Annotated in this window: 99 protein-coding genes (2 of these 99 only partly in view); 56 read left to right on the top strand and 43 right to left on the bottom strand. The window is 73.6% G+C overall.

Going from position 1 to position 114076, the window contains the following annotated elements:
- From C229_RS0111055 to C229_RS30210, 3 genes are all read right to left on the bottom strand, one after another.
- Positions 1-229, bottom strand: partial view of an MFS transporter gene (locus tag C229_RS0111055; protein ID WP_240487208.1) — the 5' portion only. The gene continues 1439 nt to the left of window position 1, outside the view; the window shows 229 of its 1668 coding nt (coding positions 1-229); it begins with the start codon at positions 227-229; its stop codon lies off the left edge, out of view.
- 64 nt (positions 230-293) lie between these two features.
- Positions 294-836, bottom strand: a complete 543-nt coding sequence (locus tag C229_RS0111050; protein ID WP_018655137.1) for a GNAT family N-acetyltransferase — start codon at positions 834-836, stop codon at positions 294-296.
- A 10-nt stretch (positions 837-846) separates the two neighbouring features.
- A complete protein-coding gene (locus C229_RS30210) occupies positions 847-1518 on the bottom strand; it encodes a DUF2306 domain-containing protein (RefSeq protein ID WP_018655136.1) in 672 nt (223 codons plus the stop codon).
- Positions 1519-1607: 89 nt separating this feature from the next.
- Between C229_RS30210 and C229_RS34180 the strand changes: the two genes are divergently transcribed.
- Together C229_RS34180 and C229_RS34175 are read left to right on the top strand one after the other, a co-directional pair.
- Positions 1608-2636, top strand: coding sequence for a sensor histidine kinase (locus C229_RS34180; RefSeq protein WP_018655135.1), 1029 nt, complete (start codon positions 1608-1610; stop codon positions 2634-2636).
- Positions 2633-3277 (top strand): response regulator, encoded by a 645-nt coding sequence (locus C229_RS34175; protein WP_018655134.1) that lies wholly within the window; start codon positions 2633-2635, stop codon positions 3275-3277. Before C229_RS34180 ends, C229_RS34175 begins: the two co-directional genes overlap by 4 nt.
- On the opposite strand, the gene C229_RS0111030 is transcribed toward C229_RS34175, so the two are convergent.
- Positions 3274-3801, bottom strand: coding sequence for a CGNR zinc finger domain-containing protein (locus tag C229_RS0111030; RefSeq protein ID WP_018655133.1), 528 nt, complete (start codon positions 3799-3801; stop codon positions 3274-3276). The two genes, C229_RS34175 and C229_RS0111030, sit on opposite strands and share 4 nt — an antisense overlap.
- Before the next feature lie 86 nt (positions 3802-3887).
- Between C229_RS0111030 and C229_RS0111025 the strand changes: the two genes are divergently transcribed.
- Positions 3888-4241 carry a VOC family protein gene (locus C229_RS0111025; protein WP_018655132.1) on the top strand — a complete coding sequence of 118 codons (354 nt, stop codon included), beginning with the start codon at positions 3888-3890 and terminating at the stop codon, positions 4239-4241.
- Here C229_RS0111025 and C229_RS0111020 read toward each other — a convergent pair.
- Positions 4238-5632 carry an aminotransferase-like domain-containing protein gene (locus C229_RS0111020; RefSeq protein WP_026313668.1) on the bottom strand — a complete coding sequence of 465 codons (1395 nt, stop codon included), beginning with the start codon at positions 5630-5632 and terminating at the stop codon, positions 4238-4240. The genes C229_RS0111025 and C229_RS0111020 overlap by 4 nt on opposite strands.
- On the opposite strand from C229_RS0111020, the gene C229_RS0111015 reads away from it, so the two are divergent.
- The 13 genes from C229_RS0111015 (at position 5631) to C229_RS0110955 (ending at position 20383) form a co-directional block, all read left to right on the top strand.
- Positions 5631-6590, top strand: a complete 960-nt coding sequence (locus C229_RS0111015; RefSeq protein WP_081639830.1) for a DMT family transporter — start codon at positions 5631-5633, stop codon at positions 6588-6590. The two genes, C229_RS0111020 and C229_RS0111015, sit on opposite strands and share 2 nt — an antisense overlap.
- Positions 6591-6608: 18 nt before the next feature.
- Entirely contained in the window at positions 6609-7631 is a 1023-nt protein-coding gene (locus C229_RS0111010) for a hypothetical protein (protein WP_018655129.1), read from the top strand.
- Positions 7632-7853: 222 nt separating this feature from the next.
- Positions 7854-8735 carry a glycoside hydrolase family 18 protein gene (locus C229_RS0111005; RefSeq protein ID WP_018655128.1) on the top strand — a complete coding sequence of 294 codons (882 nt, stop codon included), beginning with the start codon at positions 7854-7856 and terminating at the stop codon, positions 8733-8735.
- Between the two features lie 163 nt (positions 8736-8898).
- Complete coding sequence (locus C229_RS0111000) at positions 8899-9096, top strand: hypothetical protein (protein WP_018655127.1); 198 nt, start codon at positions 8899-8901, stop codon at positions 9094-9096.
- A gap of 263 nt (positions 9097-9359) precedes the next feature.
- The gene (gene dapA, locus C229_RS0110995) at positions 9360-10301 is read left to right on the top strand and encodes a 4-hydroxy-tetrahydrodipicolinate synthase (protein ID WP_081639828.1); all 942 of its coding nucleotides are present in this window, start codon (positions 9360-9362) and stop codon (positions 10299-10301) included.
- Positions 10298-11986, top strand: a complete 1689-nt coding sequence (locus C229_RS0110990; protein ID WP_018655125.1) for a ribonuclease J — start codon at positions 10298-10300, stop codon at positions 11984-11986. The genes dapA and C229_RS0110990 overlap by 4 nt, the downstream gene beginning before the upstream one ends.
- Positions 11987-12394: 408 nt before the next feature.
- Positions 12395-14977, top strand: a complete 2583-nt coding sequence (locus C229_RS0110985; protein WP_018655124.1) for a DNA translocase FtsK — start codon at positions 12395-12397, stop codon at positions 14975-14977.
- A 119-nt stretch (positions 14978-15096) separates the two neighbouring features.
- Positions 15097-15837 (top strand): helix-turn-helix domain-containing protein, encoded by a 741-nt coding sequence (locus tag C229_RS0110980; protein ID WP_018655123.1) that lies wholly within the window; start codon positions 15097-15099, stop codon positions 15835-15837.
- A gap of 49 nt (positions 15838-15886) precedes the next feature.
- Entirely contained in the window at positions 15887-17305 is a 1419-nt protein-coding gene (rimO, locus tag C229_RS0110975) for a 30S ribosomal protein S12 methylthiotransferase RimO (RefSeq protein WP_018655122.1), read from the top strand.
- Positions 17302-17898 carry a CDP-diacylglycerol--glycerol-3-phosphate 3-phosphatidyltransferase gene (gene pgsA / locus C229_RS0110970; RefSeq protein WP_018655121.1) on the top strand — a complete coding sequence of 199 codons (597 nt, stop codon included), beginning with the start codon at positions 17302-17304 and terminating at the stop codon, positions 17896-17898. Before rimO ends, pgsA begins: the two co-directional genes overlap by 4 nt.
- A gap of 59 nt (positions 17899-17957) precedes the next feature.
- On the top strand, positions 17958-19241 hold the full coding sequence (locus C229_RS0110965; RefSeq protein ID WP_018655120.1) for a CinA family nicotinamide mononucleotide deamidase-related protein: 1284 nt from the start codon (positions 17958-17960) through the stop codon (positions 19239-19241).
- A gap of 111 nt (positions 19242-19352) precedes the next feature.
- Complete coding sequence (locus C229_RS0110960) at positions 19353-19703, top strand: helix-turn-helix domain-containing protein (RefSeq protein ID WP_018655119.1); 351 nt, start codon at positions 19353-19355, stop codon at positions 19701-19703.
- Positions 19704-19912: 209 nt separating this feature from the next.
- Positions 19913-20383 carry a Dps family protein gene (locus C229_RS0110955; protein WP_018655118.1) on the top strand — a complete coding sequence of 157 codons (471 nt, stop codon included), beginning with the start codon at positions 19913-19915 and terminating at the stop codon, positions 20381-20383.
- Positions 20384-20409: 26 nt separating this feature from the next.
- Here C229_RS0110955 and C229_RS0110950 read toward each other — a convergent pair whose 3' ends face one another.
- Positions 20410-21231, bottom strand: coding sequence for an endonuclease/exonuclease/phosphatase family protein (locus C229_RS0110950; RefSeq protein WP_018655117.1), 822 nt, complete (start codon positions 21229-21231; stop codon positions 20410-20412).
- Positions 21232-21329: 98 nt separating this feature from the next.
- Here C229_RS0110950 and C229_RS0110945 point away from each other — a divergent pair, with 98 nt between their 5' ends.
- On the top strand, positions 21330-22361 hold the full coding sequence (locus C229_RS0110945) for an alcohol dehydrogenase catalytic domain-containing protein (RefSeq protein WP_018655116.1): 1032 nt from the start codon (positions 21330-21332) through the stop codon (positions 22359-22361).
- A 10-nt stretch (positions 22362-22371) separates the two neighbouring features.
- Here the strand turns inward: C229_RS0110945 and C229_RS0110940 are convergent, their stop codons facing one another.
- The 6 genes from C229_RS0110940 to C229_RS0110915 all read right to left on the bottom strand — a co-directional run bounded on the left by C229_RS0110940 (position 22372) and on the right by C229_RS0110915 (position 28279).
- A complete protein-coding gene (locus tag C229_RS0110940) occupies positions 22372-23160 on the bottom strand; it encodes an Fpg/Nei family DNA glycosylase (RefSeq protein WP_018655115.1) in 789 nt (262 codons plus the stop codon).
- A 1-nt stretch (position 23161) separates the two neighbouring features.
- Positions 23162-23626, bottom strand: coding sequence for an RrF2 family transcriptional regulator (locus C229_RS0110935; protein WP_026313666.1), 465 nt, complete (start codon positions 23624-23626; stop codon positions 23162-23164).
- Positions 23627-23726: 100 nt separating this feature from the next.
- Complete coding sequence (locus C229_RS0110930; protein ID WP_018655113.1) at positions 23727-25172, bottom strand: glycoside hydrolase family 3 protein; 1446 nt, start codon at positions 25170-25172, stop codon at positions 23727-23729.
- Positions 25169-26011 (bottom strand): carbohydrate ABC transporter permease, encoded by an 843-nt coding sequence (locus tag C229_RS0110925; protein ID WP_018655112.1) that lies wholly within the window; start codon positions 26009-26011, stop codon positions 25169-25171. The genes C229_RS0110930 and C229_RS0110925 overlap by 4 nt, the downstream gene beginning before the upstream one ends.
- Entirely contained in the window at positions 26011-26982 is a 972-nt protein-coding gene (locus C229_RS0110920) for a carbohydrate ABC transporter permease (protein ID WP_018655111.1), read from the bottom strand. Before C229_RS0110920 ends, C229_RS0110925 begins: the two co-directional genes overlap by 1 nt.
- Before the next feature lie 31 nt (positions 26983-27013).
- A complete protein-coding gene (locus tag C229_RS0110915) occupies positions 27014-28279 on the bottom strand; it encodes an extracellular solute-binding protein (RefSeq protein WP_018655110.1) in 1266 nt (421 codons plus the stop codon).
- Positions 28280-28475: 196 nt separating this feature from the next.
- On the opposite strand from C229_RS0110915, the gene C229_RS0110910 reads away from it, so the two are divergent.
- Positions 28476-29687, top strand: a complete 1212-nt coding sequence (locus tag C229_RS0110910) for an ROK family transcriptional regulator (RefSeq protein ID WP_018655109.1) — start codon at positions 28476-28478, stop codon at positions 29685-29687.
- A 461-nt stretch (positions 29688-30148) separates the two neighbouring features.
- The gene (gene secA2 / locus C229_RS0110905) at positions 30149-32461 is read left to right on the top strand and encodes an accessory Sec system translocase SecA2 (protein ID WP_018655108.1); all 2313 of its coding nucleotides are present in this window, start codon (positions 30149-30151) and stop codon (positions 32459-32461) included.
- Positions 32462-33014: 553 nt separating this feature from the next.
- Here the strand turns inward: secA2 and C229_RS0110895 are convergent.
- Positions 33015-37655, bottom strand: coding sequence for an ATP-dependent helicase (locus C229_RS0110895; RefSeq protein ID WP_018655106.1), 4641 nt, complete (start codon positions 37653-37655; stop codon positions 33015-33017).
- 79 nt (positions 37656-37734) lie between these two features.
- On the opposite strand from C229_RS0110895, the gene C229_RS0110890 reads away from it, so the two are divergent.
- Both C229_RS0110890 and C229_RS0110885 read left to right on the top strand, forming a co-directional pair.
- Positions 37735-38985, top strand: a complete 1251-nt coding sequence (locus C229_RS0110890) for an alpha/beta hydrolase (protein ID WP_033424226.1) — start codon at positions 37735-37737, stop codon at positions 38983-38985.
- A gap of 10 nt (positions 38986-38995) precedes the next feature.
- Complete coding sequence (locus tag C229_RS0110885) at positions 38996-39190, top strand: DUF3046 domain-containing protein (RefSeq protein ID WP_026313665.1); 195 nt, start codon at positions 38996-38998, stop codon at positions 39188-39190.
- Here C229_RS0110885 and C229_RS0110880 read toward each other — a convergent pair.
- The 4 genes from C229_RS0110880 to C229_RS0110865 all read right to left on the bottom strand — a co-directional run bounded on the left by C229_RS0110880 (position 39187) and on the right by C229_RS0110865 (position 42194).
- Positions 39187-39636 carry a DUF350 domain-containing protein gene (locus tag C229_RS0110880; RefSeq protein WP_018655103.1) on the bottom strand — a complete coding sequence of 150 codons (450 nt, stop codon included), beginning with the start codon at positions 39634-39636 and terminating at the stop codon, positions 39187-39189. The genes C229_RS0110885 and C229_RS0110880 overlap by 4 nt on opposite strands.
- Positions 39637-39663: 27 nt before the next feature.
- Positions 39664-40821, bottom strand: a complete 1158-nt coding sequence (locus C229_RS0110875; protein ID WP_018655102.1) for a glutathionylspermidine synthase family protein — start codon at positions 40819-40821, stop codon at positions 39664-39666.
- A complete protein-coding gene (locus C229_RS0110870; protein ID WP_018655101.1) occupies positions 40821-41150 on the bottom strand; it encodes a hypothetical protein in 330 nt (109 codons plus the stop codon). Before C229_RS0110870 ends, C229_RS0110875 begins: the two co-directional genes overlap by 1 nt.
- A gap of 183 nt (positions 41151-41333) precedes the next feature.
- Complete coding sequence (locus tag C229_RS0110865; RefSeq protein ID WP_018655100.1) at positions 41334-42194, bottom strand: ATP-grasp domain-containing protein; 861 nt, start codon at positions 42192-42194, stop codon at positions 41334-41336.
- A gap of 274 nt (positions 42195-42468) precedes the next feature.
- On the opposite strand from C229_RS0110865, the gene recA reads away from it, so the two are divergent.
- The 3 genes from recA (at position 42469) to C229_RS0110850 (ending at position 47279) form a co-directional block, all read left to right on the top strand.
- The gene (recA, locus tag C229_RS0110860; protein ID WP_018655099.1) at positions 42469-43581 is read left to right on the top strand and encodes a recombinase RecA; all 1113 of its coding nucleotides are present in this window, start codon (positions 42469-42471) and stop codon (positions 43579-43581) included.
- Positions 43582-45370: 1789 nt separating this feature from the next.
- Positions 45371-45817, top strand: coding sequence for a regulatory protein RecX (locus C229_RS35315; protein WP_018655098.1), 447 nt, complete (start codon positions 45371-45373; stop codon positions 45815-45817).
- A gap of 412 nt (positions 45818-46229) precedes the next feature.
- Entirely contained in the window at positions 46230-47279 is a 1050-nt protein-coding gene (locus tag C229_RS0110850; protein ID WP_026313663.1) for a cobalamin-independent methionine synthase II family protein, read from the top strand.
- 17 nt (positions 47280-47296) lie between these two features.
- Here the strand turns inward: C229_RS0110850 and C229_RS0110845 are convergent, their stop codons facing one another.
- From C229_RS0110845 to C229_RS0110815, 7 genes are all read right to left on the bottom strand, one after another.
- On the bottom strand, positions 47297-47938 hold the full coding sequence (locus tag C229_RS0110845) for a hypothetical protein (protein WP_240487206.1): 642 nt from the start codon (positions 47936-47938) through the stop codon (positions 47297-47299).
- Positions 47939-48578: 640 nt separating this feature from the next.
- On the bottom strand, positions 48579-50543 hold the full coding sequence (locus C229_RS0110840) for a S9 family peptidase (RefSeq protein WP_018655095.1): 1965 nt from the start codon (positions 50541-50543) through the stop codon (positions 48579-48581).
- A 147-nt stretch (positions 50544-50690) separates the two neighbouring features.
- A complete protein-coding gene (locus C229_RS0110835) occupies positions 50691-51734 on the bottom strand; it encodes an NAD(P)-binding domain-containing protein (protein WP_018655094.1) in 1044 nt (347 codons plus the stop codon).
- A 67-nt stretch (positions 51735-51801) separates the two neighbouring features.
- On the bottom strand, positions 51802-52794 hold the full coding sequence (locus tag C229_RS0110830) for an amino acid ABC transporter permease (RefSeq protein WP_018655093.1): 993 nt from the start codon (positions 52792-52794) through the stop codon (positions 51802-51804).
- The gene (locus C229_RS0110825; protein WP_018655092.1) at positions 52791-53492 is read right to left on the bottom strand and encodes an amino acid ABC transporter permease; all 702 of its coding nucleotides are present in this window, start codon (positions 53490-53492) and stop codon (positions 52791-52793) included. Before C229_RS0110825 ends, C229_RS0110830 begins: the two co-directional genes overlap by 4 nt.
- 88 nt (positions 53493-53580) lie before the next feature.
- On the bottom strand, positions 53581-54450 hold the full coding sequence (locus C229_RS0110820; protein WP_018655091.1) for a glutamate ABC transporter substrate-binding protein: 870 nt from the start codon (positions 54448-54450) through the stop codon (positions 53581-53583).
- Positions 54451-54489: 39 nt separating this feature from the next.
- Positions 54490-55212 (bottom strand): amino acid ABC transporter ATP-binding protein, encoded by a 723-nt coding sequence (locus C229_RS0110815; protein ID WP_033424286.1) that lies wholly within the window; start codon positions 55210-55212, stop codon positions 54490-54492.
- A 285-nt stretch (positions 55213-55497) separates the two neighbouring features.
- On the opposite strand from C229_RS0110815, the gene miaB reads away from it, so the two are divergent.
- Positions 55498-57036 (top strand): tRNA (N6-isopentenyl adenosine(37)-C2)-methylthiotransferase MiaB, encoded by a 1539-nt coding sequence (miaB, locus tag C229_RS0110810; protein WP_026313660.1) that lies wholly within the window; start codon positions 55498-55500, stop codon positions 57034-57036.
- 5 nt (positions 57037-57041) lie between these two features.
- Positions 57042-57749 carry a class III extradiol ring-cleavage dioxygenase family protein gene (locus C229_RS0110805; RefSeq protein ID WP_018655088.1) on the top strand — a complete coding sequence of 236 codons (708 nt, stop codon included), beginning with the start codon at positions 57042-57044 and terminating at the stop codon, positions 57747-57749.
- 1 nt (position 57750) lies between these two features.
- Here C229_RS0110805 and C229_RS0110800 read toward each other — a convergent pair whose 3' ends face one another.
- Entirely contained in the window at positions 57751-57987 is a 237-nt protein-coding gene (locus C229_RS0110800; RefSeq protein ID WP_018655087.1) for an antitoxin, read from the bottom strand.
- Positions 57988-58066: 79 nt separating this feature from the next.
- Between C229_RS0110800 and miaA the strand changes: the two genes are divergently transcribed.
- Entirely contained in the window at positions 58067-58954 is an 888-nt protein-coding gene (gene miaA / locus C229_RS0110795; RefSeq protein ID WP_018655086.1) for a tRNA (adenosine(37)-N6)-dimethylallyltransferase MiaA, read from the top strand.
- A 2-nt stretch (positions 58955-58956) separates the two neighbouring features.
- A complete protein-coding gene (dapF, locus tag C229_RS0110790) occupies positions 58957-59790 on the top strand; it encodes a diaminopimelate epimerase (protein ID WP_018655085.1) in 834 nt (277 codons plus the stop codon).
- Positions 59791-59988: 198 nt separating this feature from the next.
- Here dapF and C229_RS0110785 read toward each other — a convergent pair whose 3' ends face one another.
- Both C229_RS0110785 and C229_RS0110780 read right to left on the bottom strand, forming a co-directional pair.
- Positions 59989-61974: a sensor histidine kinase gene (locus C229_RS0110785; RefSeq protein ID WP_018655084.1), complete on the bottom strand. Its 1986-nt coding sequence runs from the start codon at positions 61972-61974 to the stop codon at positions 59989-59991.
- A 103-nt stretch (positions 61975-62077) separates the two neighbouring features.
- Positions 62078-62689 carry a TetR/AcrR family transcriptional regulator gene (locus C229_RS0110780; RefSeq protein ID WP_018655083.1) on the bottom strand — a complete coding sequence of 204 codons (612 nt, stop codon included), beginning with the start codon at positions 62687-62689 and terminating at the stop codon, positions 62078-62080.
- Positions 62690-62792: 103 nt separating this feature from the next.
- Here C229_RS0110780 and C229_RS0110775 point away from each other — a divergent pair, with 103 nt between their 5' ends.
- From C229_RS0110775 to C229_RS0110755, 5 genes are all read left to right on the top strand, one after another.
- A complete protein-coding gene (locus tag C229_RS0110775; protein WP_018655082.1) occupies positions 62793-63773 on the top strand; it encodes a hypothetical protein in 981 nt (326 codons plus the stop codon).
- A 132-nt stretch (positions 63774-63905) separates the two neighbouring features.
- A complete protein-coding gene (locus C229_RS0110770) occupies positions 63906-64901 on the top strand; it encodes an ABC transporter permease (protein ID WP_018655081.1) in 996 nt (331 codons plus the stop codon).
- Positions 64898-65728 carry an ABC transporter permease gene (locus C229_RS0110765; protein WP_018655080.1) on the top strand — a complete coding sequence of 277 codons (831 nt, stop codon included), beginning with the start codon at positions 64898-64900 and terminating at the stop codon, positions 65726-65728. The genes C229_RS0110770 and C229_RS0110765 overlap by 4 nt, the downstream gene beginning before the upstream one ends.
- Entirely contained in the window at positions 65725-67761 is a 2037-nt protein-coding gene (locus C229_RS0110760) for a dipeptide ABC transporter ATP-binding protein (protein ID WP_018655079.1), read from the top strand. Before C229_RS0110765 ends, C229_RS0110760 begins: the two co-directional genes overlap by 4 nt.
- Positions 67758-69434: an ABC transporter family substrate-binding protein gene (locus tag C229_RS0110755; protein WP_018655078.1), complete on the top strand. Its 1677-nt coding sequence runs from the start codon at positions 67758-67760 to the stop codon at positions 69432-69434. Before C229_RS0110760 ends, C229_RS0110755 begins: the two co-directional genes overlap by 4 nt.
- An 8-nt stretch (positions 69435-69442) precedes the next feature.
- On the opposite strand, the gene C229_RS0110750 is transcribed toward C229_RS0110755, so the two are convergent.
- The 5 genes from C229_RS0110750 to aceB form a co-directional block, all read right to left on the bottom strand.
- Positions 69443-70153, bottom strand: coding sequence for a hypothetical protein (locus C229_RS0110750; protein WP_018655077.1), 711 nt, complete (start codon positions 70151-70153; stop codon positions 69443-69445).
- 137 nt (positions 70154-70290) lie between these two features.
- Positions 70291-71577: a (Fe-S)-binding protein gene (locus C229_RS0110745; RefSeq protein ID WP_018655076.1), complete on the bottom strand. Its 1287-nt coding sequence runs from the start codon at positions 71575-71577 to the stop codon at positions 70291-70293.
- Position 71578: 1 nt separating this feature from the next.
- Positions 71579-72766: an FAD-binding oxidoreductase gene (locus C229_RS0110740; RefSeq protein ID WP_018655075.1), complete on the bottom strand. Its 1188-nt coding sequence runs from the start codon at positions 72764-72766 to the stop codon at positions 71579-71581.
- Positions 72766-74217 carry an FAD-linked oxidase C-terminal domain-containing protein gene (locus C229_RS0110735; RefSeq protein ID WP_018655074.1) on the bottom strand — a complete coding sequence of 484 codons (1452 nt, stop codon included), beginning with the start codon at positions 74215-74217 and terminating at the stop codon, positions 72766-72768. Before C229_RS0110735 ends, C229_RS0110740 begins: the two co-directional genes overlap by 1 nt.
- An 80-nt stretch (positions 74218-74297) precedes the next feature.
- Entirely contained in the window at positions 74298-75905 is a 1608-nt protein-coding gene (gene aceB, locus C229_RS0110730) for a malate synthase A (RefSeq protein ID WP_018655073.1), read from the bottom strand.
- Between the two features lie 257 nt (positions 75906-76162).
- On the opposite strand from aceB, the gene hflX reads away from it, so the two are divergent.
- The 6 genes from hflX to holA all read left to right on the top strand — a co-directional run bounded on the left by hflX (position 76163) and on the right by holA (position 86555).
- Positions 76163-77587: a GTPase HflX gene (hflX, locus tag C229_RS0110725; RefSeq protein WP_018655072.1), complete on the top strand. Its 1425-nt coding sequence runs from the start codon at positions 76163-76165 to the stop codon at positions 77585-77587.
- Between the two features lie 652 nt (positions 77588-78239).
- Positions 78240-79454 carry an imidazolonepropionase gene (gene hutI, locus C229_RS0110720; RefSeq protein ID WP_018655071.1) on the top strand — a complete coding sequence of 405 codons (1215 nt, stop codon included), beginning with the start codon at positions 78240-78242 and terminating at the stop codon, positions 79452-79454.
- Positions 79455-79810: 356 nt separating this feature from the next.
- Positions 79811-80659, top strand: coding sequence for a DegV family protein (locus tag C229_RS0110715; protein ID WP_018655070.1), 849 nt, complete (start codon positions 79811-79813; stop codon positions 80657-80659).
- 388 nt (positions 80660-81047) lie between these two features.
- Positions 81048-81791, top strand: coding sequence for a ComEA family DNA-binding protein (locus tag C229_RS30200; protein ID WP_018655069.1), 744 nt, complete (start codon positions 81048-81050; stop codon positions 81789-81791).
- Positions 81792-82799: 1008 nt separating this feature from the next.
- Positions 82800-84905 (top strand): ComEC/Rec2 family competence protein, encoded by a 2106-nt coding sequence (locus C229_RS0110705; RefSeq protein ID WP_240487204.1) that lies wholly within the window; start codon positions 82800-82802, stop codon positions 84903-84905.
- Positions 84906-85595: 690 nt separating this feature from the next.
- The gene (gene holA / locus C229_RS0110700) at positions 85596-86555 is read left to right on the top strand and encodes a DNA polymerase III subunit delta (RefSeq protein ID WP_026313658.1); all 960 of its coding nucleotides are present in this window, start codon (positions 85596-85598) and stop codon (positions 86553-86555) included.
- A 585-nt stretch (positions 86556-87140) separates the two neighbouring features.
- On the opposite strand, the gene C229_RS30195 is transcribed toward holA, so the two are convergent.
- Positions 87141-88001, bottom strand: a complete 861-nt coding sequence (locus tag C229_RS30195) for a LysR family transcriptional regulator (protein ID WP_018655066.1) — start codon at positions 87999-88001, stop codon at positions 87141-87143.
- Between the two features lie 70 nt (positions 88002-88071).
- Here C229_RS30195 and C229_RS0110690 point away from each other — a divergent pair, with 70 nt between their 5' ends.
- Positions 88072-88587 (top strand): hypothetical protein, encoded by a 516-nt coding sequence (locus tag C229_RS0110690; protein WP_018655065.1) that lies wholly within the window; start codon positions 88072-88074, stop codon positions 88585-88587.
- A gap of 434 nt (positions 88588-89021) precedes the next feature.
- On the opposite strand, the gene C229_RS0110685 is transcribed toward C229_RS0110690, so the two are convergent.
- Together C229_RS0110685 and rpsT are read right to left on the bottom strand one after the other, a co-directional pair.
- A complete protein-coding gene (locus tag C229_RS0110685; RefSeq protein ID WP_018655064.1) occupies positions 89022-89546 on the bottom strand; it encodes an RNA 2'-phosphotransferase in 525 nt (174 codons plus the stop codon).
- Positions 89547-89619: 73 nt separating this feature from the next.
- Entirely contained in the window at positions 89620-89886 is a 267-nt protein-coding gene (rpsT, locus tag C229_RS0110680; RefSeq protein WP_018655063.1) for a 30S ribosomal protein S20, read from the bottom strand.
- A gap of 268 nt (positions 89887-90154) precedes the next feature.
- Between rpsT and lepA the strand changes: the two genes are divergently transcribed.
- Positions 90155-91993, top strand: a complete 1839-nt coding sequence (gene lepA, locus C229_RS0110675; protein WP_018655062.1) for a translation elongation factor 4 — start codon at positions 90155-90157, stop codon at positions 91991-91993.
- A gap of 28 nt (positions 91994-92021) precedes the next feature.
- On the opposite strand, the gene C229_RS0110670 is transcribed toward lepA, so the two are convergent.
- Both C229_RS0110670 and C229_RS0110665 read right to left on the bottom strand, forming a co-directional pair.
- A complete protein-coding gene (locus C229_RS0110670) occupies positions 92022-92438 on the bottom strand; it encodes a magnetosome magnetite crystal formation protein family (protein WP_018655061.1) in 417 nt (138 codons plus the stop codon).
- Positions 92439-92486: 48 nt separating this feature from the next.
- The gene (locus C229_RS0110665) at positions 92487-93353 is read right to left on the bottom strand and encodes a hypothetical protein (RefSeq protein WP_018655060.1); all 867 of its coding nucleotides are present in this window, start codon (positions 93351-93353) and stop codon (positions 92487-92489) included.
- 175 nt (positions 93354-93528) lie between these two features.
- On the opposite strand from C229_RS0110665, the gene C229_RS0110660 reads away from it, so the two are divergent.
- Both C229_RS0110660 and hemW read left to right on the top strand, forming a co-directional pair.
- Positions 93529-93969 (top strand): antitoxin YezG family protein, encoded by a 441-nt coding sequence (locus C229_RS0110660; RefSeq protein ID WP_018655059.1) that lies wholly within the window; start codon positions 93529-93531, stop codon positions 93967-93969.
- Positions 93970-93999: 30 nt separating this feature from the next.
- Positions 94000-95208: a radical SAM family heme chaperone HemW gene (gene hemW, locus C229_RS0110655; protein ID WP_026313657.1), complete on the top strand. Its 1209-nt coding sequence runs from the start codon at positions 94000-94002 to the stop codon at positions 95206-95208.
- Between the two features lie 10 nt (positions 95209-95218).
- Here hemW and C229_RS0110650 read toward each other — a convergent pair whose 3' ends face one another.
- Positions 95219-95716, bottom strand: a complete 498-nt coding sequence (locus C229_RS0110650) for a DUF4870 domain-containing protein (protein WP_018655057.1) — start codon at positions 95714-95716, stop codon at positions 95219-95221.
- Positions 95717-95762: 46 nt separating this feature from the next.
- Positions 95763-96578: a DUF3097 domain-containing protein gene (locus C229_RS0110645; RefSeq protein WP_018655056.1), complete on the bottom strand. Its 816-nt coding sequence runs from the start codon at positions 96576-96578 to the stop codon at positions 95763-95765.
- Between the two features lie 117 nt (positions 96579-96695).
- On the opposite strand from C229_RS0110645, the gene hrcA reads away from it, so the two are divergent.
- The 3 genes from hrcA (at position 96696) to C229_RS0110630 (ending at position 99670) form a co-directional block, all read left to right on the top strand.
- On the top strand, positions 96696-97709 hold the full coding sequence (gene hrcA, locus C229_RS0110640; RefSeq protein ID WP_018655055.1) for a heat-inducible transcriptional repressor HrcA: 1014 nt from the start codon (positions 96696-96698) through the stop codon (positions 97707-97709).
- Positions 97710-98843 (top strand): molecular chaperone DnaJ, encoded by a 1134-nt coding sequence (gene dnaJ / locus C229_RS0110635; RefSeq protein WP_018655054.1) that lies wholly within the window; start codon positions 97710-97712, stop codon positions 98841-98843.
- 95 nt (positions 98844-98938) lie between these two features.
- On the top strand, positions 98939-99670 hold the full coding sequence (locus C229_RS0110630) for a 16S rRNA (uracil(1498)-N(3))-methyltransferase (protein ID WP_018655053.1): 732 nt from the start codon (positions 98939-98941) through the stop codon (positions 99668-99670).
- Positions 99671-99673: 3 nt separating this feature from the next.
- On the opposite strand, the gene C229_RS32770 is transcribed toward C229_RS0110630, so the two are convergent.
- Both C229_RS32770 and C229_RS0110620 read right to left on the bottom strand, forming a co-directional pair.
- Entirely contained in the window at positions 99674-100363 is a 690-nt protein-coding gene (locus C229_RS32770; RefSeq protein ID WP_018655052.1) for a hypothetical protein, read from the bottom strand.
- A complete protein-coding gene (locus C229_RS0110620; protein ID WP_051108933.1) occupies positions 100360-100947 on the bottom strand; it encodes a SigE family RNA polymerase sigma factor in 588 nt (195 codons plus the stop codon). Before C229_RS0110620 ends, C229_RS32770 begins: the two co-directional genes overlap by 4 nt.
- 256 nt (positions 100948-101203) lie before the next feature.
- Between C229_RS0110620 and C229_RS0110615 the strand changes: the two genes are divergently transcribed.
- From C229_RS0110615 to C229_RS0110600, 4 genes are all read left to right on the top strand, one after another.
- Positions 101204-101548, top strand: a complete 345-nt coding sequence (locus tag C229_RS0110615) for a histidine triad nucleotide-binding protein (RefSeq protein WP_018655050.1) — start codon at positions 101204-101206, stop codon at positions 101546-101548.
- A gap of 127 nt (positions 101549-101675) precedes the next feature.
- Complete coding sequence (locus C229_RS0110610; protein WP_018655049.1) at positions 101676-102716, top strand: PhoH family protein; 1041 nt, start codon at positions 101676-101678, stop codon at positions 102714-102716.
- Complete coding sequence (gene ybeY, locus C229_RS0110605; protein WP_018655048.1) at positions 102716-103186, top strand: rRNA maturation RNase YbeY; 471 nt, start codon at positions 102716-102718, stop codon at positions 103184-103186. The genes C229_RS0110610 and ybeY overlap by 1 nt, the downstream gene beginning before the upstream one ends.
- A gap of 136 nt (positions 103187-103322) precedes the next feature.
- Positions 103323-104072, top strand: coding sequence for a hypothetical protein (locus C229_RS0110600; protein ID WP_169513826.1), 750 nt, complete (start codon positions 103323-103325; stop codon positions 104070-104072).
- A gap of 10 nt (positions 104073-104082) precedes the next feature.
- Here the strand turns inward: C229_RS0110600 and C229_RS0110595 are convergent, their stop codons facing one another.
- Complete coding sequence (locus tag C229_RS0110595) at positions 104083-104415, bottom strand: hypothetical protein (RefSeq protein ID WP_018655046.1); 333 nt, start codon at positions 104413-104415, stop codon at positions 104083-104085.
- Between the two features lie 122 nt (positions 104416-104537).
- Here C229_RS0110595 and C229_RS0110590 point away from each other — a divergent pair, with 122 nt between their 5' ends.
- From C229_RS0110590 to era, 3 genes are all read left to right on the top strand, one after another.
- The gene (locus tag C229_RS0110590) at positions 104538-106670 is read left to right on the top strand and encodes an MMPL family transporter (RefSeq protein WP_018655045.1); all 2133 of its coding nucleotides are present in this window, start codon (positions 104538-104540) and stop codon (positions 106668-106670) included.
- A gap of 114 nt (positions 106671-106784) precedes the next feature.
- A complete protein-coding gene (locus C229_RS0110585; RefSeq protein ID WP_026313656.1) occupies positions 106785-110108 on the top strand; it encodes an ATP-binding protein in 3324 nt (1107 codons plus the stop codon).
- 30 nt (positions 110109-110138) lie between these two features.
- The gene (gene era, locus C229_RS0110580; RefSeq protein ID WP_018655043.1) at positions 110139-111074 is read left to right on the top strand and encodes a GTPase Era; all 936 of its coding nucleotides are present in this window, start codon (positions 110139-110141) and stop codon (positions 111072-111074) included.
- On the opposite strand, the gene C229_RS30185 is transcribed toward era, so the two are convergent.
- A complete protein-coding gene (locus tag C229_RS30185) occupies positions 111010-111660 on the bottom strand; it encodes a hypothetical protein (protein ID WP_155884760.1) in 651 nt (216 codons plus the stop codon). The genes era and C229_RS30185 overlap by 65 nt on opposite strands.
- Positions 111661-111791: 131 nt before the next feature.
- On the opposite strand from C229_RS30185, the gene C229_RS32765 reads away from it, so the two are divergent.
- From C229_RS32765 to urtA, 3 genes are all read left to right on the top strand, one after another.
- Positions 111792-112403, top strand: a complete 612-nt coding sequence (locus C229_RS32765; RefSeq protein ID WP_018655040.1) for a hypothetical protein — start codon at positions 111792-111794, stop codon at positions 112401-112403.
- 28 nt (positions 112404-112431) lie between these two features.
- Positions 112432-113205 (top strand): dimethylarginine dimethylaminohydrolase family protein, encoded by a 774-nt coding sequence (locus tag C229_RS0110560; protein ID WP_018655039.1) that lies wholly within the window; start codon positions 112432-112434, stop codon positions 113203-113205.
- 124 nt (positions 113206-113329) lie between these two features.
- A protein-coding gene (urtA, locus tag C229_RS0110555) for an urea ABC transporter substrate-binding protein (RefSeq protein ID WP_026313654.1) crosses the window boundary here: on the top strand, positions 113330-114076 show its 5' portion. The gene runs 474 nt beyond the window's last position; the window shows 747 of its 1221 coding nt (coding positions 1-747); it begins with the start codon at positions 113330-113332; its stop codon lies beyond the right edge, outside the window.

Below are 114076 nucleotides of genomic sequence, written 5' to 3'. Positions count from 1 at the left end.
CGAACACCAGCGCGTAGACGGAGGTGACCCATTCGGCGTCGGAGGTGGTGAGCCCGAGCGCGACGGCCATCTGCGGCATCAGCACGCCGACGATGGTGGCGTCCACGATGATGAGCGAGACGCCGAGGCTGAGCAGGGCCACGACGAGCCAGCGACGGCGGCCCCCGGCGGGAGGCGCCGCCGGGGCGGACGCTGCGGTGGACGGGGACGTCAGCGTGGTCTCGGGCACGGTGTCCACATTACGGGCGGCCTCTCCCTGCCCCTCACCGACCCCGTCGAAACCTGGGCCGGGGTCAGGCAAGGGACGTGTGCAGCCGGAGCTGCCGGACGGGTTCGCCCATGTCGAGGGTGCGGGCGGCGCCGTCGGGCGCCCACCCGGCGGATTCCAGGAAGCCGCGCAGGACGGTGTCGGCCTCGAAGACCCAGCTCAGCAGGAGGGCGGTGCCGTCCTCGCGCAGCAGGTCGGCGGTGGCGGCCAGGAGGCGGCTGCCGTGCCCGGCGCGGGCGTGCAGGGGGTCGGTGAGGATCGTGAGGAGTTCGGCGGTGCCGGGTTCGGCGTCGGCGTCCTCGGCGGGGGCGTGCGCGGCGAAGCCGACGACCAGGTCGCTGGCGACGGCGACCAGGACGCGGTGCCGGCCGCTCGGCGGCGCGGTGATGGACGTGCTCCACCGCTCCCGCCACGCGTCCCGCGCCTCGGGCACGGTCACGTCGGCGAGCACGGCGGCGGGCAGCAGGTCGCGGTAGCCCCGCCGCCACGCGCGCACCTGGATGTCGGCGACGGCGGCGGCGTCGGCGCGCCGCGCCGGGCGCACTCCCACGTCGGCGATGGCGTCCATGGCGGTCACTCTAGGCGCTGGCGGTCGCGCCGACGACCTTCCGCCGGGCGGACCGGCGCGAGCGCAGCAGGAACTCGGCGAGCAGCAGGTTGGGCACCCACGACAGGAAGGTGACGATCAGGTACGCGCGGTCGAAGGCGACGCCGGGGTCGGTACCGGGCTGAGCGACGAGCAGGATGATCAACCAGAGGCGCAGCGTCACGCCCGCGTAGGTGAGCGCGAACAGCCGCACCGCCCACCGGCGGTGCGCCCGGAGGTCGCGGCGGCGCGCGGCCCGGAACGCGGACGCGGCCGCGACGAGCCAGAGCAGGGCCAGCAGCCCGAACCCGGCGGTCCCGGCGAGACCGGCGTAGCTGAACGGGCTGAGCAGCAGCCCGGCCACGCCGCCGGGGACGACGGCGGCCAGGACGGTCCGTCCCGCGACCCAGTGCAGGCGCGGCAGGCGGGCGCGCAGCCGCGCGGAGAACTGGAGCGGGCTCAGCAGCAGCGCGACACCGGCGCCGATCATGTGGACGTAGAGGGCCGACCGCACCCAGGCGGGCTGCCCGGCGTAGTGCCCGGCCAGGCCCGTGCCGTCGGCGGCGAGGGCGTCCAGGGACGCGGTCAGATAGGGCAACGGGGCGTAGACGGCGACGGCGGCGGCGCTCAGCGCCAGCCACCACAGTCCGGCGGTTCGCTTCATGGCGCCCGACGCTAGGAACGCGGGCGCCGGTCGCGCCTCACTCGCGCGAGTGATTCCCCGGACGCCCGCGCCGGGGGAGGATGCCGGACATGCGCATCTGGCTGTCGGGCGGGCTCATGGCCCTGTCGGTGGCGGTGGGTCTCGCCTTCCCGGTGCCGCCGCCGTATCGGGGCCCGGACCTCCCGGGACTGGTTTTGTGCCTCCTGGCGGCGGCCTGCCTGCTCTGGCTCCGCCGCCGCCCGCTGCGGGCGTTCGCCGCGACGTGCGCCGTCCTGGTCGGCAACGCGGCGGCCGGGTATCCGGGCACGCTCGTCCACTGGCCCCTGTGGATCGCGTTGTTCGCCTGCTTCGCCGCCTACGGGGACGCGCGCCGCCGCGCCCTCTGCGGCGCCGTGTTCGCGGCGGCCCTCGGCGGCTTCCTCGCGCTGGACCGCGACCCGCTGGATTCGCTGCCCGGTATCGCGATGGGGCTGGTCATCGCGACCGTGGGCGGCGACGCCCTGCACAGCAGGCGCGCCCACACCGCCGAGACCGCCGCGCGCGTCCTGCTGGAGGAGCGCGCCCGGCTGGCCCGCGAGCTGCACGACGCCGTCGGGCACGCGGTCAACGTGATGGTCATGCAGGCGGCGGTCGGGCAGCGGGTGTTCGCGTCCGACCCCGCGTTCGGCCGCGACGCGCTGCGGCACGTCGAGGCGCTGGGCCGCAGCGCCCTCACCGAGCTGGACCGGCTCGTGCACGCCCTGGACGACCCGGCCGCGACCGTCGACCTGCGCGCCCTGGCCGAGCGGGTCCGCGCGGCCGGACGCGAGCTGGACCTGGACGTCGGCGCGGTCGACCTGGCGCCGGACGGCGCCGCCGCGCTCAACCGCATCGTGCAGGAGGCCGTCACCAACGCGCTCCGGCACACCGACGGCGGCCGCATCCGGCTGAGCCTGGCCCAGTCCGGCGGCCGGGTGCGGCTGGAGGTCGTCAACGAGGGACGCGGCCTCACCGGCGGGCCGCCCGGCCGGGGCCTGGCCAACATGCGCCGCCGCGCCGCCGGGCAGGGCGGCGAGTTCGACGCCGGGCCGACCGCCGAGGGCTTCGCGGTCCGCGCCACGCTGCCGGCGCGGCCGTGATCCGCGTCCTGCTCGCCGACGACGACGCGCTCGTCCGCGCGACGCTGCGCGCGCTGCTGGCCGCCGAGCCGGGCTGCGCCGTCGTCGGCGAGGCCGACAACGGGCACCGGACGGTCGCCGCCGCCCGGTCGCTGCGGCCCGACGTGGTGCTGATGGACGTCCGCATGCCGGGGCACGACGGCCTGCACGCCACGCGCGAGATCACCGCGTGGGCTCCGCCGCGTCCGCGCGTCCTCGTCCTGACGACGTTCGACCTGGACGACGTCGTGGACGACGCCATCGCCTCCGGCGCGGACGGGTTCCTGCTCAAGCGCGCCACGCCGGACGAGCTGGTCGCGGCCGTCCGCACCGTCGCGGCGGGCCACGCGCTGCTGGCGCCCGAGATCACCCGGCGGCTGCTCCGCTCGCTGGCGGCCCGGCCGCGCCCGCCGGGGCTGCCCGCGCCGCTGACGCCGCGCGAGTCGGCCGTCCTGCACGGGCTCGCCGCCGGGCTGTCCAACGCCGAGATCGCCGCCGCCCACCACCTGTCGCCCGAGACGGTCAAGAGCCACATCAAGAGCATCCTCGCCAAACTGGGCGTCCGCGACCGCACCCAGGCGGCCGTCTGGGCGCACCGCTCGGGCTTCGCGAGGGAGCGCTAGGCGCGGCGGCGGGCGCGGTAGGCGCGGGTCTTGGTGCGGTTGCCGCATACGCGCATGGAGCACCAGGTGCGGGAGCGGTTCTTGGACGTGTCCAGGAACGCCCAGGCGCAGGTGGCCTCCGGGCACACCTTGAGGCGCGGCCAGGTGCCGTCGGCGGCGGACTCCACGACGGCGGCGGCGACGCGGGCCAGCCCGGCGCGGGCGCCGGTTCCGGCGGCGGTGAGCGTCGGCGCCGGGCCGCCGAGCGCGACCCGCACGGGCAGCTCGGCCAGGACGCCGTCGAGCGCGGCGGGCGCGCCGCCGGTGCCGTGGTGGGCGAGCATCGCGGCGCGCAGCCCCTCGCGGAGGTCGAGCGCGAGCCGCAGGTCGGCGTCGCGGGCGGGCGTGCCCGCCGGGACGAGGCCGCGCCCGGCCAGCCAGTCGGCGAGCCGCCGGGGTCCGCCCAGCTCGTCGGAACCGACCTCGACGTCGCGCGTGTTGACGAAGTCGCGCAGCAGCACGGCCGCGCGGTGCGTCCCGGTCATCGGCCCTCACCTCCGCCCGCTCGGGCGCACTGTACCAACCGACACCGGTATAACGGTGTGACCGGTGTCTGGGAGAGGAGCCCGTGATGGACGTGAAGGTGACCAACATCGTCGTGGACTGCAACGACATCGGCGTCGTCAGCCGCTTCTGGGCGGAGCTGCTCGGCGCCAAGACGACCTGCGACGAAGGGGACTGGATCGACCTGGAACCGCTCGGGACGGGCGGCCCGCTGCTGTCGTTCCAGCTCGTCCCCGAGCCCAAGCGGGCCAAGAACCGCCTGCACCTCGACCTGGTCGTCGCCGACATCGAGGCGGCCGGGGAGCGCGCCCGCGCCCTCGGCGCCGTCCCGGCCGGTGCGCCGCAGGGCGACTCCCGGTGGCCGTTCCGCGTCTGGCACGACCCGGAGGGCAACGAGTTCTGCTTCTGCACCGACCACTAGGGCTCGTCCAGCACCCGCGCGAGCCGCCGCACCCCTTCCACCAGCTCGCCGTCCGACGCGGCCGAGCAGTAGCTCAGCCGCAGGTGCGGGCCCGGCGGCTCGGCGGGGAAGAACGGGCGGCCCGCGCTGACCAGGACGCCCGCCCGCAGCGCGGCCTCGGCGGCGGCCGTGTCGTCGGCGCCGCCGGGCAGCGGCGTCCACAGGTGCACGCCGCCGTCCGGGCGGCTGGGCGCGAGCTGCGGCAGCTCGCCCGCGAGCGCCGCCAGCAGCGTGTCCCGGCGGGCGCGCAGCGCCGTCCGCACGGCGCCGACGTGCCGCGCCCAGCCCGGGGAGGAGACCAGGTCCAGCAGCGTCTCCTGCAACGGCCGGGCCGGGAAGAAGTCGGTGACGAGCTGCGCCGCCCTGATCCGCTCGGCCACCGGCCCCCGCGCGATCACCGCCGACACCCGCAGGCTCGGCGCGACCACCTTGGTCGGCGAGGCGATGTGGACGACGCGCCCGTCGGCGTCCTGCGCGACGAGCGGCGGCGGCGCGGCGTCGATCGCCAGGTGGCGGGCGTAGTCGTCCTCGATGACGAACGCGCCCGCCGCGCGCGCGACGTCGAGCACTCGGGCGCGCCGCTCGGCGCCCATGGCCGCGCCGGTCGGGTTCTGGAACGCGGGCTGGCAGTAGACGGCGCGGGCGCCGGTCAGCGCGAACGCCTCGGCGAGCAGGCCGGGCCGCAGCCCCTCGCCGTCGATCGGGACCGGGACGGGCTGGAGCCCGATCATGCGCGCCACGGCGAGCGCCCCCGGATAGGTGGGCGACTCCACCAGCAGCGGCGCGCCCGGGGCGAGCACCGCCCGCAGCACGGTGCTCAGCGACTGCTGGCCGCCCGCGGTGACGGTCACGTCCCCGGGCGTCACGTCCGGCCCGGCGATGCGGGCGAACCAGGCGCGCAACTGCGCCAGCCCGGACGGCGGCGGCATGTCCCACGCGCGGGGACGCCGCGCCGCCCGTCCCATCGCCGCCGCGAGCGCCCGCGCGGGTTGCAGGTCGGCGTGCAGGTAGCCGCCGCTGAGCGGGACGACGCCGTCCGGCGGCGCCTTGAGCAGCCACCCGATGGCCCCGGCGTCCACGGCGCGGTCGCCGAGCGCGACGGCCTGCCAGCCGAGGTCGGGCGGCCCGGCGGACGGGCCGGGCCGGTCGGCGGCGTAGACCCCGGCGCCGGGGCGCGTCACGACCAGCCCCTCGGCGGCGAGCAGTCCGATAGCGCGCGTGACCGTGACCGGGCTGACCCGGTAGCGGTCCACGAGCGTGCGGCTCGACGGCAGCCGCGCGCCGGGGCGCAGGTCGCGGAGTTCGGTCCGCAGGCTGTCGGCCAGCGTGGCCACACTGCTATCGTTGTTCATGAAGGATAACGATAGCGCTACTGGCATCTCCCCGATAGCGCTCGGGCTCGCGTTCACCGGCGTGCTCGTCTTCTCGCTCACGTTCCCCGCCACCGCTTTCGCGCTCGAAGGACTCGGCCCCGCCCTGATCGGCACCGGGCGCAACGCCGTCGCCGCGCTGCCCGCCGCGCTCCTGCTGCTCGCCGCCGCCGGTCCGCTGCCCCGCCGTGCCGAGTGGGCCGGGCTCGCCGTCGTCGCGGTCGGCGTCGTGTTCGGCTTCCCCCTGCTCACCGCGCTCGCCCTCGATCACGGCTCGTCGTCCGCGCACGCGGCCATCGTCATCGGCGTCCTGCCCGCCGCGACCGCCGTCTGCGGGGTGCTGCGGGCGGGGGAGCGGCCCTCCCGGACGTTCTGGCTCGCGAGCGGCGCGGGCGCCGTCTGCGTCACCGGGTTCGCCGTGATCCGCGGCGCGGGCGCGCCGACCGCCGCCGACCTGCTGCTGCTCGCCGCCCTGCTCGCCGCCGCCGTCGGCTACACCGAGGGCGGACGCCTCGCCCGCACCATGGGCGGCTGGCGGGTCACCTGCTGGAGCGCCGTGCTGTCGGTCCCGGTCACGCTGCCCCTCACGCTGTGGCTGCTGGCCTCAGGCGACGCCGTCTGGACCGCCCGCTCGATCGGCGGCTTCGCCTACCTGGCGTTCGGCTCGTCGTTCCTCGGCTTCTTCGCCTGGTACGCCGGGCTCGCCCGCGCCGGGATCGCGCGCGGCGGCCAGATCCAGCTCGTCCAGCCGCTGCTCACGCTGGTGTGGGCGGCGCTGCTGCTCGGCGAGCACATCGACGCCCTCACGCTCGCGGCGGCGCTGGCGGTGCTGCTGTGCGTGGCGTTCACCCAGCGCGCCCGCGTCGGCTCCGCGCCGCGCCCCCTTGCATCCCGTGACGCGGTGCCGCACGATGTGGAGAAAAGTGTCACAACGAGGTGACGCGGACGGGAGAACCCGATGGCCGAGGTGTCCGTGCCCGAAGGCGGGTTCTGGCCCGCCCCCGAGATCCCGCAGCCGAACATCTACCCGATGGAGTGGCGCGTCGAGACCGACCGGCTCGCCGAGATCTACGAGAAGTCCAAGCGGATGCTCTGGAACCCCGCCGACCTGCCCTGGGACGGCCTGGACCCCGGCGACTTCACCCGCGAGCAGCGGCTCGGGATCATGTACTGGTTCTCCGTCCTGGCCAACTTCGACGCCTCCGGCCCGGCCGTGTTCGCCCGCGCGACGATCCACGCGTTCGAGCAGCACGAGGAGGACCCCGTCCGCAAGTGCTTCTTCTCGATCACCCGGGACGAGATGAACCACGAGGAGTGCTGCCAGCGCTCGATCGCGAGGCTGTGGCCCGGCGGCCCGCTGGACTGGACGCCCGGCGACGACCTGGAGCGCGCCGCCCACAACAACATCGGCTGGCTCTACCACAACGGCGGCCGGTACTGGCAGGGCTACAGCACGGCCGTGCGCAAGTACTCCCTGGCCGTGCTGTTCACCAGCTTCATGATGGGGGAGATGGCCGCGTCCACCCTGTTCCGGGGGATGGCGTCCGGCACCGAGCACCCGGTGTTCAAGGAGATGTTCACCAAGATCGGCCGGGACGAGTCGCGGCACCTCCAGATCTGCATGACGATCCTGGACAACGAGTGGCCCGGCCTCACCGAGGACGTCAAGGAGCAGATCACCAAGCAGCTCCGCGCCGGGTTCGTCTTCCTGTCCATGATCCTGTGGGAGCCGCCGGACGGCTTCTGGGACCTGCCGCCCTACTTCCTGCACAACCATCGCGTCCTCATGGGCCACGCCCGCGACGCCGGACTCGGCGTGCTGTCGTTCGAGGAGCAGGCGGAGAACTGGCGGCAGGCCATCGCCCGCGTCCGCGCGATCGTCGAGCGCTGGGGCATCCCGTTCCCGGCCATCCCGGAACTGGACATCGACGGCGTGCACGTCGAGTTCATCGACCCCGAGGACGTCATCCCGGTCTTCTGAGGGCACCGGACGGCCCGCCGCACCGGCGGGCCGTCCGGCCGGTCCACCGGCCTTTAAGTTCCCGTTCACCGATCCGGATGAAATCATTCCCGGATGCGAAGATGGTTGAGACGTTCGGCGTGGGTTGCAGCGTATGTTGCGGGATTGGCCGCACTGGCGCTTTCCGGCGCATGGGTGTGGTGGCAGGGAGAACCGGGATTCCGGGGAACGGACACCAACGCGTTGTGGGCGCGTCATCAGTGGATCGGTGAGCCGCACGCCGACGAGGAGTACCGCCGTTTCGGCGCCCTGCTGCGCTCGGCGCGCGTCACCGACGTCTATTTCCACGCCGGGCCCGTGGAGGCCGACGGCACCGTCCCCGCCGCCAAGATCGGCAACGCCCGCGCCCTGGTCGAGGCCATGCGCCGCCACGCCCCCGGCGTGCGCTCCCACGCGTACCTGGGCCAGATCCGCGTCGTGGAGGGCTCCGGCGTCATCGACCTGGACGACCCGAAGGTGCGCGAGCGCGTCGTCGCCACCGACGCCCGCTTCCTCGACCTCGGCTTCGACGGCATCCACTACGACTTCGAGCCGATCTTCCCCGACGACCGGGCCTTCCTCGACCTGCTCGACCGCACCCGCGCGCTGACCCGGGCGCGCGGACGGCTGCTGTCGGCCGCGCTGGAACAGAAGACACTGGTGGACGGCGCGCAGCGGGTCTTCGACACGGTCGCGCCCCGCACCGGCCGGGTCCACTACCCGGCCCGCCCCACGGGCGCGTTCCTGCGCGCCGTCGCCGACCGCGTCGACCAGCTCGCGATCATGACCTACGACGTCCAGCTCCCCACGCAGTCCCTCGTGGGCCTGCACTACGCCCGGCACACCGAGTGGACACTGCGTCTCGTCGGTGACCGCACCACCGTGTTCATCGGCGTGCCGACGTACACACCGCTGGCCGGCTGGGCCGAGACGCCGGACGTGGCGCTGCGCGGCGTGCGGCGCGGCGCCGACGCGCTGGACCGTCCCCCGGCGCGTCCGTGGGGCGTCGGGATCTACGCCGACTGGACCACCGATAGTGGCGAATGGGCACGGTACCGTGCGAAATGGGTGCCGGACAGCCGGTGATTGCCTGGCCGCCGGGTCACCCAAGGGTGACGTTTGGGTCATCCCCTTTGTCACGTTCCTAAATACCATTCCTCGCTGGTCAGAGACGGGGTATAGGTCACGTTTCCGGGGGTATTCGCAAGAAGGGAAACACCACCGCAGAGGGTAGAAAGTGGGGACGCGCATGGGGATTCAGCAGACCGCGTGGCGCGACACCGACCACCTCCGGGACCTGGCCTCCGAATTCGCCGGATGGCGAGTCGGGCGCGGCGGCTCGGGACACTGGTGGGCGGTGCGGGGCAACGATCTCGTCCGCAGCCTCTCCGTCGAGGAGCTGCGTTCGAGGCTCCGGGAACTGAACCCGCTCCGCCAGCATCGCTGACGGACGGACCCGGCCCGCCGCGCGCGGCCGTCCCGGAGGGCGTCCCGGCGTTCGGCACGCCCCCGCCCGGCCCGCGCCGTAACGCGGCGCAACCGAGTTCCGATGAGGTGAACGAAGCCGTCGCCCCCGTACCCCCGAGCGTGGGCGGCGGCTTCCCCGGCGCCACGGCGCGGACGCGCGCCCCCGGCCCGCTGCCGAAGATGAGACCTTCTCGTGGGTACCTGCGGGTCCAAGCGGCGACGCCGGAGCGATACCGTTCGTCCATGGCACCGAGCACAACCAGCGAGGCGCCGTTCGGGCGGATGCTGACCGCGATGGTCACCCCGTTCCTGCCCGACGGCGGCGTCGACTACGACGGGGCGGCCCGCCTCGCGACCCACCTGGTCGACGAGCAGCGGCACGACGGCCTCATCGTCAACGGCACCACCGGCGAGTCGCCCACCACCACCGACGACGAGAAAGAGCGCCTGGTGCGCACCGTCGTCGAAGCCGTCGGCGACCGCGCCATCATCGTCGCCGGCGCCGGCACGAACCACACCGAGCACAGCCTGCGGCTCGCCCGGCAGGCCGAGGCCGCCGGCGCGCACGCGCTGCTCGTCGTCACGCCGTACTACAACAAGCCCCCGCAGGAGGGGCTGCTGCGGCACTTCACCGCCGTCGCCGACGCGACCGCGCTGCCGAACATGCTCTACGACATCCCCGGCCGCGCCGGGGTGCCGATCGAGACGCAGACGCTGCTGCGCCTCGCCGAGCACCCGCGCATCCTGGCCGTCAAGGACGCCAAGGGCGACCTGTTCGGCGCCTCGCTCGTCATGGCCAACACCGATCTCGTCTGGTACTCCGGCGACGACAACCTCAACCTGCCGTGGCTGTCGGTGGGGGCCGCCGGGTTCGTCAGCGTGGTCGGGCATGTCGTCGGCGCCGAGCTGCATGAGATGATCGACGCACACCGTGCCGGTGACCAGGCGCGGGCGCTGGCCATTCACCGGCGTCTGCTGCCCGTGGTCACCGCCATCATGACCCGTACGCAGGGCGCCATCGCCGTCAAGGCCGCGCTGAACCTGCTGGGCCTTCCGGGCGGTGGCGCCGTGCGCCTGCCGCTGGTGGAGGCCCCGCCGGAGTTCGCGGCGCGCCTGCGCGAAGACCTCACGATAGGGGGAGTCAAAGTGCCAGAGGTGAGCATTCCGGAGGTCGACGGCGCGTGAGTCACCCGCATCCCGACCTGTCGGCCCCGCCCGCGCTGCCGCCCGGCGGCCTGCGCATCGTCGCGCTAGGCGGCCTCGGCGAGATCGGGCGCAACATGACCGTGTTCGAGTTCGGCGGTCGGCTGCTGATCGTGGACTGCGGCGTGCTGTTCCCCGAGACCGAGCAGCCGGGCATCGACCTGATCCTGCCCGACTTCGAGTACATCAGGGACCGCCTCGGCGACATCGAGGCGATCATCCTCACGCACGGCCACGAAGACCACATCGGCGCGGTGCCGTACCTGCTGCGCGAACGCCGCGACATCCCGATCGTGGGTTCGCGACTGACGCTGGCGCTGCTGGAGGCCAAGCTCGTCGAGCACCGCATCAAGCCGAACACGCAGGTCGTCGCCGAGGGCGAGCACCGCACGCTCGGCCCGTTCGAGCTCGAATTCCTCTCGGTGAACCACTCCATCCCCGACGCGCTGGCGGTCGCGATCCGCACCCCGGCCGGGCTCGTCCTGGCCACCGGCGACTTCAAGATGGACCAGCTTCCGCTGGACGGCCGCCTCACCGACCTGCCCGGCTTCGCCCGGCTCGGCGCCGAGGGCATCGACCTGCTCCTCTCGGACTCCACCAACGCCGAGGTCCCCGGGTTCGTGCCGAGCGAGCGCAACATCGGCCCCGTCGTCGACGAGGTGTTCCGCACCGCGCAGGAGCGGCTGATCGTCGCGTGCTTCGCGTCGCACATCCACCGCGTCCAGCAGGTGCTCGACGCCGCCGTCGCCAACGGCCGCAAGGTCTGCTTCATCGGCCGGTCGATGGTGCGCAACATGGGCGTCGCGCGTGAGCTGGGGTACCTGTCGGTGCCCGACGGCGTCATGGTCGACCAGAAGGAACTGGAGCACATCCCGGGCGACCAGCTCGTCCTGGTGTGCACCGGTTCGCAGGGCGAGCCGATGTCGGCGCTGTCCCGGATGGCCAACCGCGACCACCAGACGGTCCGCATCACCGAGCGCGACACCGTCATGCTCGCGTCCTCGCTCATCCCGGGCAACGAGAACGCCGTCAACCGCGTGATCAACGGGCTGACCCGCTGGGGCGCCCGCATCGTGCACAAGGGCAACGCGCTCGTGCACGTGTCCGGGCACGCGTCGGCGGGCGAGCTGCTGTACGTCCTCAACATGACCAAGCCCGGCAACTTCATGCCGATCCACGGCGAATGGCGGCACCTGCGGGCGCACGCCAAGCTCGCCTCGCTCACCGGCGTGCCCAACGAGAACATCGTCATCGCCGAGGACGGCGTCGTCGTCGACCTCGTCGACGGCCAGGCCCGCATCGTCGGCGCCGTCCCCGCGGGCTACGTCTACGTCGACGGCTCGTCCGTCGGGGAGATCACCGAGACCTCCCTGAAGGACCGCCGCATCCTCGGCGAAGAGGGCTTCATCTCGATCGTCATCGGCGTCGACTCCACCACCGGCAAGGTCGTCGCCGGCCCGGAGATCCACGCCCGCGGCGCCGGGATCACCAACGAGGACTTCGACGAGGTCGTCGAGCGCATCCAGTCCGCCCTGGCCGAGGCCGCGGGCAAGGGCGTCACCGACACCCACCAGATCGGCCAGCTCGTCCGCCGCACGGCGGGCAAATGGGTCAACGAGAACTACCGCCGCCGCCCAATGATCATCCCAGCGGTGGTCGAGGTCTAGTTTATGGCCGCGACTCCGTCGCGGCGGGGTCCTGTTTGCTTGGCCGCGCCTTCGGCACGGCGGGGGTCAGGGCCTTCTTGGCACCGCCGCAGGGGGCATGATCATCCTCCCTTCGGTCCGGAGGATCATGCCCCCTGCGGCGGTGCGGCCCTGACCCGGTGGTTCGCGTGTATACGTTGCGGCGCGGCTCGGACCCCTGTGATTCGGGCGTATGCGTCACTGCGCGGTCCTGGTCCGGGTGGTTCGGGTGTATGCGTCACTGCGCGGTTCTGAACCGGGCGGTTCGCGTGTATGTGGCTGCGCGGTTCGTGTCTACGTGGGTGTCTGGGGTTCGGGGTTTGTGGGGCGACACGCCCGGGGCTCGGGTGTGGCCGGGTAGGCGCAAGGTGCTTGGTTACGCTGGTCAGTATGGCCACACGTGCGTCCGGTGGGGCGAAATCTTCCTCCCGTGCCGGGAGCGGTGCGGGTCGTAAGCCCGCCGGGGCCAAGCCTCCGGCGCCGCGCAAGCCTCCCGCCAAGAACACGCGCGGTGGCGCGGCGCGGGGCAAGAAGGCGCCGCCGCCCGCCGAGCCGATCCCCAATCTGATCTTCGGCGCGGTCAAACTCGTCTTCAAACTGTGGCAGGTCGCCGCGTACGCGGTCGGGTCGCTGTTCCGGGCGTTCGGCCAGGGCGCGCGGGGCCTGGACGCCGAGCACCGCCGCGACGGGCTCGGGCTCGCGCTGCTCGGCGCGTCGATCGTGCTGGCGTCGGTCACCTGGTGGACGCCCCAGGGCGCCGTGTCGGGTGCGCTGGAGCAGGTCGTGCGCGGCGGGCTCGGCGTGCTCGCGATGGGCCTGCCCGTGCTGCTGGTGCTGCTGGCCTGGCGCGCGCTGCGCAACCCGCCGCCCGCCGAGGAGACCGGCCGCGTCGTCATCGGCCTCACCGCGCTCGGCGTCGGCGTGCTCGGCATCGTGCACATCGCGTTCGGGCTGCCCTCGCCCGCCGAGGACATGGCGGGCGTGCGCGGCGCGGGCGGCGTCGTCGGCTGGCTCGTCGGCAGCCCGCTGGACGCGATGCTGTCCGGCTGGGTCGCCGTGCCGCTGCTGCTCCTGCTGTCGGGATTCGGGCTGCTCGTCGTCACCGCGACGCCGATCGCCCGCGTCCCCGACCGGCTCGCCGAACTCTGGGCCGTCGCCACGCTCCAGCAGCGCCCCACCCCCGAGGAGGTCGTCGACGGCGAGGCCCCCGCGCCGCGCCGCCGCCGCAAGGCCAAGGACGAGCCCGAGGAGCCCGAGGTCGAGGTCGGGGAGCACTCGCGCCCCTACGACACGCCGCTGCTCGACGAGGACGGCAAGCCGTCCGAGCCGTCCGGCCGCGACCTGGCCGACGACCTGTTCGACCCCGACCCGTTCGACGTCCCCCCGCCCCCGCCGCCCGCCGACGTGGACGCGCCGCCGGAACCGCCCGCGCCCGAGCGTCCCGAAGTCCGCGACCCGACGCCCGCGCCGCGCCGCAGCGAACAGCTCCCGCTCTCGTCGTCCGGCGAGATCTACCAGCTCCCCGACCCGGCCGAGCTGCGGCCCGGCAGCGTCGCCAAGCCGCGCACCAAGGCCAACGACCAGGTGGTGAGCGCGCTCACCGGCGTGCTGGAGCAGTTCAACATCGACGCCCAGGTCACCGGCTTCACCCGTGGCCCGACGATCACCCGGTACGAGATCGAGCTGGGCCCGGCCGTCAAGGTCGAGAAGATCACCGCGCTGACCCGCAACATCGCCTACGCGGTCAAGAGCCCCGAAGTGCGGATCATCTCCCCGATCCCCGGCAAGTCCGCGATCGGCGTCGAGATCCCCAACGTCGACAAGGACATCGTCAGCCTCGGCGACGTCCTGCGCTCCCCGGCCGCGACCAACGAGCACCACCCGATGATCGTCGGGCTCGGCAAGGACGTCGAGGGCCGCACCGTCGTGGCGAACCTCGCCAAGATGCCGCACATCCTCATCGCCGGCGCGACCGGCGCCGGTAAGTCAACGTGCATCAACGGCCTCATCACCTCGATCCTCATGCGGGCCACGCCCGACGAGGTCCGGATGATCCTGGTCGACCCCAAGCGCGTCGAACTGACGATGTACCAGGGCATCCCGCACCTGATCACGCCGATCATCACGAATCCGAAGAAGGCCGCCGAAGCCCTCGAATGGGTCGTGGGCGAGATGGACCGCCGCTACGACGACCTGGCCGCGTCCGGGTTCCGGCACATCGACGACTTCAACAAGGCCGTCGCGGCGGGCAAGCTCGTCCCGCCGCCCGGCAGCGAGCGCGTCTACGCGCCCTACCCCTACATGCTCGTGATCGTCGACGAGCTGGCCGACCTGATGATGGTCGCGCCCCGCGACGTCGAGGACTCGGTGGTCCGCATCACCCAGCTCGCCCGCGCCGCCGGCATCCACCTCGTGCTGGCCACCCAGCGGCCCAGCGTGGACGTCGTCACCGGCCTGATCAAGGCGAACGTGCCGTCCCGGCTGGCGTTCGCGACGTCGTCGCTGGCCGACAGCCGCGTCATCCTCGACCAGCCCGGCGCGGAGAAGCTGGTCGGGCAGGGCGACGCGCTGTTCCTGCCGATGGGCGCCAGCAAGCCGATGCGGCTCCAGAACGCCTACGTCGCCGAAAAAGAGATCACCAGCATCGTCGACCACTGCAAGGCGCAGATGGAGGCGGTCTACCGCGAGGACGTCACCGACGTCGCCGGGCCGAAGAAGGAGATCGACGAGGACATCGGCGACGACATGGACGTGCTCGTGCAGGCCATCGAACTCGTCGTCACCACGCAGTTCGGCTCGACGTCGATGCTCCAGCGCAAGCTCCGCGTCGGTTTCGCCAAGGCCGGACGCCTCATGGACCTCATGGAGAGCCGCGACATCGTCGGTCCCAGTGAGGGCTCCAAGGCACGGGACGTCCTCGTGAAACCCGACGAGCTGGCCGGAGTGCTGGCCGATGTGCGGGGCTCGGTGTGATGTTGCGGGGGATCGGACAATAGATGCGAAATCTTGCCCTTGATCGCACGTGTCGCCGGTCGCCCAGCGGGCATCCCGGTTCCTAGACTGGAAACGTCGCACTGCGGGAGGAGGCTCGGGTGAGCATCGGTGAGACCTTGGCAGAGGAACGACGGCAGGCCGGTCTCACGGTCACCCAGGTGAGCCACCAGACGCGCATCAGGGAAAGCGTCATCCGCGCCATCGAGAAGAACGACTTCACCTCGTGCGGCGGCAACTTCTACGCGCGCGGGCACATCCGCAGCATCGCGCGCGTCGTCGGCGCCGACCCCGAGCCGCTCGTCCGCGCGTTCGACGACGCGAACGGCGGCGCGCCCGCGCCGGTGTCGGTGCTCACCGCGTTCGAGCCCGAGCGGCCCGTCGCGTTCAAGGAGCGGCGCGCCCCGAACTGGACGGCCGCGATGGGCGTCGCGCTCGGCGTGCTGGTGCTCGTCGGCGTCTTCCAGCTCTTCGGCTCGGGCGGCAGCGCGCAGCACACCGCGCGCCAGGTCGCCACGACGCCGTCCGCCGCTCCGGCCACCACGCCGCCGCCCCGGCAGGACGCGGCCCCCGCGCCCGCGCCCGAGGCCGTCGAGCTGCGCGTCAAGGCGCGCGAGATGACGTGGGTGCGCGTGCGCGGCGACAAGAACCGCGAGCTGTACACCGGCGTGCTCAAGGCCGGCGTCGTCCGCGAGTGGAAGGCGTCCAAGCGCATTGTCATCGAGATCGGCAACGGGCGCGGCGTGAAGCTCACCGTCAACGGCAAGAACCTCGGCTACCCGGCCAAGAACGGCGCGGCCGTCCGGCTGAAGTTCACCCCGAAGGACCCCGAGCCCGCGTAGACCGCCCGACGGTTCGTCAGGACTCCGCCGCGCCATTACCTTTAACCCTATGTCCACACGCCGTACCGTCTCTCTCGTCACGCTCGGGTGCGCCCGCAACGAGGTCGACTCCGAAGAGCTCGCCGCCCGGATGGAGGGCGCCGGGTGGGATCTCACCGAGTCCGCCGACGGGGCCGACGTCGTCGTGGTGAACACGTGCGGCTTCATCGAGGCCGCCAAGAAGGACTCGATCGACACGCTGCTGGCCGCGCACGACTCCGGCGCCAAGGTCGTCGCCGCGGGCTGCATGGCCGAGCGGTACGGCGCGGAGCTGGCCGAGGCGCTGCCCGAGGCCGACGCCGTCATCGGCTTCGACGACTACACCGACATCGGTGACCGGCTCAACGACGTCCTGGAGGGCCGCGCGCACGCCGCGCACACGCCGCGCGACCGCCGCACGCTGCTGCCGATCAGCCCGGTCGAGCGGCACGCGTCCGCGCCCGCCGTCGCGATCCCCGGCCACGGCGAGACGCCCGACCTGCCCGCCGGGCTGGCGCCGGAGTCGGGGCCGCGCGTGCTGCGCCGCCGCCTCGGCGGCGGGCCCGTCGCGCCGCTGAAGCTGGCGTCCGGCTGCGACCGGCGCTGCACGTTCTGCGCCATCCCCGCGTTCCGCGGCGCCTACGTCTCGCGGCAGCCGGCGGAGGTCCTGGAGGAGGCCCGCTGGCTCGCCGGGCACGGGGTGCGCGAGCTGGTGCTCGTCAGCGAGAACTCCACCTCCTACGGCAAGGACCTCGGAGACCTGCGCGCGCTGGAGAAGCTGCTGCCGAGCCTGGCGGCGGTCGACGGCGTCGACCGCGTCCGCGTCAGCTACCTGCAACCCGCCGAGCTGCGCCCCGGCCTGCTGGAGGTCATCGCGGCCACGCCCGGCGTCGCGCCCTACTTCGACCTGTCGTTCCAGCACGCCAGCGGTCCGGTGCTGCGCTCGATGCGCCGCTTCGGTGACCGCGAGCGGTTCCTGGAACTGCTCGACCGCATCCGCACGCTGGCCCCCGAGGCGGGCGTGCGCTCCAACTTCATCGTCGGCTTCCCCGGCGAGAGCGAGGACGACTACGAGGAACTGGCCGCGTTCCTCACCGGCGCGCGGCTCGACGCCGTCGGCGTGTTCGGCTACTCCGACGAGGACGGCACCGAGGCCGCGACCCTGCCCGGCAAGGTCGACCAGGACGAGGTCGACCGCCGCGTCGCCGAGCTGACCGCGCTGGCCGACGAGCTGACCGCGCAGCGCGCCGAGGACCGCGTCGGCACCGAACTGCACGTCCTGCTGGAGGACAAGGCCGACGACGGCGCCGCCGAGGGCCGGGGCGAGCACCAGGCGCCCGAGGTCGACGGCACCGTGCTGGTCCACGGCGACGGGCTGCCGCTGGGCGAGATCGTCCGGGTCCGCGTCACCGGCAGCGACGGTGTCGACCTGGTCGCGGCCGTCTCGTGACGGCGGGCACGCCGGAGCCCGTCGCGGGTTCCCCCGATCCGGCGGCGCCGCCTCCGCCGAGCGTCTACAACGTCGCCAACCTGCTGACGCTGCTGCGCATCGCGCTCGTCCCGCTGTTCGTCTGGCTGCTCGTCCAGGACGGCCTGGGCTGGCGGCTCGGCGCGTTCGCGGTGTTCGCGGTCGCGTCGGTCACCGACAAGATCGACGGCGACCTGGCGCGCAAGTACGGGCTCGTCACCGACTTCGGCAAGATCGCCGACCCGATCGCAGACAAGGCTCTGACCGGCGCCGCGCTGGTCACGCTGTCGGCGCTCGGTGAGCTGTGGTGGTGGGTCACGATCGTGATCATGGTGCGGGAGATCGGCATCACGCTGCTGCGCTTCGTCGTCATCCGCTACGGCGTGATCCCGGCGAGCAAGGGCGGCAAGCTCAAGACGATGCTCCAGGTCCTCGCCATCGCGGCGATGCTGCTGCCCGGCCCGCTCGACCCGGTCCGCTGGACGCTCATGGCGGCGGCGGTGGTCGTCACGACCGTGACCGGCCTCGACTACGTCCTCCAGGCGTGGCGGATGCGCCGGGCCGCCCGCGTCTAGCAGGGCGTTCCGTCGTCCCGGGGCGATAGGTTCGGAGGAGGGACAGCGGAAGGGGTGCCGTGCGGGTCGAACTGGTCACGGTGGGGGACGAACTGCTGCTCGGTGACGTCGTCAACGGCAACGCGGCGTGGATGGGGCGGCGGCTGGCCGACGTGGGCGCCGAGCTGACGCGCAGCGTCGTCGTCCCCGACGACCTCGACGCGATCGTCGCGGCGCTGACGGCCGCGCTGGGCCGCGCCGACGTCGTCGTCACCACGGGCGGTCTCGGCCCGACGTACGACGATCTCACGCGGGACGCGCTCGCCAAGGCCGCCGGGGTGGAGCTGGTCCGCGATCCGCAGATCGAGAAGCGGCTGCGGGCGCGCGGCGAGCGGTTCCGGCCGATGACGCTGCGCATGGCCGACGTGCCCGCGGGCGCGACGACGCTGGAGAACTCGGCGGGCACCGCGCCGGGCCTGCGCGTCGAGCTGCGCGGCGGCGTGGTGTTCGCGCTGCCGGGCGTCCCGCCGGAGATGCGGTCGATCATGGAGGACGGCGTCCTCCCCGAGATCATCGAGCGCGCCGGGCTGCCCGTCGCGGCCCGGCGCACCCTGCGCACGGCGGGCGTGTGGGAGTCGGTCCTGGCCGACCGGCTCGCCCCGGTGGAGGCGATGCCGCGGGTGCGGCTGGCGTACCTGCCGGCGCCGGGCGAGGTGCTGGTGCGGATCACGACCGCCGGCGACGATCCCGGCCCGGCGCTCGACGCCGCCGAGGAACGCGTCCGCGAACTGCTCGGCGACACGGTGTACGGCATGGGCGACGAACCGCTCGTCGCGGTGATCAGCGGCCTGCTGGAGGAGCGCGGGGCGACGATCGCGGCGGCCGAGTCGCTGACCGGCGGGCTGATCGCGGCGGAGCTGACCGGGCGGGCGGGGTCGTCTGCGACGTTCGCGGGCGGCATCGTCACCTACGCCACCGAGACCAAGCACCGGCTGCTGGGCGTCCCCCGGGAGCTGCTGGACGCGCACGGCGCCGTCCACCCCGACGTCGCGGCGGCGATGGCGACCGGCGTCCGCGACCGGATCGGCTCGGCCTACGGCGTCGCGGTGACCGGCGTCGCCGGTCCCGACCCGCAGGACGGGCAGCCGGTCGGCACGGTTTTCGTCGCCGTGGCCGGACCCGGCGATTCCCTGACCGTGGTGAGGCCGCCACTGCCGGTGACCGGTTCCGGCCCCGAGGTGCGCGCGATCATCCGGCGGATGACGGTGGTCTGCGCCCTTGACCTGGTACGACGTACACTGCTCGGACTCGGTCCCGGGCCGCTGACCGGCGCGGACGGTCAAGATCGGGAAGAGAAGGGTTGATTACCGCGTTACGTTGCGAGCGAACACGAAATCGACGGTCTGCCACGGCCACCCCCCAGGCGGGTACGGTGGAAGCGGCAGATGGTCCGAACTGAGGGAGGGAGCGAGACGATGGTCCTGCTTCGCCAGCTGCTCGGTGACGTACTGCGGCAGCTGCGGCTGCGCCAGGGACGCACCCTCCGTGAGGTGTCCGCTGCTGCGCGGGTCTCCCTCGGATACCTGTCCGAGGTCGAACGGGGACAGAAGGAAGCGTCCTCGGAGCTGCTCGCCTCGATCTGCAAGGCGCTCGGAGTGCCGCTGAGTCACGTGCTGCGTGAGGTCGCGGACGCTCTGGCCCTCGCCGAGCTGCAGCACGAGCCCGTCATGGCGGGCGCGCCCGAGCACGAGCGGATCTCCGAGAGCATTCCGGCCACGCCGGAGGAGATCACCGGCGAGCTGCGCCCGGACATGGTCGCCGCCTGACCGGGCGCCCGGCTCGCGGCACGCGTGGCTTCGCGATGCCCGCGTGCGGCCCGCCGCCGCGCCCGTGAGGCGCGGCGCCCCCGCGCGGCGTCCGGGAATCGCCGCAGGTGAGGGTGCCCTTTGTGGGCGGCTTCACGAGTAATCGCGGCATAGACGGGGAGGCCAGACGTTGTAACGGATGACCGGAACGACGTTGGAAGGAGCCCCTCATGGCGACGATCAAGAGCCCGCTCGACGAGCAGGCGCGGAAGGCCACGGGGCAGGCGCTCCAGGGCGCGCTGATCGACCTGGTCGATCTGTCGCTGTTCGCCAAGCAGGCGCACTGGAACCTGACCGGGCGCAACTTCAAGGTCGTCCACGAGCACCTCGACGAGATCGTCGATCTCGCCCGCGAGGGCATGGACGACGTGGCCGAGCGCGCGGTGGCGATCGGCGTCAACCCCGACGCCCGCGTCCGCACCGTGGCCGACCGCACCGAGATCGACCAGCTCGACGCCGGCTACCTGGCCGACGACAAGGTGGTCGCGGCGGTGACGGACACGCTCGCGCAGATCATCACCCGCTTCCGTGAGCGCGTCGCGGCGACGGACGAGCCCGACCCCGTCAGCCAGGACCTGCTGATCTCGATCACCTCGGAGCTGGAGAAGCAGCACTGGATGTTCCAGGCGCAGACCTCCTGATCCCGCGACACCGACGGGCCCCGGCTTCACGCCGGGGCCTTCGCCGTGTCCGGGGCTTCGGCCAGGTCGGCGACGACGGCGACATGGTCGGACGGCCAGACGCCGTCGACGGGCCGCTCGCCGAGCAGGCCGACCGAGGTGACGGCGTGCGGTCCGCCGACGTGGATGTAGTCGATGCGGGCGTCCGGATTACCCGGCTTTACGTAGGGATTGCCGTTGCGCCACGTCGTGCCCGGGTCGGCGGGATCGGCGTAGCCCCAGACGTCCTGGAGGCTCATCTGCGGCACGACCGGCGCCGTCCGGACGCCGCCGAGCAGCCGGACTTCGTCGGAGTCGGGCACGGCGTTGAGGTCGCCGGTGACGATCGGGCCGCGTCCGGCCGCGCCCTGGTGGGCCGCGACGAACGGCACCAGCTCCCGCACCTGCGCCATCCGCGTCCCCGACGCCCACGGCGGCGCCTCCAGGTGCGTCGTGAAGAACGGAACGGGGTCGGGCGCGTCCGCGAGCACGTACAGCGCGGTACGGCCGTCTCCGGCGCCACCGGGCGCGGGCAGCGACAGCACCTCGCGGTCGGCGATCGGCCACCGGCTGAGCACGGCGACGCCGACGTCGCAGCCGTCGCCGGGCGCCCGGTCGCGCCAGCGCGCCGAGGACGCGAACGGCGCCCACGTCCAGTGCAGGCCGAGTTCGGCGGCGAGCCAGCCCGCGAGGTTGTCCCGTTCGTCGCCCCATACCTCCTGCAGGCCGACCAGGTCGGGCCCGGCCGCCGCCAGCACCGCCCGGATCGCCTCCCGGCGCCGCCGCCACGGCCCGAACCGCCACCACACGTTCCACGTCACGACGCGCATGCTTCCTTCTACCGCCCCCGCACCGGCGGCCCCCGCCCGAACGCCCGGGCGTGATCGTGATGTGATGGAGGGGCAGGCACGGGGACAAGGGGGTTCCGATGCGCGCGTACCGGATCGAGCGGTGGGAGGAGACGCCCCGGCTGGTGGACGTCCCGGTGCCCGAGCCGGGGCCGGGGGAGCTACTGGTGGAGGTCGCCGGGTGCGGGCTGTGCCACTCGGACCTGGCGCTGATGGGGATGCCGCGCGAGATGGGCGAGGCGCTGGGGTGGGAGGCGCCGTTCACGCTCGGGCACGAGACGGCGGGACGCGTCGCCGCGCTCGGTGACGGCGTCCTCGGCGTGGCGGAGGGCGACGCGGTCGCGCTGGTGTCGCCGTCGTCGTGCGGGGTGTGCTGGTACTGCGTGCGCGGCCTCGACAGCATCTGCCCGTACGGGCTCGCGGGACGCGGGTACGGCGGCGACGGCGGTCTCGCCGAGTACGTGCTGGTCGGCAGCGTCCGCGACGTGATCCCGCTGCGCACCCTCGACCCGCGCACGGCCGGGCCGCTCACCGACGCGGGCGCCACCGCCTACCACGCGGTGCGCCGCGTGCTGCCGCGCGTCCACCCGGGCGGCGTCGCCGTCGTGCTGGGCACCGGCGGGCTCGGCGCGTTCGCGATCCAGCTCCTGCGCGAGCTGACCGGGGCGCGCGTCGTCGCCGTCGACACCAACCCGGGCAAGCTGGAGCTGGCCCGCGACCTCGGCGCCGACGAGGTCTGCACCGAGCTGACGATGGAGGCCGTGGCCGACCTCACCGACGGGCGCGGCGCCGACGCCGTCCTGGACCTCGTCGGCGTGGACGAGACGATCACCGCCGGGCTGTCGGCCGTCCGCTGGGGCGGCGCGTTCGGCCTGGTCGGCTCGTCCGGCGGCTCGTTCCCGTCCCCGTGGTTCGGCGGCCTGCCCCGCGACGGCGACGTCTTCGTCTTCCAGGGCTCCACCATCGCGGACCTCCAGGAGATCGTCGCCCTCGCCGAACGCGGCGTCATCCGCACCGAGGTCGAACTGTTCCCCCTGACCGCCGTCGAAGAGGCGTACGCCCGCCTCGAACACGGCGACCTACGCGGCCGCGCCGTGGTGGTGCCCGGCTAGCGGGCGCGCGTCACCGCTCGGGCTGGCAGCGGGGGCACCAGTAGGTTGAGCGGTCGCCCGCCTCGGAGGGCTGGTAGGCGCGGCGGACGCGGGTGCCGCAGCGGCGGCACGGCCGGTCGTAGCGGCCGTAGGTCCAATGTTCGCGGCCGGGGCGGCGGTCGCCGGTGGTGATGTGGCCGTGCCGGGCCTTGTTGGCGTCCAGCAGGCGGTGCGCGAGATCGACCAGGCCGGGCAGGTCCGCGACGTCCGCGACGGGCGTCCACGGCTGGACGCCGCGCAGGAACAGCAGCTCGGACTTGTAGACGTTGCCGATCCCCGCCAGCCGCGTCTGGTCCATGACGGCCTCACCGATCGGGCGTTCGGGCCGCTCGGCCAGCCGCCGGACGGCCTCGTCGCGCAGCGCGGCGTCCCAGCCGGGGTCGAGCAGGTCGGGGCCGAGGTGGCCGACGACGCGGTCCTCGTCGGCGGTCGGCAGCAGCTCCAGGATGCCGAGCGAGCTGCCGACGGCCTGGAACTCCTCGTTGGCCAGGACGAGCCGCACCCGGTGGCCGCGCGGCGGGGGACCGGCCGGGCGCACCCGGAACTCGCCGTCCATCAGCAGGTGCACGTGGATGGTGGCGCCGCCCTCGACGCGGACGAGCAGGTGCTTGCCGCGCGAGGCGACGTCGAGCACGGCGCGTCCGCGCAGGTCGGCGGTGGCGTAGCGGGGGACGCGGAAGTCCGAGCGCGTCAGCACCCGCCCGGCGAGCGCCTCGCGCAGGCGCCGGGCGGTGTTCCAGACGACGTCGCCTTCGGGCACGTCAGAGGAAGGAGGGGCTTTCCCAGGCGGCGGGATCTTCGGTGAGTTTGCGGACGGGAGCGGGCAGTTCGCCGGAGGCGACGTGCTGGAGGGAGATGCGTTCCAGGATGCCGCGCTCGCTGGCGCGCAGCGCGATCCAGACCTCCTGGAGCGACCGGGCGGGACCTTCGTAGCCGACGTGCTCGGGGCGTTCGCCCCGGACGCCGAGCAGCGGCCCGTCGATGGCGCGGATGATGTCGGCGAGGGAGATGTCGGCGGCGGGGCGGGCCAGCCAGTACCCCCCTTCGGGGCCGCGCTGGCTGCGCACCAGGCCGGAGCGCCGGAGCTGGCCGAGGATGTTCTCCAGGAACTTGGGCGGTATCTGCTGCGCCTCGGCGAGCTGGACGGCTGTCACCGGACGGTCTCCGGCGACGGCCAGCTCGGCCGCGGCGCGCAGGGCGTAGTCGACCCGTGCGGACAATCGCATGTGGTTATTATCCCTTGCCGATCTGACTGGTCGGGCTTAGGGGCGTCATGGAACGGTGCGAACGGCCCGGCGTCCCCGTGGCCGGGCCGTTCGCGGCGTCTCACCCGGTGGCGGTGAGCCCGAGCAGCTCGGCGGTGGCACGGGCGTTGGCGTCCGTCGCGCCGAACGTCGCCACGTGCACGGCACCCTCGGGCCGCCAGACGGGCAGGCCCATCTCCACCAGGACGGCGTCGGGCCGCTCGGCCAGCAGCGCCGTCGCCAGCGTCCGCTGGCCCTCGTGGCGGTGCGCGTCCCGCAGGACGATCACCAGGCCGCGTCCGCTCGCCCGGTCCAGCAGCCCGGGCGCCTCCCGCGCCGCGCCCTCGGCGCGGACGGCCTCGGCCGCGTAGGGCGCCAGCCCCCACGGCGTCGGGCCGACCGCGATGTTCCCCGACGCCGCCAGCTCGACGACCAGCGGCGTCCCGCTGAACCCGGCCAGCTCGCCGGTGACCCGCAGCGCGCGGCGGGCGCCGTCCAGGCCCGCGTCGCGGTCCACGGCCGTGCCGAAGGCCGGGGGAGCGGGGACGAGCTTGGCGGTGCGGGCGGCGGCGTCGGCCAGCCGCTCCAGTGGCAGCCGCCCGGCGCGGACGGCCGCCTCGATCGCCGCGACGACGGCCAGCAGCGACTCCTCGTGCTCGCGCGGGCCGAGGCACAGCAGGTCCACCCCGGCGATGAGCGCCCGCACCGCCGCCTCGGGGATGCCGATGGCGCCGCTGGCGCCGTCCATGTCGAGCGCGTCGGTGACGATCACGCCCTGGTGGCCGAGCCGTTCGCGCAGCAGCCCGGTGATCACCTCAGGGGCGAGGGTCGCCGGAACGCCCGGGGCGTAGGCCGGGACGTTGAGGTGCGCGGTCATGACGGCCCGCACGCCCGCGGCGATCGCCGCCCGGAACGGGACCAGCTCGCGCCGGTCCAGCAGCCCGGCGTCGGCGTCCACGAGCGGGACGGCCAGGTGCGAGTCCTGCACGGTCGCGCCGTGGCCCGGGAAGTGCTTGGCACAGGCGGCGACGCCCGCCTCCTGCGTCCCGGTGACGGCGGCGGCGGCGTGCCGGGCGACCAGCTCGGGGTCCGAGCCGAACGCGCGGGTGCCGATGACCGGGTTGTCGTCGGCGGTGTTGACGTCCACCGACGGCGCGAAGTTCAGCGTCACGCCCACCTGCGCCAGCTCGGCGCCGAGCGAGCGGTAGACGCGCCGGGTCAGCTCCGGGTCGTCGGCGGCGCCGAGCGCCGCGTTGCCCGGGTAGGGGCTCGCGACGACGTGGCCGCCGAGCCGGGTGACGTCGCCGCCCTCCTCGTCGATCGTGACGATCGGGGCGTTCGCGGCCGTGCGCATCGCGGCGGTGAGCGCCGCCAGCTCGTCGGTGCCGCGCACGTTGCCGTTGATGGCGAACAGGGTGACGCCGCCGAGGCCGCGCTCCAGCTCGTCCAGCAGCCAGCGGGGCGCGGTCGCGCCCGCGAAACCCGGCAGCAGCGCGGCGCGGGCCAGCCGGGACAGTTCGTCGCTCATCCCTTCACCGCCCCGGCGGTCAGCCCGGAGACCATCTTGCGCTGCACCGCGAGGAAGAACACGATCACCGGGATCGTGAGCAGCGTCGACGCCGCCATGATCGGGCCCCACGCGTTCCCGCTGCGACCGAAGAAGAACTGCATCATCATCGGCAAGGTCGCCTTCTCCTGGTCGTTGAGGAACGTGAACGCGAAAATGAACTCGTTCCAGGCGGTGATGAACGAGAAGATGCTGGTGGCGACGAGGCCGGGCGCGACAAGGGGCAGCAGCACGGTGAAGAACGTGCGGAAGGGGCCCGCGCCGTCGATCGCCGCCGCCTCCTCCAGCTCCTTCGGGACGGCCGCCACGAAGCCGCGCAGCATCCAGATCGCGAACGGCACCGCGAAGCCGATGTAGACGAGGGTGAGCCCGGCGTAGGTGTCGAGCAGGTCGAGCTGCTTCAGGTCGAGGAACAGCGGGATGACCAGCGCCTCGCACGGCACCATCTGCACCACGAGCAGCATGATCAGGAACGTCGTGCGGAAGCGGAACCGGAACCGCGCGACGGCCGTGGCCGCGAGCAGGGCCAGCAGGCTCGACACGACGACGGTGGCGAGGGCCAGCAGCAGGCTGTTGCGGAAGTAGACCCAGAACGACTGCTCGGCGATGCCGCCGTTGATCACGAAGTCGAAGTGTTCGAGCGTCGGGTTCGACGGGAACGGCTGCGGCGTCGTGGAGAAGATCTCGGTGTTGGGCTTGAAGGCGGTCGTCACCATCCAGAAGACGGGGAAGACGGCGGCGAGGAACACCAGGACGCCGGCGGCGTTGACGCCGATCCTGCGGAGTCGGGTGGTGCGCATTACTTCGTCTCCCCCTGCCGGACCATGACCCGCACGTACACCGCGGTGACGGCGAGCAGGATGACGGTGAGCACGAGCGCGATGGCCGAGCCCATGCCGAGCTTGGGATTGAGCGAGCCGAACGCCTCGGCGTAGGCGTACAGCGACAGGTTGAACGCGTCGCGGTTGGCGAGCCCGGACATGATGAAGAGCTGGGTGAAGACCTTGAAGTCCCAGATGATCGACATCACGAGCAGCACCAGGAAGATCGGCTTGAGGATCGGGAACGTGATGCTCCAGAACGAGCGCCACGGGCCCGAGCCGTCCACCCGCGCCGCCTCGTACAGCTCGCTCGGGACGCTCTTCAGCCCCGCCAGCACCGACACGGCGATGAACGGGCACGCCTGCCAGACGACGCAGATCGTCAGCACCGTGTAGGTGCCGAGCGGCGTGGAGAACCAGTTGTAGTCGTCCCAGCCGGAGCCGACGAGCCAGTCCGGCAGCAGGTCCAGGGTCCAGTTGACCAGGCCGCCGGTCGAGCCGAACAGCCAGGAGAAGATGATCGCGGCGGTCACCGGGGGAGTGGCCCAGGCGACCATGACGCCGCCCGCGACGACGTTCGACATCCGCTTGCCCAGGCGGTTGAGCAGCAGCCCGACCAGGGTGCCGACGAGCATCGTCAGCGACACGGCGACGGCCGCGAAGAGCACCGTGTGCTTCAGCGCCTGCCAGAACAGCGGGTCGGAGAGCATCGTGGAGAAGTTCTCCGCGCCCACCTGCTCGGCGGGTTCGCCGCGGAGCTGGCGGTTGCCCACCTTCTGGAAGGACATGATGACGATCTGGATCATCGGCCAGAACATCAGCACGGCGATGACCAGCACCGTCGGTGCGATCAGCAGGTAGGGCCCCAGCCGGGGCCGGCGGCGCCGACGCGCCGGGCCGGAGGTCTTCCGGCCCGGCGCCTCGCGCACCGCGGGAGCGGTGTCGAGCATGAACCTCAGTCCGTTCGCGCGGCAGTCCTGGCTACGGGTTCAGCAGGGTGTTGGCCTGCTCGTTGGCCTTCTTCAGCTCGTCGTCGAGGGACTTGCCCTGCATGATCGCCTTGACGGCGTTCGGCAGGACCTTCTTGGCCTGCTCGAACTCGCCCCAGCCCGCGCTGATCGGCGGGAACTTGGTGTTGCCGGCGATCGTCGTGAAGATCTCCAGCTTGGGGTCGGAGAACTTGACGTCCGAGCGCATCGAGGAGAAGCCGCTGTAGTCGGCCCACGCCTTGGCGTTCTTGGCGTTGTTCAGCACCGTGATGTAGTCGAACGCGGCGCCGGCGGCCTTGGTGTCCTTCCAGACGGCCAGGTCCGAGCCGCCCGCCATGACCGGCGCGTTGCCGCCCGCCTTGGACGGGATCGGGAAGACCGCCCAGTTGTCGGCGTCCTTCGCGGAGATCTTCTTCATCTCCTTGAGGGCCCACGAGCCGTCGAAGTACATGCCGAGCTTGCCGAGCGCGAAGTCGCGCTGCGGGCCGTCCAGCTCGTTCTTGCCGACGTACTTCTCCGGGGCGACCTTCTGCTTGCCGACGAGGCCCGCGTAGAAGTCCACGGCCTCCTTGGCCTGCGGCTGGTCGAGCTTGCCGGTGAACTTGTCGCCCTCCTTGACGGCGACCTCACCGCCGTTGCCCCAGATGAAGCTGAGCAGGGCGTTGGTCTGGTCGCTCGGGACGCCGATGCCGGGGACCTTGTTCTCGTCCTGGATCTTCTTGGCGGCGGCGGCCAGCTCGTCCCAGGTCTTGGGCGGCTGGATGCCGGCCTTGTCGAACCAGTCCTTGCGGTACCAGACGCCCCGGACGCCGCCGTACCACGGCACGGCGTAGGTCTTGCCGCCGCTCTGGTCGTTCTCCAGGGCGGCCTTGCTCAGCGTCTTGCCGTCGGCCCACTTGTCGAACCGGTCGCCGATGTCGAGGAGGCTGCCCTGCTCGATGTGCGACTGGACGTCGGTGTTGCCCAGCTCGGTCACGTCCGGGCCCTCACCGCCGGCGGCGGCCTTCTGGAACGTGGTGGCGACCTGCGGCCAGGGCACGTACTTGACCTGGACGTCGGTGTTCGGGTGCGTCTTCTTGAAGTCCGTCTCGACGTCGTCGAGGAACTTGGTCTGCTCGGGCGTGCCCTCGCCCATCATCCAGACCTTGAGGGTCGCCGGGCTCTTCTCCTCGGTGCCCGAGTCGCCGTCGTCGCCGCCGCAGGCCGTGGCGGCCAGGGCGATCGCGGCCGTCGCGGCCGCAATCTTGATGAATTTCACTGGGGGTTCCTTTCCGGCTTCGCCTCGCGGGCGGAGCGTCACCACCTCGTCGGGCCCCAGTAGGGTCCGACCATGCCCGTTTTCCTCCGCACCGCTCGCGGGCGCCCTGCTCGCCAGTCGGCTTGGGCGTAAACTAACAAGAAACTTTCCTAAACAAAACGCTCGTTAGCGGATTGAGACATCGAGGGGTACGAGCATGGTCGGACGGCCGGGGACACCACGCCTGCTGCGGCAGTTGAACGACCGCGCCGCCCTGGATCTGCTGGTCAGCGACGGGCCGCTGACCAGGGCGCAGATCGGCGAGCGGACGGGTCTCTCCAAAGTTACGGCCTCCCAGCTACTGTCCCGGCTCGAAGAACGCGGGCTCGTCGAGGCGGCCGGAGAGCTGGCCGGAGGGCGCGGCCCGAACGCCGCGCTGTACGCGGTGGTGCCGTCGGCCGCCTATGTCGCGGGTCTCGAAGTCGGCCCCGGGGGCGTCACGGCCGGGGTCGCCGACATCACCGGGCGCGTGATCGCGAAGGTGACCGTCGATCCCAACGGGTCGTCCGAACCCGTGGAACTGGTGCACAGCGCGGTGGTGAAGGCGTGCCGGTCGGCGCGGGTGGCGCTGGCGAAGCTGAGCGCGTTCGTCATCGGGTCGCCCGGCGTCGTCGATCCGCGCACGGGCGACGTCCAGTTCTCGTTCGACCTGCCGAGCTGGCACGAGGGCGTGCTGGCCGCGCTGCGCACCGACCTGCGCCGTCCGGTGACGATCGAGAACGACGTGAACCTCGCCGCCGTCGCCGAACGCGCCTACGGGGCCGCGCGCGACGCCGAGGACTTCGCGCTCGTCTGGCTGGACCGCGGCATCGGCCTGTCGGTGATGCTCGGCGGGCGCCTGCACCGGGGCCGCTCCGGCGGCGCGGGCGAGATCGGCTACCTGCCCGTGCCCGGCGCGCCGCTGCCGGTCGGCGGGGCGCGCCGCGACGGCCAGGGCGTCACCGAGTCGACGTCGTGGGGCATTCCGGCGCTCGCGGGCGGTTACGGCTCGCTCGTCGGCGCCGACGCCGTCCGCCGCCTGGCCCACACCCACGGCCTCACCGAGCCGACGGCCGTCGAGTGCGTGGCGGCGGCCGCCGCCGACGAATCCCGTGGCGGCGCCTTCCTGGACGAGCTGGCCGACCGCATCGCGTACGGCGTGACGTCGGTGAACATCGTCCTGGACCCGGGCCTCGTCGTCCTGTCCGGGAACCTCGGCGCGGCGGGCGGCACCCCGCTCGCCTCCCGCATCGAGTCCGTCGTGGCCCGCCTCAGCCCGACCCGCCCCACCGTCACCGTCACCCGCGTCGACGGCGACCCGGTACTGCGCGGCGCCCTGCACGCGGCCCTCGAACAGGCCCGCGACGCCGTCTTCTCCACCGACACCTGACCCAGCAAGAACGCGGACGTCGGGCCCGTCGCGCGGGACAGACGGTGGAGACACGACGGCGCCGGACACCGTGCGGGCGGTGTTCGGCGCCTGGGCGGGGTCGGTACGACCCCGTGGATGTCAGGTCCCGGCGGTCACTTGGCGGGTGCGGCCGGAGCCGCGGGCCTCGGTGTGACGCGCCGTGGATCGTGCATCGCGCGATCCAGGACGGTGCGGTTGATGACCTGTCGGCGCCGCCGCTGCGCTGCGGCGGCCCGGGCCGTCGGTGTCATGAGAACTCCCCGTTCCGCGGCGGGCTTTCCCCGGCCCGCCGCAACCCCGTACGCTCCGGATTCTGTCAGGCGACAGGTCGCCTCCGAATCCGCCGTAAGGAGGAAATGGAGGTGCGACCTGGTAAGGACTCCGGTCCTGGATGCCCGGGACGTCCGGGATCGTCCATCCGTCGTTCGGGGGAGGAACACATGGCGTTGCGGGATCGGCTGCGTCGGTTCGCGCAGAAGCCCGGGTCGGCCGACACGGGGCCGCTGCGCCGCGTCGTCGACGCCGCCGGAGCGCGCGAGGACGACGTGCGCGAGCTCACCGACGCCGCCCTCACCGACGCCGTCGCGGCGCTGCGCGACGGCGGCCTGACCTCCGACGCCGACCTCGCGGAGTTCTGCGCCCTCGGCCGCGAGGCCGCGCACCGCGCGCTGGGTGAACGGCCGTTCGACGTGCAGCTCGTCGGCGTCCTCGCGCTGCTGTCCGGGCGTGTCGCCGAGATGGCCACCGGCGAGGGCAAGACGCTCGCCGGAGCGCTCGCCGCCGCCGGGCACGCGCTGCGCGGGCGGCGCGTGCACGTCCTGTCCGTCAACGACTACCTGGCCCGCCGCGACGCCGCGTGGATGGCTCCGTTGCACGCCCTGCTCGGCGTCACGTCCGGCTGGGTCACGCAGGAGTCCACGCCGGACGAGCGCCGCGCCGCCTACGGCGCCGACGTCACGTACGCGCCCGTCAGCGAGGTCGGCTTCGACCTGCTCCGCGACCGCCTCGCGACCTCGCCCGGCGCGGTCGTGCTGCCCGAGCCGGGCGTCGCGCTGGTGGACGAGGCCGACTCGGTCCTGGTTGACGAGGCGATGGTCCCGCTGATCCTCGCGGGTGCCGCCGACGGCGCCGCCGCCGCGCCCAGCCACGCCGACCTCGCCCGGCGGCTGCGCCCCGGCCGCGACTACACCACCGACGAGGACGCCCGGAACGTCCAGCTCACGTCCGACGGCGCCCGCGCCGTGGAGCGCGCCCTGGGCGGAATCGACCTGTACGCGGCGGACAACCTCGGCACGCTCACCGGCGTCAACCTCGCCCTGCACGCCGAGGTGCTGCTCCACCGCGACGTCGACTACATCGTGCGCGACGGCGAGGTGAAGCTGATCAGCGAGTCGCGCGGCCGCGTCGCGCTGCTCCAGCGCTGGCCGGACGGCCTCCAGGCGGCCGTGGAGGCCAAGGAGGCGCTGGAGGCGTCGCCGGGCGGCGAGATCCTCGACCTGGTGACCGTGCAGGAACTGATCAACCGGTATCCGGTGCGGTGCGGGATGACGGGCACGGCCCTCGCCGTCGCGGGGCAGCTCCGCGAGTTCTACGAGCTGGACATCGTCGTCGTCCCGCCGAACCGGCCGCGTGTCCGCGAGGACCGTCCCGACCTGCTGTACGCGACCGTCGCCGACAAGGAGACGGCCGTCGTCGAGCTGATCGACGAGGCGCACCGCGCGAACCGTCCGGTGCTGGTGGGGACGCTGGACGTCGCGGCGTCCGAGCGGCTGGCGACGCGACTGCGCCGCGCCGGCCTGGACCCGGTCGTCCTCAACGCCAAGAACGACGCCGAGGAGGCGTCGATCATCGCCGGTGCGGGCGCGCCGGGCACCGTCACGGTGTCGACGCAGATGGCCGGGCGCGGCACCGACATCCGCCTCGGCGGCCCGGACGGCTCCGCGCACGACGCCGTCGCCGACGCGGGCGGCCTGCTCGTCATCGGCACCGGCCACTACCACTCCAGCCGCCTGGACGACCAGCTCCGCGGCCGGGCGGGCCGCCAGGGCGACCCGGGCGGCTCGGTGTTCCTGGCGTCCCTGGAGGACGACCTGATCACCCGCTACGCCCCCGAGGAGTCCTACGGCGGCACGGTCGCCGACGACGGCTCCATCACCGACAAGAACGCGCACTGGATCGCCGGGCACGCCCAGCGCGTCGCGGAGGGCGTCGACCTGGAGATCCACCGCAACACGTGGCGCTACAACCACCTGATCGGCCTCCAGCGCGGCGCGTTCCTCAAGGACCGCGCCAAGGCCCTCACCGGCTCACACGCCGACGACCTGCTACGCGAACGCGCGAAGGACCACCACGCCCACCTGGTCGGGGAGACGTCGGCGGAAGAGGTGGCCGAGGCGTCCCGCCAGATCGTCCTGTACCACTTCGACCGCGCCTGGTCCGACCACCTCGCCTACCTCACCGACCTCCGCGAGGGCATCCACCTGCGCTCCCTGGGCCGCGGCCTGGACCCCCTGGTCGAGTTCAACCGCGAGGCCGTCCCAGCAGGCAAACGCCTCACGGAAGAGGCCCGCACATCAGCCGTGGAGACCTTCAACTCCCTGGAACCGGGCCCGGACGGCCTGGACCTGGCGTCGGCAGGCGTCCAACGCCCCACGGCGACCTGGACCTACATCGTCCACGACAACCCTTTCGGCACCCTCGACGACCGAGCCTTCCGGGGCCTGGTCACCCTTCTCACCACCCGCCGCCGCTGACCCCGGCTCACAGCACGGAGACGGTGTGGTCGTCCAGGCTCATGAGTAGCTAAGCGGCCCGCACCCAGCGGATGCGCGGGTCGTCGTAGCCGACCGACACGGCCTCGGTGGACACCGGCCCGGCGGGTCCGAGCACGTGGAGGACGCCCCGCACCCCGGCAAGGGAGGTCTTCGTCGCCCGCAAGGCCACATGGCCGCGCCGGAAGTGCGGGCACGCGCGGACCGCCCTGTCCCCGCACGGCGGGCAGACCGGCGGGTGCGACGTCACGACGGCCGCAGGCCACGGGTTCTCCTCATACTCCCGCCTGCCCAGAAGCCACCGCATCGACTCGGCGTCAGCGGGCTTGCCTCCGCAGATCTGGCAGAGGCGCTTACGCATGGCCCGCCGCTGCCGCAGGAAGTGCACGGCCCCGAAGTCCGGACGGCCCTCGCCGGGGCACGCACCGACCCGGCTCCACCTGCGTCATCCCCGGCGACAGGGTCGAGATCGTCGCCGAACTCGCCCCCGGAGAAGGCGCGCACTGGCCGGTCGACCCTGTGCGTGCTTAGTAGGTCAGTTACGCAGGCGGAGGCCGCGTGGGGTGGGGTGGAAACCGGCGGATTCCAGGGCTGCGGCCAAGGGGGAAGCGTTGATGTCGGTGCCGTCGGCTCTTTCTACGGTGAGTTTGCCCAGGGCGCCTTCTCGGACGGAGAGGGCCAGGGCGTCTACTGCGGGTTGGAGGGTGGTGGGGTCGTCGGTCCAGGTGAGGAGGGTCTTGCCGCCTCGTTCCACGTAGAGGGTCAGGTGGCCGTCCATGAGGACGACCAGGGCGCCTGCCTTGCGGCCCGGCTTGTGGCCGCTGGCGGTCTCGTCGTCGCGGGGCGGCCAGGGGAGGGCGGCGCCGTAGGGGTTGGCGGGGTCGGTCGCGGCTAGGACGATCGCGCGGCGGCCCGTTTCGCGGGACGGGGCCGTCTCCCAGATCGCGCCCGGGTCGGGCGCGGCGGGGCGCAGGGCGCGCAGGCGGTCCACGGCGCCCGGCAGGGCGAACTGGGCCGCGCCCAGGCCCTCGACGAAGTAGCCCCGGCGGCAGCGGCCCGTGTCCTCGAAGGCGCGCAGCACGGGATACACCCCGGCGAACCCGCCGGGTGTGCGCTCGGCGGCCACCGCGCCCCGGATGACGATGCCGTACCGCTCCAGCAGCGCCTCGGCGAGCGCGTGCGAGCGCGGCGTCGGCGCCGTCTCCCGCGCGGGCACGAGCCACCACCGCCCCGCCGCCGTGGGCGGCCCGGTCCGCGAAGGCAGCACCGGCCGTCCCCGTCGTCCGGCCCGCGCCCGGTGCGTCGGCCGCCCCGACCCCAGCGCCGCCCGCAACGGCGCGAGCGTGTCGTTCGTGACCAGCCCCGCCCACACCAGATCCCACAACGCGGACACCAGCTCCCCATCGGCCACTCGCCCATCGCCCGCCGACCCCGTCGTCTCGGCGTCGGTCGGGCGGGGCGCGGAGTTCACGCGATCGGAGAGGGTGCGGAAGAAGAGGGCGTTGCCGTCGTTCAGGGCGTCCAGGGCCGTCTGGTGGACGGGTGTCAGGGTGATCTCGGCGGGTTCGGGCAGGAGCAGCGGGGCCGTGTCGGCGAGGTACAGGGAGATCCAGCCGTCGCCGCCGGGCAGGCCGCCCTGGCCCGCCCACAGCACCTCGCCCGCCGAGGTCAGCTCGTCGAGCATGGCGGGGGAGTACCCGGCCACGCGGGACGGCAGGATCAGCGACTCCAGCGCCGACGCCGGAACCGCCGCGCCCTGCAACTGCTCGATCGCCTGGACGAGCGCGTCGATGCCCCGCAACCGCGACCCACCGGCCACGCCGTGCCACATCGGCAGGAAACGCCCCAGCGCCTCCGGCGGCGACGGCTCCACCTCCGCGCGCAGGCGCGCCAGCGACCGGCGCCGCAGCGTCCGCAGGACGCCCGCGTCGCACCATTCGCCCGACAGCGGACCCTCGACGGCCGAGATCGGCAGGAACTCGCCCGCCACGACCCGCCCCGCGCCCGCCAGCCGCCGCAGCGCCTCGGTGACGACGGCGACGCCAAGCCCGAACCGCGTCGCGGCCAGCGTGGCGGGGAACGGTCCGTGCGTGCGGGCGAAGCGGGAGACCAGGTCGCCGAGGGGGTCGTCCACGGGCTCCAGGAACGCCTCGGGCACGCCGACCGGCAGCGGCGCGCCGAGCGCGTCGCGCAGCCGCCCCGCGTCCTCGATGGCGGCCCAGCGTTCCTCGCCCGCGACGCGCACCCGGATCACCCGCCGCGCCGCCTCCAGCTCGGCCAGCCACGGCCCCGGATCGGCGGTCGAGCGCAGCGCGGCCTCGGCCGTGGTGAGCGGGCCGACGACGCGCAGCAGGTCGGCGGCGCCCTCGGCGTCGCGGGCACGGCGGTCGTCGGCGAGCCATTGCAGCTCGCTCTCGGTGTCGGCGACGACCTCCGGATCGAGGAGTTCGCGCAGGTCGGCCTGGCCCAGCAGCTCGGCAAGCAGCGCCGAGTCGAGCGCGAGCGCCTGCGCGCGCCGCTCGGCCAGCGGCGAGTCGCCCTCGTACATGAACGCGCCGACGTAGTGGAACAGCAGCGACCGCGCGTACGGCGACGGCTGCGGCGTCTCCACCTCGACCATCCGCATCGACCGCCCGGCCAGATCCCGCATGACCTGGACGAGCCCCGGGACGTCGAACACGTCCTGAAGGCACTCGCGCATCGTCTCCAGCACGATCGGGAACGACGGATACCGGCTCGCCACGGCCAGGAGCTGCGCGGCCCGCTGGCGTTGCTGCCACAGCGGCATCCGCCGGTCGGGGCGGCGGCGCGGCAGCAGCAGCGACCGCGCCGCGCACTCGCGGAACCGCGCCGCGAACAGCGCCGAGCCGCCCAGCTCGTCCACGACGACGCGCTCGATCTCGTCGGCGTCGAACAGGGCGACGTCGAGCGAGGGCGGTTCGTCCATGTCGGGGACGCGCAGCACGATGCCGTCGTCGGCGTGCATGGCCTGCGCGTCGACGCCGTACCGTTCGCGCAGCCGCCCGGCGATGGCCAGCGCCCACGGCGCGTGCACGCGGGCGCCGAGCGGCGAGTGGACGACGAGCCGCCAGTCGCCCAGCTCGTCGCGGAACCGCTCGACCACCAGCGTGCGGTCGTCGGGCAGGTGCCCGGTGGCCTCGCGCTGCTCGGTGAGGTACGAGACGAGGTTCCCGGCGGCCCAGTCGTCCAGCCCGGCCGCCGTCACCCGCGCGCGGGCCCGCTCGGCGGGCAGCCCGGCCAGTTCGCGGGTGAACGCGCCGAGCGCCCGCCCCAGTTCGGCCGGGCGGCCGGGCGAGTCGCCGTGCCAGAACGGCAGCTTGCCGGGCTGGCCCGGCGCGGGGGAGACCAGGACGCGGTCGGGCGTGATGTCCTCGATGCGCCACGAGCTGGCGCCGAGCACGAACACGTCACCGACGCGGGACTCGTACACCATCTCCTCGTCCAGCTCACCGACCCGCGACGACTTCTCCCCGACGAGGAACACGCCGAACAGCCCCCGGTCGGGGATGGTGCCGCCGCTGGTGACCGCGAGCCGCTGCGCGCCCGGCCGGTCGCGCAGGACGCCGGTGACGCGGTCCCACACGAGCCGGGGCCGCAGCTCACCGAACTCGTCGCTGGGGTAGCGGCCCGCGAGCATGTCGAGCGTGGCCTCCAGCGCCGAGCGCGGCAGCGTCGCGTAGGGCGCGGCCCGCTTGACGACGGTCTCCAGCTCGTCCACCGTCCACTCGTCGAGCGCGACCATCGCGACGATCTGCTGCGCGAGGACGTCGAGCGGGTTGCGCGGATACCGCAGCTCCTCGATGGCGCCGCCGCGCATCCGCTCGGCCACCACCGCCGTCTGCACCAGATCGCCCCGGTACTTCGGGAAGATCACGCCCTTGGACACCGCGCCGACCTGGTGCCCGGCCCGGCCGACGCGTTGCAGCCCGCTCGCCACCGACGGCGGCGACTCCACCTGCACGACGAGATCGACGGCGCCCATGTCGATGCCGAGCTCCAGGCTGGACGTCGCGACGACGGCGGGCAGCCGCCCCTGTTTCAGGGCGTCCTCGATGCTGGCCCGCTCCTCCTTGGACACCGAACCGTGGTGCGCCCGCGCGATCTCCGCCGGAGCGCCCAGCGCGGCCCCCGCCTGCGCCATCACCTGGGCGGGCGAACCGCCGCCGAGGGCGCGTTCGACGTCGTCGGGGCCGATGCGCTCCAGCCCGCCGCCCTCCTCCCGCGCGACGGACGCGCGCTCGAACGCCAGCTCGTTCAGCCGCCCGCACAGCCGCTCGGCCAGCCGCCGCGAGTTCGCGAACACCAGCGTGGAGCGGTGCGCCTCGATGAGGTCGAGGACGCGGTCCTCCACGTGGGGCCAGATGCTGCGCTGACGCGGATCGGCGGTGCCCGACTCGTCGGTGAACGTGCCGACCTCGCCCATGTCCTCCACGGGGACGACGACGTCGAGATCGAACACCTTCTCCGACGGCGGCTGCACGGCCCGTGCCGGGCGCGGCCCGCCGAGGAAGGCCGCGACCTCCTCCACCGGACGGACCGTCGCGGACAGGCCGATGCGCTGCGCGGGCCGCTCCAGCAGGGCGTCGAGCCGTTCGAGCGACAGCGCCAGGTGCGCGCCGCGCTTGGTGCCCGCGACGGCGTGGACCTCGTCGACGATGACGGTCTCCACGCCGCGCAGCGCGTCGCGCGCCTGCGCGGTGAGCAGCAGGAACAGCGACTCGGGCGTGGTGATGAGGATGTCGGGCGGCCGGGTGGCGATGCGGCGGCGCTCGTCGGCCGGGGTGTCGCCCGACCGGATGCCGACCGTGATGTCGGGTTCGGGAAGGTCGAGCCGCCGGGACGCCTGCCGGATGCCGGTGAGCGGCGCCCGCAGGTTGCGCTGGACGTCCACCGCGAGCGCCTTCAGCGGCGAGACGTACAGGACGCGGCAGCGCCGCTTCGGGTCGTCCGGGACGGGCTCGGCGGCGAGCCGGTCGATCGACCACAGGAACGCGGCCAGCGTCTTGCCGGACCCGGTGGGCGCGACGACGAGCGTGTTGTCGCCCTGCGCGACGGACGTCCAGGCGCCCTCCTGCGCCGCCGTGGGCGCGGCGAAGGCCCCGGTGAACCACGCCCGGGTGGCGGGGGAGAAGCGTTCCAGCACGTCAGCGCTCATGTCCTCCATCCTGCCCCGGGGGTGTGACAGAACGCGCACGGGCCTTGTAAGCAAACGCTTGCCACGGCATCGTGGAGGGATGCCCCACGTGCTCCTCGCGGTCGGCGCCATCGCCCTGCTGCTCGCCGTCAACGCGCGATGGCCCCGCTTCGGCCCCGTCTCGGCCGTGCCGAGTTTCTTTGCCGGATGGTGGACGATCGAGCTGGCCCCGCACCTGCTCGTCCTGGAGATCGCCGCGCTGGCCGCCCTCGCGCTCGGCGGCGGCCTGGCGACCTGGCCCGGCTGGATCGGTCTCGCGCTCGGCGCGGCCGGTGCGGCGGGCACGCTCGCGACGATCCTGGTGTCCCGCCGCACCCTCGTGACCCTGCGCGAGAGCGGCGTCCCGCTCGACCTCGACCCCTCCGGCGCGCCGCGCTATCCCCGTTCCCACCTGGTCCTCCCGCCGCTGTGCCTGCTCCCGCGCCGGGGCGTCCGCGTCGACCGCGGCGTCGTCTACCGCGAGGACGGCCGCCTCCGGCTGCGCCTGGACGTCTACCGCCCCGCCGCCGACGGCACGCTGCGCCCCGGCCTGCTCCAGATCCACGGCGGCGCCTGGATCGTCGGCGACAAGCGCGAGCAGGGCCTCCCGCTGCTCAACCACCTCGCGACCCAGGGCTGGGTCGGCTTCAACGTCAACTACCGGCTCAGCCCCCGCGCCACCTGGCCCGACCCGCTGCACGACCTCAAGCACTTCATCGCCTGGTACCGCGAACACGCCCCTGACTACGGCGCCGACCCCGACTTCCTCTGCGTCACCGGCGGATCGGCGGGCGGGCACCTGGCCGCGCTCGTCGCCCTCACCGCGAACGAACCCCGCCACCAGCCCGGATTCGAAGACGTCGACACCAGCGTGCGCGGTGCCGTCCCCTTCTACGGCGTCTACAACTTCGTCGACGCCGGGCCGTGGCCCGTCCCGTTCGGCGCTGTGAAGTTCGTGCAGCGGATGGTCTTCAAGACGTCCTTCCGGGAGAACCCCGAGCCGTTCGCCGACGCCTCGCCCGCCAAGCACCTGCGCCCGGACGCGCCGCCGTTCCTCGTCGTGCACGGCACCCACGACTCGCTCATCCCCGTCGCCGAGGCCCGCCGCTTCGTCACCGCGCTGCGCGAGGCGTCCGACGCGCCCGTCCTGTACGCCGAGATGCGCGGCGGCCAGCACGCCTTCGACGTCTTCCCGTCCTACCGCACCGCCCGCGTCGTGGAGGCCGTCGAGCGCTACCTGACCGGACTGCACCGCGCGTACGCCGCCGGCCGCGAACCCGCCCGCGCCGAGGACATCGCCGACCTCGGATAGCGTGGGCGCCGTGCGCCTCACACAGTTCTGGGAACGGATGAACGAGCAGTTCGGCGAGGGCTACGCCGAGAGCGTCGCCAAGGACCACGTCATCGCCGCCCTCGGCGGACGCACCGTCGAACGCGCGCTCGCCGAAGGCGAGTCCGCCAAGACGGTGTGGCGGGCCGTCGTCGCCACCTTCGACGTCCCGGCCCGCCTGCGCTAGTAGACCGCGACCGCCGTCACGAACCCGATCATCAGGTTCGCCACCGCCAGCAGCACCGCCGCCGGGTTCAGCGGGTCGCGCTCGTCGTCCACCAGCTCCCGGATGCTGATCCCCACCAGCCGGTCGAAGACCATCGTCGCGGTGATCTGCGCGACGATGCCGACCGCGCCGAACACCAGCGTCCGCAGCAGCCCCTCGACCAGATCACCGCCCGACGCGAAGATCGACACCGCGACGATCAGCCCCACGCCCACCAGCGACGCGCACGACAGCAGCGTCGCGTTCGGGTTGCGGTGCTTGCGGATCATCGTGATCAGCCGGCCCGGCGTCACCAGGTCCATCAGGTAGAAGCCGAGCACGAACAGCACCAGGCCGACGCCCGCGTACGCGAGCAGGGCGCCCGACCCCTCCAGCAGGATGCGCGGCAGGCTGTCGTCGTTGTTCATGGATCTCCTATCGGGGGACGCCGTGCCCTACTGCACGACGCGATGCGGGACGAACGACGACGTGTCGTCGGTGATCAGGCCGGCCGTCTCGCGGATGCCGAGCCCCGCGGACTCGTCCGCCACCACCCAGGCCCCCAGCACCGGGTGCTGGCCGTCGAACTCCGGCAGCGCGCTGAACTCCTGGAACACGAAGCCCTCGCGGCCGTAGTCGCCCTGGGTGCGCTGCTCGGAGCCGTCCGGCGTCACGATGCGCATGCTCGCGCCCTCCCGGCCCAGCAGCGGCTTCTGCACGTAGGACGTGAGCGAGCCGGGGGTGTTCAGGTACGTCGGCAGCAGGTTCGGATGCCCGGGGAACAGCTCCCAGAGCAGCACCAGCAGCGCCTTGTTCGACAGCACCATCTTCCAGATCGGCTCGATCCAGCGGGTCGGCGCGGCGGGGACGTTGCGGCCGAACTCCTCGGCGACGATCCACTCCCACGGGTACAGCTTGCACAGCGTGCGGATCTCCGCCTCGTCCAGGTCGACGAAGCGGCCGCGCGCCGGGTCCCAGCCGATGTCCTCCATGGCGATCGCCGTGCCCGGCAGGCCCGCCTCCTCGGCGGTCTCCTGCATGTAGGCGATCGTCATGACCTCTTCGCCGGTCTCGTCCCCGCTCGTCCAGGCGAAGTGCAGCGGATCGGGACCGATCTCGGCCGCGATCTCCTTCCAGCGGGCCACCAGCTTCTCGTGCACCGAGTTCCACTGGTCGTCGTCCGGGCGGGTGTCCTGGAGCCAGTACCACTGGACGATCGAGCTCTCCACCAGCGCCGTCGGGGTGTCGGCGTTGTACTCCAGCAGCTTCGCCGGGCCGTCGCCGCCGTAGGCCAGGTCGAACCGCCCGTACAGATGCGGCTCGCGGCGGCGCCACGACGTCTCGATCAGCGGCGCCACCCAGTCGGGGATGCCGAGCACGTGGTAGCGGCCGGTGGCGACGACGTGCTCGACCGCCTGGAGGCACATGCCGTGCAGCTCCTCGACGACGGCCTCCAGCGCCAGGACCTCGTCCAGGTCGAAGACGTAGTGGACCGACTCGTCCCAGTACGGGCGGGGGAGATGTTCGGGATGCGCCGTCCGGTGGAACGCCAGCCCGTGCTCCTCGACCTTCTCGGCCCAGCCCTCGCGGGGAGCCGACCGCTCCCGCCGCATCAGCTCCCGCTCCGGCCGCTGCCGCCGAACCCGCCCCGGCTCAGCGTCTTGCCGGTGCTCGACTTGATCTTGCCCTTGCTCGGGCGGAAGGAACTGCCGCCGTAGACGTAGGTGGAGTTGCCGTTGTCGCGCTTGCCGCCGTAGTACCAGAAGTAGCGGCCGTAACCGGACGTGCCCCGGTCGACGTCGCCGCGGTTGCAGTAGCTGTCCGGGACGACCCGGTAGCCGCCCTTGGTGTTGGTGAAGCCCCGGTTGTCGCGGTCCACGCACCACGCCGTCGTCGACTTGCTGCCGCACGCGACGAGCGTCAGGGACAGCGCGCTCACCATCCCGATCTTGACCGTCCGGGAACGGAGCCTGCGGGCCGGAGGGCTCTGAGGTGGCAAGGGGAACACGTCCTTCTCTTCACGGGCGCGGTGGCCGTCCGGGGGTACGGCGCCGCGGCGTCCAGCGTAGGGTCGTCGATCAGTTGGACGGAAGGGGACCCGGTTCTGGTTCTCGGTGATCTCGGATCAGTCCGGAACGGGCAGTTGGGCGTACAGGTCCATGGGGTCGATCGTCGCGGGCAGATCGCTCACCTGGCCGTCGCCCACCTCGACCACCCGCCACGTGCCGTCCCGGAGTCTGGCCAGGTCGGTCGTGATGAACCGGCAGCCGAGCGCGCGGACCGCCGGGGCGACCGGTCCCACGTCCGGATCGGGTTCGATGCCGGGGGTGTCCGGATGCGGCCCCACCAGGGCGGGCTCGCCGTCCACCCACCACACGCGCGCCTCGCCGCCGCCGTCGAACTCCTCGAACTCCCGCACGACGACACCGCCCGCCAGGAACTCCTCCTGGCGGGCGATCAGTTCGGTGACGACGGCGGTGAGCGCGCGGGCGTCGCGCAGGTCGGGGACGTAGCAGGCGGCGTCCCACTCGTGCTTGCGGGACTTCACGTAGTCCTTCACGATCGCCGGGCCGTCGCGCAGCGGGCGGACCATCTCCGGCAGATCGCCCGGATCGCCGCCCGGCGGGACGGGGCGCCACACGCTCGCCGGGGTCAGTCCCGCGAACGTGTCGTGCCAGCCGGGCAGCTCGTGCGCGCGGCGGTAGTCGTCGGGATGGGTGAGCAGGACGGTCCCCCGGCGGCGCAGCGCGGCGGCGAGGGCGGTGTACTGCGCGCTCGTCAGCATCCAGCCCCGGTACCAGGCCGGGCCCAGGTCGGCGGGGACGGCGCGGACGGCCTTGGCGGCGTCGCCCCGGCACAGCTCGTCATGATCGATCAGGGCGGTCTCGCCGTAGTGATCCCGCACGGCCGTGGCCTCGCGGGCGAAATGGGGGTCAACGCGCCGGGGATGCAACGGATCGGCGCAGAAGAGGACCGTCAGCGTCATGATGGAAGCCTCCGTGGCGTCAGCGTACCGGGGCGGCGGTCTCCGCACACGGCCGTGTCCACAGCCGGATTCGCGTCCTGCACCATGATCGAACGCATGTTCGGTAGGCTGTCCCCGGCGCGCGACGTTATCCACAGGCTCGGCCGCCCGTTCGAGAATGTCCGAGGCTCCTCGTAACGTCGTTCCCGTCAACCGCCGCCGGGCGAACGAAACGGACGCCGGGTGTCCTCCGCAGAACGCGGGGGCGGTCTTCCCACACGAAGGAGCACATCTCATGGCAGCGAACGACCGGGAGAAGGCTCTCGAAACCGCCCTCGCGCAGATCGAGCGGCAGTTCGGCAAGGGCTCGGTCATGCGGATGGGCGAGGAGGCGCGCGCCCCCGTCGAGATCATCCCGACCGGCGCGATCTCCCTCGACATCGCGCTCGGCATCGGCGGCCTGCCCCGCGGCCGGGTCGTCGAGGTCTACGGGCCCGAGGGCTCCGGCAAAACGTCCATCGCCCTGCACGCGGTCGCCAGCGTGCAGCGCAAGGGCGGCATCGCCGCGTTCGTCGACGCTGAGCACGCGCTCGACCCCGAGTACGCGACCAAGCTCGGCGTCGACATCGACGCCCTGCTGGTCTCCCAGCCCGACACCGGCGAGCAGGCGCTGGAGATCACCGACATGTTGATCCGCTCCGGCGCGATCGACATCGTCGTCATCGACTCCGTCGCCGCGCTGGTGCCCCGCGCCGAGATCGAGGGCGAGATGGGCGACAGCCACGTCGGTCTCCAGGCCCGCCTCATGTCGCAGGCGCTGCGCAAGCTCACCGGCGCCATCAACCAGACCAAGACCACGGTGCTGTTCATCAACCAGCTCCGCGAGAAGGTCGGCGTCATGTTCGGCTCGCCCGAGACCACCACCGGCGGCCGCGCGCTGAAGTTCTACGCCTCGGTCCGGCTCGACGTGCGCCGCATCGAGACCCTCAAGGACGGCACCGAGGCGGTCGGCAACCGCGTCCGGGTGAAGGTCGTGAAGAACAAGATGGCCCCGCCCTTCCGCGTGGCCGACTTCGACCTGCTGTACGGGCTGGGCATCTCCCGCGAGGGCGGCCTGATCGACCTCGGCGTCGAGCACGGCTTCGTCCGCAAGTCGGGCGCCTGGTACACCTACGACGGCGACCAGCTCGGCCAGGGCAAGGAGAACGCCCGCAACTTCCTCAAGGCGAACCCCGACATGGCCGACGGCATCGAGAAGAAGATCCTCGAAAAGCTCGGCATCGGCCCCAAGCTCGACAAGGAGTCCGCCGAGACCACCGACGCCGCCAAGCCCATCGACGCCCCGCCCGCCCCTCCGGCCCCCACGGGCCGCAAGCGCGCCGCGAAGTCGGCCCCGGCCGACGCCTGACCCCGGTGCCCGTCACCCACGACGGCACACCCACCGTGGGCGGCCGGCCACACCGGCCGCCCACCCTCCCGACACCGAGCCACGCGACAAGCCACACGAAAACGTGCATGCCACGCAGGAGCGGAACGTGCGAGGCGGGCGGGAACGGGACAGGTGAGGCGCGCGGTGCCAGGCGTCCAAGGTCGAGCGTGCCGTGTGGTGTCGATGTCCGCTGACGAGCGCCTAGTGCCGTGTCGATAGCGGAGGTCGGTCTTGCGCTGACATGAGCCACGCGAAGGTGTCGGCAATGCAGAGCTGCGTCCAAAGGGGGATGTGAGGGGTAGCGCGAGGTAAGCGCGCCACAGGGGTGCCGTGTGGGGAACGGCGCGGGTGGCGCGGTGGGCGGCAAGACGCCCATGATCCGCGCCGGGCGCGCGGTGCCGGGTGCCGTCGTTTGCTGGGTGAGGGAAAGGGGCTGCTGGTGACTGGTACACCGCCGTCAGAGGATGAGACGTCCGCGCGGGGAAACCCTTTCGGCCACCTGACGTCTCCCGGGGCGCGTCCACGGCCCGTCGACCCTGCTCTCTGGGCGGAACCCGAGGACGACGCCGCTTCGGCCACATCGCCGTCTCGCGGCAAGAAGTCCGGCGAAGGGCAGGGAGCGGCGTCGAAAGCGTCGGACACGACGCCGAGTGCGACGGAAACCTCGGCCACGGACGGCCCCTTCGCGCACCTGGCGGCGCCACGTGAGCAGGCACGTCCGGTCGACGCCGCCGCATGGGGCGCCGACGAGCCCACGAGCGCACCGCCGCAGCCCGGCCCATTCGCGGATCTGACGTCCGAGGGCGACCGACCGTCCCCGGAACAACCGTCCCCCTGGACGGCCGACACCCCAGACCCACGCCACACGACCCCCAAACGCAAACGATCACCGGCGACCCCCACCCAGAACACAACCTCACCCACCGACAAATCGAGAACGCCGCGACAAGCGCCCGCCAAGACGGCGGGAACACCCCCGGCAGAGCCCGCCGAGACGAAGGCGACACCGCCCACCAGCCCGGAGGCAACGCCCCCGGCAGAGCCCGCTGACGCAGAGGAGACGAGGCCGCGCCGCCCGCGTGCCGGGAGCAGAGCGACACCGCCCGCAACCGGCGCCGGGATGGAGGTAACACCGCCGGTAGCGCCCTTTGACGAGGCGACACCGCCCGCACCCTCCGCTGGCACGGAGGCAGCGCCACCGGTGGAGGCCGCCGAGGCGGAGGAGGCAACACCGCCCGGTCCGCGTGCTGCGACGGCGGCGCCATCGCCCGCGGCGGGCGCCGGGACGGCAAGGGCGCTGCCGGTAACGCCCGCTGGCGCGGTGGGAACACCACCGGTGGAGGCCGCCGAGGCGGAGGAAGCGAGGCCGCGTGGTGCGCGTGCCGGGAGGAGGGCGACACCGCCCGCAGGGGGCGCAGCAATGGAGGGGGTGCCGCCGGTGGAGGCCGCCGGGTCGGAGGTGACGATGCCTGGACCCGCAGGAGTGAGATCGGTCGCCGGGGTGGAGACAGCATCGTCGGTGCCGGTCGCCGGGGAGGAAGCGGCGGTGTCCGAGCGGGGGGCGTCTGATGCGGCGAGTGCTGGGCGTTCGCGGCAGGCGGGGGCGCCGGAGTCTCGGTCTCGTCGGACCTCTCGTGGTACGTCTGCGGGGGCTTCGGGTGAGCGGGGGCGGGGTGGTCGTCGTGGGAAGGGGACGGGCGGGGAGGAACAGGCGGAGGTCGGGGAGGGCAGGCTTGAGGAGCGGGCGCGGGACATCTGCCTGCGGCAGTTGACGGGGAAGGCGCGCACGCGGGCGCAGCTCGCGGAGGCGTTGCGGCGCAAGGAGATTCCCGACGCGGTCGCGGAGCGGGTGCTCGGGCGGCTCGCGGACGTCGGGCTCGTCGACGACGAGGCGTTCGCGCAGGCGTGGGTTGCGTCGCGGCACCAGGGACGGCGCGGGCTCGGCAAGCGCGCGCTCGCGGCGGAGCTGCGGCAGCGGGGCGTCGAGAGCGAGACCGTCAGCGACGCCGTCGAGGCCGTCGGCGCCGACGACGAAGAACGCCGTGCCCGCGAACTCGTCGAGGCCAAGCTCCGCTCCACCCGCGGCCTCGACCCCGCCAAACGCACCCGCCGCCTCGTCGGCATGCTCGCCCGCAAGGGCTACTCCTCCGGCGTCGCCTACCGAGCCGTCCGCGAAGCCCTCGAATCCGAACACCACGACCCCCACAACCCCTAAATCCGCCCGCCCACGCGTCGCCTGCCTGCGCGCAACCCCACCCGCGTCCGTCCGCGCCCGCCCATGCCCGCCCGCGTCTCGCCTGTCTGCGCGCAACCCGCCCGCGCCCGTCGCCCGCCCGCCCATGCCCGCCCGTGTGTCGCCTGTCTGCGCGCAGCCCGCCCGCGCCCGTGCTCCGGGCTGGTTGGGGGTGTTTGGTTTGGGGGGTTTGGGGTTCGGCTGGGGACTCGTCCTGTGGTGGGTGTCATCGGGCGGGGTGTCTCCTGGGAGGTGCCGTCCTTTGAGCGTACGGCGTGTAGCAGGTCGTGTTGGGTTGGGTGCGGGGTTGGGGGAAGTGGCCGGAGGCGGTCGGGTGGGGGAGAGGCTACGCAAGGCGATTGTGGGGTGTCGGGCTGTTATCTAGGGTCGGATCATGACCATTCCCACTGAACCGATCGGGAGCATTCCGCGGCCTGCGGAGTTGCTCGAAGCCCTGGCCGAAGGCGACGCGGGGCGGATCGCCGCCGCGCGGGAGAAGGCGATCAGTGAGACGATCGGGCGGCTTGAGGCGCTCGGATCGCCCGTCGTCACCGATGGTGAGCAGAGCAAGCCGAGTTTCGTCACCTATCCGATCGCCGGGCTGGACACGCTGGCCCCGGACGGGGCGGTCATCCCGTTCGCGGACGGGCACCAGCGGCAGCTCCCCGTGCTCACCGGCGGCCCCTTCCGGTACGCGCAGAACGCCGTCGACTACCTGAACGAGGCGCAGCGGGTCGCGAACACGCCCGTCAAGCAGGCGGTCATCGCCCCGTCCGCCCTCAGCCTGCTGTACCCGGCGGCAGGGATCGCCGGATATTCGCCGGAGGAGTTCCGCGCCGACCTCGTCGCCGGAGCGGTCGCCGACATCCGCGCGTGTCTCGACGCGGGCGCGCACACCGTGCAGCTCGACTTCACCGAGGGACGCCTGTCGCTGAAGCTCGACCCGAGCGGCGGCCTCCTCGACCAGTTCGTCGCCCTCAACAACGAGGTGCTCGACCACTTCACCGCCGAGGAACGCGTGCGCATCGGCGTGCACACCTGCCCCGGCGGCGACCAGGACTCCACGCACAGCCTCGACGTCGACTACGCCGGTCTGCTGCCCGCCCTGTTCCGCCAGCACGCGGGCGCGTTCTACGTGCAGCTCGCCAGCGAGCCCGACCCCGACCGCGTCCTCCAGATCATCGCCGCACACCTGCCGGACGACGCCCGCGTCTTCATCGGCGTGACCGACCCGATCGACCCGGTCGTGGAGACCCCCGAGCAGGTCCGCGACCGCGTGCTCCGCGCGGCCGAGTACCTGCCCGTGGACCGGCTCGGCACCTGCGACGACTGCGGTTTCGCGCCGTTCGCCGACGACACCTCGACGTCGCGCGACCTCGCGTTCGCCAAGATCGAGGCCCGCCTGGCGGGCACTCGGCTGGCCGCCGAGGCCCTCGGCGTCTGATCGACGGCGGCCGCGTCTCAGCGCAGCAGCGCGAACGCGGCCGCCGCCGTGACGCCGTACGCGAGATGCGGCGCGGCGTCCGACAGCCAGTCGCCCCGGGACCAGTCACGCGGGTCGGTCAGGCGCAACAGGGTGAGCGGCACGTCGGACGCGGCCATCGCCCCGGCGCCCAGCACCCCGGCGCGGACGGCGAACGGCGCGTCCCGCCGGACGACCGGAGCCGCGCAGACGGCGACGCCGAGCCCCGTGGCGTAGCCGAGGAGGGCGCCCAGCGCCTCCTTGCGGTTGGCGGCCCGGTCACCGCCGCCGAGGTCGATCCCCGCGGCCTTCGCGAGCCTGCCCGCGGACCGCTCCGGCGTTCCGCTGGCCGCGCGGGCCCGCAGCGCCATGTCGAGGTAGCTGACGATGTTGAGCGCGCTGGTGCCGGCGGCACCGGCGAGCAGCCCTCGGGCGATGGTGTGCATGGACTCCACGTACCCGGCGGACGCGCGCGTGCCGCGCCCGGCGACGAGTATTTGCCAGCCCCTGACGGACGCGCCCGAGACCGGCTCCTCGCACGTCAGCGACTCGCGTCCGAGGGCATCCCTCGGCGACGGCGCGCGGCCAGCCGAGGCCCACCACACCGCCGGACCGATCGCCATCGACTGCGTCAGTCGCATCGAGCGCCCGTGCGTGGCGTGGCCGGGGTCTGCTCGTAGGACGGTGGTTGGCTTTCGGTCGGGAGGTTGGGTGTACGGGTTGTCCCTGGGTGTGCGCGGTGAGCCGCATCGAGCGCCCGTGCGTGGCGTGGCCGGGGTCTGCTCGTAGGACGGTGGTTGGCTTTCGGTCGAGAGGTTGGGTGTACGGGTTGTCCCTGGGTGTGCGCGGTGAGCCGCATCGAGCGCCCGGTGCGTGGCGTGGCCGGGGTCTGCTCGCAGGACGGTGGTTGGCTTTCGGCCGGGAGTTGCGTGTACGGGCCGTCCCTGCGCCGTGAGCCGCGTCGAGTGCAGGTGGATGGCGTGGCCGGGCGCCGGGGAACGGCGGTTCGGCCTTCGGCCGGGAGTTGCGTGGCTTACGTGTTCGGGCCGTCCTTGGGGGCGCGCGGTGAGCCGAGTCGAGCGCCCGGTGCGTGGCTGGTGCGACTGGTCGTTGAGCGGTGGTTCGGGCTCTTGGGCGGGTCTGCGTGGTCGGGCCGTCCTTGGGGCAGCCGCTCCGGGCTTCGGTATGCGGCGTGGCTGGGTGGCTTTGGCGCGGGTCGGCCCTGGGGGCCGTGGGTGGTGAGCCGCGTCGTGTCGGTGTGGGGTGGCTGGTTGGTTTGGGTCAGCCTAGGTCGAGGGGTGGTACTTCGCGGGGCTGGAAGCCGAGGGTTTGGCCGTAGAAGGAGAGCTCGGCCTCCAGGCAGGCGATGGTGGTCTCGGCGCGGCGGAAGCCGTGGGCCTCGCCCTCGAAGGTGAGGTGGGCGTGCGGCACCTTCTTGTCGCGCAGTGCGGCGGCGAAGCGCTCGGACTGGTCCGGGGGGACGGCCGGGTCGTCCAGTCCCTGCAACAGCAGGACGGGGCAGGACGTCTCGCCCGCGCGGTGCAGCGGCGAGCGCTCCTCGTAGGCGCGTTCGAAGCCGGGGAGGGGCCCGACGAGGCCGAACACGTACTGCGACTCGAAGTCGTGCGTGGTCTTGGCGAGCGTCTGGAGGTCGCTGATGCCGAAGTACGACGTCGCGGCCTTGAACACGCCCGTCTTGGTCACGGCCGCGAGGGCGGTGAAGCCGCCCGCGCTGCCGCCGCGCACCCCGATGCGCCCGGGGTCGGCGACGCCCGCCGCGACGAGGGCCTGCGCCGCGGCGACGACGTCCTCGACGTCCACGACGCCCCACTGCCGCCGGATGCGTTCCCGGTAGGTGCGGCCGTACCCGGACGAACCGCCGTAGTCGACGTCCACGACGCCGATGCCCCGGCTGGTGAAGAACACCCGCGCCAGGTCGAGGTTCTGCGCCGCCCGCGCGGTCGGCCCGCCGTGCACGAACACCACGTACGGCGGCCGCTCGTCGGCGGGGCCCTCGGCGGACGGGCTGGCGGGCGCGTACACGGTGGCGTGCACGGGACGCCCGAACGGCCCGTCGAGGCGTTCGGCGCGCGGCGCGGGCAGGTAGCCGGGGTCGGGCAGGTCCTCGACCTCGCTGCGCAGCACCGTGTAGTCGCCGGTGGCGGTGTCCAGCCGGACGAGCGAGGTGGCGACGTCCGGTCCACCCGCGATGCCGACGACGGTGGTGCCGTCGGCCGACAGCGACATGGCCCAGTCGGTGAACGGCAGATCGACGTCGTCGAGGTCGAGCGTGTCGGGGTCGTAGAGCGCGAGCCGCTGGCCGCCCTCGCCGTGCATGACGGCGAGCCGCCCGTCGCCGAGCAGCGCGTACGGCATCCCGCCGAGCTGCCACAGCGGCGCGGCGAACTCCTCCTCGGCGGGGTAGAGCGCCTGCGGCGACTCGCCGTAGAGCCCGACCTGGTAGATGTTCCACCAGCCGGGCCAGTCGGACGCGACGTACAGCGTCCGGTCGTCGGCCCACAGCGGTGCCAGCGCCGACTCCTTCAGGCCGCCCTTGACGGTCCGGGGCGTGACGGCCTTGCCGTCCTCCAGCGCGGCGACGCGCAGTTCGGTGCCGTCCCACGGCATGCGCGGGTGGCTCCACTGCACCCACGCCAGGTGGCCGCCGCCGGGGGAGGGCGCGGGGGAGGCGTAGAACCCGGCGCCGGTGACCAGCTCGCGGATGGCGGCGGCGTCCTCGGCGGCGGACCCGTCCAGCGGGACGGCGACGATCGCGCGCCGGATGCCGTCGGGGGTGTGGCCCTCGCAGACGCACCACACCTCGGTGCCGTCGGGGGACAGCACCGGGTCGGCGTACCGGAGGCCGCCCGGCAGCGCGGGTTCGGGCGTGAGCGGGCGCGGCTTGGCGTCGCCGCCGGCGTCGAGGCGGTGCAGGCGCTGGTCCTCGAAGTGCGAGAAGACGAGGCCCGGCCCGTCGTCACCCGGGACGACCAGGTACGACCGGCCGCCGTACTCGTGGACGCGGGTGCGCGCGTCCCAGGGCGCGGCGAGCACCTCGGCGGGCTTCCCGTCGGCGCCCGCGTGCATGACCGTGGTGCGGCCGCCCTCCTCGGGCCGGGTCTCCTGCCACCACACGTCCGGACCCGACACCGTGGGGAAACTCAGGCGAAGCCGGGCGCGGGCGACGTCGGCCGCGGAGATGGGGGAGGGCCAGGAACCGTAGGGGAGGGTCGCGCGAGCGGTCATAGGCGAATCGTCCCGCATCGGAGGATCGGTTGGGGCCATGACGGGGCAGTTGACCTCCAAAAGAAACAACCCGCTCACCGGTGAGGTCCCCGGCGATCCCGGCCATCCCTCCCGCGACGGGAGGATGTGTGACGTCGCCCACGCGTCTCAGGCGGGAACGAGCAGGCGGCCGAGGTCACGGACGGCGGTGCGGGCCGCCCGGCCGGCCCCGATCGTGCTGGCGGACGGCCCGTAGCCCAGCAGGTGGACGCGCGGGTCGGACGCGACGCGGGTGCCGTCCATCGCGATGCCGCCGCCGGGGCCGCGCAGCGCGAGCGGCGCCAGGTGGTCGAGCGCGGCGCGGAAGCCGGTCGCCCAGAGGACGACGTCGGTGGCGAACTCGGTGCCGTCCGCCCAGACCACGCCGGACGGGACGATCCGCGCGAACATCGGCCGCCGCCGCAGCACGCCCGCCGCGATCCCGGCGCGGACGTCGGCGGTGAGCGTGAGCCCGGTCGCCCCGACGACGCTGCCCGGCGGCAGCCCGCGCCGCACCCGTTCGGCGACGCGCGCCACCGACGCCCGGCCGCGCTCGGCGTCGAACGGCCCCTCGTTCCACACCGGCGGACGCCGGGTCACCCACGCCGTCGCCGCCGCGACCGGAGCGATCTCCAGCAGCGCCTGCACCGCCGACGCCCCGCCGCCGACGACCACGACGCGCTTCCCGGCGAACGCGTCCGGCCCCCGGTAGTCGGCCGTGTGCAGGTGCCGTCCCGCGAACGTCTCGCGCCCCGGGTAGTACGGCCAGAACGGACGGTCCCACGTCCCGGTCGCGTTGATCAGCGCCCGCGCGCCGTACTCGCCCGCCGACGTCGCGACCGTCAGCCCGCCGGGGCCGTCCGTCACGGACGTCACGTCCACCGGCCGCCGCACGTCCAGCCCGAACGCGGCCTCATAGCGGGCGAAGTACTCCGAGACGACCTCCGACGCGGGCCGCGCCGGATCGCGGTCGTCCAGCGGCAGGCCGGGCAGGTCGTGCACGTTGTGCGTGGCGCCGAGCGTCAGCGTCGGCCACCGGAACTGCCAGGCGCCGCCGGGACGCGGCGCGTGGTCGAAGATCGCGAACGACAGCGGGGACCGCCGCAGGAAGTACCCGGCCGACAGCCCGGCCTGCCCCGCACCGATCACCGCGACGTCCACGAAAGCGTCCATGCCACCGCAAACCGCAGGGGGCGCCGCCGGATTCCCCGGCGGCGCCCCCTGGGAGACGGAAGGACGGTCAGACGCGCGGACCGGCCGTCTCCTGCACGGCCATCCCGGGCGCGGGCGGCGGACCGCCGGTGCCCATCGTCTTCGCGGCCGTCTTGCGGCTGCGCCGGCTGCGGCGCTCCAGCACCGTCGCGACGCGGCTCAGCGCCATCGCCAGCGCGATGTAGATGATCCCGACGACGATGCCCGCCTGGAGCACGTTGTTGCCGAAGTTGGCGGGGATCAGCTTGAACCCGGTCGCGAGCAGCTCGGGGTAGGCGATGATGAAGCCGAGCGCGGTGTCCTTAAGCAGGACGACGAGCTGGCTCACGATCGCCGGCATCATCACCGTGATCGCCTGCGGCAGCAGAATCAGCCGCAGCACGCCGTTCTTGCGCAGGCCGATCGAGTACGCCGCCTCGGACTGCCCCCTCGGGATCGAGTTGACGCCCGCCCGGACGACCTCGGCGAGCACCGACCCGTTGTACATGACCAGGCCGAACACGACGGCCGCGAACGCGGGCACGACGATCGTCCCGGCGTTGATCTGCACGCCGAAGATCGAGAAGAAGTAGTCGACCGTCATGCGCTGGAACTGCCCCAGCGGCGACTCGGCGATCACCGGGCTGACCTTGTTCGGCAGGAAGAACGCCAGGAAGATCAGGATCAGCAGCGGGATGGCGCGGAAGAACTCCACGACGGCGCCCGCCGGAATCCTGATCCACCAGTGGTCCGAGAGCCGCGCGAGACCGAACACGACGCCGAACACGATGGACAGCACGGACGCCAGCGCGGCGGCCTGGAGCGTCTTCCACAGGCCCGGCAGGATCAGGTTCGTCCAGACCTGGCCCTCCAGGAACGGGCTCCACAGGTCGCCCGCGAACTGCCCCTTGGCGTTCAGCCGCAGCACGAGCGCCACGATGAGGCCGAGCAGCACCAGCGCCGACACCACCGTCAGCACGCGGTTGCGCGCGCGGGCCCGGGGCCCGGGCGCGTCGAACAGGACGTTGGCCTCCCGGCTCATCGCGCCACCGCCGTTCGCTTGGCCAGCCAGCCGAAGAAGAAGCCGGTCGGCAGGGTCAGGATCATGAAGCCGATGGCCACGCCGATGAACAGCGGCACGGCGCCGCTGGCGAACGACGGCAGGTCGAGCAGGCCCTTGGAGACCGCTGCGATCTCGCCGTAGCTCGCGGCGGAGGCGACCGTCGTGTTCTTGATCATCGCGATAAGGACGCTGCCGAGCGGCGCGACGACGGCGCGGAACGCCTGCGGCAGGATGATCAGCCGCAGCGACTGCGTGAACGTCAGCCCGATCGAGCGGGCGGCCTCGGCCTGGCCGAGGGGGACGGTGTTGATGCCCGAGCGCAGCGCCTCGCACACGAACGCGCCGGTGTAGCCGGACAGTCCGAGGACGGCCCACCAGTAGTAGGTGGTGCTCGGCTCGCCGGAGAAGGCGAGGCCGAGGGTGTCGTTGAGGCCCAGGCTGCACATCAGCAGCACCAGCGTCAGCGGCGTGTTGCGCACGATGTTGACGTAGCCGGACCCGAACCAGCGCAGGACCGGGATGGGCGCGACGCGGAAGCCGGCGAGCACGGTCCCGATGACGAGCGACAGGACCCCCGCCGCGGCGGCGAGCCGGAGCATCGCCCAGAAGCCCTGGAGGATCGCGTCGAAGTTGTCGAAGAACGGGCCGAAGTCAAACAGGTCGAGTAGCTGTTCCATGGCGTTCCAGCGGGTCGAGGCCCGAACGCGCGCTCCCCGGGAGGTTCACTCCCGGGGAGCGCGCGCTGGGACGGTCGTCAGCCTGGGATCAGGCGCAGGGCTCGAACGTGGGGGCGGTGGTGGCCTCGATCTTGAGGCCGGTGCCGCTGAAGTGCTTCTCCATGAGCGTCTTGGCGGTGCCGTCCTGGTACATCTTGGTCACGGCCTTGTTGACGGCCTCGCAGGTCTCGGTGTCGCCCTTCTTGATGCCGATGCCGTACTTCTCATCGGTGAAGGGGTCGTTGATGACCTTGAACGAGCCCTTCTGCTGGCTGGCGAAGCCGGCCAGGATGAGGTCGTCGGTGGTCACCGCGTCCAGCGCGCCGGCCTTGAGCTTGGCGACGCACTCGGAGTAGCTGGAGGCGTCGACGGTCTTGGCCGGGATGTTGAGCTGGCCGTCCGGCGGGCCCTCGGTGACGCGGCGGTAGGAGTTGGAGCCGGCGGCCTTGCACAGCCGCTTGCCCTCCAGGTCCTTGGCCTTGGCGATCTTGTTGTCGTCGGCGCGGACCATGGTGTCCTGGTGGGCGACGACGTACGGGCCGCCGAAGGTCACCTGCTGCTTGCGCGCGTCGGTGATGGAGTAGGTGGCGAAGATCAGGTCGACCTGGCCGCCGCCGAGGAACGACTCGCGGTTCTCGGAGCGGGCCTCCTTGAACTCGATGCCGTTCTCCGGGACGCCGAGCTCCTTGGCGACGTACTTGGCCACGTCGACGTCGAAGCCCTCGAAGCCGCCGTCGGGCTTCTTCAGGCCGAGCGCGGGCTGGTCGTACTTGATGCCGATGACCAGCTTCTTGTCGTCCTTGGCCTTCTGGACGACGGTCTTGGCCTCGGTCTTCTCGGAGTCACTGCCACAGGCCGTGAGACCCATCGCCAGCGCGGTCGCCGCGCCGATGACGGCGCCGAAACGACGTACTCGCATGCTGTTGTTACCTCTGCTTTCTGCCGGAGCCCGGAGGGATCAGTGCGTGAGAATCTTGGACAGGAAGTCCTTGGCGCGGTCGCTGCGCGGGTTCGTGAAGAACTCCTCGGGCGTGTTCGACTCGACGATCTGGCCGTCGGCCATGAACACGACCTTCTTGGCGGCCTTGCGCGCGAAGCCCATCTCGTGCGTGACGACGATCATCGTCATGCCGTCGCGCGCGAGGTCGGTCATGACGTCGAGCACCTCGTTGATCATCTCAGGGTCGAGGGCCGACGTGGGCTCGTCGAACAGCATGACCTTGGGCTTCATGGCGAGCGAGCGCGCGATCGCCACGCGCTGCTGCTGGCCGCCCGAGAGCTGTGCGGGGTACTTGGACGCCTGGTCGGCGATGCCGACGCGCTCCAGCAGCGCCATCGCGTTCTTCACGGCCTCGGCCTTGCCCTGCTTGCGGACCTTGACGGGCCCGAGCGTGACGTTCTCCAGGATGGTCTTGTGGGAGAACAGGTTGAACGACTGGAACACCATGCCGACGTCGGAGCGGAGCCGGGCGAGGTCCTTGCCCTCCTGCGGCAGCGGCTTGCCGTCGACGAGGATCGTGCCCGAGTCGATCGGCTCCAGCCGGTTGATCGACCGGCACAGCGTGGACTTGCCGCTGCCGGACGGGCCGATGACCACCACGACCTCGCCGCGGTTCACCGTGAGGTCGATGTCGCGCAGGACGTGCAGGTCACCGAAGTGCTTGTTGACGTTCTCGACCACGACGAGGGGGCCGGCGCCCGTGGCGTCGAACGGGCCGTCACTCGCGTCCTGGGGCGCAGCGCCCTCGGCGGCGCCTGACCCGACTTCGTTGTCCGTCATGCCTCGGGACTCTAAGGGATCGCTCTGAGTTGCCAGGCCACCGCGGTATTCCGATCCGATCACGAATACGCACGTCGCGGGGTGTACCGGGCACCTCATGTTGATCATTTTGCCTGGCCGGAACCCTCGCGCGGGGATGCGCGGGACGCACGCGGAGGACGTCCCTGCGCGTACGCTGGACGCGTCATGAGTACGCCTACCCAGAGCGGCGCCCGCACGTACGAGGTCCGTACCTACGGGTGCCAGATGAACGTCCACGACTCCGAGCGCCTGTCGGGCCTGCTGGAGGACGCCGGATACGTCCGCGCCGGCGACGCCGAACCCGACGTCGTCGTGTTCAACACGTGCGCGGTGCGCGAGAACGCCGACAACCGGTTGTACGGCAACCTCGGGCATCTGCGCCCGGTCAAGGACGGCCGTCCGGGGATGCAGATCGCGGTCGGCGGGTGCCTCGCCCAGAAGGACCGCGACACCATCGTGCGCCGCGCCCCCTGGGTGGACGTCGTGTTCGGCACGCACAACCTCGGGTCGCTGCCCGCGCTGCTGGAGCGGGCGCGGATTCAGGACGAGGCGCAGGTCGAGATCGAAGAGTCGCTGGTGACCTTCCCCTCGACGCTGCCGACGCGCCGCGAGTCGCCGTACGCGGCGTGGGTGTCGATCTCGGTGGGCTGCAACAACACGTGCACGTTCTGCATCGTCCCGGCGCTGCGCGGCAAGGAGCGCGACCGGCGGCCGGGCGAGATCCTCGCCGAGGTGGAGGCGCTCGTCGCCGAGGGCGTCAGCGAGATCACGCTGCTCGGGCAGAACGTCAACGCCTACGGCAGCGGGTTCGGCTCGCTCGCCGCCGCGCCGGACGAGGTCCGCGCGATGACGGCGGGCGGCCAGTCGGCGTTCGCCGGGCTGCTGCGCGCCTGCGGCGACGTCGCGGGGCTGGAGCGCGTCCGGTTCACCTCGCCGCACCCGAAGGACTTCACCGACGACGTCATCGCCGCGATGGCCGAGACGCCGAACGTCATGCCGTCGCTGCACATGCCGCTCCAGTCCGGGTCCGACCGCGTGCTGCGGGCGATGCGCCGCTCCTACCGGCAGGAGCGCTACCTGGGCATCATCGAGAAGGTCCGGGCGGCCATGCCCGACGCCGCGATCACCACGGACATCATCGTGGGCTTCCCCGGCGAGACCGAGGAGGACTTCGAGCAGACGCTGCACGTGGTCCGCGAGGCGCGGTTCGCGAGCGCGTTCACGTTCCAGTACTCCAAGCGTCCCGGCACGCCCGCGGCGACAATGGAGGGCCAGTTGCCGAAGGCCGTCGTCCAGGAGCGCTACGAGCGGCTGATCGCCCTCCAGGAGGAGATCTCCTGGGCGGAGAACCGGCGCCAGCTCGGCCGCACGCTGGAGGTGCTGGTCGCGGAGGGCGAGGGCCGCAAGGACGCGGCCACCCGCCGCCTGTCCGGCCGCGCCGCCGACAACCGCCTGGTGCACTTCGCCGAGCCGGACGAGCCCGTCCGGCCGGGCGACACCGTCTCGGTCGAGGTCACCTACGCCGCGCCGCACCATCTCGTGGCCGACAAGCCCGCGCGCGGGGTGCGCCGCACCCGCGCGGGCGACGCGTGGGAGGCCCGCCAGGGCGGCGGTCCCGCCACCGGCGTGACGCTCGGGATGCCGTCGATCGGCCGTCCGGCGGCACCCGCTCCGGCCGCGTCCGCCTGCTCGGTCCGTCCCTAGCGCCGGTGCCGGTCTCGGCGGCCCTCTGCCCGCATCCGCCGCTGCTCGTCCCGGAACTGGCGGGCGCGGCGGCCCCCGAACTGGACGCGCTGCGCGCCGCCTGCGCGACGGCGGTCGCGGCGCTGCCCGCCGACGTCGTGATCGTCGGCGGCGGCCCGCGCACCCGCGTCCACCCGTCCGGCGCGCGCGGCACGCTGCGCCCGTACGGGCTGGACCTGACCGTGGGGGCGCGGGGGAGTGCGGAGACGCGCGAGGGCGGCGGCGTGCGGCCCGTGGGGCTGGACGGCGCGGGTCTGCCGCTGTCGCTGACGATCGGGCGGTGGCTGCTCGGGCGCGACCCCGCCGGATACCGGGAGATCGCGGTCGACGCGACGCCGGACGAGTGCGCGCGCGTCGGCGCGGACCTCGCGTCGAGCACGGCCCTGCTCGTGATGGCGGACGGCTCGGCGTGCCGGTCGGCGCAGGCGCCCGGGCACCTCGACCCTCGCGCCGAGGGGTTCGACGCGTCCGTCGCCGGGGCGCTGCGGCGTGGCGACGCCGCGGCGCTGGCCGCCCTGGACCCCGCGCTGTGCGCGGAGCTGGGCGCGGCGGGCCGCGCCGCGTGGCAGGTGCTCGCGGGAGCCGCCACGGGCGCGGAGTACGACGGCGTCCTGCATTACGACGAGGCGCCGTACGGCGTCGGCTACCTCGTGGCGGGCTGGCGCCGCCGCTGACTCAGCGGGCCGAGCCGTCCTCGGGCCGCTGCTCGCGCTCGGGGCGGGCGGCGCCGTCGCCCCCGCCGCGCCGGTCGCGGTCGAGGTACTCGTTCGCCTTGGCCTGGGCCTGGTCGACGCGGTCGGCGTACTTGCCGCCGGTCCGCTTGTCGATCATGTCCCCGCCCTTCTCGACGCCCTGCTTGGCCTTGTCACTGTGCTGGCCGAGCATGTCCTTGATCTTGTCGATGAACGACATCGTGCACCCCCGTGATCGTGCGTTCTCCGTCGTACCTACCCCGAACTGCGGCGACAATGACCGGGTGACCCCTGCACGCGTGATCGCGGTCGTCGGTGCGACGGCGGCCGGAAAGTCGGATCTGGCCGTCGAGCTGGCGCTGCGCCTGGGCGGTGAGGCCCTCAACGCCGACTCGATGCAGCTCTACAGGGGCATGGACGTCGGCACCGCCAAGCTGACGGCCGCCGAGATGCGCGGCGTGCCGCACCACCTGCTCGACCTGTGGGACGTCACCGAGCCCGCCGCCGTCGCCGGGTACCAGCGGCTCGCCGCCGAGGCCGTCGCGGACGTCCGCGCGCGCGGGCGCGTCCCCGTCCTGGTCGGCGGGTCGGGCCTGTACGTGCGCGCCGCCCTGGACCACCTGGAGTTCCCCGGTACCGACGCGGCCGTCCGCGCCCGGCTGGAGGACGAGCTGGCCGCGTCCGGTCCCGGCGTCCTGCACGAGCGGCTGCGCGCGCTCGACCCGGTCGCGGCGGCGAACATCCTGCCGTCCAACGGGCGCCGCGTCGTGCGGGCGCTGGAGGTCGTGGAGATCACCGGCCGCCCGTTCAGCGCGACGCTCCCCGAGTTCTCCTACCGGTACGACGCGGTGCAGATCGGGCTGGCCGTGCCGCGTCCCGAGCTGGACGAGCGCATCGCGCTGCGCGTCGAGCGGATGTGGGCGGCGGGCCTGGTCGAGGAGGTCCGCGCGCTGGAGAAGGCGGGCCTGCGCGAGGGCCGGACCGCCTCCCGCGCGCTCGGCTACGCGCAGGTGCTGCGCTTCCTGGCGGGGGAGTGGACCGAGGAGCGGGCCAAGGAGGAGACGGTCCGTCTCACGCGGCGGTTCGCGCGCCGTCAGGAGTCGTGGTTCCGCCGCGACCCGCGCGTGGTGTGGCTGCCCCACGACGCGCCCGACCTGGCCGAGCGCGCGGTCGCGGCTACGATCTAGTCATGCGTTTCGTCAAGGGTCACGGCACCGAGAACGACTTCGTCATCCTGCCCGATCCGGACGGCGAGCTGGAGCTGACGCCCGCGTTCGTGGCGTGGCTGTGCGACCGCCGCGCGGGCGTCGGCGCGGACGGCGTGCTGCGCGTCGTGCGCACCAAGGCCGCCGGTGAGCCCGCCGTCACCGCGCAGGACGCCGAGTGGTTCATGGACTACCGCAACGCCGACGGCAGCGTCGCCGAGATGTGCGGCAACGGCGTCCGGGTGTTCGCCCGCTACCTGGTCGACGCGGGCCTGGCCGCGCCGGGAACGTTCCCGATCGCGACCCGCGCCGGGGTGCGGGGCGTCGAGCTGGGCGCCGAGGGCGACGTCACCGTCGACATGGGCGGGATGCCGTCCTTGCTCGGTACCGCCGTCGCGACGCTGGACGGCGCCGAGTTCCCCGGCGTGAGCGTGTCGGTCGGCAACCCGCACCTGGCCTGCCGGGTGGACGCGCCCGTCGCCGCGCTCGACCTGACGCGCGCCCCCGGCTTCGACCCGGCCGTGTTCCCCGCCGGGGTGAACGTCGAGTTCTTCCGCCCTGTCGGTGAGCGGCACGTCGAGATGCGCGTGTTCGAGCGCGGTTCGGGCGAGACGCGCTCGTGCGGCACCGGCACGGTCGCGGTCGCGCTGGCCGCCGCGCTGGCCGAACCCGGCGCCGGTCCCGTCCCGGACGGCCGCTGGACGGTCGACGTTCCCGGCGGCCGGGTCACGGTGACGCTGGCCGGCGACACCGCCTACCTGGCCGGACCCGCCGTCCTGGTCGCGGAGGGGACGATCCGTCCCGACCGGACGGGCTGAGCGGTCCCGGGAGAAACGGGACCTAAGTCCCTCACCCTCGGGACCGAGAACGCGTAATTTCATTCGTGCACACCCTCTGGTGGAAGGCCCCCGGAGTCTGGGATGGGAGCCCCGGATTCCGGCGGAGCCGGAGGGTCGGCGACGGACCTTCTTGGCGGGGGGCGCGTCGCTGGCCCTCCCCACCCGGGTGCGGGCGGCTCAGCCGCTCTCTTCGACGGTGTACTGGCCGTTCACCGGCAGCCGCGCCGTGATCAGCGTCCCGCCGCCCGGACCGGGCCCCACCGTGCACGATCCGCCGAGTTCGGCCGCGCGTTCGCGCATCGACGTCATCCCCACGCCCGACGCGCCGCGCTCGGCCACGCCGATGCCGTCGTCGCCCACGGACACGTGCAGGTCGCCGTTGAGCGACAGCCGCACGACGGCCGAGTCGGCGCGCGCGTGCCGGTGCACGTTCGTCAGCGCCTCCTGGACGATCCGGTACGCGGCGACCTCGGCGGCGGCGGGCAGCAGGTCCAGGTCGCCCTCGACGTGGACGTCCACGCGCGGGCCGTCGCCGGTCGAGACGACGCCGCCGAGCGCCCGGATCGCCCCGGCGAGGCCGAGGTCGTCCAGCGCGGGCGGGCGCAGGCCGTAGACGAGGTCGCGGATGTCCCCGATCGTCCGGCCCATCGTGGTGCGCAGTTCCTCCAGCAGCGGGTCGACGGCGCCGGGGTCGGTGCGCAGCCGGATGCGGGCGGCGTCGACGGTCATGGCGAGGCTGGCCAGCGTCGGGCCGAGGCCGTCGTGCAGGTCGCGGCGCAGCCTGCGGCGCTCCTCCTCGCGGGTCCGCAGGATGCGTTCGCGGGACCGCTGCACGTCGATGGCGAGCCGGGTGGCGCTGGCGAGTTCGGCCAGGTTGCGCGACAGGACGGACGCCAGGCGCGGGTCGGGCGGGCGCGACAGCCCGTACAGCAGCCGCCCGACGGGTTCGCTGTGCCAGACGAGCGGGACGAAGTGGCGGCGCTCGCCGGGGTCGCCGCTGCGCACGGACGTCACCTGGCCGTCGCGGTCCAGCACCTCGATGACGACGCCGTCGGCGTGCAGCGCCTCGCGGACGGTCGCGGCGGCGACGGTCAGCGCGGCGCGCGGGTCGGAGATGCTCTGGAGCCGCCGGTTCAGCCGGTCCGCGATGCGGTAGGGGTCGCGTTCGCCGTGGATGAGCCGGTCGACGGCGCGTTGCAGGCGGCGCCGGACGGGTTCGAACACCGCCCCGGCGGCGATGGCGCCGACGAGCCCGGCGAGCTGCCCGTGGTCCGCGACGAACCGGCTGGCGGTGGCGACCAGCGCGAAGTAGACGCCGGTGATGACGACGACGAGGCCCGCGTACACGAGCGTGCGGCTGATGACCAGGTCGATGTCGTAGAGCCGGTAGCGGGTGATGGCGATGGCGACGCAGATCGGCACGGCGGTGATGGTCAGGGTGCGAATCCAGTCACCGATCGGCAGGTTCTCACCGACGTACACGATCGTCTGGGCGAGCACGCCCGGGTAGATCACCCAGGCGATCTGGCGGCGGATGTCGGCGGAGGAACGGGCGAACCGCAGCGCGATCGACACGAAGCCGAGCGCGAACGTGCCGAGGATCGCGACCGTGATGGGCAGGGGAATGTCACCGAACGGATAGACCGAGACGCCGTTGTGGAACTTCCGCACGTCCGGGTCGATCGTGAGGTGGACGGCGACGATCACGGGGATCGCGAACGCGAGCGCCAGCACCGGCCGGAACCAGCGGGAGACGAGCCGCCCGTCGGGGAAGATCAGCGGCAGCACGAGCGTGAGGAAGTAGGTGTCGACGGCCCAGAGCCAGGTGCCGAGCCACTGGACGAATCCGGCGCCCGGCAGGCCGCGCCCGTCCAGGAACGGTCCGAGGTTGAGGGACAGCACGTAGACCGAGGCCGAGACGCCCGCGGCGAGCATGAGCCAGCCGACGCGCAGGCCGGGCCGGTGCCGCAGCAGCAGCGCGGCGATCGGCGTCCACGAGAGGGCGACGACGATCTCGGGGTGCCACCACACGAGCCGCTGCCCCGCCGGGAGGAGGCCGCCGAGGACGAGCGTGCCCGCGACCGTCGCGATCGCCGCCGCCGCGAGCGCTAACGCGGTGTTGCCGGCGAGGCCGGCCCTGGCTCGTCCGTCGGCTCTGCCCATGCGTGCTCCCCGAGTGAAAGTAAATGAATCGTAAAGCTTGCGGGGTGCCCACCCGGGGATCTCGGGCGACCGATCTGGGACGGCTCGGGCGGATGGGAGCGCGTCAGGCGGTCGGGGCGGTGAGGTGGGGGCGCAGCAGCGCCCGGATTCCGGTGCGCAGATCGCCGGCGGACACATTCTCCAGGATGAGGGTCTGGAGAAGGAACCCCGGCAGGATTCCGAAGATCGTCCGGCCGACGGCCGCGGCGTCGGTGCCCGGCGGGAGCGCGCCGGTGTCGACGAGCCGCCGCACGTAGCGGACCCAGGCGGCGACCATCAGGCCCATCGTCTCCTGCACGTGCTTGCGCAACTCGGGGTCGTGCAGCGCCAGCGCCCACGCCTGCGGCGCCAGCCGGACGGGACCTCCCGCGGCCAGCATCTCCTCCAGGTGGACGGCGAAGCCGGTGATCACGTCGTCCAGCGGGGGGAGCGGGTCGGCGTCGACGAGTGCGGCGAGCCGCGTGTGCAGGTCACCGACCGTGCTGGTCATGATGGCCTCGACGATCGCGGTCTTGCTCGGGAAGTAGCGGTACACCGCGCCCGCCGACAGCCCCGATTCGGTGAGGATGTCCTGCATGGACGTGGCGGGCAGCCCCTTGCGCTCGAAGCAGGCGGCGGCGGCGTCCAGGATCTGGCGGCGGCGGCGGGCCAGGTGCTCTTCGGTGACCTTCGGCATACCGCCAACCTAAAACGAACGTTCGTTCTTGACAAACGCGGATCGGCGGAGCACGCTCGGATCATCGCAAGAGAATGAATGTTCGCTTTCTTTGGAGGACCCCATGCACTCGGCTTCGCTGCGCAGGGCCGCCGCCGTCGGGCTGGCCGCCGCCCTGCTCCAGCTCGTCATGATCGTCGCCTTCGCCTGGCCCGCCGTCCGCAGCGCCCCGCACGACGTGCCGCTCGTCGTCACCGGGCCCGGCGCCCCCGCCGTCGCCCAGCGCCTCGCCGCCGAACGCCCGGGCGCCTTCGAGGTCGGCACCGTCGCGGATCCGGCCGCGGCCCGCGCCGCCGTCACCGGCGGCGACGCCTATGGCGCGATCATCACCGCCCCCGCCGGGCCGCCCCGGCTGCTCGTCGCGTCCGGCGCCTCGCCCGCCGTCGCCCAGCAGCTCGCCCAGGCCGCGCAGACGCTCGGCGGTGCCCCCGCCCCGCCCGTCGAGGACGTCGCGCCCGGCGGCGACGGCGACCCGCGCGGCGCCGGGTTCGGCGCGCTCGTCCTGCCGCTCGTGCTGTCCGGGATCGCCGCCTCGGTCCTGCTCACGTTCGCGGTCCGGCCGATCGGCGCCCGCGTGCTCGGCGCCGTCGTCTTCGCCGCCGTCGGCGGCCTCGCCGTCACCTGGACGGCGCAGGCGTGGCTCGGCGTCCTCGGCGGCCCCTACCTCGCCGTCGCGGGCACGGCCGCGCTCGCCGTCCTGGCCGTCACCGGCACCGTCACCGGCCTCGCCGCCCTGCTCGGCCGCCCCGGGCTCGGCCTCGGCGCGCTGACCCTGCTGCTGCTCGGCAACCCGCTGTCGGCCGCCGCGTCCGCACCCGAACTGCTGCCCGTGCCGTGGGGCGCGCTCGGCCAGTTCCTGCCGCCCGGCGCCGCCGTCTCCGGGCTGCGCTCCGTCGCGTTCCTGGACGGCGCGGGCGCGGGCGGGCCGCTGCTCGTCCTCGCCGCGTGGGCCGCGTTCGGCCTCGCGCTCGCCCTCGGCGGCGTCCTGCGCGCACGCCGCCCCGCGGAGGCTCCGGCGCCCGATCCCGAGCCCGCCCTCGTCTGACCTGCGGTCCGGCCCGGCGGACACGCCGGGTCACCGTTGGATCACTTTCGTGCGGCCTTTCCGGAACGCCCCCGCCGTACCGTGATCGAGCAGTAGCATGCCGTCACCGACGGGTGGGGGAGAAGGGGCACGATGGGGAGGTATCTGCTTCGCCGGCTGGCCACGTACGCGGTGCTCACCGTCGTCGCGGCGAGCCTGGCGTACCTGGTCGCCGCCGGCTCGCTGCGGCCCCGCGACGCCGTGCGCAACCACACCGGCGGCACGCCCGCAGCCGTCGAGGCCGAACTCGCCCGGCTCAACCTGCACGACGACGTCCCGCTCCCCGAGCGCTACCTCACCTGGGCCTCCGGCGTCGTCCGCGGCGACTTCGGCGAGACCGTGCAGGGCGAACCCGTCACCGGCGAACTCTGGCGGCGGCTCGGTGTCAGCCTGCGGCTGCTGTCCGCCGGAAGCGTCCTCGGCTTCGCGGGCGGCGTCGCGCTCGGCGTCTACGCCGCCGCCCGGCGCGGCCACACGCCCGACCGCGTCATCGGCGGCGGCGCGTTCGCGCTGCTGGCCGTCCCCGTCTTCGTCCTCGCGGTGTTCCTCCAGCTCGGCGCCGCCCGGCTCAACGAGATGACCGGCCTGCAACTCGTCGAGTGGGTCGGTGAGTCCAGCCCCGGCGCCGCCGACGGCACGTTCGGCGCCCTCGGCGGTTTCGGTGACCGCATCCGGCACCTTCTGCTCCCCACCCTCGCCGTCGCCCTCGCCCAGCTCGCCGTCTACTGCCGCTACCAGCGCGCGACCATGCTCGACGTCCTCGGCGCCGACTACGTCCGCACCGCCCGCGCCAAGGGCCTGCGCCGCCGGCACGCGCTGCTGCGGCACGGGCTGCGCACCGCCGTCGTCCCCCTCACCACCTACTTCGCCTACACCGCCGGGCTCGTCCTGCTCACCGGCATGTTCGTGGAGAAGATCTTCGGCTGGCACGGGCTCGGTGAGTGGGTCGTCGACTCCATCACCCGCGGCGACGTCAACGTCGTCGCCGCCGCCAACTGCGTCGCCGCCGTCGCCGTCCTGCTCGCCGGGCTGTTCTCCGACGTGCTGCGCGCCGTCCTCGACCCGCGCGTCCGGGTGCACCCCCGATGACGGCGCGACGGCCCGCCAACCGCCGCACGACGCTCGGGCTCGCCCTGCTGGCGGGGCTGTTCCTGCTCGCGTTCCTCGGCCCGCACCTGGCGCCCTGGCACTGGGACGAGACCGACTTCACCGCCTTCCGCGAACCGCCTTCGGCGCGGCACTGGCTCGGCACCACCCAGTCCGGCCGCGACATGTTCGCGCTGACCCTGCGCGGTCTCCAGAAGTCCCTGGTCATCGGGCTGCTCGTCGCCGTGCTGTCCACCGCGCTCGCCGCCGTCGTCGGCATGACCGCCGGTTTCCTCGGCGGCTGGGCCGACCGGCTGCTCATGTGGGGCGTCGATCTGCTGCTGGTGCTGCCGTCCATCCTGATCGTGGCCGTGCTGTCCCCGGCGCTGCGCGGGCACTGGCTCGGCATCGTGCTGCTGCTCGCGCTGTTCGGCTGGATGATCACCGCGCGGATGGTGCGGGCGATGACGCTGTCGCTGCGCGAACGCGAGTACGTGCGGGCGGCGCGGTTCCTCGGCGTCGGCAACGTGCGCGTCGTTTTGCGGCACATCCTGCCGCACCTGTCGTCGCTGCTGATCGCGGACGCCGCGATCAACGTCAGCGTCGCGATCATCGCCGAGAGCGGCCTGGCCTACCTCGGGTTCGGCGTCCGCCCGCCCGACCTGTCGCTCGGCACCCTCATCGCGGACGGCTGGGGCAGCGCGCACGCCTACCCGTGGCTGTTCGGGTCGGCGGCCGGGGCGCTCGTCCTCGTCGTCCTCGCCGTGAACCTGCTCGGTGACGGGCTGCGCGACGCCCTCGACCCCGAACTGCGGGGTGCGCGCCCGTGAGCCTGCTGGAGATCCGCGACCTGCACGTCTCCTACCCGCCGGACGTGTGGGCCGTGCGCGGCCTCGACCTGTCCGTGGACGGCGGCGAGGTCGTCGGCGTCGTCGGTGAGTCCGGCTCGGGCAAGTCGGCGCTCGCGCACGCCGTGCTCGGGCTGCTGCCGTCCGGGGCGCGGGCGCGCGGCTCGGTGCGGCTGCGCGGCGAGGAACTGCTCGGCCGCTCCGACGCCGACCTGTCGCGGGTGCGGGGCCGGGAGCTGGCCATGGTGTTCCAGAACCCGCTGTCGGCGCTGACGCCCGTCCGGCCCGTCGGTGACCAGATCGCCGAGACCATCCAGATCCACGCGGGCGCCACCCGGCGCGCCGCGCGCGCCCGCGCCGCCGAACTGCTGGAGATGGTCGGGATCCCCGACGCGGCCGGGCGCGCCCGCGCCTACCCGCACGAGTTCTCCGGCGGGATGCGGCAGCGCGTCATGATCGCGATGGCGATCGCCAACGACCCGCTCGCCATCGTCGCGGACGAGCCCACCACCGCCCTCGACGTGACGATCCAGGCGCAGATCCTCGACGTGCTGAGCGTCGCCCGCGACGCCACCGGCGCCGCGATCGTCCTGATCACGCACGATCTCGGGGTCGTCGCCGGATTCGCGGACCGCGTCGTCGTCATGTACGCGGGCCGCGCCGTGGAGTCCGGCCGCGTCGAGGACGTCTACGCCCGGCCCCGCATGCCGTACACGATCGGGTTGCTGCGCTCGCTGCCCCGCCTGGACGAGCCCGCCCGCGCGCTGCGGACCGCGCCGATCGAGGGGGCGCCGCCGCCGTCCGGCGGGCCGCCCGCCGGGTGCCCGTTCCGGCCCCGCTGCCCGCTCGGCGGGCCGCGCTGCGACGGCGCCGAGCCCGAGGCCGTCGTCGTCGGCGCGGGCGGGCACCGGGCGGCGTGCGTCAACACCGCGCTGACCCGCGACGCGGCCGGGGTGTTCCCCGTCGTGCCGGTGCCGGTCGTGCCGCCGCGTCCGCCGCGCACGGAACGGCCGCCGGTGCTGGAGGTGGACGGGCTCGCCCGGCACTTCCCCGTCTACCGGGGCATGGTCGTCAAGCGCCGGCTCGGCGCGGTGCGCGCGGTCGACGGCGTGACGCTGGAGGTGCGGGCGGGCGAGTCGCTGGGCCTGGTCGGTGAGTCCGGCTGCGGCAAGACGACCGTGCTCATGGAGGTGCTGCGGCTCGACCGTCCCCAGCGCGGCCGGGTGCACGTGTTCGGGCAGTCCACCGCCGAGCTGACGGCCGCCCGCCGCAAGGAGCTGCGCCGCGACCTCCAGGTCGTCTTCCAGGACCCGTTCGCCTCGCTCGACCCGCGCATGCGGGTCCGCGACATCATCGCCCAGCCGCTCACCACGCACCGGGTCGCCCGCGCCCGCATCCCCGGCCGCGTCACCGAACTGCTCGCGCTCGTCGGCCTGGAGGACGAGCACGCCGCCCGCTTCCCCGGCGGCCTGTCGGCCGGGCAGCGGCAGCGCGTCGCCATCGCCCGCGCGCTCGCGCTCGAACCCCGGCTGCTGCTGCTCGACGAGCCCGTCGCGTCGCTGGACGTGTCCGTCCAGGCCGGGATCATGGCGCTGCTGGAGGACCTGCGCGCGCAGCTCGGGCTCGCGTACGTGTTCGTCGCGCACGACCTGGCGGTGGTGCGCCGCATCGCGGACCGGGTCGCGGTCATGTACAACGGCCGCATCGTGGAGATCGGCGGCGCCGACGCCGTCTACGGCTCGCCCGCGCACCCCTACACGCGGGCGCTGCTGGACGCCGTCCCGCTGCCCGACCCGATCGCCGAGCGGCGGCGGCGCCGCCGTCCGCTGCACGGTGATCCGCCCGATCCGTCGGCTCCGCCGCGCGGGTGCCGGTTCCGGCCGCGCTGCCCGCGCTACGCCGGTCTGCCCGCGTCGGCGCGGGAGCGGTGCGAGCGCGAGGACCCGCAGGTCGTCGCGCGGCCCGGCGCCGCCGACCAGGCCGCCGCCTGCCATCATCCGCTGGACGTGCGGTGAGGGCGACGTGCGCGGCCCTCGTCCTGATGCTGGTCCTCATGCCGCTGTCCGGATGCACGGTGCCGGAGACGTCGCGGGGCGCGCTCGCCGGGGCGCTGCCGCCCGCGTCCGACGTCAACCCCGTCGATCCGCGCGCCGTCCGCGACGGCGGCACGCTGCGCTGGCCGCTGCCCGAGTTCCCCGCGCAGTGGAACTTCCACCAGGCCGACGGCAGCAAGGGCGTCGTCGCGCAGGTCGTGTACGGGGCGTTGCCGGTGCTCATGCGGTCGGACGCGCGGGCCGTCGTCCGGCCGGTGCCCGAGTACCTGCGCGGCGCGCGGGTCGTGTGGACGGGACGCCGCCAGGTCGTCATCTACCGGCTCAATCCGAAGGCGCGGTGGTCCACCGGGCGGCGGCTCGGGCTCACCGACTTCGCCGCGCAGGCGCACGCGCTGTCGGGCCGCGACGGGCGCTACCGGGTCGCGACGATCGCCGGATACCGGCAGATCGCCCGCGTCGAGGGGGGCCGGGCGGAGGGGGAGATCCGGGTGACGTTCGCGCGCCCGTACGCGGCGTGGCGCAGCCTGTTCAGCCCCCTGTACCCGGCGGAGACCACGCGCGACCCGGTGACGTTCAACACCGGCTGGCGGCACCGGGCGCCGGTGACGGCGGGGCCGTTCCGCATCCGGGAGATCGACCGGACGGGCAAGTCGGTCACCCTGGTCCGCGACCCGGCGTGGTGGGGGAGGCCCGCCAAGCTCGACCGGATCGTGTTCCGCGCGATGGACACCAGCGCGATGCCGGGCGCGTTCGCCAACGACGAGATCGACCTCATGGACGTCGGCACCGACGCGGCGGCGCTGCGCCGCGTCGAGTCGGTGCACGGCGCGGTGGTGCGGCGGGCGGGCGGCCCGGACTTCCGGCACCTGACGCTGAACGCGTCGCGTCCCGCGCTCCGCGACGTGCGGGTGCGGCGGGCGGTGGCGCTCGCCATCGACCGGGAGGCGATGGCCCGCTCCGACCTGGCCGGGCTGGGCTGGCCGGTCCGCACGCTGGGCAACCACTTCTACGTCAACACGCAGGAGGGCTACCGCGACAACTCGGGCGCGTTCGGCCGGTACGACCCGGACACCGCGCGGCGGCTGCTGGACGAGGCGGGCTGGCGTCCGCACGGCCGGTACCGGGTGAAGGACGGCCGGACGCTGGCGCTGTCGTTCGTGGTGCCGTCCGGGCTGCCGGGCAGCAAGCAGGAGGGGGAGCTGACGCGGGCGCTGCTGGAACGGGTCGGTATCCGGGTGGACGTCCGTCCGGTTCCGACCGACGATCTGTTCGACCGGTACATCACCCCCGGCGACTTCGACATCGTCCCGTTCTCGTGGCTGGGCACGGCGTTCCCGCTGTCGGCGCTGCGCTCGGTGTTCGCGCGTCCGCGCGGCTCGCGCATCCAGCAGAACTACGCCCGGCACGGCACCACCGAGATCGACGCCGCGATGGACCGCGCCACCGCCACCCTCAACCAGGCCCGCGCCCGCGCCCTGGTCCACCGCGCCGACGCCCTCATCTGGCGCGAGGCGACCGTCCTGCCCCTCTACCAGCGCCCCCAGATCGTCGCCACCCGCCGCGGCCTGGCCAACCTAGGCGCGAACGGCTTCTCCCAACCCGCCTACGAGACCATCGGCTTCACCGGCCCCTGACAGGGCGGTCAGCGGAAGGTGACCTCGACGCCCTTGCGGTCGCTGACGAAGCGCGGGTTGTAGACGAAGAGGCGGAGGTCGGCGGCCTTGAGGGAGTCCTTGACGGGGAGGTCGGTGGCGACGCGGACGAGGTAGGAGGCGCCGGCGGGGATGAGGGTGTCGCCGTCCTCGGTGAACGGGGGACGGGAGTCGTCGACGCGGGCGGTGATCTCGGTGCGGCCGGGGAGGGTGCACATGGAGTCGGGAATGCCGGGCTGCGGCATGCAGCGCTCCTGCGCCGACGCGGGGACCTGCGCGCGGGGGAGGAAGAGGTCGGCCGGGTAGTCCAGCGGGACGGGGCGGCGCTGCGTGTTGGTGATCGTGTAGTCGGCGTAGGCGAAGACGGCGCCGTCGGACGTCTTGGTCGTCCGGAGCGGACGCGCGTCGGTGCCAGCGTCCACGGCGGAGAGTTCGTAGCCGTAGCCCTCGGGGGTGTTCAGGGTGAGCGGCGCGCCCGCGTCGGGTCGCGGGGTGGCGGGGGTGCCGTCGGACGCCCGGCCGCCCTGGCCGCCGGAGAGGGTGGGCGCGGTGCTCGGCCCGGTGTCGTCCCCGGCCCGCAGCATGACGATCCCGGCGGCGACGCCCGCGATGCCGACGGCCCCGGTGAGCGCCCCGGCGAGCCCGAGCCGCCCGGCGTTGCTCTTCTTCCGGCGGCGGTGTGAACGATGGGGATTGGTCATCGTGTTTCCCGTTGCTCCCTCGCGCCTCGGCGGTCACGTGCGGCGCCCCTGATACGGCAGGCCACATTACCGGACATCCACATCAACGGCCCCTGACCCCCATTAACGGGCCATTTGCGGGCCGATCGCCTCCTGTGTTACGAACCGTCGGCGAACAGCGGCCCGCGCCCCAGTCCGCGCAGCGACGCGTCGAGCACCTGCGCGGTGTGCGCGACGGCCATCTCGGTGCCCTGCCGTCGCAGCGCGGTCGCGATCTGCAACGAGCAGCCGGGGTTGGCCGCGACGAGCAGTTCGGCCCGCGTCTCGCGCACCGACGCCGCCTTGCGGTCGCCCAGCTCGGACGCCGCCTCCGGCTGGAACAGGTTGTAGGTGCCGGCCGAGCCGCAGCACACGTCGGGGTCTTTGATCTCCCGGACGGTCAGCTCGGGGATCTGCGCGAGCAGCGCGCGCGGCTGGCTCCGCACGCCCTGCGCGTGGGCGAGGTGGCAGGCGTCGTGGTAGGCGACGGTCGCCGGGACGGGATGCCGTTCGGCGCGCGGCCCCAGCTCCACCAGGAACTCGGCCAGGTCGCGCGTGCGGTCCGACAGCGCCGCCGCCCGGGCGGCCCAGACCGGGTCGTCCTTGAGCAGTTCGCCGTACTCCTTCATGGACGAGCCGCATCCGGCAGCGTTGACCACGATGACGTCCACGTCACGGAACGCGTCGATCGTCCGGCGTGCGAAGGCCGCCGCCTCCCCGGCCCGTCCCGAGTGCAGCGACAGCGCGCCGCAGCAGCCCTGCCCGCGCGGGATGACGACGTCGCAGCCCTCCAGCGCCAGCACCCGCGCCGTCGCGGTGTTCACGCCGGGGAAGAACTCGCCCTGCACGCAGCCGGTCAGCATCCCGACGGTGGCGCGGCGCCCGCCGCGCGCGGCGACGCGTTCGGGCAGCCGGGGCGCGGGACCGAGCGGCGGCGCGAGCCGTTCCATCGCGGCCAGCGACGGCGACACGCGCTCCAGCAGCCCGGTGCGCCGGACGGCGCGGTCGAGCCCGGTGCGCTGGTAGAGCCGCAGCGGCCCGCGCAGCGCCCGCAGCCGCCGCCGGTAGGGGAAGAGCCCGAACACCAGCGCCCGCAGCGCCTTCTCACCGAGCGGCCGGTCGTGGTGCTCCTCGACGCGCGCCCGCGTCGTCTCGATCAGCCGGTCGTACTGCACGCCCGACGGGCACGACGACACGCACGCCATGCACCCGAGGCACTGGTCGAAGTGCCGCACCATCTCCGGCCCGAGCGGCGCGCCCCGCTCGTGCTGGTCCATGAGGTGGATGCGTCCGCGCGGCGAGTCCATCTCCTCGCCCCACAGCACGTAGGTGGGGCACGTCGGCAGGCAGAAGCCGCAGTGCACGCAGTCACCGAGAAGATCCGGCATGTCCTCCGAGGCGCTCATGTCAGATCCCTCCTGCGAAGCGGCCCGGGGAGAGCCGGTGCTGCGGGTCGAACTGGTCCTTGACGCGCCGCATCAGCGCGATGCCGGGGACGGGGCCCCAGACGTCGAGCGCGGCGCGGACGTCCTGCGGCGCGTACCGCACGACGGCGCCGCCGACCCGCCGCAGCGCCGCCAGCGCGGCGGCGGCCTGCTCGGGCGTCGTCCCGGCGGGCAGCCCGGCGTGCCCGTGGCCGCTCGCGGACCAGGCCAGCGACGCGTCCGGGACGGCGGTGAGCAGCTCAGGGAGCGAACCGGGCGGGACGGACGTCTCGACGAGCGTCGTGCCGTCCGGGTACGCGCCCCATCCGGGCGGCGGCTCGGCGCCGATCGCGCCGTCACCGAGCAGCCCCGCGACGAGCGCCGCCCGCGCGGGCACGCCGTCCGCGACGCCCTCCAGCAGCACGGCCACCCGCACCGCCGCGCCCGGGCCGGACGTGACCTCCAGCCCCGCCGCGTACGCGGGGCAGTGCAGGACGGCCTGCACGGCGTCGTGCGCGTCCTTGGGCGCGGTGTACGTCCGCGTCACGAACGCCCGCGTCTCCGGGACGGGGTGCAGCCGGAACGTCGCGTCCACGATGAGCCCGAGCGTCCCGTACGACCCGGCGAACAGCCGCCCGAGGTCGTAGCCCGCGACGTTCTTCACGACCTTCCCGCCGGACCGGGCGATCCGCCCGTCCGCCCGGACGATCGTCAGCCCGATCACCAGGTCGCGCGGCGCGCCGTACAGCAGCCGCAGCGGCCCGGCGGCGCCGGTGGCCAGGGTGCCGCCGACGGTCGAGCCGGGCAGCGGCGCGTCCAGCGCGAGGCGCTGCCCGCGTTCGGCGAGCACGCCCGCCAGGTCGTCCAGCGCGACGCCCGCCTCGGCCTTGACGACGAGGTCGCCCGCCGCGTGCTCGACCACGCGCGACAGCCGGGTCGTGTCGATCAGCAGGTCGCAGCGCCGCGGCGGCAGGCCCCAGTCCAGCCGGGTCTCCCCGCCGCGCGGAACGACGGCCAGGCCGTGCTCGGCGGCGGCGGTGAGGACGGCGGCGGCCTCGTCCGGGGAGGCGGGCGCCGCGACGAACCGGGGGGCGACGCCGAGCACGCCCTCCTCGGGTTCGGCGGGGCGCACGTCGGCGCAGGCGCGGGCCAGCGCGTCGAGCGGTGTCATCAGAACAGCTCCGCCTTCCCCTGCGCGACCAGCGGATGCGGCCCCTTGCGCACGCCCGGCACCTCGCCGCACAGGCGCGGCGTCGGGAAGATCTTGCCGGGGTTGCAGAGCCCCGCCGGGTCGAACCCGCAGCGCACCATCTGCATCGTGTCCAGGTCGGTGTCGGTGAACATGCGCGGCATGTACCGCGCCTTGTCCACGCCGACGCCGTGCTCGCCGGTGATCGACCCGCCGTGCTCGACGCACAGGTCGAGGATCTTGCCGGAGACGTCCTCGGCGCGGTCGGCGGCGCCCTCCACGGCGTCGTCGAACAGCACCAGCGGGTGCAGGTTGCCGTCCCCGGCGTGGAAGACGTTCGCGACCCGCACGCCGGACGCGGCCGACAGCGCGTCGATGCTCGCCAGCACCTCCGGCAGCGCGGTGCGGGGGATGACGCCGTCCTGGACGAGGTAGGCGGGGCTGATCCGGCCGACGGCGGCGAACGCCGACTTGCGGCCCTTCCAGATCAGCGCGCGCTCGGCGTCGTCGGCGGCGACCCGCACCTCGAACGCGCCCGCCTCGCGGCACAGCCGTTCGACGGCGGCGAACTGGTGCGCGACCTCGGCCTCGGGGCCGTCCAGCTCGACGACGAGGACGGCGCCCGCGTCCGCCGGGTAGCCGCAGTTCACGGCGGCCTCGGCCGCCTCGATGGCCAGCGCGTCCATCATCTCGATCGCGGCGGGCACCACGCCCATGCCGATGATCTTCGAGACGGCCGTGCCGCCCGTCTCGATCGACGGGAACGCCGCCAGCAGCGTCTGCACCGTCTCGGGCACCCGCGTCAGCTTCACCGTGATCTTGGTGGTGATGCCGAGCGTGCCCTCGGCGCCGACGAAGACGCCGAGCAGGTCGTAGCCCGGCCCCGAGCCCAGCTCCACGACGTCGCCGTCCGGCGTGACGACCTCGCACGACAGCACGTGATGCGCGGTGAACCCGTACTTCAGGCAGTGCGCGCCGCCGGAGTTCTCCGCGACGTTGCCGCCCACCGAGCAGATCTGCTGGCTGGACGGGTCGGGCGCGAAGTAGTACCCGTTCGCTCGGACCGCGCGCGTCACGTCCAGGTTGATCACGCCGGGCTCCACGACCGCCCGCTGGTTCGGCAGGTCGATCTCCAGGATGCGCCGCATCCGCGCGGTGACGATCAGCACCCCGTCCGTCCGGGGCAGCGCGCCCCCCGACAGGCCCGTCCCCGACCCGCGCGCGACATAGGGGACGTTCTCCTCCACGCACGCGCGGACGATCGCCGCCACGTGCTCCGCCGACTCCGGCAGCACGACCACGCCGGGGGAGGCCCGGTGCGTCGTCAGCCCGTCGCACTCGTAGGTCGCGAGCCGCACCGGATCGGTGATCACACCGCCGGGCGGCAGCAGCGCCGCGAACCGTTCAGCCAGCCGATCCAGGGGAGCGTTCATCCCGTCACCCTTCACACCGTCCGCCGGGGGGTCTGCGGTGACCGGCGCCCCCGCGTCGCTGCGGGGGCGCCGGCCGGGGATCACGGGAAGCGCTGGTACGCCGGGGTCGTGAGGAACTCGGAGTACTCGTCGGCGAGCGTCACGTTCTTGAACAGCTCGACCGCCTGGTTGTAACGCGGCTCGTTGAACGCCTCGCCCAGCTCGGCGCGGATGCCGGCCAGCTCCTCGTCGAGGATCTGCTCCACCCACTCCTTGGTGATCGTGCGGCCTTCCTTGGTCTGGACGCCGTTGTAGATCCACTGCCACACCTGCGAGCGGGAGATCTCGGCGGTGGCGGCGTCCTCCATGAGGTTGTGGATCGCGACCGCGCCCGCGCCGTCCAGCCAGGTGGCCAGGTAGCGCAGCGCCACGTCCACGTTGCCGCGCAGGCCCGCCTCGGTGATGTCGCCCGGCGTCGCCTTGATGTTCAGCAGGTCGGCGGCCGAGACGTCGACGTCCTCGCGGAGCCGGTCGCGCTGGTTCGGCTTGTCGCCGAGGACGCCGTCGAACACCTCGCGGCAGATCGGGACCAGGTCGGGGTGGGCGACCCAGGACCCGTCGAACCCGTCACCGGACTCGCGGGTCTTGTCGGCGCGGACCTTCTCCAGCGCCACCTTGTTGACGGCCTCGTCCTTGCGGGACGGGATGAACGCCGCCATGCCGCCGATCGCGTGCGCGCCGCGCTTGTGGCAGGTGCGCACCAGCAGCTCGGTGTAGGCGCGCATGAACGGCGCCGTCATCGTGATCGCGTTGCGCTCGGGCAGCACGTAGTCGGCGCCCCGGTCGCGGAACTTCTTGATCACCGAGAAGAGGTAGTCCCAGCGGCCGGCGTTCAGGCCCGCCGAGTGGTCGCGCAGCTCGTAGAGGATCTCCTCCATCTCGAACGCGGCCGGGATCGTCTCGATGAGGACGGTCGCGCGGATCGTGCCGCGCGGGATGCCGAGCGCGTCCTGCGCGAGGTTGAAGGCGTCGTTCCACAGACGCGCCTCCAGGTGGCTCTCCATCTTCGGCAGGTAGAAGTAGGGGCCCTTGCCCTTGGCGATCTGCCGCTGGGCGCTGTGGAAGAAGTACAGGCCGAAGTCGAACAGCGACCCGGACATGGGCTCGCCGTCCACCAGGACGTGCTTCTCCTCCATGTGCCAGCCGCGCGGGCGGACGACGATCGTCGCCAGCTCCTCGTCGCCCTTGAGCGCGTACGACTTGCCCGACTTGGGGTCGGTGAAGTCGATCGTGCGGTCCAGGGCGTCGCGCAGGTTGAGCTGACCCTCGACCATGTTCGTCCACAGCGGGGTGTTGGCGTCCTCGAAGTCGGCCAGCCACACCTTCGCGCCCGAGTTCAGCGCGTTGATCGTCATCTTGCGGTCGGTCGGGCCGGTGATCTCGACGCGGCGGTCCTCCAGGCCGGGGGCCGGGTCGTTGACGCGCCAGCTCTCGTCGGCGCGGACCTGCGCCGTCTCCGGCAGGAAGTCGAGCGTGCCGCCCTCCGACAGCTTGCGCTGGCGGTCGGCGCGGGCCGCGAGCAGTTCCTTGCGGCGGGCGCCGAGTTCGCGCTGGAGGGACGCGAGCAGGCCGAGCGCCTCGGGCGTCAGGATCTCCTCGTACCGCTCGCCCAGAGGTCCGGTGACTTCGAGCCCGTCAGGTGCAGCCATCTGCTCGCCCTTTCGTCTAGCGAAATTCCACTTCTGTTCCGTGGAGAACGCTACTCGGCGGTACTCCTCCGGGTCAAAGCGGGTGGTCACCGGCCGGAGCCGCACCGCGACCCCGGAACCGGGCAGGTCGGAGCCCTCGCGGCCCTCCCCACGGGAATGCCCCGGCGAAGGACGGATAATCGGCTCGCCGCCGCCCGGCACGCGTGAGACGATCGCCGGGAAGACCGGGCCGCCCCGCGGCGTTGCACAGAGGACATATGACTCAATCTTTCTTTGACGACCAGAACCCGATCGAGAACGAGCCCCTGACGGGAGAGCTCGACCTGGAAGACCGCCGCGCACTGCGGCGCGTCGCCGGGCTCTCCACCGAACTCACCGACGTCACCGAGGTCGAGTACCGCTCCCTGCGGCTGGAACGGGTCGTCCTCGTCGGCGTCTGGACCGACGGCACCGCCGAGCAGGCCGAGAACTCCCTGCGGGAGCTGGCCCTGCTCGCCGAGACCGCCGGCTCGGAGGTCCTGGAAGGACTCGTCCAGCGGCGCTCGCGCCCCGATCCCGCCACCTACATCGGCTCGGGCAAGGCGGCCGAGCTGCGCGACATCGTCATCGCCACCGGCGCCGACACGGTGATCTGCGACGGCGAACTGGCCCCCGGCCAGCTCCGCCACCTGGAGGACACCGTCCAGGTCAAGGTCATCGACCGCACCGCGCTCATCCTCGACATCTTCGCCCAGCACGCCAAGAGCCGCGAGGGCAAGGCGCAGGTCGAGCTGGCGCAACTCTCCTACCTGCTGCCGCGCCTGCGCGGCTGGGGCGGCAACCTGTCCCGGCAGGTCGGCGGCCGGGCCGCCGGCGGCGTCGGCATCGGCGGCCGCGGTCCCGGTGAGACCAAGATCGAGCTGGACCGGCGGCGCATCCGCACCCGCATGGCCAAGCTGCGGCGGCAGATCGCCGAGATGTCCAAGTCGCGCGACACCAAGCGCGGCGTGCGGCAGCGCAACGCCGTGCCCGCCGTCGCCATCGCCGGGTACACCAACGCCGGCAAGTCCTCGCTGCTCAACCGGCTCACCGGTGCCGGGGTGCTGGTGGAGAACGCCCTGTTCGCCACCCTCGACCCCACCGTCCGCCGCGCCGAGACGCCCGGCGGGCGCGCCTACACGCTCGCCGACACCGTCGGGTTCGTGCGGCACCTGCCGCACCAGCTCGTCGAGGCGTTCCGGTCCACGCTGGAGGAGGTCACCGACGCGGGGCTCGTCCTGCACGTCGTGGACGGCTCGGACGCCGACCCCGAGGCGCAGCTCGACGCCGTCCGGGAGGTGCTGCGCGAGATCGGCGCCGACCGGCTGCCCGAACTGGTGGTGATCAACAAGGCGGACGCCGCCGACGACCTCGCGATCGCGCGGCTGCGGCGGCGCGAGCCCAACAGCGTCGTCGTGTCCGCCCGCACCGGGCAGGGCATCGCCGAGCTGCGGGAGGCCATCGAGGCCAACCTGCCCGGCCTGGAGGCCGAGGTGCGCGTGCTCGTCCCGTACGAGCGCGGCGACCTGGTGGCCCGCGTGCACGAGCGCGGCGAGATCGTGAGCGAGGAACACCTCGCGGGGGGCACGGCGCTGCACGCGCGCGTCCCGCAGGACCTCGCGGGCGAGCTGGAGCCGTTCGCGGACCTGGCCGCCACGCGCTGACGGGAACGACGTTCGGAGCCCGGCCGGAATGATCCGGCCGGGCTTCGTCGTGCCCGTACGGAACGCCGCTCGGTTATTGCTGAGATTCCCAACTTCCCGGACCAACCGCGCAAGCGGGAACGGTCCGGCCCGCTGTGCGGTGACAACTTCCTCAATCCCCTTGACCGGGCGTCTTCACTCCGTAAGGTGAACAACGGATTCCCCACGGTCGCCGCGGTGACACCCGCCCGGCGGTGGCCCGTGCCCGCACGCCGAACCACGGCAGGCGGGCCGTGATCAGGAAGGTTGTCCCGGTAGTGACGTCCCGTCGGCATTCTCCCCGCGCCGCCGATTTGTTTATGGCGGTGCATTCCGAGCCGGGCGCGGCGGCGTCCGGGGAACTTTTCCGGGCGGGTGCCCGTTCGTCCGCCAGAGCTTGTCGGGCGGGCCGCGCGTGCACTACCGTGACGAAACCGATATCTCCGGTCTCGTTGCTCGCGGTGGTCGTCCGACCACTCATCCCCTCCAATGGTGGCCCGTCGGCACCCAGTCGACGTTCCGGATCGAGAGCAGGTGGCCCTCTCCATGGCAGGTCCGACCCCCGGAACCCGCGCAGGCGGCCTCGCCTGCACAGCGCCCCGCTCTCCCGCACCGAGCGCGGACCGGTGATCGCATGACGGTACGGCTGCTGACGAACATCGGACGGCTCTGGACGGGCACCGACGTCTGTAGCAACGCCGCCGTCCTCATCCACGACGACCGCATCGTGTGGGCCGGTCCCGCGTCCGACCTGCCGCAGAGCGTCCCCGGCGTCATCGACGACATCGTCGACGTCGACCACGTGGAGAACCTCGGCGGCGGGCTCGTCACGCCCGGCCTCATCGACGCGCACTCCCATCCCGTCTACGCGGGCAACCGGTGGGCCGAACTCGCGATGCGCACCAGCGGGTCGTCGCACTCGGCGATCACCGCGGCGGGCGGCGGCGTCAACTCCACCGTCACCGTGACCCGCGGAACCGACCCCTGGACGCTGTGCAACGGCGTCCGCGAACGGCTCCGGCAGTGGATTCTCGCGGGCACCACCACCGTCGAGGCCAAGACCGGCTACCACCTCACCCGCGACGGCGAACTCGCCGACATCCGGATGCTCCGCTCACTGGAGGGCGAGCCGGCGATGCCGCGCGTGCACGCCACGTTCCTCGCCGCGCACATCCTGCCGCCCGAGTACTTCGGCCGCCGCCGCGACTACATCGAGGCCGTCCGGCTGTGGGCGGGCGACGCCGCGGCGGCCGGCGCCGACTCCATCGACGTCTACTGCGACGAGGGCCACTTCACCGCCGAGGAGGCCCGCGTCCTGCTGCTCACCGGCAAGCGCGCCGGGCTCAAGGCGCGCATGCACGCCTGCGCCAACGAGCGCATCGGCGCCGCGCAGGTCGCCGCCGAGGTCGGCTGCGCCTCCGCCGACCTGCTCACCCACGCCGGTGAGGACGACATCAAGGCCCTCGCGCACGCCAACGTCACCGCCACGGTCTGCCCTGGCAGCTCGCTCAACGGCAAGCGCCCGCCCGCGCCGGTGCGCGCCATGCTCGACCGCGGCGTCAACGTCGCCCTCGGCACCGACCACAACCCCGGCCAGTGCGGCATCACCTCGATGCCGCTCGTCATCGGGCTGGCCGTCGCCATGTACGGCCTCTCGGTCACCGAGGCGCTGCGCGCCGCGACCCTCGGCGGAGCCGCCGCGCTCCGCGTCGGTGACCGCGGCTCCCTGGCACCCGGCATGGCGGCCGACATCGTCCTCTGGGACGCCGACCACGAGGGCGCCTTCGCCTGGGCGTTCGGCCTGCGCGCCCTCCGCATCTGGCGCGGCGGCATCCCGGTCCAGCCCTGACCCACCGCCACCGCACAAACGGCGTAGCGGCGTGTGGCCGTCGTTCGGCCGTGTCCCCGAACGGTCGTGACCGCGCCCTTCGGCCCAGGCGCGGCGGCGCGCGTCCAGACCCGACCAAGCGTCCTCGGCTGGACCGTCAAGGGGTGCGGCCCCTGTTCGGCAGGGTTCTCGCGTGGTCGTTCGTGGCCGCGGCTCGTCCGTGTGGGCGTGAGTCGCGCGCCGATCGGGGTCGGTGTGTGTCGCTGTGGCGTCATTCTCGGTGCGAGGAGGGCAGGGCTTAGCGCATCGCGCGTGCTCGGGTGGGACATGCGTCTCGTCGCGATCGGTGCGGTGTCCGCCGGGGGTACGCTCGGCGCATGGCAAGTGCGGACGTCGCCGTCGTCACCGACTCCACGGCCTATCTGCCCGCCGAGCTGGCCGAGCGGCACGGGCTGATCATCGTGCCGCTCCAGATCGCCGTCGGCGGCACCGTGCGGGACGAGAACGACATCACGGTCGCCGAGGCGGCGCAGGCGCTCAAGGAGTGGCGTCCCGTCACGACCTCGCGTCCCGCGCCCTCACGGTTCGCGGACGTCTACGCGGAAGCGGGTGACTCCGGCGTTTCGGCGATCGTGTCGGTGCACCTGTCGGCGGAGATGTCGGGCACGGTCGAAGCGGCGCGGCTCGCCGCCGAGTCGGCGCTGGTGCCCGTCCACGTCGTCGACTCGGGCACGATCGGCCTGGGGCTCGGCCTCGCCGCCCTGACGGCCGCGGCGGCGGCCCTGCGCGGCGAACCCGCCGAGGCGGTCGCGGCGGCCGCCGACGCCCGCGCCACCGCGTCCCGCTCGCTCTTCTACGTCGACACCCTCGAACACCTGCGGCGCGGAGGCCGCATCGGCGCCGCCCAATCCCTCCTGGGCTCGGCGCTCATGATGAAGCCGCTGCTGGGCATCTCCGCCGGGCGCATCACCCCGCTGGAGAAGGTCCGCACCGCCAACCGCGCCCTCACCCGGCTGGAAGAGCTCGTCGTCGCCGAAGCGGGCGACCGCCCCGTCGACCTGGGCATCCAGCACCTCGCCGCCGCCTCCCGCGCCGAGGCGCTGTCCGCCCGGCTGAGGTCCCGAATCCCGCACATCGAGGACATCTACGTCGGTGAGGTCGGCCCCGTCATCGGCGCCCATGTGGGCCCGGGCATGCTCGGCGTCGTCGTGGCGCCCCAGCTCTGACCCTGTCGGCGGTGGCCGGGCGCGGGCGGTGCCCTCATGAGGCTTGAATCGTTGGGGTTCGTGGCGGGGGAGAAACGGTCGCGCTGACGCGTTATCCACAGGCCGCGGCATCACCAACGCGTGCCGCCCTCGACGCGGAAGAATGAATCAAGGGGGTCCCCAGACAGGTTGCGGGCCTCTTCTTCAGGCTGCCGTCGAACCCGGCGAGAGAGTTATCCACAGGCAGAGCCGAAGGCTTCGTGCGGTCGCGCTCGGGTCGTCGGGGCGTGGCTGACGGGCTGTAGCCCTTATACGGATGGGGAATCGGCCCGCGGGGCTCCGGCGGGGCGTTGTCCACAGGTTTCGACGTGCCCCTCGGTGGGGTTGCGATGTGCCTAGCGTCCTATCCATGAGATTCAACGAACCGCTCAAGACCGCCGGTGCCCCGCCTTCCTCGAAGCTGCGCGGCGGCCCGGACATGCCGCGCATGTCCGCCAAGGGCGCCCGGGTCATCCTGCTCGCCGCAGTCGTGGCGACCGTCGTCGCCGTCGCCTACCTGTGGCTCTCGTGGCCGCGCGCCGAAGCCGCCCCGGAGCCCGTGGCGCCCACGGCACACGTCTCACCCGTGTCCGCGCAGGCCCCGCCGCCGTCACCGGAACCGTCGGCGGCGTCGGTAGTCCTCGTCCACATGCTGGGCAAGGTGCGGCGCCCGGGTGTCGTGGAACTCCCGTCCGGCTCCCGCGTGGTCGACGCCCTGAAAGCGGCGGGCGGCACCCGCCCCGGCACCACGACCGGCTCCCTCAACCTCGCCCGCCGCCTGGTGGACGGCGAACAGATCCCGATCGGCGTCAAAGGAGCCCCACCGTCACCGACCTCACCACCGGCCGACCCCGGGGCAACCGGCGCCCCACCGGGGAACGGCGCCCTGATCGACCTCAACACCGCCACCCTCGAATCCCTGCAGACCCTGCCCGGCGTAGGCCCCGTCCTGGCCCAGCGCATCATCGACCACCGCACCCGCCAGGGCCCCTTCCGCTCCATCGACCAACTCCAGGACGTCTCCGGCATCGGCCCCCGCCGCTTCACCGACCTGAAACCCCTAGTCCGTGCCGACCCCACCACAACACCACCCCAACAGGGCACCAACTCGTGAACCCGCACACCCACAAGCCCCACCCGAAGCCGAGCCCGAACGACCCACAGACACGCGGCCCACCGAAAGGCGCCTTCTCACCGACCCGCACGCGCTCCGCCGACGAAAGGCCCTCCCACCAGCCCGAACACGCGACCCGTCGATGCTCCTACGCCCCACGGAAGAGCAGAGCCGCATGGCCAGCAGGCACCGCGTCAGGAGACGCCGGGTCACAGGCGCGATGTGAAGGCGCCGGGTCTGGATGCGCCCAGTTGGAAGGCGCCGGGCCAGGAGGGGCCGGTCCGGCGGCGCGCGGTCCGGCGGCGCGTTGCGCGGAGGTGCGCGGCGTCGCGGCGCGCGGTGTGGAGGCGCGCGGGCTGAAGGCGCCTGGTCTGGAGGTGCCCGGTGCGGAGGCGCGTGGACTGGATGCGCCCGGTTGGAAGGCGCCTGGTCTGAAGACGCCGGGCCGGGAGAGGCCCGGTCCGGCGGCGCGCGGTGTGGAGATGCGCGGCCCGAAGGCGCTGAGCCAGGAGGCGCCCGGCTTGGAGGCGCCCGGCTTGGAGGCGCCCGGTCTGAAGGCGCTTCGCCACCAAGCGTCCGGTCAGGGGCGCCTGCTGGGAGGCGCCCGGCTGGGAGGCACCCAGTCTGAAGGCCCCCGGCAAGGAGAGGCCCGGCGTGGCCGCGTCGGGTCACAGACGCGCGGTGTGGAGGCACGCGGTCAGGAGGGATGCGGTTCGGGGCGGCGGGTCGTGAGGTGCGCGGTCGGTGGGGTCGCGTTGGTGGGGCGGAACGGTGGCTGGAGGGATGGGGAGCCGGATGAAGCTTGTGGGGGGTGTGGTGGATGCCGGGACGGTGGCGGGTCGGGGGCCGGTGGATGTGCGGTTGGTGGTCCCGGCGGTCGCGGTGTGGGGGACGGCCGTCGTCGTGGTGGGCGTGCGGCCGGTGGTCGGGGGCGCGGTCGCGTTGGCGTGCGCGGTGGGGGCGTTGGTGGTCGTGGCACGGGGACGCGTGGCGGTGGGGGTGGCATTGATGTGCGTCGCGGGATCGGCGGCCGCGGTCGGCGTGCGGGTCGCGGCGGTGGGGAGCGGGCCGGTGCGGGCGGCGGCGGCCGGGGAGAGGCGGGGAACGGCCGAGGTGGTCGTGACCGGCGATCCGCTGGTGACGCACCGGGGAGCGCGGCAGACGGTGATCGTCCGGGCGCGGGCCGAGGTGTTCGGGCCGAGCGGGGACATGGGGCGGGTTCGGGTTCGGGTGCCGGTGCTGCTGGTCGCCTATGACGAGCGGTGGCGAACCCTGGTGCCGAGTACCCGGGTGCGCGTGACGGGGAAGTTCGTGCCTCCGCGCGGAGGTGAGTTGCTGGCGGCGGTGATCGTGGTGCGGGGGCCGCCGGTCGCGATCGGGGAGCCGTCCCGGGTGCAGCGGGCGGCCGAGCACGTGCGGGCGCGGCTGCGAGCGGCGGTCGCCCACCTGCCCGGCGACCAGCGGGCGGTGCTGCCGGGGCTGGTCGTGGGCGACACCTCGGGGCTGGACCGGTCGCTCACCGAGGCGTTCCGCACGGCCGGGCTGACACATCTGCTGGTGGTGTCGGGCGCCAACCTCGCGATCGTCATCGGAGCCGTCCTCGGCGTGTGCGGCTTCCTCGGCGCGCGCCGCCGCACGGCGACGCTCGTCGCGGTGGGCGCGGTCCTGGTCTTCGTGGTCGTGGTCCGGCCGGAGCCGAGCGTCCTTCGCGCGACCGTCATGGGGTTGATCGGGCTGCTCGCGCTCCTGAGCGGACGCCAGCGGCAAGGCGTCCCGGCCCTCTGCGCGGCGGTCGTCGTCCTCGTCCTGCTCGATCCCGCGCTCGCGCGCTCCTACGGGTTCGCGCTGTCGGTGCTCGCGACCGCCGGGCTGCTGGTCCTCGCGCCGCCGTGGCGGGAGAGGCTGCGGCGTCGGCTGCCCGCGCCGCTGGCCGACGCCGTGGCCGTGGCCGCCGCCGCGCAGCTCGCGGTGGCGCCGCTGCTCGTCACACTGTCGGGCGAACTGGGCGTGCTGGCGATCGTCGCCAACCTGCTCGCCGCACCGGCCGTCGCGCCGGCGACGATCCTCGGCGCGATCGCAGCGGTCACGGCGCTCGTGGCGCTGCCCGTCGCGCAGGTGATCGCGTGGCCGGCGGGCCTGGCGGTCGGCTGGATCGCCGGGGTCGCCCGGACGACGGCCGCCCTGCCGTACGCGACGCTGCCGTGGCCGGCGGGCCTTCCGGGAGCCGCCGCGGCGCTCGCGGCGTGTGTCGCGGCGGTGCTGATCCTGCGCCACCGCGCGCTGCTGGTGCTCGCGTCCGCCACCCTGGCGGGCGTCGCGGTCGCGGTGCTCCTGCTGCGGGCCGTGTCACCCGGCTGGCCGCCGCCGGGCTGGCTGCTGGTCGCGTGCGACGTGGGGCAGGGGGACGCGCTCGTCCTGGCGACGGGCGTCGCGGGCCAGGCGGTCGTCGTCGACACCGGCCCGGACCCGCACCCCGTCGACGGCTGCCTGCGTCGCCTGAATGTGCGGACGGTCCCGCTGCTAGTCCTCACCCATCCGCACGCCGACCACACCGGCGGCGTACGCGGCGTCCGTTCCGGACGGAGCGTGCACACCGTCCTGACGACACCGCGGAGCGGTGCCCGGGACGGCCGCGACACCGGCGGCCTGATCCGGCACGGCAGCCACCCCGGCCAGACGTGGCGCATCGGCGCCCTCACCCTGACGGTGCTCGCCCCACGCATCGACGGCCCACCGCTCACCGTCGCCACCGACGGCACCACGATCAACGACGCGAGCATCGTCCTGCTGGCTCGTCACCCACGCTTCTCCGCCCTGCTCACCGGCGACCTGGAGGACGACGCCCAACGCGCCCTGACACCCCACGTCCCACCCGTCGATGTCTTGAAGGTTCCGCACCATGGCTCGAAGACACAGCACGCCCCGTTCCTCGCCGCCACCCGCGCACCCCTGGCCCTCGTCTCAGCGGGCCGGGACAACGACTACGGCCACCCGGCCCCCACCACCCTGACCCTCCTGCGTTCACTGCACATGCGCGTCCACCGCACCGACCAGCAGGGCGACCTCGCCATCGTCCCCGCCCGTCCCGGCCTCGTAGTCGTCACCCGCCGCTGAACCCATGAGCCAGAGAACCCCACCGCGCACACCACAACCCGGCCCACGACGCCGTCGCGGACCGTTGAACCCATGGCCGGAGGACGCCGCAGCGTAGAGCACCGCCCGTCCCGCCCCGCACCGTCGTCGCGGGCCGTTGACCCATAGGCCCGGGGACCGCGCCGCGTGGACCACGGTCCGTCCCGCACGTTGTCGCGGATGAGCGAACCCATGTGCCGGAGGACCATGCCGGGCCTACCCCGGCTCGGCCTGGCCCGGCTCGGCCTGGCCCGGCTCGGCCTGGCTCGGCCTGGCCCGGCCCGGCTCGGCCTGGCCCGGCCTGGCCCGGCTCGGCCTGGCCCGGCCTGGCCCGGCCTGGCCCGGCCTGGCCCGGCCTGGCCCGGCCTGGCTCGGCCTGGCCCGGCCCGGCCTGGCCTGGCCTGGCCTGGCCCGGCTCGGCTCGGTGTCCGGTGCGGCTTGGCCCGGTTCGGTTCGGTTCGGTCGGCCCGTCCCATAGCGTCGTCGTCCGCCGCTGCATTCATGGGCGGGGGACGGGGCCGCGCGGACTCTCGTCCGTTTCGCAGTGCCGTCGTGGGGGTGTGCTCGGCCGTGGGTGGCGGGCACGGGTGCGGCGTCGGTCGGGTCGTGGCATGAGGGGGCGACCGGGGCGGAGGCGGGTGAGGGGTGGTCGTGGGGTGGCATGCTTGGGGGGTGGCGTCTGAAGCACTGCATGTGATCGCCGGGGACGAGGAACTGCTGGTCGACCGGGCCGTGGGGGAGGTCGTGGCGGCGGTGCGGGCCGCGGACCCGGAGACCGAGGTGCTCGATCTGGCGCCCGGCGGGCTGGAGCCGGGGCGAATCGGGGAGTTGACGTCGCCTTCGCTGTTCGGGGAGAGCAAGGTGCTCGTGCTGCGGGCGGCACAGGACCTCGGGAAGGACCTGACGGCCGAGGTGCTCGGGTATGCCAAGGCGCCCGCCGAAGAGGTCGTGCTCATCGCCGTGCACCACGGGGGCGCCAAGGGCAAGGCGCTCGTGGACGGGCTCGTCAAGGCGGGGGCCCGGAAGGTCACGTGCCCCAAGGTCACCAAGACGGGGGAGCGGGTCGACTTCATCCGCGCGGAGATCCGCCGGGCCGGGGGCAAGATCTCGGCCGACGGTGCGCGCAACCTGCTGGAGGCCGTCGGCAACGACCTGCGGGAGCTGGCGGGCGCGTGCAGCCAGCTCGTCGCCGACACCGGCGGCAAGGTCGACGACGTCGCCGTCGCCCGCTACTACCGGGGACGCGCCGAAGTCAGCGGCTTCGCCGTCGCCGACAAGGCGATCGAGGGCGACCTGGGCGGCGCCCTCGAACAGCTCCGCTGGGCCCTGGCCACCGGCGTCGCGCCGGTCCTGCTGGTGAGCGCGCTCGCGCAGGGCCTCCGCGGCCTCGCCAAGGTCGGCGGCGCTCCCCGCGGCGCCCGCGCCGCCGGGCTCGCCAAGGACCTCGGCATGCCCCCCTGGAAGATCGAACGCGTCCAGCGGCAGCTCCGCGGCTGGTCCGGCGAGGGCGTCGCCCAGGCCATGTCCGCCGTCACCGAGGCCGACGCCGCCGTCAAGGGCGCCGCCGCCGACCCCGCCTACGCCCTGGAAAAGACCATCACCCGCATCGTCACCGCCCGCTCCCTCCGCTAACCCAACCACCCCACCCACCTACCAACGCCCCACGCCCCGCCGATCCACCCGCCGAGGCCCCACCCGCGCCACCCCACCCGCGCCGACCACCCGCGACGCCGACCCACCCGCGACGCCCCATGCGCTGACGCGCCAGGCGCCGCCGTGCCGCTTGCCACGCGCCACGCGTCGACGCCACCTCGTGTCGATGCGCCACGTGTCGCGTGCCGCCGCACCGACGTGCCGCTCCCCGCCGCGTCAGCGTGCCGCTTGCCCGCGCGCTGCCGCCGCGCGCTGACGCGGCGGGGAGCGGCCTCCTCGTGCCGACGTGTCGCGCCGACGTGCTGCGCGCCGATGTGCTGACGTGCCTCGTGTCGTGTGTCGTCGTGCTGGTGTGTCGCTTGTTGTGTGCTGGCGTTGCGCGTTGACGTGTGTTGGGTCGTTGTCACTTGTTTGGCGACGTTCTGTGTGTCGCGGCTCCGTGGGCTGATGGCGCGTGTGGGGTGGGGATGTTCGTGGTTCTGATGTTCGGTTTGTTCTCTGTCTGGGGGGCGGATGGTGTGCGGGTTGCCGGGTGAGTGTTGGGCTGGTTGGTGGGGTTGTGGTTCAGGGGAGGTGGGTGGTGATTGTGGTGAGGAGGGTGGTGGTGGCGGGGGTGTTGGTGCGGGTGGGGAGGTGGAAGGCGTGGTAGGGGACGGGTGGGAGGTCGGTCAGGGGGCGTGTGGTGACGCCTGGGGGCGGGGAGGCGCAGCCGTTGACGACGGCCAGGCCGACGCCGAGGGCTACGAAGTGCAGGATGAGGGGCCAGCCGTGGGCCTCGACGGCCGTGGTCCAGCGGACGGACGCCGCGTGCAGGGCCCGTTCCAGCGCGACGCGGTGCGGGCCGTGCGGCGGCGGCATGACCAGGTGCGCCGACGTCAGGTCGCGCAGGGTGAGGGTCGCGCGTGCGGTCAGCGGGTGGTCGTCGGGCATCGCCAGCACCTGCGGGTAGCGGGCCAGCAGGACGGTCTCCAGGTCCGCCGGGAGCACGTCCAGGACGGCGACGCCGACGTCCGCGCGGCCCGTGCGGACCGCGCCGAGCGCGCGGGCCCGGTCGCCGTTGATCAGCCGCAGCCCGGGAAGCGCCCGCACCGCCGGGCCCAGCAGGTAGAGGTACGCGCCCTCGCCCGCCGCCAGGACGGGCGCCCGCGTCGGCGCCGCGCCGCGCATCTCGGTGAGGAACGCGCCCACCCGGGCGTCCAGCTCGCGCGCGAACCGTGCCACCGCCTCGCCCTCGGGCGTCAGGTCGAGCCGCCGCCCCCGCCGCACGTACAGCGGACGCCCCAGCGAGACGCCCAGCTTGCGGATCTTCGCGTGCAGCGACGGCTGCGAGATCCGCAGCTCCTCCGCCGCCCGGGTGAAGTTCCGATGCTCGGCGAACACCGCGAAGGCGGCGAGCGCGTCCGTGGAGACCCGCGAGAGATCCATAGCTTGAACCTATAGTTCCCGCACCGATCCATAGTTCTCCCGCCGTCCGGCGGGCGGGACGCTGAACGGCATGAACGCTCACGAACAGCACATCACCCGGCTCGGCATCGACTTCGGACGCGTCGTGCACGGCGGCGCCCTCGCCCCCGGCGACCAGGACACCGTCTTCCTCGGCGGCGACGACGCGCAGGCGCTCGCGTCCCAGGCGACACCGGGCATGTGGGAGGCGGTGCCGGGCCTGGTCGACCTCTTCGGCGGACGCGCGTGGATCATCTCCAAGTGCGGCGAGCGCATCCGCCTCCGCACCCTCGCCTGGCTCGACCATCACGACTTCTACGCCCGCACGGGCCTGCCCCGGGAGAACGTCCGGTTCTGCCGCCGCCGCGCCGACAAGGCCGGACACTGCCGCGAACTGGGCATCACCCACATGATCGACGACCGGCCGGACGTCCACCGGGCGCTGGAGGGCGTCGTCCCGCACCGCTTCCTGTTCGGCCCGCAGCCCGCCGCGCCCCCGCCCGGCGTCCAGGACGCGGCCGACTGGCCTCGGACGGCCGCCCTGATCCGCGCCACCGTCAGTAGGTAGCGGGGCGGAACCGACGCGCTGAGCCGGGCGCCGTCCGGCGTGGGGTGGAGGACATGCCCGTCGGTGGCGGTCTGTCGGCGGCGTTCGGGCGTGGGCGAGTGGTCCGGGACGGCGGTGCTGGCCTGTGCCATCGTCAGCGCAGGTAGTGGGATGGAGTCGACGCGCTGGGTCAGGCGCCGTTCGGCGTGGCCTGGAGGACGCGCCCGTTGATGTGTATCGGGTGGCGTCTTCTTGTCCGGTGGTGGTCTGTCGTGTCGCCGGTCGGCGGGGTGAGTGGGCCGGGGCGGCCGTGCTGATCTGTGCCGTGGTGAGCCGGGCGCCGTTGGGGTGTGCGGTGTAAGCCCTTCCCGCCTTACAGCGGGTGGCGTCTGTCTGTCCGGCTCGCAGCCCTGCGTCCGGCTGGACCGGGACGGCGGTGCCGGTTCGTGCCGTCGTCAGTGCAGGTAGCGCGGAAGGACCGATGCGGTGAGCCAGACGCCGTTCGGGGTGTGGTGGAAGACGTGGCCGTCGGCGTGCATCGCGGCGGCGTCGATCTCCAGGACGACGGGCGGGCCGTGGCGGCGGCCGACGGCGGTGGCGGTCGCGGCGTCGGGGGAGAGGTGGACGGCGTGCCGCCGCCCCGGGAGCAGCCCGTCGCGGCGGATCGCGGGCAGGTGCCGCGTCGTCGTGCCGTGGTACAGCACGGGCGGCGGCGCGGCGACGGGATGATCGAGCCGAACCGGGATCGAGTGCCCCTGGTTCGCCCGGACGAGCAGGCCGGACGCGTCGAACGCGTACCGGCCCTTGGCGTCGGCGGCGACGAGCCGGCGCAGCCGGTCGAGCGTCAGCGGGACGCCGTCGCGCCGCGCGACGGCCAGCACCTCGTCCACCGGCGCCCATCCGGCGGCGTCGATGGTCAGCCCGTCCGGGCGGTGCCGCAGCAGCCGCGACAGGTACTTGGAGACCCGCACGTCGTCCATGGCAGGGAACGCGAACGGCGAAGCCGCGGCACCCGCATCAGGGGCCGCGGCTTCGCCGGACGTCGCGTGGGCCTTACTTGGCCAGCTCGGCGGCGCGCTTGGCGATCGCCGACTTGCGGTTCGCGGCCTGGTTCTTGTGGATGACGCCCTTGCTGGCGGCCTTGTCGAGCTTGCGGGCCGCGGCGCGCTGCGCCTCGACGGCCTGGTCGGCGTTGCCCGCGTCCGCAGCCTCGCGGAACTTGCGGATGGCCGACTTCAGCTCGGACTTGACGGCCTTGTTGCGCAGCCGGGCCTTCTCGTTCTGCTTGTTCCGCTTGATCTGGGACTTGATGTTAGCCACGTCGTAGTGCCTCAGCTTGGTTGCGATCCGGGCCTGCCGCAGGCAGCGGGACAGGCTCTGACGAAGGGGTGAACGGGGGCGGACGGTGCCCCAGGGCACGACGCTACGCCACACGCAGGTTGCGAGCTTACCAACGACGGCGCGCCCCCGCGAATCCTGGCGCGTGGAGGGGCTGCACGGAGCATCCCGGAGGACATGGGACTATGGGACACGGCGTACTCCGCCGTCGCTCCACCCTGCCCATCAGCGAGTTTGCGAACGGACCCCGATGCCGGCGCCCCAGCCGAACCAGACCGACCCCGCGATCATCCGCAACTTCTGCATCATCGCGCACATCGACCACGGCAAGTCGACGCTCGCCGACCGGATGCTGCAACTCACCGGGGTCGTCGAGGACCGTCAGATGCGCGCGCAGTACCTCGACCGGATGGACATCGAGCGCGAGCGCGGGATCACGATCAAGAGCCAGGCGGTCCGCCTGCCGTGGACGTCCGGCGGCACCGGCTACGTGCTCAACCTGATCGACACCCCCGGCCACGTCGACTTCTCCTACGAGGTGTCGCGGTCGCTGGCGGCGTGCGAGGGCGCGGTCCTGCTGGTGGACGCGGCGCAGGGCATCGAGGCGCAGACGCTGGCGAACCTGTACCTGGCGATCGAGGCCGACCTGCACCTCATCCCGGTGCTGAACAAGATCGACCTGCCGGCCGCGCAGCCGGAGAAGTACGCCGAGGAGCTGGCCGGCATCATCGGCTGCGACCCGGGCGACGTCCTGCGCGTCTCGGGCAAGACGGGCGAGGGCGTCACCGAACTGCTCGACCGCATCGTGCAGACGGTCCCGGCCCCCCAGGGCGACCCGGACGCCCCGGCCCGCGCGCTCATCTTCGACTCGGTCTACGACACCTACCGGGGCGTCGTCACCTACGTCCGGATCATCGACGGCCACCTGTCGCGCCGCGAGAAGAGCCTGATGATGTCCACCGGCGCCGCGCACGAGACGCTGGAGGTCGGCGTCATCTCGCCGGAGCCCAAGCCGGTCTCGGGGCTCGGCGTCGGTGAGGTCGGCTACCTGATCACCGGCGTGAAGGACGTCCGCCAGGCCCGCGTCGGCGACACGGTGACGACGTCGTCGGGCGCGGCGGCCGAGCCGCTCGGCGGCTACCAGGACCCGAAGCCCATGGTGTTCTCGGGCCTGTACCCGATGGACGGCGACCAGTACCCCGACCTGCGCGACGCGCTCGACAAGCTGCGCCTCAACGACGCGGCCCTGGTGTACGAGCCGGAGACGTCGGCGGCGCTCGGCTTCGGTTTCCGCTGCGGCTTCCTCGGCCTGCTGCACATGGAGATCGTCCGCGAGCGGCTGGAGCGCGAGTTCGGCCTGACGCTGATCTCCACGGCGCCGAACGTGGTGTACCGGGTCGTCATGGAGGACGGCACCGAGCACACGGTCACGAACCCGAGCGAGTTCCCCGAGGGCAAGGTCGCCCAGGTGTACGAGCCGGTCGTGAAGGCGACGCTGCTGTCCCCGAGCGACCACATCGGCGCGATCATGGAGCTGTGCCAGGGCCGCCGCGGCGTGCTGCTCGGCATGGACTACCTCTCCGAGGACCGCGTCGAGATCCGCTACACGCTGCCGCTCGGCGAGATCATCTTCGACTTCTTCGACCAGCTCAAGAGCCGGACGCGCGGCTACGCCTCGCTCGACTACGAGCCCAGCGGCGAGCAGGAGTCCGACCTGGTCAAGGTCGACATCCTGTTGCAGGGCGAGTCGGTGGACGCGTTCAGCCAGATCGTCCACAAGGAGAAGGCCCGCGAGTACGGCCTGATGATGACGGCTAAGCTCAAGGAGCTGATCCCCCGGCAGCAGTACGAGGTCCCGATCCAGGCGGCGGTCGGCGCCCGGATCATCGCCCGCGAGAACATCCGCGCGATCCGCAAGGACGTCCTCGCCAAGTGCTACGGCGGCGACATCTCCCGCAAGCGCAAGCTGCTGGAGAAGCAGAAGGAGGGCAAGAAGCGGATGAAGACGATCGGCCGCGTCGACGTCCCGCAGGAGGCGTTCGTCGCCGCGCTCTCCACCACCGAGCCGGCGGAGAAGACCAAGAAGTAGACGGGCCGGGCACGGCGCCCGGCCCCTCTCACTTGACCAGCGGCCAGGCCAGCACGATCGGCACCTCGCGGAACTCGCCGCGGTTGGCGGAGCGTCCGGCCCAGACGAGCGCGAAGAACGTGGCGCCGGTGAAGATCATCGGCAGCACGAGGATCTGGTCGAAGACGAGCGAGACCAGCAGCGCGAACGTCCACACGGCGGCCGACGCGATGCCCATGTTGAGCGCCTGCGCGGCGTGCCGCCGCACGAACGGGTGCCGCGCCTTGCCCAAGTAGACGATGGCGGGCGCGATGCCCGCCAGGACGAACTGGCCGATGTAGGCCATGAGCGCCCAGTTGCGGTCGTCGACGGTGATCGGGCCGGGCGGTGGCGCGGCCGGACGCGGCGGCTGGTGCGGGGGCTGCTGCCAGGCGGGACCGGGCGACGGGGGAGGCCCGTAGGCCATGGCGAGTGTCCTTCCAGGGGGCGGCGGAGTACGCGGCAGTTTACGGCGTCAGCGGAGCCGGCGCGGGTCGGTGCGGCCGTGCGGGAACTCCAGGGCGACGTGCTCGAAGCGGTGCCCGCCGCCGGGCGGCGGCGCGAGGCTGAGGCCGAGATCGGGCAGGACGGTCTGCCCGTGCCGGTCGAGGGTGCGGTGCCCGAGGTCGCGCAGCAGCGTGACGACGTCGGCGGCGGGCTCGTCGAGCAGGTCGATGCCGTCGTAGCGGAACCGCAGCTCGGGGTTGCCGCCCCAGCCGCCGGGCCGGGAGCCGAAGACGGTGCTGACGCGCTCGGCGCCGCCGGGTTCGCGGACGGCGGCGACCGACAGCGAGCCCCGCCCGACGCGGATGGCGCGGTGCGCGCTGTACCCGCAGATGAACGACGGCGCCGGGACGGGCGACGCCAGCCGCCCGGCGACGGCGGTGAGCGTGTCGAACGCGTCGGCGGCGCTGGTGGAGAAGAGCAGGTCGGCGTCGGGCAGGACCGCGCCGCGGCCGGGTTCGAGGGCGACGACGAAGGGCGGGACGCGGCCGGGGAACCGGGCCGGGTCGGGGTCGCGCAGCGTGACGAGCCCCTCCCACGCGACGGGCTCGTCCACGACGAACCAGGTCACGTCGGCCTCGGCGCCCAGTTCGGTGAAGGCGCGGTCGGTGAGGAGCCGGGCGGCGCTCTCGCGCAGCGTCGCGGCGGTCTCGGCGAGCCGCGGTCCCCACCAGGCGGGGGCGGTCCCGTCGCGCCAGACGGCGCCGGTGCGGGACAGCGTGCGGCGGTCGCGGCCGTCCTTCTCGTCGATGATCTCGCAGTGCCAGCCGTCGGGGCCGCCGGTGAGCAGAACCCGTGCCGGCACGCGTCCGTAGCGGGGCGCCCCGAAGTCCACCATCCTGCGACTTTATCCGGACCGGTGCCGCCGACGCCGGTGGACGCGCGTTGTGCGCGTTTCGCCGGGGATGACCGCGCCGTGTCGGACGCGACACGGCGGACGTCCCGGAGCGGGACGGCGCCTGCCGCTACGGTCGGTGTTCGGACGCATCCGGAACGTCGGAAGGTATGCGAGGGTGACCCACGCGGATCAGGTCCTGCGTTCGGCCAAGGAGCGCGAGACCGTCAACGCGGTCGTCCGCGCGCTCCGCGCCGCCGCCCCGTTCGGGTGGGAGCGGCTCAGCGTGGAGTTCCGCGCCACGGTCGGGATCGACAGCGTGCTGTTCGAGATCCTGGACGCGCACGGCGGGCGCCGCACCGCGATGCCGCCCGGCCAGGCGGTCGGCAAGCTGGACGAGCTGCGCCGCGTCATGTACCGGCGCGGCAAGGGCGCGTGGTTCACGGCGCTGCTGGAGGTGGAACGCTCCGGCCGGTTCAGCGCCGAGTTCGACTACGACGGCGAACCCGACTTCCACCCGGCCCTCACCGCCGCCGCGTTCCGTCAGGACCTCGACCGCTTCCCCCGCCACGACGAGCACATCCCGGACTGGCTGCGGGCCCGTCTCGCGGAGGTCTGAGCACGGTCCCCGGCGCGGCACACTGGGGGAGTGCCCGCGACCCTTCCCGATGGCGACCCCGTGCCCGCCGACGGCGCGCTGCCCCGCAGCGCGCTGGACGGGCTCGGCACCCGGCCGTTCGCGTTCTACGTCCACGTGCCGTTCTGCGTGACGCGCTGCGGCTACTGCGACTTCAACACCTACACCGCGACGGAGCTGGGCGCGGGCGCGAGCCGCGAAGCCTACGCGGAAACGGTCGTGCGGGAGATCCGGCAGGCGCGGCGGGTGCTGGGCGACGCCGAGCTGCCCGTGCGGACGGTGTTCGTCGGCGGGGGCACGCCGACGCTGCTGCCCCCCGGCGACCTGGGCGCCGTCCTGGCCGCGATCGACGCCGAGTTCGGCCTCGCGCCCGGCGCGGAGGTCACCACGGAGGCCAACCCCGAGTCGGTCGACCTCGCCTACCTGGAGGGGCTGCGGGCCGCCGGGTTCACCCGCGTCTCGTTCGGGATGCAGAGCGCCCGCGAGCACGTGCTGCGCGTCCTGGACCGCGCGCACACGCCCGGCCGCGTCGCCGACGTCGTGGACTGGACGCGCAAGGCGGGCTTCGCGCACGTCAACCTCGACCTCATCTACGGCACCCCGGGCGAGTCCGACGACGACTGGCGCGCCTCCCTGGAGGCCGCGCTGGCCGCCGAGCCCGACCACGTGTCCGCGTACGCGCTGATCGTCGAGGAGGGCACGCGGCTGGCGGCGCGGGTGCGGCGCGGCGAGCTGGCGGCGCCCGACGACGACGCCATGGCCGACCGCTACCTCATGGCCGAGGAGATGCTGAGCGGCGCGGGCCTGCGCTGGTACGAGATCTCCAACTGGGCGGCGTCGCCCGAGGCGGCCTGCCGCCACAACCTGCTGTACTGGACGGGCGCCGACTGGTGGGGCGCCGGTCCGGGCGCGCACAGCCACGTCGGCGGCACCCGCTGGTGGAACGTCAAGCACCCAGCGGCGTACGCGGCGCGGCTGGCCGAGGGCGTCACGCCCGCGCACGCCCGCGAGGTCCTGGACGACGCCGACCGCCGCGTCGAGCGGATCATGCTCGAACTGCGGCTGGCCGACGGCTGCCCGGTGGACCTGCTGGACGACGCCGCCGTCCGGCGGGCCGTCGGGGACGGGCTGCTGGAACCCGCCCCCGCCGCCTCCGGCCGGGCGGTGCCGACGCTGCGCGGCCGGCTGCTCGCCGACGCGCTCGTCCGCGACCTCACCTGAAGCCCGGCGGTCAGGTGAACATCGGCCACGCCATGAACGACGGGAAGCGGTAGTACTCGCCCTTGTTCGCCGCGATGGCCGCGATGATGATGAACACGAACTGCGCGATCAGCACGGCGGGCAGCAGCACGAACCCGATCAGCACGATCATCAGAATGGCGCTGATCATCGCGTAGACGAACTGCGTGATCGCGAAGTTGAGGCCCTGGGCGCCGTGGTGGCGCAGGAACGGCGACTCGTCCTTCTTGATGAGGTAGACGAGCAGCGGGGCGACGAACCCCAGCAGGAACTGCCCGAGGTGGCAGAGCAGCCCCCACGTGCGGTCGTCGGAGGTGACCTGGCCGGGCGTTCCGTAGGGCTGCATCTGGCCGGGCTGCCCGTAGGCGTCGTAGCCGGGCGCCTGGCCGTACGCGGCCTGGTCGTAGCCCGGCTGGCCGTGCTGCTGGCCGTAGCCCTGCTGCCCGTACGGGTCCTGCGGCTGGCCGGACGGCTGGTTTCCGTAGCTCACGCGTGCTCCTGTCGCTCAGCGGCGGGGGGCTGGACGGGCGGTTCCGTCACGGTGCCGTGACGAAGTCAATCAACTCTTCGACGCGCCCGAGCAGTTCCGGTTCCAGATCGGCGTAGGTCGTGACGGAACCGAGGATGCGCTTCCAGGCGGCGCCGGTGTCGTCCCCCCAGCCGAGCGCGGCGAGCACGCCCTCCTTCCAGGGCAGGCCGCGGGGCACGTCCGGCCAGGCGGCGATGCCGACGGCGGACGGTTTGACGGCCGCCCACACGTCCACGTACGGGTGCCCGGCGACGAGCACGTGCGGCGAGGTGACGCGGGCGGCGATGCGGCTCTCCTTGGACCCGGCGACGAGATGGTCGACCAGGACGCCGAGCCGCCGCCCCTCGCCGGGCGCGAACTCGTCCACGATGGCGGGCAGGTCGTCCACGCCCTCCAGGTATTCAACGACGACGCCCTCGACCCGCAGGTCGTGCCCCCAGATCTTCTCGACCAGCTCGGCGTCGTGCAGGCCCTCGACGTAGATCCGGCTCTCCTTGGCGACCTGCGCCCGCACGCCCGCGACGTGCACCGAGCCCGACGCCGACCGGGCGGGGCCGCGCGGCGCCGCGACGGGACGGGTGAGGGTGACGGGCCGTCCGTCGATGAGGAAGGCGGCGGGCGCGAGCGGGAACACGCGCCGCTTGCCGAACCGGTCCTCCAGGGTGACGCCGAACTTGTCGCATCCGACGACCGCGCCGCAGAAGCCGCTGCCGGGGTCCTCCGCGACCAGGCCCGGTTCGGCCGGGACCTCCGGGATCTGCCCCTTGCGGGGTCGCCGCCAGTCGCCCGCGAGGACGTCCTCGCCGTAGTCGTTGCTCCGCACGCCACCGCACTCTAACGAGCGCGAGCGAGCCGGGCACCTCCGGACGACCCTCCGGGGGTCGTACACTTGGCACTCCGAAGCAAGGAGTGCCAGTACGGGGGCAGGGGAGGTGACCACGTGCTCGACGACCGGAAACTCGCGGTCCTGCGCGCCATCGTCGAGGACCATGTCTCCACCAACGAGCCGGTCGGCTCCAAGACCTTGGTGGACCGCCACAGCCTCGGCGTGTCGTCGGCGACGATCCGCAACGACATGGCGGTGCTGGAGGAGCAGGGCTACATCACGCAGCCGCACACCAGCGCCGGGCGCATCCCGACCGACAAGGGCTATCGCCTGTTCGTGGACCGGCTGTCCACGATCAAGCCGCTGTCGGTCGCCGAGCGCCGCGCCATCGAGACGTTCCTCGGCGGCGCCTACGACCTGGACGACATCGTCGGCCGCACGGTGCGGCTGCTCGCGCAGCTCACCCGGCAGGTCGCGGTCGTGCAGTACCCGTCGCTGTCGCGTTCGACGGTGCGGCACGTGGAGCTGGTCCCGGTGGCCGAGCGGCGGCTGCTCCTGGTGGTGATCACCAACACCGGCCGGGTCGAGCAGCGGCTGATCGAGACGCTGACGCCGGTGCCGGAGGAATCGATCGCGCACCTGCGGGCGTTGCTCAACACGTGTCTGGACGGTTGTGGCCTCGGCGACGCCCCCGACGCGGTGGCCGACCTGCCGGACAAGCTCGCCCCGGACGACCGGCCGCTCGCGGCGGCGGTGCTGTCGGTGCTGCTGGAGAGCCTGGTCGACCGCACGGAGGAGAAGGTCGTCTTCGCCGGTGCGGCCAACCTGGCGCACGTGGACTTCTCGCGCAGCCTGCGGGACGTCCTGGAGGCGCTGGAGGAGCAGGTCGTCCTGATGAGGCTGCTCGGAGAGACCGGCGATTCCTCTACAGTGACGGTGCGGATCGGCACGGAGAACCCCGACGAGGGCCTCCGGTCCACCTCGATCGTCGCCACCGGCTACGGCGCCGGTGACATCACCCTGGCCCGGCTGGGCGTGCTCGGGCCGACACGCATGGATTACCCCAGCACGATGGGAGCGGTACGGGCAGTGGCACGGTACGTGGGACAGATCCTGGCGGGGTCGTAAGTGGCCAACGACTACTACGCGACCCTCGGCGTCCGGCGGGACGCCAGCGCGGACGAGGTGAAGAAGGCGTACCGCCGGCTCGCGCGCGAACTGCACCCGGACGTCAACCCCGATCCGGCCACGCAGGAGAAGTTCAAAGAGGTCACCCAGGCGTACGAAGTCCTCTCCGACCCGCAGAAGCGGGAGATGTACGACATGGGCGCCGACCCGTTCGCGCGCGCCGGAGCCGGCGGTGCCGGGTTCGGCGGCGGCGCCGGGTTCCCGTTCAGCGACATCATGGACGCGTTCTTCGGCTCGGCGTCCGCGCGCGGCCCGCGCAGCCGGGCCCGCCGGGGACGCAACGCCACGCTGCGGGTCGAACTCGACCTCACCGAGACGGCGTTCGGCACCACCCGCGAGCTGACGATCGACACCGCCGTCGCCTGCACGCACTGCCAGGGTGAGGGCACCGCGCCCGGCACCCACCCCGACACCTGCGACACGTGCCAGGGCCGGGGCGAGGTGCAGCAGGTGCAGCGCTCGTTCCTCGGCCAGGTCATGACGGCCCGTCCGTGCCCGCAGTGCGGTGGTTTCGGGTCGGTCATCCGGCACCCGTGCCCGGAGTGCTCGGGCGACGGCCGGGTCCGCACCCGCCGCACCGTCAAGGTCAAGATCCCGGCGGGCGTCGAGAACGGCATCCACATCCAGCTCGCGGGCGAGGGCGAGGTCGGCTCCGGCGGCGGCCCCGCCGGAGACCTCTTCCTGGAGATCGTCGAGAAGCCCCACCCGATCTTCGAGCGCGAGGGCGACGACCTGCACTGCACGGTCGAGATCCCGATGACGGCGGCGGCCCTCGGCACCAGCGTCACGATCGAGACCCTCGACGGCCCCGAAGAGGTGGACATCAAGCCCGGCACGCAGTCGGGCCAGGTCACCACCCTGTACGGGCGCGGCGTCCGGCACCTCAACGAGAGCGGCCGCGGCGACCTGAACATCCACGTCCGCGTCGAGACCCCCTCCCGGCTCGACGAGGAGCAGGAGGAACTGCTGCGCCGCCTCGCCGTCCTGCGCGGCGAGGAGCGCCCGCCCGGCCGCTTCGCCCCCGGCCAGCGCGGCGTCTTCTCCCGCCTGCGGGACGCGTTCAACCAGCACTGAAGAGACACCGTCACGGCCTACCGGGAGGGCCGCGCCGCCCCGCCGGGCGGAGCGCCCTCCCGGTAGGCCGCGCGCGATGAAGGGTTGCCAGCACCATGAGCGCACCGGTCTTCCTCGTCGAGACCGCCGCCCTGGCCGGTGAGCGCGTGGTGCTCGACGGGCCGGAGGGGCGGCACGCGGCCACGGTCCGGCGGCTCCGGGCCGGGGAGCGGATCGACCTGACCGACGGCGCCGGGCTCGTCGTCGAGGGCGTCGTCTCCGGCGTGGAGCGCGACGCGCTGAGCGTGGACGTGCTCGCGCGGCGGGAGGTGCCCGCGCCCGCGCCGCGCCTGGTCGTCGTGCAGGCGCTGCCCAAGGGGGAGCGCGGGGAGCTGGCCGTCGAGACGATGACCGAGGCCGGGGTCGACGAGATCGTGCCGTGGGCGGCGGAGCGCTGCGTGACGCGCTGGAAGGCCGAGCGGCGCGAGAAGGCGCTGGGCCGCTGGCGCAACGCCGCCCGGGAGGCCGCCAAGCAGGCGCGCCGCGTCTGGCTGCCGCACGTCACCGACCTCGCCAGCACGGCCGCCGTCGCGGCGCGGCTGCGCGACGCTGGCGCCGCCTATGTACTGCACGAGGGGGCGACCGACCGGCTCAGTGCCGCCGCGCCCCCGGCGACCGGCGACATCGTGCTCGTCGTCGGCCCCGAGGGCGGCGTCAGCGACACCGAACTGGCGACGTTCGCGGCGGCCGGGGCGGGCGGCGTGCTGCTCGGCCCGACCGTCCTGCGCACCTCGACGGCGGGCGTCGCCGCCCTGGCCGTCATGTCGTCCCTGACCGGACGCTGGTAGCGCCTAGGGCGCCGAGACGCCCGAGTCGGACGTGGCCGAGCCCGGCTCGGTCGGCTGCTCGGCCGGAGGCGTCGGCTGGTCGGTGGGGGTGGTGGGCTCGGTCGGCTGCGGCGCCGGAGTGGACGGCCCCGGCGACGGGGTCGGCTTGGTGGGCGGGGACGACGGCGACGGGCACCGCGTGACCGAGACCGGCGTGTCCGGCCCGGTCGCGGACGGACTCGCCGCAGGCGGCGTCGCGGGTGCCGAAGCCCCCGCCGGACCGCACGCCGGGGCGCCGGTGGACGACGTCGTGGGCGGCGGCTCGGAGGGATCGCGCGGATCGCCGTCACCGCTGCCGGACGGCGCGGGCGCCGGTTCGGCGGCTCCACCGCCCGGGGCGCCGCCGGTGTGGTCGCCGCCCCTGGCGTCGGGGGACTGCGCGGGGGCGCCGCTGCCGCCCGCCTGGATGAACCGGAGCGTCTCCGGCGCGGAGACGCCGAACCCGGCGATCGCCACGGCCGCGGCGACCGCGAGCGCGGGCCGCGCCCAGCCGGCGGTGAACCATTCCACCCCGAAACGCCGCGCGGGGCGGGCGGCGATGCGGGTGCGGATGCGCTCCAGGCCGTCGTCGGCCGGGATGACCGTGTCCGCCTCCGCGTGCAGAGCGCGGCGGAGCACCTCGCCGAGCTGCTCGTCGCTGGGACCGGTGGTCATGAGAATTGCTCCAGAATGTTGCGCATCGCGGCCATCCCCCGGGCGGTGTGGCTCTTGACCGCACCCCGGGAGATGCCCATGGAGGCGGCGATCTCCGCCTCGGAGAGATCACCGTAGTACCGCAGCGCGAGGGCCTCGCGCTGCCGGTTCGGCAGCCGGTGGAGCGCCTCGACGACCGCCGAGCGCTCCAGTTCGCCGATGGCGCCCACCTCGGCGCTGGGCGCGTCGGGCAGGCCCTTGGGGGCGTACTTCTCGACCACCGCCCGGTGTCGCAGCACCGAGCGCGACCGGTTCACCACGGACTGACGCAGGTAGGACAGGGCCTTGTCGGGGTCGCGCAGGCGCCGCCAGCCGCCGTGCATGGCGACGAACGCGTCCTGCACGACCTCTTCGGCCGTGCCGGAGTCGCGCACCAGCATGGCGGCGAGGCGTACGAGGGAGCGGTAGTTGGCGCTGTACAGCGCCGTCACCGCTTGGTCGGCGTCCCAGGCGACGGCGACCGCGCCCGCCGTACCCCTGGCCACGAGGGTCTCGGTCACGTCTGTGGGACGCGCGCCCTCGTCGTCCGGTTTACGGAAGGGCATTCTCTGTCGTGCCTCGGTCACTCGTTCCGCCGCCTTCGCCACCGTCCCCCGCCGTCCGCGCGGAGGGGCGCCCGGCTCGGTCATGGGTGAGGCGATCCCGGCCGGCCCGCGGGGGAGGCGTGGGGCCGTGGGGGAACGCCTGATCCGCCAACCTTAGAGGTTGCCGCGCCGATTCGCCGCCCCTCGCCGGAGCCGCCCGCGCCGCCACTAGGATCCGGGCAGGTCCACCCGCAGGTCCGTCGAGGGAGACGAGCGCATGACCGACTGCCTGTTCTGCAAGATCGTCGAGGGCGAGGTGCCCGCGAAGATCGTGCGCGAGTCCGAGCGCGCGCTGGCCTTCCGCGACATCAACCCGCAGGCGCCCACGCACGTGCTGGTGATCCCGCGCGAGCACCGGCCGGACGCGGCCGCGCTGGCGGCGTCGTCGCCGGAGGCGCTGGCGGAGGTCGTCGGGCTGGCCGCCCGGGTCGCCGCCGACGAGGGCATCGCCGACTCCGGTTACCGCCTCGTCTTCAACACCGGCGCGGGCGCCGGTCAGACGGTGTTCCACGTGCACGCCCACCTGCTCGGCGGGCGCGGGCTGAACTGGCCTCCCGGCTGACGGGCGGACGGCCGTCCGCCCGGGGAAAACGGGCGGCGCGTCCCGGACACCGCGCAGTACCATGGAGGTGTTCGACGCGGTAACACCAGCACAGAAAGCAGGTCGGAGAGGCCGCGAGGCCCGGCTGATGGTCAACTCAACTCAGGGGCGCGCCCGGCGCGCCGGGGAGCGCACCCCGCTCAAGATCGTGGTGCCGGACGACCACTCGATGGTGAGCCTGCTCGGCTCGCGCGACGAGCTGCTGCACGTGATCGAGAAGGCGTTCCGCAGCGACATCCACGTACGCGGCAACGAGATCACCGTGACCGGCCCGCCCGAGGAGGCGGAGCTGGCGCAGAAGCTGTTCGCCGAACTCATCGAGCTGCTCGGCAGCGGCACCGAACTGACGCCCGACGCCGTCGAACGCAGCCTCGGCATGCTGCGCGACGCCGGGCCCCGCCCGGCCGAGGTGCTCACGCACGACATCCTGTCCAGCCGGGGCCGCACGATCCGGCCGAAGACGCTGAACCAGAAGCGCTACGTCGACGCGATCGACGAGCACACGATCGTGTTCGGCATCGGCCCGGCGGGCACCGGCAAGACGTACCTGGCGATGGCCAAGGCCGTCCGGGCGCTGACCGACAAGAAGGTCAACCGGATCATTCTGACGCGTCCGGCGGTGGAGGCGGGCGAGCGGCTGGGCTTCCTGCCCGGAACGCTCTACGAGAAGATCGACCCGTACCTGCGCCCGCTGTACGACGCGCTGCACGACATGGTCGACCCCGACTCGATCCCGCGGCTGATGTCGGCGGGCACGATCGAGGTGGCGCCGCTGGCGTACATGCGCGGCCGCACGCTGAACGACTCGTTCATCATCCTGGACGAGGCGCAGAACACCTCGCCCGAGCAGATGAAGATGTTCCTCACCCGGCTCGGGTTCGGCTCCAAGGTCGTCGTCACCGGCGACGTCACCCAGGTCGACCTGCCGTCCGGGCAGCAGAGCGGGCTGAGCGTCGTGCAGGACATCCTGGCGGGCGTCGGTGACATCGACTTCTGCCGTCTCACCAGCCACGACGTGGTGCGGCACAAGCTCGTCACCGACATCGTGGACGCCTACAACCGCTTCGACGAGGCGAAGGTCGTCGCGGACCCGCCGCCCCGTCCGGCCCGCAAGCGGGGCGGACGCTGATGTCGATCGAGGTGCTGAACGAGTCCGGCCTGCCCGCCGACGAGAAGGCCATCGGTGACCTGGCCCGGTTCGCGCTGGACGAGCTGCGCGTCCACCCGCTGGCCGAACTGTCGATCATGCTGGTGGACGAGGAGGTCATGACCGACCTGCACGTCAAGTGGATGGACGAGCCCGGCCCGACCGACGTGCTGTCGTTCCCGATGGACGAGCTGCGCCCCGGCCACATGCCCGGCGATGACGACGACGCCGATCCGGCGCTGCTGGGCGACATCGTGCTGTGCCCGGCGGTCGCCGGCCGGCAGGCGGCCGAGGCGCGGCACTCCACCGAGGCCGAGCTGGAGCTGCTGACGGTGCACGGGGTGCTGCACCTGCTCGGCTACGACCACGCCGAGCCCGAGGAGCACAAGGAGATGTTCGGGCTCCAGGCCGAGCTGCTGACCGCCTGGCGCGACCGGCGGTCCCCGGCCTGACCGGCCGCCCGGTGCCCGTAGTGGACGTCACCCGGGGTTAGCAAGCCGACACGCAGGGAAAGATCACGCGCGGCGAGGGATTCGGGGGGATTCCATGGCGCGCGGGACGAGTACGGGCTTGCGGTGGGGCGCGATCATGTCCGTGCTGGCCGGTTTGGCGGGATTGACGGGGCTGACGGCGGGATGCGGCCAGGAGCGGGTGGCGACCCGCGTGGCGGTTCCCCGGCCGGAACAGGTGCTGGCGGCGTCGGTGCTCACCGAGCGCGACGTCCCGGAGGGGTTCTGGCCCGCCGAGGTGGGCCGCGCGGTGACGGCCCTGCGCCCGCCCGACCCCGACTGCGCGGCGCTGCTGCGCGTCGCGAACGCCACCCGGCCGGACGAGCTGCGCGGCGCGGGCTCGGGCGCGGTCGCGGCGGCGTCGTTCTACTCCGAGTCGCCGGTGCTGAGCCTGCACGAGCACATCTTCCGGCTGCCGCCGGGCGAGGCGCGGCAGCGGCTGACCGAGTCCCGCGCGGCGCTGGCCCGATGCCCGAGCATCGCGATGGACGCGGGCCGCAAGAAGGTCGCGCTGAACCGCTACCGGCTGCCGCACCCGAAGGGCGCCCGGGACGCCGTCGCCGTCCGCTACCAGCGCGGCGACGCCCGCAAGGGGTACAGCGGCGTCGACATCGTCCTGGCCCGCCTCGACCACGACCTGCTCGTGATCACGGCGCCCGGCGAGTTCTCGTGGGGCGGGCACCGCAAGCTCCAGCGCGCCGTCGCCCAGGCCGTCCGCAAGGCGCGTCCGGCCGCGCGCGAGCACGCGGCGGCCGTGAAGGCGGCGGCGACCGCCTCGCCGACGTCCCGCGCGACCGACGCCCGTCCGTCGCCGTCCACGAGCCCCTGAACGGCAGACGTCAGAGGGTGGCGGCGAGGTCGCCCTTGAGGTCGGCGACGAACACCGGGGCCTTCGCGCCGAGGTCGCGGACGGCGGCGAGGTCGCCGGGCCGCGCGGTGCCGGACGCGGTGACCACGGCGGCGGCCTCCAGGCTCTCGGCGCCGGAGGAGACGGCCATGGCGACCGCGACCTGGAGGGCGGTGAGCGCCAGCGAGGGGAGCGCGACCGTCGCGGCGGCGTACGTGCGGCCCGTCTCGTCGCGGACGGCGGCGCCCTCGGCGGCGCCGGTGCGGGCGCGCGTCGAGCGGGCCAGCGTGATGATCTTGGTGTCCTCGGCGGTGGGTTCGCTCACCCGGCCAGCTTAGACGCCGCCGTGAGCGGCGCCGCAAGTCGCCGCCAAGTGGGCGGCAAGGGGCGCGCGCGAGGCTCGGTCACGTCAACCTGCCGAGCTTCACGTCCGAGGAGAGAACCCCGATGTCGCGTCTGCTCTACCGCCTGGGGAGGGCCGCCGCGCTGCGGCCCTGGCGGTTCGTCGTCGCCTGGCTGCTGCTGGTGGGGGCGCTGGGCGGCGCCGTCGCCGTGACCGGCGGCGCCCTGCACGACAACTACACGCTGGACGGCTCCGGGTCGCAGGAGGCGACCGACCTGCTCACCGAGCGGTTCCCGGACCTGGCCGGGGCCGACGCCCGCGTCGTCGTCCGCGCGAAGGACGGGTCCGTGGACCCGGCGGCGCTGGCGCAGGCGCGCACCGCGCTGGCCGCGCTGCCGCACGTCTCCGGCGTGGAGCCCGCGCCGCCGGGCCGGACGCCCGCGATCGGGCTGCTGACCGTCCGCTACGACGTGCCCGTCACCGACCTGAAGCCCGCCGAGACCCTCGACCGGCTGGAGACCGCGACGGCGCCGCTGCGCGCGAGCGGCCACCAGGTCGAGTTCGGCGGCCAGGTCCCCGAGAACGTCACCGCGCCGGGCGGGGCGGCCGAGGCCGTCGGCATCGTCGCGGCGCTGGTCATCCTGCTGCTGGCGTTCGGGTCGGTCGTGGCGGCGGGGCTGCCGCTGATCGTCGCGCTGGCGGGGCTCGGCGCGGGCGTCAGCGGCGTGCTGCTGCTGGCCGCCGTCACCGACGTCGCGACCACCGCGCCCACGCTGGCGATCATGGTGGGGCTCGGCGTCGGCATCGACTACGCGCTGTTCATCCTGACCCGGCACCGCGAGGGACTGGCCAAGGGCCTGTCCGTGCCCGAGTCGGTCGGCCGCGCGATGGGCTCGGCGGGCCTGTCGGTGCTGTTCGCGGGGTTCACCGTGCTGCTCGCCCTGTGCGGGCTGGTGCTGTCGCGGGTGCCCGTGTTCATGACGATGGGCTTCGCGACGGGCATCGTCGTCCTCGCCACGGTCGCGGGCGCCCTCACGCTCTTGCCCGCCGTACTGGGGCTGGCGGGCACCCGCGTGCTGCGCCGCCGCGACCGCGTGGAGGGCGCGGTGATCAGCACGGACGCGCCGGTCGTGCGCCGCTGGGCCGACCGCGTCGCGCGCCGGCCGCTGGCCTGGGCGCTGGCCGGGCTGGTGCTGCTGCTGACGCTCGCCGCGCCCGCGCTGGGGATGCGGACGTGGCCGAGCGACGCCAGCAGCGAGCCCGACTCCAACACGGTCCGCCGCGCCTACGACCTCATCGCCACCGGCTACGGGCCGGGCGCCAACGGCCCGCTGCTCGTCACCGTCGACCTGGAGCGGACGCCCGCGTCCGAGCTGCCCGGCCTCACCCGGCGGCTCGCCGCCGACCGCGACATCGCGGCGGTCGCGCCGCCGCTGACCTCCCCGGACCGCACCGCCGCCGTGATCGTCGCGACGCCGGAGTTCGGGCCGCAGGACGAGGGCGTCCGCCCGATGGTCGACCGGCTGCGCGCCGACGTCCTGCCGCCGGGCAGTGAGATCACCGGGCTGACCGCCGTCTACGTCGATCTCAGCCGGGTCCTGGAGGATCGGCTGTGGCCGGTGATCGGGGTCGTGGTCGCGACGTCGTTCCTGATGCTGCTGGTGGTCTTCCGGTCGGTGATCGCGCCGATCAAGGCGGCGGCGATGAACCTGCTGTCGATCGCCGCCGCCTACGGGGTGCTGGTCGCGGTGTTCCAGTGGGGGTGGGGCGCGGGGCTGCTGGGGCTGCCGCACGCGGTCCCGGTGTCGAGCTTCATCGTCCTGCTGCTGTTCGCGGTGCTGTTCGGCGTCTCGATGGACTACGAGGTGTTCCTGCTCTCGCGGGTCCGGGAGGAGTGGCTGCGCACCGGGGACGCGCGCGGCTCGGTCACGACGGGGCTGGCCGCTACCGGCCGCGTCATCACCAGCGCGGCGCTGATCATGGTGGCGGTGTTCCTCGGCTTCGCCCTGGACCCCGGCCTGGTGATCAAGCAGATGGGCGTCGGGCTGGCGGTCGCGGTCGCCGTGGACGCGACGGTCGTCCGGCTCGTCCTGGTCCCGGCGGTCATGGCCCTGCTGGGCGGTGCGAACTGGTGGCTTCCCGGCCCGCTGGACCGCATCCTGCCGAAGGTGGACGTCCACGGCCCCGCCGAGGACTCGCCCGCCGGGGAGAAGGAGCGCGAACCCGCCCCGGCCTGACCTCGCACCGCCCGCCGCCCGCCGTCCGGGCGGCGGGCGTGACGAACAACGCGCGGGGGCCCGACGGCCCGTGGGGCCCGGCCGGTCTAGGCTGGCGTCCAAATGGCGGGCGACATGACGGACGTGCGGGTTCTGGGCGCGTTCGAGGCGCATGTGGCGGGTGCCCCGGCCGACCTCGGCGGGCCCCGCCAGCGTTCCGTGCTGGCGCGGCTCGTGGCGGCGGGCGGACGCATGGTGCCCGCCGACCGGATCGTCGCCGACCTGTGGCCGGAGGGGGCGCCGCCCCGGGCCGCCGGAGGACTCCAGTCGTTCGTCTCGCACCTGCGGCGCGCGCTGGAGCCGTCCCGGCCGCCGCGCACGCCCGCCGGCGTCCTGGTCACCGCGCCGCCCGGATACGCGCTGCGGCTCCCGGACGACCGGGTCGACGCCTGGGCGTTCGAGGCGCTGACGGCCCGCGCCGCCGAACGGCTGGCCGCCGGAGACCCGGCCGCCGCCGCACGCGCGGCGGGCGAGGCCCTGACCCGCTGGCGCGGCCCCGCCTACGCCGAGTTCGCCGACCTGCCGTGGGCGGCGCGCGAGGCCGACCGCCTCGCCGAACTGCACCGGCTGGCCGTCGAGCACCGCGCCGCCGCGCTGCTCGCGACCGGCGGCGCCCCCGGAGCCGTCCCCGACCTGGAGGCGCACACCGCCGCGCACCCGTTCCGCGAGGAGGCGTGGCGGCTGCTGGCCCTCGCCCTGTACCGGGCGGGCCGCCAGGGCGACGCGCTCGCGGCGCTGCGCCGGGCCCGCGCCCGGCTCACCGAGGAACTCGGCGTCGACCCCGGCCCGGCGCTGCGCGATCTCGAACGCGACATCCTCGCCCAGTCCCCGGCGCTGCTGGCCGAGCCCGCGAACGAGCGCGCCGCCGCGCCGGTCCTGACCGTCGTCCCGGACGCCGCGCCCGCGCACGCGTTCGTCGGCCGCGCCGCCGAACTGCGCCGGATGGACGCCGCCGCCCGCGACTGCGCCGCCGGGGAGGGCCGCCTGCTGCTGCTCAGCGGCGACGCCGGGATGGGCAAGACCGCGCTCGTGGAACGGTTCGCCGCCGACCGCGCCGCGCACGGCTGGCGCACCGCGTGGGGCCGCGCCCCCGAGACCGGCGGCGCCCCCGCCGCCTGGCCGTGGGCCGAACTGCTGCGGGCCCTCGCCGCCGCCGACCCGCCCGGCGGCGACCTGGCCGCCCGGCTCGCCCCGCTGCTCGACGACGCCGCCACCCCCGAGGGCGGCGACGTCCAGGCCCGCCGGTTCCGCCTGCACCTGGCCGTCGGGGAGTACCTGGGCGGGCTCGCCGGGCGGGCGCCGCTGCTGCTGGCCCTGGACGACCTGCATTGGGCCGACGAGGAGACGCTGGCGCTGCTCGTCCAGCTCGCCGGACGGCTCCGCGACCGGCCCGTGCTCATCGTTGCGACGTACCGTCCCACCGAGACTCCCGCCGCGCTCGGCGGCGCGCTCGCGCTGCTGGCCCGGCACGAGCCCGAGCGGCTGGAGCTGGCCGGGCTGCCCGCCGCCGAGACCGCCGCGCTGGTCCGCGCCGCCTGCGCCACCCCGCTGAGCGACGGCGACGTCGCCGCCATCGCCGAGCGCACCGGCGGGAACCCGTTCTTCACCCGCGAGTCCGCCCGCCTGGTCGACGCCGAGGGGCTGCCCGCCGCCCGCCGCGCCGTCCCCGCCGGGGTCGGTGACGTGCTGCGCCGCCGCTTCGCCCGGCTCCCCGCCGGAGCCCACGCCGTGCTGCGCGTCGCGGCCGTCCTCGGCCGTGAGGCCGACCTGGCCGTCCTCACCGACGTGGCGGGCGGCGACGAGGACGCCGTCATCGACGCCGTCGAGGCGGGCCTGGCCGCCGGGCTGGTGGACGAGCCCGCGCCCGGCCGCGTCCGGTTCGCGCACGCGCTCGTCCGCGACGCCCTCTACTCGGACCTGTCGCGGGCCCGCCGGACCCGGCTGCACGGCGCGTTCGCGGCGGCGCTGGAACGGCACCGCCCGCACGAGACCGCCGCCATCGCCCACCACCACCTGGCGTCCGGCGGCGACCCCGAACGCGCCGTCCGGTACGCGCGGCTCGCCGCCGAGGCCGCCGAGACGCGCTTCGCCTACCGCGCCGCCGCCGAGCTGTGGAGCCGCGCGGCCGACCTGCTCGGCGCGGCGGGGAAGATCCGCGAGCGGCTGGAGACCGAGATCGCCGCGATCCGCGCCGCCGCGCTGGCCGGGGACCTGATGGGCGCGCGCGTCCGGCGGCAGGCGGCGGTGGCGCTCGCCCGCGACGTCGGCGACACGTGCCTGCTCGCCCGCGTCATCGTCGCGTTCGACGTCCCGACGCTGTGGTCGAGCCGCGCCTACGGGTCGTCGGACGACGCGATCGTCACCGCCGCCGAGAGCGCGCTCGCGGCGCTGCCCGCCGACGCGGCCGAGCTGCGGGTGCGGCTGCTGACGACGATCGCGATCGAGCGGGAGGGCGAGGCCGCCGACCGCGGCCTGCGGGCGGGCCGCGAGGCCGTCGCGCTGGCCCGCGAGCACGGCGACCCGGCGCTGCTGGCCGTCGCGTTCAACGGCCTCTACCTCAACCTGTACCGCGAACCGGGCCACCGCGACGAGCGCTGGGCGCTGGCGAACGAGCTGCTCGACCTGTCCCGCGCGCACGACCTGGCCGTCTACCGGGGCCTGGCGCACCTCCAGCTCCGCCAGGCGGCGGCGGCCCGGCTGGACTTCGCCGCCGCCGGCGAGCACTCCCGCGCGGGGCTGCGGCACGTCCGCGACCAGGGGCTGGCGCTGCTGGAGGCCATCGGCCACTGGCACGGCGGGCTCGACCACGTCATCGCCGGACGCTGGGACGCCGCCGGGCACGCCTATCGCCGCGCCTGGCACGCGACCGGCGGCATCTGGGGCACCGAGCGCGGGATGCTGTTCATCACCGACTTCTGCACGCACCTGGCGCGCGGCACCCTGGCCGGCCTGCTGGAGGAGACCGAGGAGATCGTCGCGGACTGGGGGCACGTCGACTTCGCCGCCGACCTGCACGCCGTCGTGCTCGCCGCCGCCGGGCGCGGCGCGGAGGCCGCCCACCGGGCGCCGCCCGGCACGGTCCGGCCCGACTTCTTCTTCGACCTGGCGATGTCGGTGCGCGGGAAACGCGCCGTCCTGCTCGGTGACCGCGCGCTCGGCGCCGAGACGTACGCGGCCCTGCTGCCCTGGGCCGACCACCTCAGCGGCGGCGGCTGCGGCGTCGTCACGCTCGGCCCGGTCGCGCAGGTCCTCGGTGACCTGGCCGTCCTGCTCGACCGCCCCGCCGACGCCGCCGCGCACTACCGGCACGCCGCCGAGCTGTCGGCGCGCGTCGGCGCCGCCCGCTTCGAGCGCGAGGCCCGGGCCGCGCTGCGCGACCTGGGCACGCCCGCGGCGTGACAAGGTCGTCCCATGCGCGACAATTGACAGGTGACAGCGCTGGGAGACCTCAACGCCGCCGATGTCCCCCAGGGGTTCCGGTCCGGCTTCGCCTGCTTCGTGGGACGGCCCAACGTCGGCAAGTCCACGCTGATGAACGCCCTGGTCGGGACGAAGGTGGCGATCACCAGCAGCCGCCCGCAGACCACCCGGCGGGCGATCCGCGGCATCGTGCACCGGCCCGACGCGCAGCTCGTCGTCGTCGACACCCCCGGCCTGCACAAGCCGCGCACGCTGCTGGGGGAGCGGCTGGACAGCCTGGTGCGGTCCACGCTCACCGAGGTGGACGTGATCGGGTTCTGCGTCCCGGCCGACCAGCCCGTCGGCCCCGGCGACAAGTTCATCGCCCGCGAGCTGGCGAACGTCAAGTCGACGCCGATCGTCGCGATCGTCACCAAGACCGACCTGGTGCCGCGCGAGAAGGTCGCCGAACAGCTCATGGCCGTGGGCGAACTCGGCGCCTTCGCCGACATCGTGCCCTGCTCCGCGCAGGACGGCTTCCAGGTGGGGCTCGTGGGCGACCTGCTCATCGGGCACCTGCCCGAGGGCATGCCGCTCTACCCCGAGGGCGACCTCACCGACGAGCCCGAGCAGGTGCTCATCGCCGAGCTGATCCGCGAGGCGGCGCTGGAGGGCGTCCGCGACGAGCTGCCGCACTCGATCGCCGTCCTGGTGGACGAGATGGCGCCGCGCGAGGGCCGCGACGACCTCGTCGACGTCTACGCCCACCTGTACGTCGAGCGGTCCAGCCAGAAGGGCATCATCATCGGCCACAAGGGCGCGCGGCTCCGCGACGTCGGCGCCACCGCCCGGCGGCAGATCGAGGCGCTGCTGGGCACCCGCGTCTTCCTCGACCTGCGGATCAAGGTCCTGAAGGACTGGCAGCGCGATCCGAAGCATCTGCGCCGGCTCGGCTTCGACGATTGAGCCGCGCGGTCAGCGGCTGGAGCAGCGCCAGCCCGGTGACCAGCAGCGCGGACGCCAGCGCCAGGTACCAGCCGTAGGTGAGCGTCAGGTCGAACCGGCCGAACAGCTCGTTCTCCCGCATGATCTGCTCGCGCGCGTGGCCGAGCCGCAGCACGAACAGCCCGCAGCCGAGCGCGGCCAGCGCGCCGGGCACCGCGCTGAGCAGGGCGATGCGCGGGTCGCGCGCGACCAGGCCCCACGCCGTCAGCAGCAGCGCGCACAGCGCCAGCACCGGCACGACGACCACGGCGCCGTCGGCCTCGATGCCCGCCACGTCGCCGCCCTCCTGGCGGAGCTCGCTGCCGAACAGGCTGAGCACGTACCGCATCTCGGCCCACGGCAGGAACGCCGAGACCAGCAGCGTGCCCGCCGCCAGCATGGTGAGCACCGACCAGACCGTCCTCGCCCGCGAGCCGGGCGGACGCGGGGCGGCGGGCGGTTCCGGCTGCTCGGCCGGAGACGCGCCGTGCGCCGCCCGGTGACCCGTGTGCAGAGGCGGCAGGAACTCCGGCCTCGGCCGCCCGCCGGAATCCACGTCACCGCTCATGAGCACAGCGTAGACCTCGGGCCCGCCCGCCGACCGGATCGCGTGACGCCGCACCCAGAGGTGTCGAGCCGGTTCCGGTGCGGGCGCGGGGTGGGTAGTTTGGGCGAGGTCGCGCAGAAGGGAGGGCGTCGGTGCTGCTCGTCTTCGGGTTCTCGGTCACCTATCGGACGGTCGGGGAGGGAACGTTCCACTGTCCCCGCTGTGGGGGAGACCGGACGTATCGGCGGCGCGCCGCGCGCCGCTGGGTCACCGCGTTCTTCGTGCCCGTCGTCCCGCTGCGGGCCATCGGCGAGTGCGCCGAGTGCCGCACCTGCAAGGGACGGTTCGCGACGTCGGCGCTGCGGACGCCGACCGCGCGGCTGATGGCCGCGGCGCTGCCCGCCGGGATGCGGGCCGCCGCAGCGCTCGTGCTCGCCGCCGGCGACCCGGGCGACCCCGCCGCCCGCGAGCGCGCGATCCAGGTCGTCCGCGGCTACGGCGACACCGCCTACGACGGCGCCGCCCTCGACGGCGACCTGGTGCTGCGCGCGGGCTTCCTCGCCGAGGAGGTCACCCGCGCCGGTGACGCGCTGACCGTCGAGGCCCGCGAGTGGTTCCTCGCCCAGACCGTCCGCATCGCGCTGGCGTCCGGCCCGCTGGACGAGGCGCGCCGCCGCGCCGTGCACCGCGTGGCGCAGTGGCTCGGCATGTCCCGCGCGCACGCCCTCGGCGTCATCCTCACCACCGAGGGTGCCGCGCACTGACCCCACCCCCCATTTACGGACGTCCCCCATGTACGCACCAGAGCGCACGCCCGCCCGCCGCACGGCCCTCGTCCGCCGCCCCGGCCCCCGCCTCGCCGAGGGCATCGCCCCGGGCGCCGCCGCGCCCGTCGACACGGACCTCGCGCGCCGCCAGCACGACGCCTACGTGGCCGCGCTGCGCGCCGCCGGGTGGACGGTCCACGAGGTCGAACCCGCCGACGACCACCCCGACGCGGTGTTCGTGCAGGACGCGCTCGTCGTGCGCGGCGACGTCGCCGTCGTGACCCGGCCCGGCGCGCCCGCGCGGCGCGGCGAGACGGCGGGCGCGGAGAAGGCCGCCCGCGACCTCGGGCTGCGCGTCGAGCGGGTCACCGCGCCCGCGACGCTGGACGGCGGCGACGTGCTCCAGGCGGGCGGCGTCGTCTACGTGGGCCGCACCGCGCGGACGAACGAGGACGGCACCTGCGCGCTCGCGCACCTGCTCGGCGACGGCCCCGTCGTTCCGGTGGCCGCGCCGGACGTCCTGCACCTGAAGTCGGCCATGACCGCGCTGCCGGACGGCACGCTGTTCGGCCGCCCCGAGCACGTCGCCACCGCCGGGCTGCCGGGGGTGCGGGTGGCGCCCGAGCCGACCGGCGCGCACGTGCTCGTCACCGGGCCCCGGCACGTCCTGCTGGCGGCCTCGGCACCGCGCACCGCCGCGCTGCTCGCCGCCGAGGGACTGGACGTCACGACGGTCGAGATCGGGGAGTTCCAGAAGCTCGGAGGCAGCGTGACCTGCCTTTCCGTGCTCATTCCCTGACCGACGGTCGCGGTGAGAAGTTCGTCATCCTCATGTAACACGACGGTCGTTGCCCGGAAATCTGTTTCCGGAGACTTGGCACAGTAAACGAACCGACGGGGTCCGTTCTGTGAGGAGTCGATAGTTGCGGAAAAAGTTCTTCAGGCCGTTGGCGGCGGCGCTCGTCCTGCCGGCCGCATTGCTCACCGCCTGTGGCGGTGAATCGGGTGACACCGCCGAAGCGGGGGCCGCCGGAAACACCATCAAGGTCGGTGTCCTGCACTCGCTGAGCGGCACGATGTCCATCAGCGAGGTGACGGTCAAGAATTCCGAGCTGCTGGCGATCGAAGAGATCAACGCCAAGGGCGGGGTGCTCGGCAAGAAGCTGGAGCCCGTCGTCGAGGACGGCGCCTCGGACTGGCCGACCTTCGCCCAGAAGGCCCAGAAGCTCATCAAGAAGGACAAGGTCGCGACGGTGTTCGGCGGCTGGACGTCCGCCAGCCGCAAGGCGATGCTGCCGGTCTTCGAGCGCAACAAGGCGCTGCTGTGGTACCCGGTCCAGTACGAGGGGCTGGAGAGCTCCCCGTACATCTTCTACACCGGCGCCACCACCAACCAGCAGATCGTGCCCGGCCTCGACTACCTCAAGGAAAAGGGCAAGAAGAAGATCTACCTGGTCGGCAGCGACTACGTCTTCCCGCGCACCGCCAACAAAATCATCAAGGCGTACGCGAAGGCGAACGGAATGCAGATCCTGGGCGAGGAGTACACTCCGCTCGGGCACACCGAATACAGCACGCTGGTCAACAAGATCAGTGACGCCAAGCCGGACGCGGTGTTCAACACGCTCAATGGCGACAGCAATGTGGCCTTTTTCAAGCAGCTCAAGAGC

It is taken from the genome of Actinomadura flavalba DSM 45200 (assembly GCF_000374305.1).
Taxonomy (GTDB): domain Bacteria; phylum Actinomycetota; class Actinomycetes; order Streptosporangiales; family Streptosporangiaceae; genus Spirillospora; species Spirillospora flavalba.
Note: the sequence above shows the minus strand (reverse complement) of the source record. Positions and strands in the feature narration are given on the sequence as shown.

What these genes read in the sequence shown, in the direction of transcription:
- C229_RS0111050 (WP_018655137.1), bottom strand. Translation starts at nt 836, where the DNA reads ATGGACGCCATCGCCGACGTGGGAGTGCGCCCGGCGCGGCGCGCCGAC.
- C229_RS30210 (WP_018655136.1), bottom strand. Translation starts at nt 1,518, where the DNA reads ATGAAGCGAACCGCCGGACTGTGGTGGCTGGCGCTGAGCGCCGCCGCC.
- C229_RS34180 (WP_018655135.1), top strand. Translation starts at nt 1,608, where the DNA reads ATGCGCATCTGGCTGTCGGGCGGGCTCATGGCCCTGTCGGTGGCGGTG.
- C229_RS0111030 (WP_018655133.1), bottom strand. Translation starts at nt 3,801, where the DNA reads ATGACCGGGACGCACCGCGCGGCCGTGCTGCTGCGCGACTTCGTCAAC.
- C229_RS0111025 (WP_018655132.1), top strand. Translation starts at nt 3,888, where the DNA reads ATGGACGTGAAGGTGACCAACATCGTCGTGGACTGCAACGACATCGGC.
- C229_RS0111015 (WP_081639830.1), top strand. Translation starts at nt 5,631, where the DNA reads ATGAAGGATAACGATAGCGCTACTGGCATCTCCCCGATAGCGCTCGGG.
- C229_RS0111020 (WP_026313668.1), bottom strand. Translation starts at nt 5,632, where the DNA reads ATGAACAACGATAGCAGTGTGGCCACGCTGGCCGACAGCCTGCGGACC.
- C229_RS0111010 (WP_018655129.1), top strand. Translation starts at nt 6,609, where the DNA reads ATGGCCGAGGTGTCCGTGCCCGAAGGCGGGTTCTGGCCCGCCCCCGAG.
- C229_RS0111000 (WP_018655127.1), top strand. Translation starts at nt 8,899, where the DNA reads ATGGGGATTCAGCAGACCGCGTGGCGCGACACCGACCACCTCCGGGAC.
- dapA (WP_081639828.1), top strand. Translation starts at nt 9,360, where the DNA reads ATGGCACCGAGCACAACCAGCGAGGCGCCGTTCGGGCGGATGCTGACC.
- C229_RS0110985 (WP_018655124.1), top strand. Translation starts at nt 12,395, where the DNA reads ATGGCCACACGTGCGTCCGGTGGGGCGAAATCTTCCTCCCGTGCCGGG.
- rimO (WP_018655122.1), top strand. Translation starts at nt 15,887, where the DNA reads ATGTCCACACGCCGTACCGTCTCTCTCGTCACGCTCGGGTGCGCCCGC.
- C229_RS0110960 (WP_018655119.1), top strand. Translation starts at nt 19,353, where the DNA reads ATGGTCCTGCTTCGCCAGCTGCTCGGTGACGTACTGCGGCAGCTGCGG.
- C229_RS0110955 (WP_018655118.1), top strand. Translation starts at nt 19,913, where the DNA reads ATGGCGACGATCAAGAGCCCGCTCGACGAGCAGGCGCGGAAGGCCACG.
- C229_RS0110950 (WP_018655117.1), bottom strand. Translation starts at nt 21,231, where the DNA reads ATGCGCGTCGTGACGTGGAACGTGTGGTGGCGGTTCGGGCCGTGGCGG.
- C229_RS0110945 (WP_018655116.1), top strand. Translation starts at nt 21,330, where the DNA reads ATGCGCGCGTACCGGATCGAGCGGTGGGAGGAGACGCCCCGGCTGGTG.
- C229_RS0110935 (WP_026313666.1), bottom strand. Translation starts at nt 23,626, where the DNA reads ATGCGATTGTCCGCACGGGTCGACTACGCCCTGCGCGCCGCGGCCGAG.
- C229_RS0110930 (WP_018655113.1), bottom strand. Translation starts at nt 25,172, where the DNA reads ATGAGCGACGAACTGTCCCGGCTGGCCCGCGCCGCGCTGCTGCCGGGT.
- C229_RS0110925 (WP_018655112.1), bottom strand. Translation starts at nt 26,011, where the DNA reads ATGCGCACCACCCGACTCCGCAGGATCGGCGTCAACGCCGCCGGCGTC.
- C229_RS0110920 (WP_018655111.1), bottom strand. Translation starts at nt 26,982, where the DNA reads ATGCTCGACACCGCTCCCGCGGTGCGCGAGGCGCCGGGCCGGAAGACC.
- C229_RS0110910 (WP_018655109.1), top strand. Translation starts at nt 28,476, where the DNA reads ATGGTCGGACGGCCGGGGACACCACGCCTGCTGCGGCAGTTGAACGAC.
- secA2 (WP_018655108.1), top strand. Translation starts at nt 30,149, where the DNA reads ATGGCGTTGCGGGATCGGCTGCGTCGGTTCGCGCAGAAGCCCGGGTCG.
- C229_RS0110895 (WP_018655106.1), bottom strand. Translation starts at nt 37,655, where the DNA reads ATGAGCGCTGACGTGCTGGAACGCTTCTCCCCCGCCACCCGGGCGTGG.
- C229_RS0110890 (WP_033424226.1), top strand. Translation starts at nt 37,735, where the DNA reads ATGCCCCACGTGCTCCTCGCGGTCGGCGCCATCGCCCTGCTGCTCGCC.
- C229_RS0110880 (WP_018655103.1), bottom strand. Translation starts at nt 39,636, where the DNA reads ATGAACAACGACGACAGCCTGCCGCGCATCCTGCTGGAGGGGTCGGGC.
- C229_RS0110875 (WP_018655102.1), bottom strand. Translation starts at nt 40,821, where the DNA reads ATGCGGCGGGAGCGGTCGGCTCCCCGCGAGGGCTGGGCCGAGAAGGTC.
- C229_RS0110870 (WP_018655101.1), bottom strand. Translation starts at nt 41,150, where the DNA reads ATGGTGAGCGCGCTGTCCCTGACGCTCGTCGCGTGCGGCAGCAAGTCG.
- C229_RS0110865 (WP_018655100.1), bottom strand. Translation starts at nt 42,194, where the DNA reads ATGACGCTGACGGTCCTCTTCTGCGCCGATCCGTTGCATCCCCGGCGC.
- recA (WP_018655099.1), top strand. Translation starts at nt 42,469, where the DNA reads ATGGCAGCGAACGACCGGGAGAAGGCTCTCGAAACCGCCCTCGCGCAG.
- C229_RS0110850 (WP_026313663.1), top strand. Translation starts at nt 46,230, where the DNA reads ATGACCATTCCCACTGAACCGATCGGGAGCATTCCGCGGCCTGCGGAG.
- C229_RS0110845 (WP_240487206.1), bottom strand. Translation starts at nt 47,938, where the DNA reads ATGCGACTGACGCAGTCGATGGCGATCGGTCCGGCGGTGTGGTGGGCC.
- C229_RS0110840 (WP_018655095.1), bottom strand. Translation starts at nt 50,543, where the DNA reads ATGACCGCTCGCGCGACCCTCCCCTACGGTTCCTGGCCCTCCCCCATC.
- C229_RS0110835 (WP_018655094.1), bottom strand. Translation starts at nt 51,734, where the DNA reads ATGGACGCTTTCGTGGACGTCGCGGTGATCGGTGCGGGGCAGGCCGGG.
- C229_RS0110830 (WP_018655093.1), bottom strand. Translation starts at nt 52,794, where the DNA reads ATGAGCCGGGAGGCCAACGTCCTGTTCGACGCGCCCGGGCCCCGGGCC.
- C229_RS0110825 (WP_018655092.1), bottom strand. Translation starts at nt 53,492, where the DNA reads ATGGAACAGCTACTCGACCTGTTTGACTTCGGCCCGTTCTTCGACAAC.
- C229_RS0110820 (WP_018655091.1), bottom strand. Translation starts at nt 54,450, where the DNA reads ATGCGAGTACGTCGTTTCGGCGCCGTCATCGGCGCGGCGACCGCGCTG.
- miaB (WP_026313660.1), top strand. Translation starts at nt 55,498, where the DNA reads ATGAGTACGCCTACCCAGAGCGGCGCCCGCACGTACGAGGTCCGTACC.
- C229_RS0110800 (WP_018655087.1), bottom strand. Translation starts at nt 57,987, where the DNA reads ATGTCGTTCATCGACAAGATCAAGGACATGCTCGGCCAGCACAGTGAC.
- dapF (WP_018655085.1), top strand. Translation starts at nt 58,957, where the DNA reads ATGCGTTTCGTCAAGGGTCACGGCACCGAGAACGACTTCGTCATCCTG.
- C229_RS0110785 (WP_018655084.1), bottom strand. Translation starts at nt 61,974, where the DNA reads ATGGGCAGAGCCGACGGACGAGCCAGGGCCGGCCTCGCCGGCAACACC.
- C229_RS0110780 (WP_018655083.1), bottom strand. Translation starts at nt 62,689, where the DNA reads ATGCCGAAGGTCACCGAAGAGCACCTGGCCCGCCGCCGCCGCCAGATC.
- C229_RS0110775 (WP_018655082.1), top strand. Translation starts at nt 62,793, where the DNA reads ATGCACTCGGCTTCGCTGCGCAGGGCCGCCGCCGTCGGGCTGGCCGCC.
- C229_RS0110770 (WP_018655081.1), top strand. Translation starts at nt 63,906, where the DNA reads ATGGGGAGGTATCTGCTTCGCCGGCTGGCCACGTACGCGGTGCTCACC.
- C229_RS0110765 (WP_018655080.1), top strand. Translation starts at nt 64,898, where the DNA reads ATGACGGCGCGACGGCCCGCCAACCGCCGCACGACGCTCGGGCTCGCC.
- C229_RS0110750 (WP_018655077.1), bottom strand. Translation starts at nt 70,153, where the DNA reads ATGACCAATCCCCATCGTTCACACCGCCGCCGGAAGAAGAGCAACGCC.
- C229_RS0110745 (WP_018655076.1), bottom strand. Translation starts at nt 71,577, where the DNA reads ATGAGCGCCTCGGAGGACATGCCGGATCTTCTCGGTGACTGCGTGCAC.
- C229_RS0110740 (WP_018655075.1), bottom strand. Translation starts at nt 72,766, where the DNA reads ATGACACCGCTCGACGCGCTGGCCCGCGCCTGCGCCGACGTGCGCCCC.
- C229_RS0110735 (WP_018655074.1), bottom strand. Translation starts at nt 74,217, where the DNA reads ATGAACGCTCCCCTGGATCGGCTGGCTGAACGGTTCGCGGCGCTGCTG.
- aceB (WP_018655073.1), bottom strand. Translation starts at nt 75,905, where the DNA reads ATGGCTGCACCTGACGGGCTCGAAGTCACCGGACCTCTGGGCGAGCGG.
- hflX (WP_018655072.1), top strand. Translation starts at nt 76,163, where the DNA reads ATGACTCAATCTTTCTTTGACGACCAGAACCCGATCGAGAACGAGCCC.
- hutI (WP_018655071.1), top strand. Translation starts at nt 78,240, where the DNA reads ATGACGGTACGGCTGCTGACGAACATCGGACGGCTCTGGACGGGCACC.
- C229_RS0110715 (WP_018655070.1), top strand. Translation starts at nt 79,811, where the DNA reads ATGGCAAGTGCGGACGTCGCCGTCGTCACCGACTCCACGGCCTATCTG.
- C229_RS30200 (WP_018655069.1), top strand. Translation starts at nt 81,048, where the DNA reads ATGAGATTCAACGAACCGCTCAAGACCGCCGGTGCCCCGCCTTCCTCG.
- C229_RS0110705 (WP_240487204.1), top strand. Translation starts at nt 82,800, where the DNA reads ATGTGCGTCGCGGGATCGGCGGCCGCGGTCGGCGTGCGGGTCGCGGCG.
- C229_RS30195 (WP_018655066.1), bottom strand. Translation starts at nt 88,001, where the DNA reads ATGGATCTCTCGCGGGTCTCCACGGACGCGCTCGCCGCCTTCGCGGTG.
- C229_RS0110690 (WP_018655065.1), top strand. Translation starts at nt 88,072, where the DNA reads ATGAACGCTCACGAACAGCACATCACCCGGCTCGGCATCGACTTCGGA.
- C229_RS0110685 (WP_018655064.1), bottom strand. Translation starts at nt 89,546, where the DNA reads ATGGACGACGTGCGGGTCTCCAAGTACCTGTCGCGGCTGCTGCGGCAC.
- lepA (WP_018655062.1), top strand. Translation starts at nt 90,155, where the DNA reads ATGCCGGCGCCCCAGCCGAACCAGACCGACCCCGCGATCATCCGCAAC.
- C229_RS0110670 (WP_018655061.1), bottom strand. Translation starts at nt 92,438, where the DNA reads ATGGCCTACGGGCCTCCCCCGTCGCCCGGTCCCGCCTGGCAGCAGCCC.
- C229_RS0110665 (WP_018655060.1), bottom strand. Translation starts at nt 93,353, where the DNA reads ATGGTGGACTTCGGGGCGCCCCGCTACGGACGCGTGCCGGCACGGGTT.
- C229_RS0110630 (WP_018655053.1), top strand. Translation starts at nt 98,939, where the DNA reads ATGAGCGCACCGGTCTTCCTCGTCGAGACCGCCGCCCTGGCCGGTGAG.
- C229_RS32770 (WP_018655052.1), bottom strand. Translation starts at nt 100,363, where the DNA reads ATGACCACCGGTCCCAGCGACGAGCAGCTCGGCGAGGTGCTCCGCCGC.
- C229_RS0110620 (WP_051108933.1), bottom strand. Translation starts at nt 100,947, where the DNA reads ATGCCCTTCCGTAAACCGGACGACGAGGGCGCGCGTCCCACAGACGTG.
- C229_RS0110615 (WP_018655050.1), top strand. Translation starts at nt 101,204, where the DNA reads ATGACCGACTGCCTGTTCTGCAAGATCGTCGAGGGCGAGGTGCCCGCG.
- C229_RS0110610 (WP_018655049.1), top strand. Translation starts at nt 101,676, where the DNA reads ATGGTCAACTCAACTCAGGGGCGCGCCCGGCGCGCCGGGGAGCGCACC.
- ybeY (WP_018655048.1), top strand. Translation starts at nt 102,716, where the DNA reads ATGTCGATCGAGGTGCTGAACGAGTCCGGCCTGCCCGCCGACGAGAAG.
- C229_RS0110600 (WP_169513826.1), top strand. Translation starts at nt 103,323, where the DNA reads ATGTCCGTGCTGGCCGGTTTGGCGGGATTGACGGGGCTGACGGCGGGA.
- C229_RS0110590 (WP_018655045.1), top strand. Translation starts at nt 104,538, where the DNA reads ATGTCGCGTCTGCTCTACCGCCTGGGGAGGGCCGCCGCGCTGCGGCCC.
- C229_RS0110585 (WP_026313656.1), top strand. Translation starts at nt 106,785, where the DNA reads ATGACGGACGTGCGGGTTCTGGGCGCGTTCGAGGCGCATGTGGCGGGT.
- C229_RS30185 (WP_155884760.1), bottom strand. Translation starts at nt 111,660, where the DNA reads ATGAGCGGTGACGTGGATTCCGGCGGGCGGCCGAGGCCGGAGTTCCTG.
- C229_RS0110560 (WP_018655039.1), top strand. Translation starts at nt 112,432, where the DNA reads ATGTACGCACCAGAGCGCACGCCCGCCCGCCGCACGGCCCTCGTCCGC.